Origin of the sequence: Streptomyces sp. NPDC058691, assembly GCF_042714775.1 — a bacterium.
Classification (GTDB): Bacteria; Actinomycetota; Actinomycetes; order Streptomycetales; family Streptomycetaceae; genus Actinacidiphila.
On sequence record NZ_JBHXSO010000003.1, the window covers coordinates 169,536 to 282,827 of the forward strand.

Below are 113,292 nucleotides of genomic sequence, written 5' to 3' on the forward strand. Positions count from 1 at the left end.
TGCCGGGGTCCCCGGGGTAGCGGCGGGCGAGTTCGGCGTCGACACCGGCCAGGGATGCGCCGATGTCCCGGCGCAGCGCGTCGCCGAGTGAGGTTCGGACCGACTCGTCCTGCGCCATCTGCCACCTTCCCGGGCTTCAACAAGTCGTTGAAGCAACGCTAAGGCCGCCCCGCCGGGCCGTCAATGACGTATGGAGCCCCGCGGTGCCTTGCGGCAGGGCGGGGCTCCAAGCGAGTGGCCGTCGGGGTCAGCCCTTGCGGGCGGTGACCTCCTCGGTCAACTGCGGCACCACAGCGAACAGGTCACCGACCACGCCGTAGTCGACCAACTCGAAGATCGGCGCCTCCGGGTCCTTGTTGACCGCCACAATCGTCTTCGACGTCTGCATCCCCGCCCGGTGCTGAATCGCACCCGAAATACCCGCCGCCACATACAACTGCGGCGACACCGACTTACCCGTCTGACCCACCTGGTTGCTGTGCGGATACCAGCCCGCATCCACCGCAGCACGCGACGCACCCACCGCCGCACCCAGCGAATCAGCCAACGCCTCGATCACCGCGAAGTTCTCCGCACCATTGACACCCCGGCCACCGGAAACCACGATCGCCGCCTCCGTCAGATCCGGACGACCCGTCGCCTCCCGCGGCGTCCGCGACACCACCCGCGTCCCCGTCGCCAGCGCACCGAACGTGACCTCCAGCGCCTCCACCGCACCCGCGGCCGCCGCCGCCTCCACCGGAGCCGAGTTCGGCTTCACCGTGATCACCGGAGTGCCCGTCGTCACCCGCGACTTCGTCGTGAACGACGCCGCGAACGCCGACTGCGTAGCCACCGGCCCCTCCGCACCCGCCACCACATCCACCGCGTCCGTGATCAGACCCGAACCCAGCCGCAACGCCAGCCGCGCCGCGATCTCCTTGCCCTCACCCGACGTCGGCACCAAAACCGCCACCGGGCCCACCACCTTGGCAGCCGCCTCCAGCGCATCCACCTTCGGCACCACCAAATACTCCGCGAACTCACCCGCCTCCGCGGTCAGCACACGCGTCGCACCATGCTCACCCAACACCGAAGCAGTCGCCCCGGCACCAGCACCCAGAGCCACCGCCACCGGCTCACCCAGCCGACGCGCAATCGTCAGCAACTCCAGCGTCGGCTTACGGACCGCACCATCCACATGGTCCACATAGACCAGAACTTCACCCATGGAAACTCAAACTCCTCGCAGAACAGACGGACAGGCGGATCAGATGAACTTCTGGCTCGCGAGGAACTCCGCGAGCTGCTTGCCGCCCTCGCCCTCGTCCTTCACGATCACACCGGCAGTCCGCGCCGGACGCGCCGCCGCCTCATCCACCACCGTCCACGCACCCGCCAGACCCACCAGCTGAGCCTCGATCCCCAGATCCGCCAGATCCAAGGACTCCACCGGCTTCTTCTTCGCCGCCATGATCCCCTTGAACGACGGATACCGCGCCTCACCCGACTGGTCCGTCACCGACACCAACGCCGGCAACGACGCCTCCAACTGCTCACTGGCCGTGTCACCATCCCGGCGACCCGACACCGTCCCACCCTCGACCCTCACCTCGGACAGCAACGTCACCTGCGGCACACCCAACCGCTCCGCCAACAACGCCGGCACCACACCCGCCGTGCCATCCGTCGACGCCATCCCCGTCACCACCAGATCGAACCCCACGTGCTCGACCGCCTTCGCCAGCACCAGCGACGTCGCCATCACATCACTGCCATGCAGACCCTCGTCCTCGACATGCACCGCCTTGTCAGCGCCCATCGACAACGCCTTGCGCAACGCGTCCTTCGCATCCTCAGGACCCACCGTCACCACCGTCACCTCAGCGTCACCCGACGCCTCCGCGATCTGCAGCGCCTGCTCCACCGCATACTCATCCAACTCCGACAGCAGCCCGTCCACCGCGTCCCGATCCGTCGTCAGATCCTCCGCGAAGTGACGATCACCCGTCGCATCGGGCACGTACTTAACCGCTACAACGATCCTCAAGCTCACGCGTGCTCTCCTACTACTGCGTCGGGTACGTCAACTGCCCATCGAGGGCAGCATAGGCGCCGTGGACGGCGGCTCCCCGCCGGGACGCTGCGGCGCTCCGACAGAAATATTACTCGCCAGTACAACCCGCTCCTTCCCCGTTCACAAGGGCGGTGAACTGTGACGTTCCCGACGCGGCCGGGCGGCTCCGACCCGGTGTTCAGTGACGCAGCGCGTTGAATCGGCCCTGGTGGTAGAGGAGCGGCCGGGCAGGGCCATCCGGGGCGCCCGCGACGGCCTGCGCGATGACGACGCGGTGGTCGCCGGCGGGTATGCGGGCCACCACGCGGGCGACGAGCCACGCCGAGACATCCTCCAGCAGGGGGACGCCGTACGGACCGGGGGCCCAGGCCGTGGGCGGGGCGAAGCGGTCGGCCCCACTGCGGGCGAAGGTGGCCGCGAGATCCTCCTGGTGCTCGCCGAGGATGTGGACGCCGAGGTACGCGGCATCGGCGACCGTCGGCCAGGCCGAGCCCGCGGTGCTGATGCCGAACGAGACCAGCGGAGGCTCGGCGGAGACGGAGGTGAGCGAGGTGGCCGTGAAACCGGCGGGGCGCGCGCCCGGCGCGGTGATGACGGCGACGCCCGCCGCGTGGCGACGGAACACGGACCGGAAGGCGGCGGAGTCGAAGGCGTCGCAGACGGGAGCCGCGGAGGAAGCGGTGGGCACCGAGGAACCCGGGGAACCCGGGGAGCCGGGGAAGGCGGAAGCCGGCACGGCGGCGGCGCGGGTCTGCTCGGGCGGTGCGGGCAGCCGGACGAGAGCGGGACTCACCGGCTTGCCGAAATCAGGGGACGCGGTCATGGAGTTGTCCTCTTGGTGCTGTCGAGCCGGAGGCGTACGGACTTCTGGACGCTCAGCGGCAGCGACAGCGGGCGCTCGCGTGCCGACCGAGGTCGACATCGAAGCGGGCGAAGAGCAGGAGGTCTCGCGACATAACGTCAGACTGACGATGAGGACGCCGGGCCGTCAAGGGCGCATTGCCGGATGGGACCGGGCTCATACCGCCGCGCCGAGGGCCGCGATGACGTCGGCCTTGCGGGGCTGGCCCGCCGCGCGCCGGACGATCGCGCCGTGCGCGTCGAGCACCAGGACGGTGGGGGTCTTGAGGATGCCGAGCCGCCGGACCAGGTCGAGGCGCGCCTCCGCGTCGATCTCGACGTGCGCGACCCCGTCGACCATCGCGGCGACGTCCTCCAAGGTGCGCCGCGTCGCCCGGCAGGGGGCGCAGAACGCGCTGGAGAACTGGAGCAGCGTGGCCCGCTCGCCGAGCTCCGCGCCGATCTCACCGGCCGTCAGCAGTTCGGCAGTGTCCTTGTCCCGCACACGTATCCTTCCGTCTCGCCGCCGGTGCAGCAGTCCGAAGGCCGCCGCGGCGGCGAACACCGCGACGCATACCACCAGTCCGGTCATGTCCGCCCTCCCGACGATTGCAGCGTTCACAGGACTGCCATGATTCCCGGGGGTCCGGCCGGGCCCCGCGTCCGGAATCATGACTGCCATGAGCACTCACGCCATTGATGCCCGAGGACCGCGGTTCGCCGCAAGCCTGACGACGGTCGTGCTGGCCGCCGTCCTGATCACCGGCAGCGGCTGGCTGCTCGCCGTCCAGGCGCTCGTGTTCGCGGTGGGCGCCGCGGTGGGTGTGCAGCACTCACCCTACGGGCTGTTGTTCCGTACGGTGGTTCGTCCCCGGCTGGGGCCTCCGACCGAGACCGAGGACCCGGCGCCCCCGCGCTTCGCGCAGGCGGTGGGGCTGGTGTTCGCGCTGATCGGACTGGTCGGCTGGTTCGCGGGACCGCAGTGGCTGGGGCTCGCCGCGACCGGCTGCGCGTTGGCGGCGGCCTTCCTGAACGCGGTGTTCGCCTACTGCCTCGGGTGCGAAATGTACCTGCTGGTGCGTCGTACGACCGGGTGACGTGATGAGAATCTCGCCCGGGCACGGGCACGCGGGATGACACGGCACCCGTTTACGGTGCACGATCAGCCCGCGGTCGCAAACCTACGGCCGCGTAACTTCCACCGGGGGCCACCCCCTACGAAGAAGGGGCCCCACGCATGGCCGAACTCGTCTACCCACCCGTCATCGGCTTCGCCCGGACGATGTTCCGGGTACAGGGTCTGCGCTTCGACATCTCCGGCACGGAGCACGTGCCGCGCAGCGGCGGCGCGCTGCTCGTCAGCAACCACATCGGGTATCTGGACTTCGTCTTCGCGGGTCTGACGGCACTCCCGGCCAAGCGCCTCGTGCGCTTCATGGCCAAGGAGTCGGTGTTCCGGCACAAGGTGTCCGGGCCGCTGATGCGGGCGATGAAGCACATCCCGGTGGACCGCTCCGAGGGCATGCACGCGTACAAGCACGCCCTGTCCGCGCTGCGCTCCGGCGAGATCATCGGTGTCTTCCCCGAGGCGACGATCTCGGAGTCCTTCACGCTCAAGTCCTTCAAGTCGGGTGCGGCGCGCCTGGCGATGGAGGCCGGGGTGCCGCTGCTGCCGGTCGCCCTGTGGGGCACGCAGCGCATGTGGACCAAGGGGCAGCCGCGCCAGCTCGGCCGCAACCGCTTCCCGATCTCGATCCGCGTGGGCGAGCAGATGGAAGCCGGGGAGAACGAGAAGCCGGGGGCCCTCACCCGCCGTCTGCGCCTGCGCGTACAGGAGTTGCTGGACGACGCGCAGCGCGCGTACGCCGGCCGCCCCTCCGGTCCTGAGGACCACTGGTGGCTGCCCGCGCACCTGGGCGGTTCGGCACCCACCCCGGAGGACGTGGCCGCCAAGGAGCGATCCGCCACGGAGGACTGACGTCGCGCACCCGCGTGCCGGCGTCGCCGTTGACGTCCGCTCACAGTTCGGTGGGCAGCAGGCGCCACAAGTGGGGCCGGTCGGTCGCGGCGCGCAGGGCGTGGAGCACGGTCGGCGGCGGGGTGACGTAGAGCCCCGGGTAGTCGCACTCACCCCGTTCCGGACGCGGCACCCAGGCGAGCCGTTCCTCCCGGAGTGAGAAACGGGCGTCGACCCCGGGCTTGTTGCCCCGTGGGTCCTGACGGGCCCAGCGGTCGTGGCCGGGGAGCCGGAGTGCGACGAGGCCGTGCACGAGCGGGTTGCTCCCGTCGTCGTCGGTGAGCCGCTGGTAGCACAGGCCCGCGGGGATGGCCTCGGCCCGCAACAGCGCCACGAGGGCGTGGGACTTGGCGTGGCAGATGCCGGTGCGTTGCTCCAGGACGTCGGAGGCGCGCCAGGTGACGCGCGGGTCCCCGGCGTCGGCGGAGTGCGGGATGGTGTCGCGCACGAAGGCGTAGGCGGCGCCGGCATAGTCATGCGGAGCCGGGGCCGCCGCCCGCAGCCGGGCGGCGGTCTCGCGCACGAGCGGGTGATCGTGGTCGATCACCTCGTCCGCCGCCAGGTAATCGGCCGACGCGGCGCTCTGGGGTACCGGCTCCATGTGACGGATAATAGAAAGAAGCCGGGCAACCCGGCAATTGAATTTCCTATAGCGGTATATCTATGCAGTCCGAGAGGTGGCTGTGGTGGACCGTGGAGGAAGACGCGCCACAAACGCGACCGTCGTGGCCGTGCTGGCCGCACTGGCCGTGCTGGTCGCGGGGCTGCTCTTCGCGCGGCACGGCGGCCCGGACCGCGCGTCGAACGCGCCCGGCCGCAGCGCTCCCCCGGCGGCCACGCCGTCCGCGTCGCCCGTACCCTCCGCGTCACCCGTCAAGGAGCGTTCGCCCTTCACCGGACTGCCTCAGGACCGGCCGCGCCCCGTGCTCGCCGTGAAGATCGACAACGTGGGCCCCGCCCGTCCGCAGACCGGGATCGACCGGGCCGACCTGGTCTACGTGGAGGAGGTCGAGGCAGGGCTCACCCGGATCCTTGCCGTGTTCTCCTCGTCGCCCTCCCATCTGCCGGACCGCGTCGGCCCGGTGCGCAGCGCACGCGAGTCGGACCTGGAGCTGCTGCGTCAGTTCGGCCGGCCCGCGCTCGCCTTCTCCGGCGCGCAGACCAGGCTGCTGCCGGTGATCGCGGCCGCGCCGGTGTACGACGTCTCCCCCGCCCACGCCGGTGGGGCGTACACGCGGGACCGTTCGCGTCCCGCGCCGCACAATCTGTACGCCTCGCCCTCGCGGCTGCTGGCCGCCGCCCCGGACGCCTCCGCGAGCCGTGACATCGGCTTCCGCTTCGGCCCCGCGCCCTCCGGGGGCACGGCCGCGACCACCCGCACCGTCCGTTTCCCCTCTGCCTCGGTCGGGCTGCGCTGGTCGGCCGAACAGCGGCGCTGGCTGGTCTCGTTCGACGGCAGGCCCGCCGCCGCGACGGGCACCGGGCGGCTCGGCGCGCCGACGGTCGTCATCCAGTACGTGACCGTACGCGCCTCGCAGTACCACGACCGATGGGGCAGCACCTCGCCGTACAGCGAGACCGTCGGGTCGGGCGAGGCGGATGTGCTGCGCGACGGCAAGGCGTACCGGGCGCACTGGTCACGCCCCGAGGCGGCAGGGGGAACGGAGTTCACCACTCGGCAGGGCGCGCCGATGACCTTCGCGCGCGGCCAGGTGTGGATCGTGCTGGCGCCGCGTCCGTCGTAGGCCTCAGGCGATCGCGCCGCCGGTGGCCGCGGGCGGGCCGGGTGCGCCACGCGCGGCGAGCGCCGAGGCGAGGTCGCCGTGCACGGTGAAGACCCCCGCGGTGCGGGTCAGCCGCAGCAGCCGCAGCACAGGAGGGTTGTCGGCGACGAGGCCGAAGCTGCCGCCGCGCTCCAGGGTGCGCCGCCGCGCGCGGATCAGCACGGACAGCCCGCTGCAGTCGAGAAAGCTGAGCCCGCGCAGGTCCACCACCAGGTCGGGGTGCGGCCCGGTGGAGGCCTCGTCCAGTCGCACGCCGGCGCTCTCGCCGGCGTACAGATCAAGCTCCCCCGACAGTTCCACCACGGTGGTGCCGCCCACCACCCACTGCCGCACCCCGAAGTCGTGCTCGTCGTCGAACAAAGCCGGCCCCCCGACTCCCGCATTCTGCTGGGCCCCTGAAGCTCCGGCGTACGCCGCGCGCATTTCGGCGCGCCACGCACACCCCCGTGACTCCGGGATACCCCCCTGCGGTACCGGCAGTCAACACATCCGGACTAACCCGGCAGGACGACCAGTTCCCGGGCGGTCTGGTTGAGGCGTTCCCCGCCCTCGGCGGTGCACACCGCGATGTCCTCGATACGAGCGCCGAAGCGGCCCGGCAGGTAGATCCCCGGCTCGATGGAGAAGGCCATACCGGGCTCCAGCGGCCGCGCGCTGCCCGCCACGATGTAGGGCTCCTCGTGGGTCTCCAGCCCGATGCCGTGCCCGGTGCGGTGGATGAAGTGCTCCCCGTACCCGGCCGCGGCGATGATGTCCCGCCCGACCGCGTCCAGTTGCTCCGCCGTGACGCCCGGGCGCACGGCCTCCGTCTGGGCGTGCTGGGCGCTGAGCAGCACCTCGTACATCTCGCGGAACTCCGCGGGGGGCTCCCCCATGGCGTACGTGCGGGTGGAGTCGGAGCAGTAGCCCTCCTCCGTGGTGCCGCCGATGTCGACCACGACGGGATCGCCGGTCCGGATGACGCGATCGGAGACCTCGTGGTGCGGGCTCGCCCCGTTGGGACCGGACGCCACGATGACGAAGTCGACCGTGGTGTGGCCCGCGTCGAGGACGGCCTCCGCGATGTCGCGGGCGGCCTCGCGCTCGGTGCGCCCGGCCGCGACCCACTCGCCGATGCGCCGGTGCACCCGGTCGATGGCGGCGGCGGCCCGGCGCAGCGCCTCGATCTCGGCGGGTGTCTTGCGCATGCGCAATTCACGCAGGACCTCACCGGCCAGGCTCTGCTCGGCGCCGGGCAGCGCGGCGCGCAGGGCGAGCACCTTCTCCGCCCACATGTGGTTGTCGACGGCGACGCGCCCCCCGCCCGCCGTCCGCGGCAGACGGCGGGCGAGAAGCGCGTAGGGGTCCTCGGTCTCGGCCCAGCCGACGATCTCGACGCCGATCCCGCCGAGCGGCGAGATCTCCGCGCCGGGCTTCTCCAATTCGGGCACGACGAGGAAGGGCTCGCCGAGCACGGGCAGCGCGAGGCAGACCAGGCGCTCGGTGAGGTGGGCGCGGTAGCCGGTCAGATAGCGCAGATCCGGCCCGGGGGAGACGAGCAGCGCGTCCAGCCCGGCGTCGGCCGCGGCCTTGCGGGCCAGTTCGAGGCGTTCAGCCGGATAGAGGGGTGCCGAGCGGGCACCACGGCCGGGAGCAAGGGGGGTGTCGGTCACGACTCTCACCGTAGACGCCCCTGGGCCCCGCCGCAGGCCGCCCGCGTCGGCGCAGGTCGTAGGCTTGCCCCGATGGATGTCGACACCGCCCCCGATCCCCTCCCGGCGCTCGCCGCCCTGCTGCGCTCGCTGCCGCCCTCCTGCGGACCGGTGCGGCTGGTCGCGGTCGACGGGCACGCCGGCGCCGGGAAGACGACCTTCGCCGCCGCGCTGGCGCGGGCCCTCGGCGGGGCCCCCGTGGTGCACCTGGACGATCTGGCCACCCATGACGAGCTGTTCGCCTGGACCGGCCGGCTCCGCGAGCAGGTGCTCGAGCCGCTGAGCCGGGGCGGGACGGCGCGGCCCGCGAAGTACGACTGGGTGGCGCGGCACTTCGGCCCGCTCCTGGAGGTGCCCCCGGCGCCGGTGGTCCTGATCGAGGGCGTGGGCGCGGGACGGCGGGCGGTGCGGCCGTGGCTGTCCCGCACCCTGTGGCTGGACGTCCCCCGCGACACGGCCCGGGAGCGCGGCGAACGCCGGGACGGCCCGCAGCTCGCCGAATTCTGGACCGGCTGGATGTACGCGCAGGACGCCCATTTCGCCGCCGACCCGACCCGCCCCTTCGCCGAACTGCTGGTGCGCCAGGTGCGGAATGGGTACGAGGTACGCGAAATGCCCACCGGTACACCCCTGGTGCACACGGCCACTCACCCAGCGTGACCACCCGCGGCCGGTGTGCTCGCGCCCTCCGGCCGGCCTCCGGACAGGGCCACGGGTGGCTTGACCGTGGGGCCGTACAGGACTTACGTTCTGAATGCGCGGTCCTGTACGACCGCCCTCGGACGCGAAGCCCCCGGTTGTTCCCCCGTGACCGGGGGCTTCGTTCTGCCCTGGACGGGTGATCCGGCCCCGCACGGCAGCGAATTGCTCACCCAACGTTACGGTCCGCGTGGCTCTACGGCCTACCCCGCCTGCACGGGTACCATGCGAGCGGGGTGCGACGACATGTGCGCGCGATGCGCACCCCGCACCAACTCCCGCTTCGGGATGTGTGGTTGGGGCGGCGGGCGACACCGGGGGAAACGGTTGGTGGGGACCTGATGGACTTCGGCACGGAACACCCCGGCTCCCCTGCCGATCTCGCCTGGACGCGGGCGGTGGACGCCTACACCATGGGCGCGTACACCCAGGCCGAGGAGGAGTTCCGGGTCGCGGTGCGGCTCGACCCGGGTATGGCCGACGCCTGGCTCGGACTGCACGCCCTGCGCGCGGACACCGCGACCGCGCTACTGCAGATGTACCGGCACCGCGACCGCTTCGGCGAGCAGCGCCGGGCCCATCGTCGCTCCATGAACTCCTGGTACTGGCTTGGCTGGTGGGTGCAGCCGGTCCTGGAGACCCGCCGCGATCTGCTGCTGGCCCACGCCTCGCACTGGCTCGACGGCCGCCACATCGCGGAGCTGGACCGGGCGCTGGCCGAGTGCCCGCCCGTCGACACCGACCCGCACGTCCGCTTCCTGCACGCCTGCCGGGCCTACCTGGTCAAGGACTGGGACCAACTGGTGCGGCACACCGAGCCGTTGCTCGGCGACGCCGTGCTCGGCATCGAGGCGGGCCTGTTCGGCGGCATGGCCCGGGTACGTCTGGAGCTGTACGGGCAGGCAGAACCCCTGCTGGTCACCGCCCTGATGCGGTGCCGCAGCGAGCAGCCGCAGCGCAAGGAGCTGCGCTACTGGCTGGCGCGCGCCTACGAGGGAACCGGCCGCACGGCCGCCGCGCTGCCGCTGTACCGGGCCGTGCACCGCGTCGACCCCGGGTTCATGGACACCTCGGCACGCCTCACCGCCATCGACGAGGCGGACGGCCTGGGCGACGAGGCCGCAGACTACGCCTCCGTCGCCATGCCGGGCTTCGGGCAGGCCGCTCCCGAAGGGCTGTCACCCGACCCCGATTCCCTGGACGCCCGCGGCGGCGGGATGGGCGTCCCGGGCGGCGGTACGGGCGGCTCCGTGCTGGACGACCCGCTCGGCGGCGCCGGCCCGATCGACGACGACATCCGGGAGAAGGCGATCCTGCCCGTCTCCCCCATCCCGCCCCAGGTCCCGGTCATCGCGCCGGACCCGGTCCTGCTCGCCCAAGCGCTGGCGGAGCTGGACCGTATGGTGGGCCTCGAACCGGTGAAGCGCCAGGTCCGCGCACTGTCGGCGCAACTGCGCATGGCCCGGCTGCGGGCCGTCCAGGGACTGCCGGTGCAGCCCCCGAAGCGGCACTTCGTCTTCTCCGGGCCGTCGGGGACCGGGAAGACCACCGTCGCGCGCATCCTCGGCCGGGTCTTCTACGCCCTCGGGCTGCTCGGCGGCGATCATCTGGTGGAGGCCCAACGGGCCGATCTTGTCGGGGAGTTCCTCGGCCAGACCGCGGTGAAGGCCAACGAGCTGATCGACTCCGCCCTCGGCGGGGTGCTGTTCGTGGACGAGGCGTACGCGCTGTCCAACTCCGGCTACAGCAAGGGCGACGCCTACGGCGACGAGGCCCTGCAGGTTCTCCTCAAGCGCGCCGAGGACAACCGCGACCGGCTCGTGGTCATCCTGGCCGGCTACCCCGAGGGCATGGACCGCCTGCTGGCGGCCAACCCCGGGCTCGGTTCGCGCTTCACCACCCGCGTCGACTTCCCGAGCTACCGCCCGCAGGAGCTCACGAGCATCGGCGAGGTCCTCGCCGCCGACAACGGCGACCGCTGGGACGAGGAAGCGCTGGAGGAACTGCTGGCGATCAGCGGCCATGTCGTCGACCAGGGCTGGATCGACGAACTGGGCAACGGCCGCTTCCTGCGCACCCTCTACGAGAAGAGCTGCGCCTACCGCGACCTGCGCCTGTCCGGCTACGCGGGTCCGCCCTCGCGTGACGACTTGTCGACATTGCGACTGCCCGACCTGATGCAGGCGTACGGCGAGGTCCTGTCGGGCCGCGGCCCCGGGCTGTCACCGCCGGAACCCTTGGATTGAAAGGGCCTGAAGGGGCTGTGCAGAAGGGCCCGGGCGATCGCCCGGGCCCTTCCGCGTCAGCTCGCCAGTGCCTGCGGCGCGTGGACGGTCTCCCGCTCGGGAACCGCCTTCCGCCCGGGGGCGCTCTCCCGGTGGGCCGGGTCGCGGACCTCGCCCACCAGCATCTCCAGTACGTCCTCCAGGGCGACCAGCCCCAGCACCCGCCCACCGGAGTCGGCGACCGCCGCCAGGTGCGACGCGGCGCGGCGCATCTGGGTCAGCGCGTCGTCCAGCGGCAGCTCGGCCCGAAGGGTGGCCATGGGCCGCCAGAGCCGGGAGGGCACCGGCCGGTCCGGGTCGTCCAGGTCGAGGACGTCCTTGACGTGCAGATAGCCGAGATAGACGCCGTCCGGTCCGGCCACCGGATAGCGGGAGTAGCCCGTACGGACGGTCAGTTCCTCGATCTCCGCGGAGGTGACGGTCGGGTCGACCGTCACCAGGTCCTCCGGTGCGAGCAGGACGTCGGTCACCGGGCGGGTACCCAGTTCGAGCGCGTCCTCCAGACGCTCCTGCGCGTCGTCGTCCAGGAGTCCGGCCTGCCGGGCGTCCTCGACCAGCGCGGTGAGTTCCTCACTGGTGAAGACCGCGTCGAGCTCGTCCTTGGGCTCGACCCGGAACAGCCGCAGGATGATCCTGGCGGTCCAGCCGAGCACCGCGGTGACGGGCCTGAAGATCCGGGCGAAGGCCACCAGTCCCGGACTCAGCCAGAGGGCGGTCTTCTCGGGCGCGGCCATGGCCAGGTTCTTCGGGACCATCTCGCCGATGACGAGGTGGAGGAAGACCACGACAGCCAGCGCGATGACGTAGCCCGCCGGGTGGATCAGACCCTCCGGAAGATGGACGGCCTCGAAGAGCGGCTCCATCAGATGGGCCACGGTCGGCTCGGCGACCGCGCCCAGTGTCAGCGAGCACACCGTGATGCCGAACTGGGCGGCCGCCATCATCTGCGGCAGGTTCTCCAGGCCGTGCAGCACGGTTCTGGCCCGCCGATGGGTTCCGGCGAGCGGCTCGATCTGGCTGCGGCGTACGGAGACCAGCGCGAACTCGGCGCCGACGAAGAAACCGTTGCCCAGCACCAGCAGGGCGGCCAAGAACAGTTGCAGGAAGCTCATCGGTCGCCCTCCTGCCCCGCCTGCGGCTCGTCGAACCCGACGCGCACCAGGCGAACCCTTTCCGCACGGTGGTGCGCCACCTCGCGCACCCGCAGTTCCCAGCCGGGCAGCACTGCCGTGTCGCCCGGTTCGGGGATGCGTTCCAGCAGGTCGGCGACGAGGCCCGCCACGGTCTCGTAGGGGCCCTCGGGGGCCTCGAGTCCTATGCGCTCCAGCAGGTCGACGCGGCAGCCGCCGTCGGCGTCCCAGGCGGGCCGGCCGCCCTCGGCGGGGGCCTGGGCCAGTTCGGGCAGGTCGGCCGAGTCGTGCTCGTCGCGGACCTCGCCGACGAGCTCCTCGACGATGTCCTCCAGGGTCACCACACCGGCCGTGCCGCCGTACTCGTCGACGACGACGGCGATCGGCTGCTCGCGCCGCAGCCGCTCCAGCAGCGGCTGGACGGGCAGCGTCTCGGGCACGAGCAGGGGGGCGACCGTGATCCGGCCGACCGGCGTGCGGTCGCGCTGGTGGGCGGGCACCGCGAGGGCGTCCTTCAGGCTCGCCATGCCGACGATGTCGTCCAGCCGCTCCCGGTAGACCGGGAAGCGGGACAGCCCGGTGGCCCGGGTGAGGTTGAGTACGTCGGCGGCGGTGGCGGTGTCCTGCAGGGCGCTGACCCGCACGCGCGGGGTCATCACGTTCTCCGTCGTGAGTTCGCCGAGCGAGATCGTGCGGACGAAGAGGTCCGCGGTGTCCTGCTCGATCGCACCGGCCCGCGCGGAGTGCCGGGCGAGCGAGACCAGCTCGGTCGGGGTGCGGGCGGAGGCGAGCTCCTCGGCCGGCTCGACGCCGAGGGCGCGCACCAGGCGGTTGGCCGCGGTGTTGAGCAGTTCGATCACCGGGCGGAACGCGGCGGAGAAGACCCGCTGCGGTCCGGCCACGAAGCGGGCCACCTGCAGCGGGCGCGAGACCGCCCAGTTCTTGGGAACCAGCTCGCCGACGACCATCTGGACGGCCGAGGCGAGGATCATGCCGATGACCACGGCGATGGCGGGCGCGGCCCCGGAGGGGACGCCGATCGCGGTGAGCGGTCCGGACAGCAGGTGGGCGAGTGCCGGCTCGGCGAGCATGCCCACGACCAGCGAGGTGATCGTGATGCCGAGCTGGGTGCCGGAGAGCTGGAAGGAGAGCTTGCGGAGCGACTCGACGACGCTGAGCGCCCGTCGATCGCCCTCGGCGGCCGCTCGTTCGGCGGCCGGCCGCTCCACGGTCACCAGGCCGAATTCGGCGGCGACGAAGAAGCCGTTCGCGAGGATCAGGACAAAGGCCGCCCCGAGGAGCAGCAACGAGGTGTTCATGCCGCCGCTCCGGGATGTCGGTGCGGAGGGGCGGCGCGGGTACTACCGGACGATCCGTCCATCGTGGATTGGGTGTCACTCCTCGGGTCGTTGCGGAGATTCCAGAGTAATGAAGAAATGGCGCGCGGCGGCAGGTCTACTGTCCCGCGGTCCCGTCCGTGCCGTGGACCTCGGCGAGAGCGCGCAGCCTCCGCGCGTCGCGCAGCGCGCCGGCGCGGCCGATGCCGGGCTGAATACCCATCGCGGCCAGGCTCGTTCCGTCGGCGAGGTCGAGGAAGACCCAGGGGTCACCGGGGCGCAGATTCACCCGGATCACCTGCGCCCATTCCAGGCGGCGCTTGGTGGTGAGATTGACCACGGTGACGCCGTCCCGGTCGGCGACGACCTTCGGACGGCTGAGCAGCACGAGCACCGCGGCGATGAGCGCGCCGGTGAGGACCATCCAGGCGCGGTCCGAGGTGTGCCAGGGCCGGGCCCCGTCGGAGGGCAGCAGGACGGCGATCACGACGAAGGCCGCGAGCAGCCCGCCACCCAGGGTCAGCAGCACCACGCGTGTGCGGGTGGGCCGGAAGGTGACGGGCAGCTCGGGAAGGTCCGTGGACACGGCGGGAGCGGCGGGCGGGGTGGGATGGGCGGGGCTCACAGGCGGCAGGCGTGGATGCCGGTGGTGAGGATCGCCCGGGCACCGAGGTCGTAGAGCTCGTCCATGATCCGCTGGGCGTCCTTGCTGGGGACCATGGCACGCACGGCGACCCAGCCCTCGTGGTGCAGCGGGGAGACGGTGGGCGACTCCAGGCCGGGCGTCAGGGCGATGGCCCGCTCGACGTGCTCGACCCGGATGTCGTAGTCCATCATCACGTAGCGACGGGCCACCAGGACGCCCTGGAGGCGGCGCAGGAACTGCCGCACCTTCGGTTCGGTGGTCTCGTCGGTCTCCCCGGGACGGCGGATGACGACGGCCTCGGAGTCGAGGATCGGCTCGCCGATGACCTCCAGGCCGGCGTTGCGCATCGAGGTGCCGGTCTCCACGACGTCGGCGATGACCTGCGCGACACCGAGCTGGATGGCGGTCTCGACCGCGCCGTCCAGCCGGACGACGGAGGCGTCGACCGAGTGGTCGGCCAAGTGCCGCTGGACGACCGTCGGGTAGGAGGTGGCGATCGTCAGGCCCCCGAACTCCTTCACGTCCGTCACCGTGCCCGGCACGGTGGCGTAGCGGAAGGTGGAGCGGGCGAAGCCGAGCTGCAGGATCTCCTCGGCGTTGGCGGCGGAGTCCAGCAGCAGGTCGCGGCCGGTGATGCCGATGTCGAGCCGGCCGGAGCCGACGTAGACGGCGATGTCGCGCGGGCGCAGGTAGAAGAACTCGACGTCGTTCTCGCCGTCGACGAGGACGAGTTCCTTGGCTTCCTTGCGCTGGCGGTAGCCGGCCTCATGCAGCATCGCCGACGCAGGTCCGGACAGTGAACCCTTGTTGGGAACGGCGATGCGCAGCATGGGGGCGATCCTTTGCAGCTCGGGCGTACGGCGGGGGAAGAGGGCGGGAAGGGCGGACGGATCAGAAGGACAACGGGGCACGCATAGGGTGGCGCTGCTCACAGATGAGCGTATACGTCGTCGAGGCCGATGCCCCGCGCGACCATCATCACCTGCAGGTGGTAGAGCAGCTGGGAGATCTCCTCCGCGGTGCGGTCGGCGCCTTCGTACTCGGCGGCCATCCACACCTCGGCGGCCTCTTCGACCACCTTCTTGCCGATCGCATGCACGCCCTTGCCGACCAGTTCGGCGGTGCGGGACGTGCTGGGGTCGCCGGTGGCGGCCTTCTGCTGGAGCTCGGTGAAGAGCTCCTCGAATGTCTTCTTGGCCATGGTGGTCCCACCCTACGCGGAAGAGCCCCTACCTCACCGCCACGGCTCGGACACCGAACGCAGGATGACCGCGGTGGCGACCGCGGCGGTGACCGCCTCGTGCCCCTTGTCCTCGTTGGAACCGGGCAGGCCCGCCCGGTCCAGTGCCTGCTGCTCGGTGTCGCACGTCAGCAGGCCGAAGCCGACGGGCACACCCGTTTCGACCGAGACCTGCGTCAGCCCCTGGGTGACGCCCTGGCAGACGTACTCGAAGTGCGGAGTGCCGCCGCGGATCACGACGCCGAGCGCGACGATCGCGTCGTAGCCGCGGTCGGCCATCGCCTTCGCGGCGACCGGCAGTTCCCAACTGCCGGGCACCCGCAGCAGGGTGGGCTCGTCGATGCCCAGGTCCCTCAGCGCGCGTACGGCGCCGTCGACCAGCCCGTCCATCACCTGCTCGTGCCACTGGGCCGCGATGACGGCCACACGCAGGTCGCCGCAGTTCTTCACGGACAGTTCGGGGGCGCCCTTACCGCTCACGTGCTTCTTCTCCTTGTTCCGGTGGTGCTGAGTGTTGCCGTCCCGGGACGGGACTACTGGTTGTGGTAGGCGGTGCTCGGGGCCTGGTCGAGCCACGGCAGGTCGTGGCCCATCCGGTCCCGCTTGGTGCGCAGGTAGCGCAGGTTGTGCTCGCCGGCCGCGACCGGCATGGCCACCCGTTCGGTGACCTTCAGGCCATGGCGCGTCAGCGCGTCGGTCTTGTCGGGGTTGTTGGTCATCAGCCGCAGGGAGACCACACCGAGGTCGGCGAGCATCTCCGCCGCGGCGCCGTAGTCGCGGGCGTCGGCGGGCAGGCCGAGCTCCAGGTTGGCGTCGAGGGTGTCCCGGCCGCGCTCCTGCAGTTCGTACGCGCGGAGCTTGGACAGCAGTCCGATGCCCCGGCCCTCGTGACCGCGGAGGTAGACCACGACGCCGCGGCCCTCCGACGCCACTCGTTCGAGTGAGGCCTGCAGCTGCGGGCCGCAGTCACACCGCTGGGAATCGAACACGTCGCCGGTCAGGCACTCGGAGTGGACGCGGGCCAGCACGTTCTCCCCGTCACCGATCTCGCCGGCCACGAGCGCGATGTGCTCGATGCCGTCGGCGGTGTTGCGGTAGCCGAAGACCCGGAAGTCGCCGTAGGCGGTGGGCAGCCGGGTCTCCGCCTCGCGGCGGACGGTGGGCTCGGCGGAGCGTCGGTGGTCGATGAGGTCCTCGATCGAGATGATGGCAAGACCGTGCTTGCGGGCGAACGTCATCAGGTCGGGAAGACGGGCCATAGTGCCGTCCTCGTTGGCGATCTCCACGATCGCCGCGGCGGGGCGCAGACCGGCCAGCCGGGCCAGGTCGACGCCGGCCTCGGTGTGGCCGTTGCGGGTCAGCACACCGCCGGCCCGGGCGCGCAGCGGGAAGACGTGGCCGGGCCGGACGAAGTCGCCGGGCGTGGTCCCCTCGGTGGCGAGCAGCCGGATGGTGGCCGCCCGGTCGGCGGCCGAGATGCCGGTGGTGACGCCGTGGGCGGCGCTCGCGTCGACGGAGACGGTGAAGGCGGTCTTCATGGACTCGGTGTTGGACGCCACCATCTGCGGCAGGTCCAGCCGGTCCAGGTCGGGCTCCTCCATCGGCACGCAGATCAGTCCGCGGCACTCGGACATCATGAAGGCGACGATCTCGGGAGTGACCTTCTCCGCCGCGATGACGAGGTCGCCCTCGTTCTCGCGGTCCTCGTCGTCGACGACGACGACCGGCCGCCCGGCCTTGATGTCGGCGATGGCGCGCTCGACGGAGTCGAGGACGATCGGCTCGTCCTTCACCTCGTACAGGCTGTGCAGTGCGGTGCTCATGCTGCTGCCGCTCCTTCCAGGGCGGGCGCCTTGGGGCGCGGGACGCGGGTCTGCTGCCACCAGGCGTGCATGCCGGCGATCACCAGGACGAAGTACAGGACGTAGACGAAGGCGGAGAACTTCAGGCCGCTGTTCCAGGCCAGCGGGACGCCGACGACGTCGACCGCGAGCCAGGCGAACCAGAACTCCACCCAGCCGCGGGCCATGGCGACCATCGCGGCGACGGTGCCGACGAAGATGTACGCGTCGGGCCAGGGGTTCCAGGACAACGAGGGGTAGAGGGTGAACAGCCCCACGACCGCGAACAGGCCGACGACGGTTCCACCGGTGAGCAGGCCCCGCTCCCGCCAGGTGGCGAAGCGGATCGCGATCCCGCCGGAGTCGCGGGTGCCGCGCCGCCACTGGGCCCAGCCCCACACGGCGACACCGATCACCAAGAGCTGCTTGCCGACGCCACCGGTGAGGTGCGCGGACCAGTTCGCCGCCACCAGGACCACGCCGGACAGCAGTTGGACGGGCCAGGCCCACACCGAGCGGCGCCAGCCGAACGCGAGCCCGGCCAGGCCGAGGCTGTTGCCCACCACGTCGGTCCACAGGAACTGCTGGCCGAACGCGGAGAAGGCGGAGCCGTTCAGGGCGTCGAGGGCGCTCATTCCGCCGCCGCCCTCGATGCCGTGACACGGTCCCCGTACAGCCGCTCGACGTACTTGGCGATGACGTCGACCTCGAGGTTCACCGGGTCGCCTGACTGCTTGAAGCCCAGCGTGGTGAGACCGAGGGTGGTGGGGATCAGGCTGACCGTGAAGTAGTCGGTGCCGGCCTCGACGACGGTCAGGCTGATGCCGTCGACCGTGATGGAGCCCTTCTCGACCACGTAGCGGGACAGCTCCGCGGGCAGCGAGATCCGGACGATCTCCCAGTGCTCGGCGGGGACGCGCTCCACGATGGCGCCGGTGCCGTCCACGTGACCCTGGACGAGGTGGCCGCCGAGGCGGCCGCCGAGGGCCATGGGGCGCTCCAGGTTGACCTTGCCGCCGGCGCTCAGCGCGCCGAGGCTGGACCGCTTGAGGGTCTCGGCCATCACATCGGCGGTGAACTCGCCCTCGCCGGTCTCGACGACGGTGAGGCACACGCCGTTGACCGCGATGGAGTCGCCGTGCTTGGCGCCTTCGGTGACGAGCGGGCCGCGCAGACGGAAACGGGAGGCGTCGCCCAGGTCCTCGATGGCGACCACGTCGCCCAGCTCTTCGACGATTCCGGTGAACACTCAGTTCTCCTCAATTCGGCTCGGGTATGCGGTAATACGCAGGTCGGGGCCGATGTGTTCGGTCTCGGCGACGTCGAGCCGCAACGCCTGCGAGATGGTGGTGATTCCCGCGTCGCCGAGAGCGGCCGCTCCGGCGCCGAGCAGGACGGGGGCGAGGTAGCCGATGACCTTGTCGATCGCCCCCGCGGCGAGGAAGGCGCCGGCCATCGTGGGACCGCCCTCGAGGAGTACGGAGCGGACGCCGCGGCCGTACAGCTCGCCGAGCAGGGCGTGCACGGCGACGCCGTTGCCGGTGCGCGGGAGCCGGGCGACGTCGACGCCGGGCAGGTGCTCGGTGTCGGCGTCCTCGGCGACCGCGATCAGGGTCGGGGCGGCATCGTCCAGGACGCGGGCGCCGGGCCGGATCTTGGCGTTGGTGTCGACCACGACGCGCAGCGGCTGCGTGAAGGATCCCTCGACGCCGCGTACGGCCAGATGGGGGTCGTCGGCGCGCAGGGTCCCGGAACCGACGACGACGGCGTCGGACCCGGCGCGCAGCCGGTGGACGTCGGCGCGGGAGGCCGCGGAGCTGATCCAGCGGCTGGTGCCGTCGGCGGCGGCGATGCGGCCGTCGAGGGTGCTCGCGTACTTCCACAGCACGAAGGGGCGCCGCTCACGGGCGGCGGTGAGCCAGATCTCGTTGCCGCGCGCGGCTTCGGGGGCCAGCAGACCGCTCTCCACGTCGATCCCGGCGGCGGTCAGGGTGACACCGCCGCCGGTGGCCGCGGGGGTGGGGTCGCCGACGGCGTAGACGACGCGGGAGACCCCGGCGGCGATGAGCGCCTGGGCGCAGGGGCCGGTACGGCCGGTGTGGTTGCACGGTTCCAGGGTGACGACGGCGGTGCCTCCGCGGGCGGCGTCCCCCGCCGCGCGGAGCGCGTGGATCTCCGCGTGCGGGCCTCCGGCCTGCTGGTGCCAGCCCTCTCCCACCACCTGTCCGCGGGCGTCGAGGATCACGGCGCCGACGACGGGGTTGGGGCTGGTGGAGCCCAGGCCGCGGGCGGCGAGCCCGATGGCCCGGCGCATCGCGTCGACTTCACCTGGTGTGGCCACCGGGTCCTCCTGCCTCTTCGGGCACGGACTCCGGGGCTGCGCGGGAATCAGAGCGGACGTACGGTTCCTGGAACGCCGAGGTCGGAGGGGTGGCCGCGCCCGTCCGCATCACCGTTTCCGGGATACGCACCCGCGCCGCCGCCGACGGCGGCGTACCGGTTCCTGCCCGCCGCGCACTGCCTCCCATCCGGACTTTAACCGTCGGTCCAGGAATCTCACCTGGTCAACCGGCCGCTGGATGCGGACGGGTCGCGGACTGTAACCGCCGGTTCGGAGTTTCACCGACCCCGGAGTGCGCTGAACGTCACTGGTACTCGACCCAGTCTGCCACGAAGGATCGATGCGTATGCAATGGTTTCCTGTGGGGTCTCTCACAAGCAGTCCCCCGCAGGGCATTGACGCCACTGGTCTAGTCCTCTTACTCTGCCGCCAACGCCCTTGCCACGCAGGCCCATTCGGAGGTCCGACGTGCCCCCACGCACCCGCGCCGCCACGGCCCGGCACCAGGGCGATCCTTTCCGAGTACGCCGACTCCGCTCCGACCGCGGGAACCCCCGGCCCACCAGGGGCCGCATCCCCGCGGACCGCTGACACATCCCCCCACAATCGCCCGGCGGCGGAAGGACGACTCACTCCCCCGCCGTCGGGCCGGACGTCAGACGTCCGGCGTGAACAACGCGTCCTGCGCGGCGTCCATCGCCGACAGCAGGGCGCCGCGCAGCACGGCACTGCCCGCGACCGTCCCCGCCCGCACCTCCGTCGGCAGCGGGGACATCCGCGCGAGCCGCTCGGCGACGCGGGCGGCCAGGTCCCCTCCGCCGGCCCGGCCGACCTCCCCGCCCAGCACGACGCAGCCCGGGTCGAGCACCGCGCACACCGCCGCCACGCCTATGGCCACCCGGTCCGCCAGCGCGTCGAGGAACAGCTCGCCCCGCTTGCCGCCCGCCCGCGCCCGGGCGACCGCCGCCTCCGCCGCCGTCGCGTCGTCCTCGTCCCCCGGGACCGGCAGTCCGTGGGCGCGGGCCAGCGCGCAGACGGCCGCGCTCCCCGCGAGCGAGTGGAACCCGCCCCCGCAGCCACTCGCCGTGGGCGGCTGGAACGTCCCCGGAACCGGCAGGAAGCCGATCTCGCCCGTACCGCCCGAGGCACCGCGGCGCAGCACCCCGCCCAGCACCACCGCGGCACCGACGCCGTGCCCGAGCCACAGCAGCACGAAAGTCTCCCGGTCGCGGACCGAGCCGAGGCGCTGCTCGGCGACGGCGGCCAGATTGACCTCGTTCTCCAGCAGCACCGGCACGTCCAGCCGCCTGCGCAATTCGGCCACCAGGGCGGAGTGCCAGGCCGGCAACTGGCCGGTGGCGCGCAGCTCGCCGGTGGCCGGGTCGACCAGGCCGGGCGCACCGACCGCGACCGTGTGCAGCGTCCCCGCGCCCGCGCGCCGCGCGGTGCGCTCCAGCAGGGCGACCGAGCGGGTGACCGTCCGCTTCGGGTCACCCAGCGGGTCGACGGGCAGCACGGCACTGCCGATCGTGGTCCCCAGCAGGTCGGCGACCTCGATGGCGACGCTGTGCGTGCGCACGTCGAACGCGGCCAGGTGCGCGCGGTCGGCCACGATCCCGTACACCCGCGCATTGGGACCGCGGCGGTCGGCGCCGGTCTCCCCGACGACCGTCACCAGGCCGGCCTCCTGGAGCCGTTCGACGAGGTCGGACACGCTCGGACGGGACAGACCCGTGAGCTCCTTCAGCTGGGACGCGGTCAACGGGCCCTGCGCCTGCAGCAGTTCGAGCGCCAGCCGGTCGTTGATCGCGCGCGCCGTACGGGGGGACGCGGTACGGCCTGCGGGCGGGCGGAGGGCACTCATGACGGGGATCCTTCCAGAAGCCCCGGCCCGGTGGCCGGGAGCGGCTGCATTCCGGCTATCTTTCAGGAAGCCTGCCTGTTAATTTACAGAAGCACACCACAGGGGCGGGACACTGGGAGGGATCACCCATGGCGACGACCACGACGAGGAAGACCGAGCCGCGGCTGCGACGCGCCCATCTGGCCGTCGCCGCGATCTTCGCCGTGCACGGCGCGGTCACCGGCAGCTTCGCCACCCGGATCCCCTGGATCCAGGAGCATGCGGACCTCAGCGCCGGACAGCTCGGCTTCGCCCTCGTCTTCGCCGCCCTCGGCGCGTCCGCGGCCATGCCGCTGGCCGCGCGCATCGCCCACGTCCTCGGCATGCGCGCCGCGCTGCGCGTCCTGGTCGCCCTGTGGTGCGCCTCGCTGGCACTGCCCGCCCTCTCCCCCGGACTGCCCTGGCTGTGCGGGGCGATGTTCGTCTACGGGGCCTCGGCGGGCATGGCGGACGTCGTCATGAACGCGCAGGGCGTCGAGGTCGAGGAGCGCCTCGGCCGGTCGATCATGTCCGGGCTGCACGGCATGTGGAGTGCCGGAGCGCTGTTCGGCTCCCTCGTCGGCGTCGTCGCGGCCCACGCCGCACTCGACGCGCGTGTCCACCTCGCGAGCGCCGCCGCCGTACTCGTCGTGCTCGGGCTGCTGGCCTGCGGCGGCGTCCTGGACCTGCGGCCCGCCCAGCACGACGAGGCCCCCGCCCGCTTCGCGCTGCCTCCGCGCTCCGCCCTGATCATCGGCGCGATCGGCTTCTGCGCGGTCTTCGCCGAGGGCGCCAGCATGGACTGGAGCGCGGTCTACCTGCGCGACATCACCGACGCCTCCCCCGGCGTCGCCGCCGCCTCCTACACCGCCTTCGCCTGCACCATGGCCGTCTCCCGCCTCCTCGGCGACCTCGTCGTACGCCGCTTCGGCCCGGTCCGCACGGTCCGCGTCGGCGGCGTCCTCGCCACCGCGGGCGGCGTCCTGGTGGCCACCGCCGCCAACCAGGTCGCGGCCATCGCCGGCTTCGCCCTCATCGGCGTCGGCATCGCCGTCGTCGTGCCGCTGTGCTTCGCCGCGGCCGGGCGCAGCGGGCCCAACCCGAGCCAGGCCATCGCGGGCGTCGCCACCGTCACGTACACCTCCGGCCTCGTCGCCCCCGCCGCCATCGGCTCCATCGCCCAGGCCAGCTCCCTCCAGGCGTCCTTCGGCCTGGTCACCCTGCTGGCCGCCGGGCTCACCCTCGGCGCGGGCGTCCTGCGCGCCGCCGGCACGTCGGCGGCCGCACCCGCCGACAATCCCGTCGCGGCGGCCGCGCCCCAGGTCTAGCCTGCCCGGCATGCGGATCTTCCTGGAGACGGAGCGGCTGCGCCTGCGGCACTTCACCGACAGCGACGCGGACGCCGACCTCCTCATCGGCCTCGACAGCGACCCCGAGGTGATGCGCTACCTCGGGCCCACCACCCCCGCCGACGTCATCCGGCACGACGTCCTGCCCCGCTTCACGCGCTCCCAGGTCTGGGCCGCCGAGGAGCGGCCCACCGGGCACTTCATCGGCTGGTTCGCCCTCACCCCGCGCGACGTCGGCCCCCCGGACGACCTCGAACTCGGCTACCGGCTGCGGCGCACCGCCTGGGGCCGCGGCTACGCCACGGAGGGCGCCCGCGCGCTTGTGGCCAAGGCCTTCACGGACCTGGGGGCGCGGCGCGTGTACGCGGAGACGATGTTCGTCAACGCCCGCTCCCGGCGGGTCATGGAGAACGCGGGGCTCTCCTTTGTGCGGGTCTTCCACGAGGAGTGGGCGGACCCATTGCCCGGAGCGGAGCACGGCGAGGTCGAATACGCCCTGCTCCGCACGGCCTGGACGCGCCCTTAGGCTTTTCCCGCCTTTTTCCCCGCCCTCCCGCCCGTGTGCCCTGTGAAGTCCGGGCGCCCCGACGCGCGTGCGGGGTGGACCGGGTGCGGGGCCTCCGGGGCTGGCCATTCTGGACAGCACATTTTGGTGCCTCGGGCACTCTCCGCTGTTCACCCCGGGTTGTGCACCCAAATATGCTCCACAGTCCAGAACGCCCACCCCTACGACCCCGCCCCCTCCGTTGTGTTCGCGCCTGATCCCCAGTGGGGGGTGGAAGGCAGCGATGGCACAGGTCCACGGTTGGTGCGGCGGCACATCAGCCGCCCAGCCGTCACCGCCCACACATCCCGCCCATGGGCCGTGCTCGCGGTCGGCCGCGCCCCTTGGCGGCCGGTGGGGCTGTCTCCAGGCAACCGCAGCCGCCCCTGTCCGCCTCCATCCCCCCACTGGGGATCAGGCGCATGACGAAACCGAGGGGGCGGGGGTGCAGGGGTGGGTGTTCTGGACGGTGCGGGATATTTGTGTGCACCATGCGGGACGGGATGAGCAGGTGCTGGAAACGCACGTAAATATCCCAGTCCAGAATGGCCAGCCCCGGAGGCCCCGAACCCGGCACCCACTGAAACGGGCGCCGGGGTGCGTGACTTCACAGGGCACACGGGCGGGAGGGCGGGGAAAAAACCCACCCGGACAGCAACCAAGCCGCACCCGTCAGCCGACCGCCAGGTCCTGCAGGCCCACAACCCTGAGCAACCGCAACCGCTCATAGGACTCCGTCCCCGGCCGCGCGCTGTACAGGATGAGCCGCTGATCGCGCTCCGCGCACACCAGCACCTCGCAGTCGAGCTCCAGCGTCCCGACCACCGGATGCCGGAAGCGCTTGGTCGCGGAACGCCGGACCGCGACCTCATGGGTGGCCCACAGGGCGGCGAACTCCACGCTCGCCCCGCGAAGTTCCGCGACGAGCGCGGCGGCCGCCGCGTCGTGGGGACGGGCGGCGAGGACGGCGCGGAGGTGGGCGACGTGGGCCCGCCCGAGGCCGTGGTGGTCCTCGGGCGGGAAGAGCGAACGCGCCCCCGGGTCGGTGAAGAAGCGCCGGACGACGTTGCGTTGCGCGGGCGGCCGGGCGGAGACGTCACCCAGGAGAGCGGCGGCCATGGCGTTCTGGGCGAGCACGTCGCCGAGGTCGCCGACCACTTGGGCCGGCGTGTCGTCGAGGCGGTCCAGGACGAGCAGCAGTCCGGGCCGCACGTGCCCGGAGCCGCGCGCGTCGCGGGGCGGTTCCTCGCCGCCGAGGTGGAAGAGGTGGTCCCGCTCGTCATCGGAAAGGCGCAGCGCCCGGGCGAGGGCGCCGAGGATCTGCCGGGAGGGCCGGGGTCCGCGGGCCTGTTCCAGCCGTGTGTAGTAGTCGGCGGACATTCCGGCCAGTTGGGCGACCTCCTCACGGCGCAGTCCCGGTGTACGACGCCGGGTGCCGGCCGTCAGGCCCACGTCGGAGGGGGCCAGACGGGCGCGGCCGCGACGCAGGAAGTCGGCGAGTCCTGCGCGGTCGAGAGCGAGGGCGAGGTCGGGGTGCGGGTCCACGGTTACAGCATCGCTCCGGTCCGCGCCCCTATCCAGGGAGTGCTGGTCCCCGGATCGGGAGGTCTCTCCCATCCTGTGCCCGGCCCCCGCAGGCTGGGCCCGTCGCGAGAGGAGACGACGATGCTGACATTGGTGACAGGCGCCACGGGACGGGTGGGCAGCCGTCTCGTGCCGAGGCTGCTGCAGTGGCGGCGCCCGGGTGACGCGGTCCGGGTGCTGGTGCGGGACGCCGAGCGCGGCGAACCGTTCGCACGGCGGGGAGCGCAGGTCGTGACGGGCGACCTGCGCGACGAGGGGGACGTACGGAAGGCGCTGGCGGGGGTGGACGCCGTGCTCCATCTGGCGGCGGTCTTCCGCGACGACGCCGGGGACGGGACGTGGGCGGTCAACCGGGACGCGACCTTGGCCCTGGCCCGGCTGGCGGCCGGAACGGGCGCCGGGTCCGGGGCGGTGCGCTTCGTACAGGCCGGCACGAATCTGGTGTACGGACCCGGCCGGGGCCGCCCGTCGCGGGAGGACGACGAGCCGCGGCCGGGCGGCCCGATGGGAGGCCCGTACCCGGAGTCGAAGGCGGCGGCCGAGCGGGGGTTGCTGGAGCTGCACAAGGCGGCGGGCCTGGACGTGCGCATCGGGCGGCTGGCGTTCGTGTACGGCGAAGGCGACCCGCATCTGGCGCAGTCGCTGCGCTGGGCGGCCGGCTGGGCCGCGCACCAGCGGCTGCACATGGTGCACCACGCCGACGCGGCTCAGGGCCTGTTGCGGCTGCTGCGCACACCGGGCATCGGCGGCCGGATCTACAACATCGCCGACGACGCCCCTGTGACGGCGGTGGAGCTGCACTGGCTGAACGGCGTGGAGCCCCCGGCCGGCATGGCGGAGCGGGCGCTGCCCGACCCGTGGGACGGGGTGGTGTCGACGGTGCGCGTGCGGGACGAGCTGGGGTTCCGTCCGCAGTATCCGTCGGTGTGGACGGCACGGCACGCGGGCGCGCTCTGACTCACCCGATCCGGCGATGCCACGGCCGCCGTTCCGCGCCGGCCGCGCGACCTGCTGCGACGCTGGTCGCATGACGACGGCACAGCGGGCCGCCCCCGCGGGCGTGGAGCAGGTGGTGGCGCGGATGCGGGCGCTGGGCGCGGCGCTGCCGCCCGGCGACGGCGTGGCGGTGTTCAACCGCGTCTATCTGTCGGTCACCGAGGAGCTGGGCCGGCGGCTGGCCGCGGGCGCGTTCGGCGATCCACCGGCCGCCGCCGAGCTGGGCGGCCGATTCGCCGGGCGGTATTTGGCGGCGGTCGAGGGCGGGCTGGACGGCCGCTCGGTGCCGGCCTGCTGGCGGCCGTTGCTGCTGCTGCGCGGTCACCGGGGCGTGCGCCCGGTGCAGTTCGCGCTCGCGGGCATCAACGCCCACGTGGGGCACGATCTCGCGCTGTCGGTGGTGGACACCTGCGCGGCGCTGGAGCGGGAGCCGGCCTCGCTGGAGGCGGATTTCGACCGGGTCGGGGAGCTGCTGACGGCGGTCGAGGAGCGGGTGCGCGAGGAGCTGATGCCCGGTCCCGATCTGCTGGACCTCGCCGATCCGCTGACCCATCTAGCCGGTTCGTGGAGTCTGGACCGCGCGCGGGACGCGGCGTGGGCCGCGTCCCGCGTGCTGTGGTCGCTGCGCGGACTGCCCGAGGTGTACGAGGAGTTCACCGAGAAGCTCGACGCGGGCGTCGGGCTCGTCGGGCGCTTCCTGCTCACCCCGCTGGTCCGCTGAGGGCGGGCGCCGCTCAGTCCTCGTCGAGCATGACGGGCGCGATCTCGTCGTAGCGGTCGCCGGGGCCCGGGTTGGTCTCGTCGGTGACGCCGCCGAGCTGGTGCATGACGCCCCACACGGCGTTGAGCGCGGTCTGCACGGCGCCCTCCGCCCAGCCCGCCGTCCAGGAGATGTCGTCGCCCGCGAGGAATATGCCGCGCTTGTCCTCGGGCAGGGTGTCCTGCATGAAGTGCGTGAACAGGCGCCGCTGGTAGCGGTAGTGGCCGGGCAGGTTGGCCTTGAACGCGCCCATGAAGTAGGGCTCGTTCTCCCAGGAGACGGTCACCGGGCTGCCGATGACGTGCCGGCGGATGTCGACCTTGGGATAGATCTCGCGGAGCGACTTGAGCATGACCTCCATGCGCTCGGACGCGCTCAGCGGCAGCCACTTGAGGCTGTCGTCGCACCAGGTGTACGACAGGCAGATCACGGCCGGCTGGTCAGGTCCGTTGTCCAGCAGGTAGGTGCCGCGGGTCATGCGGTCGGTGAGCGTCATGCTCATCACGTCGCGCCCGGTCTCCTCGTCCTTGTCCAGCCAGAACGGCCGGTCGACCGGGACGAAGAGCTTGCTGGACTCCATGTAGTGCGTGCGCTCGATCGCCGTCCAGTGGTCGATCGGGAAGAGCGAGTCGTCGCAGTCGATCTTGCTGAGCAGCATCCAGCTCTGCGCGGTGAAGATCGCCGCCTGGTAGGTGCGGATGGCGCCGTCGGCGTCGGTGACGGTGATGCGGTTGCCCGCGGTGCGGTTCAGGCGGGTGACGGCCGGGCGCGGGGCGCCGCCGTGCAGCGACTTCAGCGAGGTGCCGTAGGGCCAGTGCACGATCTTCTCGGGCTCGCGCTCCCACAGCCGCACCGGGAGCTGCTGGCTGCCGCCGACGATGCCGCGGTGGTGGTCGTCGGCCTCGCTGTAGACGACGCGCAGGATCTCCAGGATGGAGTTGGGGAAGTCGGTGTCCCAGCCGCCGGTACCGAAGCCGACCTGGCCGAAGATCTCCCGGTGACGGAAGGACGCGAAGGCCTCGGAGTCGCAGAGGAACCCGTAGAAGGTCTGGTTGTCGAGCTTCTCGACCAGCTTCGCCCAGATCTCGCGGATGCGCGGGACGTCGCGCTCACGCATGGCGCGGTTCATGTCGGAGAAGTCCGCGCCCTCCTCCAGGCAGGCGTTCCAGGCGTGCGCGACGTCGCGGTAGACCTGCGGCAGGTCGTCGACGGTCTCGGCGTAATGCGACTCGCCCTTGAGATCGACGACGGTCGACGGGGTCTCGGGCGCGAGCGGGTTGGGGAAGGGCCTGGTCTCCAGGCCCACGAGGTCGATGTAGTGCTGCAGCGCGGTGGAGGACGGCGGGAAGCGCATCGCGCCCATCTCCGCGGTCAGGTTCTCGTCGCAGCCCTCGAAGCCGACGGTGCGCAGCCGGCCGCCGATCGTGTCGGCTTCGTAGAGGACGGGCCTCAGGCCCATCTTCATCAGTTCGTACGCGGCGATGACGCCGGACAGGCCGCCGCCGATGACCGCGACCTCGGTGCCGTGGGCGGTCGCCGGTATGGAGCCGAGGCCCGCCGGGTTCGTCAGGAAGTCGTCGTACGCGAAGGGGAAGTCGGGGCCGAACATCGTGATGGGCGGGGCGGACCGCACCTCGGGGTGCTGCTCGTCGTGGACCGCGGTGGGCACCGTGGACGTCATGGGGTGACTCTCCTGGCAGTGGAACGGGGGCGGGGCGGGGGCGAGGGGTGGGGTCAGCCCAGCGAGCGGTACAGCTCGGGGCGGCGGTCGGCGAGGTAGGGCGTCTCCTCGCGGACGGCGCTCAGGACGGCGGGGTCGGCGTCGGCGACGACCAGTTCCTCCCCGGCGCCGGCCCGGGCGCGGACCGCGCCGTCGGGGCCGACGAGGCAGCTGAGCCCGGCGAAGTCGAACTCGCCTTCGGGCCCGCAGCGGTTGGCGTAGGCCACGTGCAACTGGCTCTCGTAGGCGCGGGCCGGCACGAGGGTCTGGGGGACGAACTCGTACGGCCGCATGAGTGCGGTCGGCACGGCGAGCAGATCGGTACCGGCCAGGGCGTGGGCCCGCACGGTCTCCGGGAACTCGACGTCGTAGCAGATGAGGATGCCGATCCGGATGCCGTCGAGGTCGGCCTGGACGACGCCCTCGTCGCCGGGGGTGAACCAGGTGCGCTCGAAGTCGCCGAAGAGATGGGTCTTGCGGTAGTTGGCTAGGCGCTCGCCGTCCGGGCCGATCAACTGGGCGGCGTTGAAGACGTCGTCGCCGTCGCGCTCGGGGTATCCGTAGACGATGCCGAGGCCGTGCCCGGCGGCGATGCCGGCGACGCGGGCGGCCGTGGGACCGTCGGCGGCCTCGGCGAGGGCCTGGACCGCCTCGCCGAGGGCGTAGCCGGTCGCGAACATCTCTGAGGTGACGAGCAGACGGGCTCCCGCCGCGGCGGCCCGGCGTGCGGCCGCGTCGAGCGCGGCCATGCTGTCGCCGACGGACGAGGGGACGCCGCTGGGGCCTTGGTACAGCGCGGTGCGCAGCGGCGCCATGGAGCCTCTTTCGCCTGGTGGGGGTGCCGGTCCGGGTCTCCCTCGACGGTACGATTCCGGCCACCGCGGCGACAAGACGACTCCGTTGCGCACCAACCGTCGATTCGTTGCGTGCTTGGGCCTCTTTCCGGCGATCCGTTGCGTGCGAGGCGACTAGGTCGGCGAGCCCGAGGTGTAGCGGCGCAGGAGCGGCGAGAGCACCAGGACCGACTTGGTGCGCTCCACGAAGGGCTCGCCGGCGATCCGTTCCAGGACGCGTTCGAAGTGGCGCACGTCGGAGGCGTAGATCTGGACGACGGCGTCCGCCTCGCCGGTGACGGTCGAGGCGGATGCCACCTCCGGGTAGCGCGACAGACCGCGCCGGATGTCCTCGGGCGAGGTGTTGTGGCGGCAGTAGAGCTCGACGAAGGCCTCGGTCTCCCAGCCCAGCGCCGAGGGCTCGACCCGGACGGTGAACCCGGTGATGGCGCCCTCGGCCAGCAGGCGGTCCACCCGGCGCTTGACGGCCGGGGCGGAGAGGCCGACCACGGTGCCGATGTCGGCGTAGGAGCGGCGGGCGTCCTCGGCGAGGGCGTGGACGATGCGTTCGTCGAGTTCGTTCAGGCGCACGGCGGGTGGATCACTTCTCTTCACGAGCGAGCTGGGAACGGCGCATGCCGTACCCACGACAGCCTACGAGCCCGATCGCGGTCCGCCCCGCTCAGCACTCCCGGGTGCTCGCCTCGAATCCGTACGTCGTCCCCGGCTCCGGAAACGCGCACAGCGGCGATTCTTCGACGACATGCGGTCCCCCCTTGCGCCGCCCCCCGCGCGCGGGGTCGAACGGGGAGCGGCGGCAAGGGAGTCGGTCACTGCCAGCTGGCGTGCAGGGGCTTGCCCTCGGCGTAGCCGGCCGCACTCTGGATGCCGACGACGGCCTTCTCGGCGAACTCGGCGAGGCTGGCCGCGCCCGCGTAGGTGCAGGAGCTGCGGACGCCCGCGATGATCGAGTCGATCAGGTCCTCGACACCGGGCCGGGCCGGGTCGAGGAACATCCGCGAAGTGGAGATGCCCTCCTCGAACAGCGCCTTGCGGGCCCGGTCGTACGCGGAGTCCTCGCTGGTGCGGTTGGCCACCGCGCGGGCCGAGGCCATGCCGAAGCTCTCCTTGTAGACCCGCCCGTCGGCGGTCTGCTGGAGGTCGCCGGGCGACTCGTAGGTGCCCGCGAACCAGGAGCCGACCATGACGTTGGACGCGCCGGCGGCCAGCGCCATGGCCACGTCGCGCGGATGCCGCACTCCGCCGTCGGCCCAGACGTGCTTGCCGTGCCTGGCGGCCTCCGCGGCGCACTCCAGCACCGCCGAGAACTGCGGGCGGCCCACTCCGGTCATCATCCGCGTGGTGCACATGGCGCCGGGGCCCACGCCGACCTTGACGATGTCGGCGCCGGCCGCGATCAGGTCGCGCACGCCCTCGGCGGAGACCACGTTGCCGGCCACGACCGGCACCTGCGGATCCAGCGCCCGGACGGCCCTGACGGCCTGGAGCATCGACTCCTGGTGGCCGTGCGCGGTGTCCACGACGAGGGTGTCGACGCCCGCGTCGAGCAGCAGCTTGGCCTTGCCCGCCACGTCGCCGTTGATGCCGACGGCCGCGGCGACGCGCAGCCTGCCCTTCGCGTCGGTGGCGGGCGTGTAGAGGGTGGCGCGCAGGGCGCTCTTACGGGTGACGATGCCCGCGAGCCTGCCGTCCGCGCCGACGGCGGGGGCCAGCTTGCGGTTGGCCTCCTCCAGGCGGTTGAAGGCCTCGCGCGGGTCGATGTCCGCGGGCAGCAGCAGGAGGTCCTTGGACATGACCACGGACACCTGGGTGAAGCGGTCCACGCCCGTCAGGTCGTGCTCGGTGACGACGCCGACGGGGCGGCCGTCCTCGACGACCACGGCGGCGCCGTGCGCCCGCTTGGGCAGCAGGGCCAACGCGTCGGCGACGGTGGCGTGCCGTCCCAGGGAGATGGGCGTGTCGAGCACGAGGTGACGCTGCTTGACCCAGCCGATCACTTCGGTGACCACGTCGATCGGGATGTCCTGCGGAATGACGACCAGGCCTCCCCGACGGGCGACGGTCTCGGCCATCCGCCGGCCGGCGATGGCGGTCATGTTGGCGACCACGAGGGGGATGGTGGTGCCGGTGCCGTCGGGGGCGGAGAGGTCCACGCCCTGGCGGGAGCCCACCGCCGAGCGGCTGGGGACCATGAACACGTCGTCGTACGTCAGGTCGTACGGAGGCTTTGCATCATTGAGGAAACGCACGTACTTGATTTTTGCACGACCGGGGCTGCCGCGGCCACGGACGAAAGTCCGGTGCTCAAGCGAGCCCTTTGGAGCTTCCTCCAAAACGCGGTGGTCGACGGCCGCCCGGGACCGGCCACGGCGCCCCGCCGCCAGCGCATTACCTGTGCCATCGAGGCGTTATCGGCGCCATGACCGGTACGACCGGTATGACTGGTTCGATATCTTTGAGACCGTGACAGACGCGGCAGCACAGGAGTCCACACCGGGAACGCGGGAACGGCTCCTGCGGGCCGCCGCGGGGCTCTTGGCCCAGGGCGGCCGGGACGCGGTGTCGACCCGTGCCGTGAGCGCGGCGGCCGGGGTCCAGGCGCCCACGATCTACCGGGTGTTCGGGGACAAGGAGGGCCTGCTCGAAGCGGTCGCCGACTACGGCTTCCAGGGCTACCTGGCGGAGAAGCAGGCGCTCGCGCGCACCGACGACCCCGTCGCCGACCTGCGGCGCTCCTGGTACCTGCACGTGGAGTTCGGGCTGTCCATGCCGGCGTTCTACCGGCTGATGTACGGGGAGGCGCGCACCGCCGAGTCCTCCTCGGCCCGGGCGGTGGAGATGCTCCGCGAGTTGGTGGCCCGGGTGGCGTCCGCAGGACGGCTGCGCATGAGCGTGGACCGGGCGACCCGCCTCATGCACGCCAACGGGGTCGGGGTCGTCCTCAGCCTGCTGGCCGTCCCGCCGGAGGAGCGGGACGACGGACTGTCCGAAGTCGCCTGCGCGAACGTGATGCGGGCCATCACGACGGACGGCGGGGAAGAGGGCCCGGTCGCGGCCCCCGCGACGGTGGCGGGCCGGGCAGGAGCACTGCGCGAGGCCCTGCGCGATCCGGGGAGCTCGGCTCTGTCGGCAGCCGAACACGCGCTGATGGCCGAGTGGCTCGACCGCATCGCCGACGCGCCCGAAGGGGCGCCAGAGGCCTGAACCGCCGTGCGCCTACGTCCCGGCGGGGTCGGCCCGGTCCAGGGCCGGGCGGGGCATGGGCACCGTGGACTCCAGCAGATAGTCGGCCGCCGAGGTGTCGGTGACGATGCTGGTGACCAGGCCGGATCGCAGGACCGCGTCCACGGCGACAGCCTTGCGCCGCCCGCCGGCGATGGCCAGCACCTCCGGGATGCGCCGCAGCCGGTCCGCCTCGATGGTGATGCAGCGCTCCCCCAGGTCCCGCCCGACGAGGCGGCCCTCGGTGTCGAAGAGGTGCGAGGACATCTCCGCGGCCACGCCCAGTGACGCGTAGTGCTCCCGCTCGGCATCGGTGAGCGCGTCGTGCACCGTGGAGATGCCCGCCGCCCACGAACCGATGGAGACGACGGCGACGGTGACCTTGTCGAAGTAACTCATGGCGGCCGCGATGCCGCTCTGGGCGCGCAGCGCGGCGGCGGTGGCCGGGTCGGCCAGCACCATGGGGGCGTACATGGGGTGGGCCTCGCCCCCGGAGACGGCCGCTGCGGTGCGCACCGCCTCGACCGAGCCGCGGTCGGCGGTGCCCGCGTCGTACACGCCCGTCAGCTGGACGACCGTGCAGGGCGGGAGCCGGTCGAGGGCGTTGGCCATGGTGATGATGGAGCGGCCCCAGGCGAGGCCGAGTACATCGCCCTCGCTGACCAGTTCGCCGAGCAGTTGCGCGGCGACCGCGCCCAGGTTCTCCGGGTCGGGGCCGTCGGTCTCGTCGGCGGGGGATTCGACGACGACCGCGTGCCGCAGGCCGTAACGGGCGCGCAGGGCGTCGGAGCGTTCGGCGTCGAGTTCGGCGGGGACCCTGATCTCGATGCGCACCAGATCGCGTTCGAGGGCCGTCTCCAGGACCCTGGCGACCTTGAAGCGGCTCACGCCGAACTCCTCGGCGATCTGGATCTTGGACTTCCCCTCCAAATAGAAGCGGCGCGCCATCGCCGCCGCCTGGACCATCTCACCGGGGCCCATGCGCACCCCTGTGCGGCCTGTGGTCACGTTCTCTCCCCAGTTGCCCATCTGATCGGCTCCGCGCTCATCCTCGCACGTACTGCCGGGTACCGGAGCACGCCGCCCGAGGAGTGGTCAGTGGGCGCAGGCGGCAGCGGCCTGCTTGCGCAGCGCGCGCACGGCCTCGGCGGGATCCTCCGCCCCGTAGACCGCGGAACCGGCGACGAAGACGTCGGCGCCGGCCTCGGCGCAGCGCTCGATCGTGGACGCGGAGACGCCGCCGTCCACCTGGAGCCACAACTCCAGGCCGTGCCGTTCGATCAGCTGCCGGGCCCGGCGGATCTTGGGAAGCATGATGTCGAGGAAGGCCTGGCCGCCGAAGCCCGGCTCCACCGTCATGATCAGCAGCATGTCGAGCTCGGGCAGCAGGTCCTCATAGGGCTCGACAGGCGTGCCTGGCTTGAGCGCCATCGATGCCCGGGCGCCCATGGCGCGGATCTCGCGGGCGAGGCGCACGGGGGCCGCGGCGGCCTCGACGTGGAAGGTGACGGAGCCGGCGCCCGCCTCGACGTAGGCCGGAGCCCAGCGGTCCGGGTCCTCGATCATCAGGTGGCAGTCGAGCGGGGTCTCGGTCGCCTTGCGCAGCGACTCGACGACCGGCACGCCGAGCGTGAGGTTGGGGACGAAGTGATTGTCCATCACGTCCACATGGAGCCAGTCGGCTCCCTCGACCGCGCGGGCCTCGTCGGCGAGCCGGGCGAAGTCGGCGGAGAGGATGCTGGGGTTGATCTGCACGGCCATGCTCCCAGTATGGCGGTGCTGGCGTCCCGGCCGCGCACCCGGGCGCCGCGCCTGTGGAAAACCCGGGGCCTCGACCGGTGCGGTGTGCCGGCGCCGTCGCGAAGCCTCTCGGGGGACGCTCCGTCAGACCGCCGCGTCAGACCGCCCTGCCCCGGCACCGCGCCCGGGGGTCCAAGGCGACGACGGCGACCGGGGGTTGAGGGGCCGTGGCCGAGGCCCGGCCGCCGGGCCTCCACGGGGGTTCGCGCCAGGGCCCGGAACGGCCGTGACCGCCCGCGCAGGGATGCGGGCGGTCACGGACGGGACAGGTCGTCCCCGGTGGGCCGGGCGGCGATGCGCCCGGGCCTCACGCGTTGGGACGCTTGCCGTGGTTGGCGCCCTTCTTCTTCCGGGCGCGCCTCTTGTTTCCTCGCTTGGACATGATGCCCAACTCTCTCATCAAGGACATTTCGACCAGGCCCAGTCTAGGAGCGCGGCACCCGGCAGGCACGTTCCCCGTGGTCAGCCGGTGCGTCGCAGCAGCGCCAGGTACATCGCGTCCGTGCCGTGCAGGTGCGGCCACAGCTGGACGTCGGGGCCGTCCCCGAGGTCCGCCACGCCGGGCATCAGCGGCCGGGCGTCGACCCACTCGACGGCGACGGCGCCGGGGGCGCCCAGCACGTCCTCGACGACGGCCCGGGTCTCCGCCGGGTGCGGCGAGCAGGTGGCATAGCCGACCACGCCGCCGACGCGCACCGCGCGCAGCGCCGACTCCAGCAGCCCCCGCTGCAACGGCGCGAAGCCCGCCAGGTCCTCGGCGCGGCGCCGCCAGCGGGCCTCCGGCCTGCGGCGCAGGGCGCCCAGGCCCGTGCAGGGCACATCGACCAGGACGCGGTCAAAGGCTCCCGGCCGCCACGCCGGGCGGGTGCCGTCGGCGACGATCACCCCGTACGGGCCCGGGTTGCCGGCCAGGGTGCGGGCGACGAGGCGGGCGCGGTGCGGCTGCTTCTCCGAGGCCACCAGGGCCGCCCCGCGCTGCGCGGCGAGCGCGGCCAGCAGTGCCGCCTTGCCGCCGGGCCCCGCGCAGCCGTCCAGCCACAGCCGGTCCGGCCCGTCCCCGAGCGGCGCCGCGGCAAGTGCGGCCGCGACGAGCTGGCTGCCCTCGTCCTGCACGCCGGCTCGGCCCTCGCGCACCGCCTCGACGGCCGCCGGGTCGCCGCCCTCGGCGAGACGGACGGCGTACGGCGACCAGCGGCCCGGCACGGTGGCGTCCTGGGGCAGCGCGTCGGCCAGTTCCTGCGGGGTGACGCGGCCCGGCCGCGCGACCAGCGTGACCTCGGGCCGCTCGTTGTCGGCCGCGAGCAGTTCCTCCATGCCGGCGCGGCCCCCGCCGAGGGCGTCCCACAGGGCGGAGACGATCCACCGCGGGTGCGAGTGGACGACGGCGAGATGGTCCTCCGGGTCCTCGTCGTAGGGCGGGGCGACCTCGTCCAGCCACGCGTCCAGGTCCTGCGCGGCGATGCGGCGCAGCACGGCGTTGACGAACTTCGACCGTCCGTCGCCCAGCACGACCCGGGCCAGCTCCACGGTCGCGGAGACGGCGGCGTGCGTCGGGATGCGCGTGCCCAGCAGCTGGTGGGCGCCGAGGGAGAGCACGTCCAGCACCGGCGGGTCCACCTCGCGCAGCGGGCGGTCGACGCAGGCCGCGATCACGGCGTCGTAGGTGCCCCGGCGGCGCAGCGTGCCGTAGACCAGTTCGGTGGCCAGCGCGGCGTCCCGCCGGTCGAACTCCCTGCCCTTGCGCACCGCCTCGGCCTCGGCCTCGCGCAGCAGCGAGGGCAGGACGAGGTTCGCGTACGCGTCCCGCTCGTCGACGGCCCGCAGTGCCTCGAAGGCCAGGATGCGCACGGGGTCGCGCTGCGGCTTGCGGTAGGGCCGGCCGCCCTGCGGCGGCCCGCCCTGCGAGCGGCCCTGGCGGGCGGCGGGCTGGGATCGGCGGCGTGACGGTTCGCTCACGTGAAAGGTGCTCCGGGAGGGTCGGTGGTACGGCGGGGCGTCGTGCCCCGGTTCCGAGCGTACGTGGGACGCGCGGCTACGCGCCCAGCCGCTCCCCTGAGGGAACGCGGACACCGCGCGCCCAGTCTGCGGCGGCCATCGGCTTCTTGCCCTGGGGGCCCACCTCGCCGAGCTGCACGGCATGGCTTCCGGTGCCGACGAACACGGCCCGTTTGGTGACCTCCAGCTCGCCGGGGGCGAGGTCGGTGCGCTCCGGGAGGAGGGTCACGGGGCCGATCTTCATCCGCTCGCCGCCGAAGAGGGTCCAGGCGCCCGGGGCAGGGGTGCAGCCGCGGACCAGGCGGTCCACGCGCAGGGCGGGGGCCTTCCAGTCGATCCGGGCGTCCTCGACGGTGATCTTGGGTGCCGTCGTGATCCCGTCCGCGGGCTGCGGGCGGGCGACCAGCGAACCGTCCTCGATGCCGTCCATGGTGGCCGTCAGCAGCTTCGCGCCGCTGTGGGCGAGCCGGGTGAGCAGGTCGCCGCTGGTGTCCCGGGACCGCACGTCCTCGGTGACGACGCCGTAGACCGGACCGGAGTCCAGTCCCTCCTCGATGAGGAAGGTCGAGGCGCCGGTGACCTCGTCCCCGGCCATCACCGCGTGCTGGACGGGCGCCGCGCCGCGCCAGGCGGGCAGCAGGGAGAAGTGCAGGTTGACCCACCCGTGGGCAGGCACGTCGAGGGCGACGCGGGGCAGCAGGGCGCCGTAGGCGACGACCGGGCAGCAGTCGGGCGCGATCTCGCGGAGCCGCGCCAGGAAGTCCTCGTCACGGGGCCGCACGGGCTTGAGCACCTCGATCCCGGCCTCCTCCGCCCGCTGGGCCACCGGGCTGGCGACGAGCTTGCGCCCGCGGCCCGCGACGGCGTCGGGCCGCGTGACGACGGCGGCGACCTCGTGCCGGCCGGAGGCGATCAGGGCGTCGAGAGCGGGGACGGCGACCTCGGGGGTGCCGGCGAAGACGAGCCTCATGCGGGTGCGGTGCCTTTCTACAGAACGCGGCTGTACAGAACGCGGCTCTACAGAGCGCGGCCGAAGGTGCTGTGCGGCGAGACGCGGACCTGGGGCTCGGGCTGCCCGGCCCACTCCGCCTCCCGTATCGCCTTCATGGCGGCCTTGCGCTGCTCGGCGTCGAGCCGGTCGATGAAGATGATCCCGTCGAGGTGGTCGGTCTCGTGCTGGATGCAGCGGGCGAGCAACTGGGTGCCCTCGATGGTCACCGGGTCGCCGTGCATGTTGAAGCCCTTGGCGACGACACCGTGGGCGCGCCTGGTGTCGAAGCGCAGTCCGGGCAGGGACAGGCAGCCCTCGGGGCCGTCCTGTTCCTCGTCGCTCAGGCGCAGGTCGGGGTTGACCAGGTGGCCGATCTCGCCGTCGACGTGGTAGGTGAACACCCGCAGAGACACGCCGATCTGAGGGGCCGCCAGGCCGGCGCCGGGAGCGTCGCGCATCGTCTCCTCGAGGTCCTTGACGAGGGTGCGCAGCTCTTTGTCGAACACGGTCACCGGCTGCGCCTTCATGCGCAGCACGGGGTCGCCGAAGAGGCGGATCGGCTGGATGGACACGCGGCGGGCTCCGGGGTGGACGGCGGGTGGGCAACCGCACCAGTCTATGGGCCGACGGGGTGGGGGCGCGCACAGCTTCACGCGCCCCCTGGCGAGCTGGATGCGCCCCTTCTGCGTGACTCCCCGGGCGGCTGGCGCGTTGATGTCAAAGGAGATTGACTCACACGAGCCGGCTCGAGAGGCCAGTTGATGCCCGAACACGCAACTCACGACGCCCAGGCCAGGGCGAGCCTTCACCTGCTGGTGCGGGACATCGAGCGGGTCCGCCGACAGGTCGACGCGCTGCGCACCCTCACCACCCAGCTGGGCAATGTCTACCGTCCCCGGCGCAGCGGCCCGTCCGCCGGATTCGTCGTCTACGGCCGGGCGCCCGCCCCCACCGTACGGCTCGCCCAGGAGCTGCGGGACAGCGTCGAGACCCTGGTGACCGCGGCCGTGGAGTTCGACCGCTCCCTGGGCTTCTCCTGGGACGCCGTCGGCTCCGCGCTGGGCGTCACCAAGCAGGCCGTCCACCGTCGCTACGGCACCCGGCGGCCGGCCGCCGCCGCGTCCGCGGAGGCGCACAGCGAACCCGCCGCCTCCCCCGCACCGGCCGTCGCCTCGGTCCCCGCACCGACCGTCCCCGCGGCCCGGGCCATGCCCGCTGCCGCGCCCCGCGACGAAGGGCTCCCGGGCGCGGTCCCCGCTCCTCGTACCGGCTGACTCCGCCCAACCCCCTCCCGCCCCGCCGCCCACCGCGCCGCCACAGGCCGGACGCCGGGGCGGGCGCGTTCCGGGGTCCTCGAAGGTTCGGCCCTCAGCCGATGTCGGGCGGGTCGATGCGCACCCGCACCGGGTCGGCCTCCTTGCGGGCGATGCGCGCGGTCTGCGCGGCCTTGAGCGCGGCGGCGAGCGCGGCCCCGTTTCCCGGACGTACGCGCAGCAGCACGCGGTCCCAGCGTTCGCCCGGCGGGGTGTCACCGCTGCGGCGCGGGCGCGCGGGGTCGACGACGGGCAGTGGCACGGGCCCCAGGATGTCGGTGCCCTCCGGGAGGCGGACGGTGTCCAGCAGGTCGGCGACGGCAGCCGGGCGCCCGCTCACCGACGCCATCCGGGAGACCGGTGGGAAGCCCAGTTCGGCACGCTCGGCCAGCTCGCGCACGGCATGACCGACCGGGTCCCAGCGCACGAGGGCCTGCACCGGACGGAGCGTCGGCTCCGCCATGACCACGACGGTGCCGCCCTCGCCGGCCGGACGCACCAGGGCGGCGGCGTGGGCCCAGCGGCGCAGGGTCTCCTCCCCCGCGCGCAGATCCGGCCGGTTGAGCAGGGCCCAGCCGTCGAGGAGCAGCGCGGCCGCGTAACCGCCGTCGGCGACCGGCTCGGCTCCGGGCGTCGAGATCACCAGCGAGGGTGTCTCCGGCACCGAGGCCAGGACGCCGTCGCGGCCCGAGGTCCGTACGGGCACCTTGGGAAAGGCGCGGCCGAGTTCGTCGGCGGTGCGGCGGACGCCGACCACCTGGGCGCGCAACCGGAAGCCTCCGCACTCCTTGCAGTGCCACGCCGCCTCGGGCCGTCCGCACCAGCCGCAGTGGGGCGCGCTGTCGCCGTCGCCGAGCTGGAGCGGTCCGGCGCACTGCGCGCAGCGCGCGGGCTCCCGGCACCGCTCACAGGCCAGACGGGGCACATAGCCGCGCCGTGGCACCTGCACGAGCACCGGCCCGTGCCCGAGCGCCTCGCGGGTGACCTGCCAGGCCACACTCGGCAGGCGCGCGACGCGCGCCGCGGCGTCCCGTGCCTCGTCGCCCTCGCCGACGGTGCGCACCAGCGGCGCCGCGGCCCGGACGCGTTCGCGTGTCGCCGTGATGGGCAACGCCCACTGGCTGTCGACGAGTTGGGCACCCTCGACGGTGCAGGTGAGGCCGCCCAGCAGGAATCCGGCCGCTTCCTCGGTGGCGCGCAGCAGCAGGACGTCGCGGGCGTGCGGCTGCGGCGCGTGCGGTTCGGCGTGACTGGAGTCGCCGTCGTCCCACAGCACGGTCAGTCCGAGGTCCGCCACCGGCGCGAACATGGCGGCGCGGGTGCCCACGACGGCGCGGACGCTGCCCCGGCTCACCGCGAGCCAGCGGCGGTAGCGCTCCTCGGGCCCGGCGTCCGCGGTGAGCAGCACATGGTGCCCCTCGCCGAGCAGCGCGGTCAGCGCGGTGTCGATCCTGGCGGCCGCCCGGCCGTCCGGGACGACCGCGAGCGCCCCGCGCCCGGAGGCCAGGGTCGCGGCCATGGCGCGGGCGATCTCCTCCGGCCAGGCCGGTCCCGGCAGTGCCGTCCACACCGCCCGCGGGGTGTCACCGCGGGCCAGGGCCTGCAGGAACGCGGGGCCGGTGGCGTACCGCCGCCACGGTCCGGGTTCCACCGGCGCGGGGGCGGGCAGCGGCTCGCGGAGCGGTTCGGCCTCGGCCTTCGCCCGCCGCGGGGGGACCGCGAGCTGGACGACGTCGGCGAGCGCTCCGGCGTAGCGGTCGGCGACCGCCCGGCACAGCCCCAGCAGCGCGGGGGTCAGCACCTCCTCCGGCGACAGCACCTGGGCGAGCGGCGCGAGCGGCCCCCGGTAGTCGCTCTCGGCCAGCCGGTCGACGATGAAACCGTCGTGCAGCTCCCCGCCCTCCCGGCGGCCCTTCACCACACGCGCGCCGAAGCGGACGCGGACCCGGACGCCCGGCCGGGCCTCGGCGTCCATCGCGGCGGGTACGGCGTAGTCGAAGTACTGGTCGAGGTGGAGCAGCCCCTTGTCGACCAGGACGCGGGCCACCGGCAGCCCGTCGGCCAGCGCGGCCCCCCGCCAGGTGCGCGGCTTGGCCCGGGGCTCCTTGGCCTTGCGCACCGTCTCCCGGATGAGCGCGAGCTGCTCTCCCCCCTGCGGCCCGTCCGCGGGGGGTGTGTCGTGGTGGTCCTCGCTGCTCACAGCCTCAGTGTTACCAGACGGCTCGGACAGCGTGCCGCCCCCGGCGGCGGCCACCGGGGTCAGCAGGGCACCGGGGCGGGGACGAGAACAGGGACGGCCCCGGACCGTGCGGTCCGGAGCCGTCCCCGATGTCCTGTGCGATGCGGTCCTACAGGCCGACCGTCTCGCGCAGCGCCTCGACGCGGTCGGTGCGCTCCCAGGTGAAGTCCGGGAGGGCGCGGCCGAAGTGCCCGTACGCCGCGGTCTGGGAGTAGATCGGGCGGAGCAGGTCGAGGTCGCGGATGATCGCGGCGGGGCGCAGGTCGAAGACCTGGCCGATGGCCTGCTCGATCCGCTCGGGGTCGACCGTGTGGGTGCCGAAGGTCTCGACGAAGAGACCGACGGGCTCCGCCTTGCCGATCGCGTACGCGACCTGGACCTCGCAACGCGAGGCGAGGCCGGCGGCGACCACGTTCTTGGCGACCCAGCGCATCGCGTAGGCGGCGCTGCGGTCGACCTTGGACGGGTCCTTGCCGGAGAAGGCGCCACCACCGTGGCGGGCCATGCCGCCGTAGGTGTCGATGATGATCTTGCGACCGGTGAGGCCGGCATCGCCCATCGGGCCGCCGATCTCGAAACGCCCGGTCGGGTTCACCAGCAGGCGGTAGCCCTCGGTGTCGATCTTGATGCCGTCGTCCAGGAGCGCCCTGAGCTCCGGCTCCACGACGAACTCGCGGATGTCGGGCGCGAGCAGCGAGTCCAGGTCGATGTCGCTGGCGTGCTGGGAGGAGACCACGACGGTGTCCAGGCGCACGGCCTTGTCGCCGTTGTACTCGATGGTGACCTGGGTCTTGCCGTCGGGGCGCAGGTACGGGATGGTCCCGTTCTTGCGAACCTCGGTCAGGCGCCGGGAGAGACGGTGCGCGAGCGTGATCGGGAGCGGCATCAGCTCGGGGGTCTCGTCGCAGGCGTAGCCGAACATCAGGCCCTGGTCGCCGGCGCCCTGCTTGTCCAGCTCGTCCTCATCGCCCTCGACGCGGCTCTCGTACGCCGTGTCGACACCTTGCGCGATGTCCGGGGACTGCGCGCCGATGGACACCGAGACACCGCAGGAGGCGCCGTCGAAGCCCTTCTTCGAGGAGTCGTAGCCGATGTCGAGGATCTTGTTGCGCACCAGGGTCGCGATGTCCGCGTAGCCCTTGGTGGTGACCTCTCCGGCGACGTGCACCAGGCCGGTGGTGATCAACGTCTCGACGGCGACGCGGGAGGTGGGGTCCTCCTTGAGCAGGGCGTCGAGGATCGTGTCGCTGATCTGGTCAGCGATCTTGTCGGGGTGGCCCTCGGTGACGGACTCGGAGGTGAACAGGCGGCGGGACACATCGCTCCCTGGGGTTGCAGCGGCTGCTGGCTGATCATGGGTGGCTCGCGCGGGGCTGCGCCCGGCAAGCCAGGGGTCAGTTTATCGTTCGTATCACGAAGACGGACACGGCATCTCGTACGTTGGGAACGCCGTGACCTGCAACACTGTCCAGCACCCTGGGCCCGAACGCCAGTAGCGCGCTCGCACGACACGGAGTGTCGCAGCCCGACCGGGGCGATGATCAGGCAAGACGTCCGACGACCAGGTCCCAGACCTGTTCGGCCAGGGCCTCCTTGGGGCCGTGCGGCACCGGGGTCTGGCTGCCGTCGGCGCCGAGGATCACGGCCTCGTTCTCCTCGGTCCCGAAGGCCTTGTGGTCGCCTACCTCGTTGACGACCAACAGGTCGCAGCCCTTGCGGGCGAGCTTGGCGCGACCGTTGGCCAGCACGTCGTCGGTCTCGGCGGCGAAGCCCACGACGACCTGCTCGGGGTTGGGCCGTCCGGCGGAGAGCTCGGCGAGGACGTCGGGGTTGCGCACCAGCTCAAGGGGTGCGGGCTCCTCGCCGTCCTTCTTCTTGATCTTGCCCTCCGCGTAGCGGGCCGGGCGGAAGTCGGCGACGGCCGCCGCCATGACCACCGCGTCGGCGTCGGCGGCGGCCTTCAGGACTGCCTCGCGCAGCTGCACGGCGGTGCCCACCCGGACGACGTCGACGCCGGCCGGGTCCGCGAGCGCGGTGTTGGCGGCGACCAGGGTGACCCGGGCCCCCCGGGCGACGGCGGTGCGGGCCAGGGCGTAGCCCTGCTTGCCCGAGGAGCGGTTGCCCAGGTACCGGACGGGATCCAGCGGCTCGCGGGTACCACCGGCGCTGACCACGACGTGGCGTCCGGCCAGGTCGGCCTCCAGGGCGCGCGGGCCCCGCAGCAGCACCCGGCGGCAGACCTCGAAGATCTCGGCGGGGTCGGGCAGCCGGCCCTTGCCCGTGTCGACGCCGGTGAGCCGGCCGACGGCGGGCTCGATCACGATCGCGCCGCGTCGGCGGAGCGTGGCCACGTTCTCCTGGGTGGCCGGGTGCTCCCACATCTCGGTGTGCATCGCGGGCGCGAACACCACCGGGCAGCGCGCGGTCAGCAGCGTGTTCGTCAGCAGGTCGTCGGCGAGCCCGTGGGCCGCCTTGGCCAGCACGTCGGCGGTGGCGGGGGCGACCACGACCAGATCGGCGCCCTGCCCGATGCGCACATGCGGCACCTCGTGGACGGACTCCCAGACCTCCGTCGAGACGGGGTTGCCGGACAGCGCGGACCAGGTGGCCTCGCCGACGAAGTGCAGGGCCGAGGCGGTGGGCACGACCCGCACCTGGTGGCCGGACTCGGTGAACCGGCGCAGCAGCTCGCACGCCTTGTAGGCGGCGATCCCGCCGCTCACGCCCAGGACGACCTGTGGCTTCCCCATCGTCTCTCCCGCGCTGTGTGGACCCGTGTGCGTACCCGCCCATGACACACCACGGGCCCGGCGGCTCGGCCGCCGGGCCCCCTGATGCATGCCTGGGTCGTGCTACTGAGCCGGGCCCTCGATGGCCTCGGAGGTCAGCAGACCCGCGTTGATCTCGCGCAGCGCGATCGACAGCGGCTTCTCGTGCACGTGGGTGTCCACGAGGGGGCCGACGTACTCGAGCAGGCCTTCGCCCAGCTGCGAGTAGTACGCGTTGATCTGACGGGCGCGCTTGGCCGCGTAGATCACGAGGCTGTACTTCGAGTCAGTGGCCTCGAGCAGCTCGTCGATCGGCGGGTTGATGATGCCCTCGGGCGCGGTGATGGAAGAGGACACGCTCTACCTTCCGATTGGATGGACTGGATGAACCTGGATCAACATCGACGACCTGCTGTGCTCCGGGCGGGTCCGCGGGCCGCATTTGGTCGGCTCCCGGGCTCGTCCGGAAAAGACCACAAAAGATCAGTCTACGGTCATCAAGGCTAGCAGCTCGCGAGCCACGTCCTCGACGGACGTGTTGACCAGGGTGGTGTCGAACTCCGTCTCGGCCGCCAGCTCGATCCGGGCGGCCTCCAGACGGCGCTCGATGACCTCGGGCGGTTCGGTGCCGCGACCGGTGAGCCGGCGGACCAGCTCGTCCCAGCTCGGCGGCGCGAGGAAGATCAGCTGGGCGTCGGGCATCGACTCCCGGACCTGGCGCGCGCCCTGGAGGTCGATCTCCAGCAGGACCGGTTCGCCGGCGTCCAGCCGCTGCAGGACGGCCTGGCGCGGGGTGCCGTACCGGTTGCCGGCGAATTCGGCCCACTCCAGCAGTTCGCCGTTGGCGACGAGCTTGTCGAACTCGTCGCCGTCGGCGAAGAAGTAGTGCACCCCGTGCTCCTCCCCGGGCCGCGGCCTGCGGGTGGTGGCCGAGACCGAGAGCCAGACCTCGGGGTGGACTGTGCGCATATGAGCGACGACCGTGCTCTTGCCGACCCCCGAGGGGCCGGAGAGCACGGTCAGCCGCGGACGTTCACTCATGGAGCGATTATCCCGGTTCCCGGAGGGTGCTGGGAACGTCAGACAGCGGGGCTGCCGAACTCGCGCTCCAGGGACGCGATCTGGTTGGAACCGAGCCCACGGACCCGGCGGCTCTCGGAGATGCCGAGCCGCTCCATGATCTGCTTGGCGCGGACCTTGCCCACGCCGGGCAGGGACTCCAGGAGGGCGGAGACCTTCATCTTGCCGATGACGTCGTTCTCCTGGCCCTGCTTGATGACCTCGTGCAGCGAGGCGCCGGAGTGCTTGAGCCGATTCTTGACCTCGGCGCGCTCCCGGCGAGCCGCGGCGGCCTTCTCGAGCGCGGCAGCGCGCTGTTCAGGGGTAAGGGGCGGAAGAGCCACGCCTACGTCACCTCGGAAGTAGAACTGTCGGATACGGATCGGTGTGGAACCTAGCTGCCCCCCACCTGCAGGGGCAACGTGAAACGCGCACCTTGCGCGCTCTCGTCGGAGACTAGCGGCCCGAACGCTCACAGTCAGCGCAAACAAGAAGAAAAGTCCTGGTCAGCGTCAATCGACCAGGACTTTCCGGACAAATCTGAGCAGGTTTCCGGACGTCTTGACTCCTACTTGACGGCTTCGGCGAGCTGCGCGGCCTCCTGCCGGGCCGCATCACGCAGCGCGGAGACCGACGGCCCGTGCCGCAGAACGCCCCGGCTCACACTGGGTACGACGTTGCGCACCGCGTCGCCGAACACCCTCGGCAGATCCTTGGCCGTGGCCCCCTGGGCGCCGATTCCGGGGGCCAGGAGCGGGCCGTTCACGGCCAGTTCCACACCCGCCCGGTCCAGGGTGGCGCCGACGACCGCGCCGACGGAGCCGAGGGGCGCGGCGCCGGCGTTCTCGGCGGCGATGTGGTCCAGCATCACCTGTGCGAGCGACCTGCCGTCCGGCGCGGTTGACCGCTGCACCTCCGCGCCCTCCGGGTTCGAGGTCAGCGCCAGGACGAAGACCCCGCCGCCGCTCGCGCGCGCCGCGTCCAGGGCCGGGCGCAGCGAGCCGAAGCCCAGGTAGGGGCTGACGGTGACGGCGTCGGAGAAGAGCGGCGACGCCGGGTCGAGGTACGTGGCGGCGTACGCCTCCATGGTGGAGCCGATGTCGCCGCGCTTGGCGTCCATCACCACGAGGGCGCCCGCGGCGCGGGCGTCGGCCACCGCCCGCTCCAGCACGGCGATGCCGCGCGAGCCGAAGCGCTCGAAGAAGGCGCTCTGCGGCTTCAGCACGGCCACCCGGTCGGCGAGGGCCTCCACCACGGTGCGGGTGAAGCGCTCCAGGCCCGCGACGTCGTCGCTCAGGCCCCAGGCGGTGAGCAGGGAGGAGTGCGGGTCGATCCCGACGCAGAGCGGGCCGCGGGTGTCCATGGCGCGGCGCAGGCGTGCGCCGAAGGGCTCGGGGCTCATCACGGGGCGGCTGCCTTCCGGGTGTCGGCGCCGACGGCGTCGGCGAGGGTGGCGTACGGGCCGGCCTTGAGACGTGCCGCCAGGCCACGGTGGATCGTGCGGCACCAGAAGGGGCCCTGGTAGATGAAGGCGCTGTAACCCTGGACCAGGGTCGCCCCGGCCAGGACGCGCTCCCAGACGTCGTCGGCGGTCTCGACGCCGCCGACCCCGACCAGCGTGATCCGGTCGCCGACCCGGGCGTACAGGCGGCGCAGCACCTCCAGGGAGCGTGCCTTGAGCGGGGCGCCGGACAGCCCGCCCGTCTCCTTGACCAGGGGGGAGCCGGAGCGCAGGCCGAGGCCGTCGCGGGCGATGGTGGTGTTGGTGGCGATGATGCCGTCGAGGCCGAGTTCGAGGGCGAGGTCGGCGACGGCGTCAACGTCCTCGTCGGCGAGGTCGGGCGCGATCTTGACGAGCAGCGGGACCCGGCGGCCGGGCACGGTGCGGTCGGCGGCCTCGCGCACGGCGGTGAGCAGCGGCCGCAGGTGGTCGACGGCCTGCAGATTCCGCAGTCCGGGGGTGTTGGGCGACGAGACGTTGACGACGAGGTAGTCGGCGTGCCGGGCAAGCCGCTCCGTGGACGTCACGTAGTCCGCGACCGCTTCCCCCTCGGGGACGACCTTGGTCTTGCCGATGTTGACGCCGACGGTCGTCGGGAAGACCGCCGTGCGGGCGGCCAGGCGCTCGGCCACCGCGGCGGAGCCCTCGTTGTTGAAGCCCATGCGGTTGATCAGCGCCCGGTCCTCGATCAGGCGGAACAGCCGCTGCCGGGGGTTGCCGGGCTGCGGCTGGGCGGTGACGGTGCCGATTTCGACGTGGTCGAAGCCGAGCATGGTCAGCCCGTCGATGCCGACCGCGTTCTTGTCGAAGCCGGCGGCGAGCCCGAAGGGGCCGTGCATCCGGCGGCCGAAGGCCTCGGTGCGCAGCTCCCGGTACCGGGGCGCGAGGAGCGTGGCGACGAAGGTGCGCAGGACGGGCACACGGGCGGCACGGCGGATCCACCCGAAGGCGAGGTGGTGCGCCTGCTCGGGGTCGAGGCGCTTGAAGATCAGGCGGAACAGGAGCGAGTACATGGGGCCCTTCTGCGGCGGGGCGGCGGGTCGAGGGGGCTCATGCCGAGGGGGACACCGCTGCGGTGTCCCCCTCGGTGGCCTACGCCTCGCGGGCGGCGATGAGGCGTTCCGCGTGTTCCTGCAGGGAACGGACCCCGACGTCGCCCCGGGCGAGGGCGTCGAGCCCCTGCACCGCCGCGGCGAGCGCCTGCACGGTGGTCAGGCACGGGACGCCACGGGCCACGGCGGCGGTGCGGATGTCGTAGCCGTCGAGGCGGCCGCCGGTGCCGAACGGGGTGTTGACGATGAGGTCGATCGCGCCGTCGTGGATGAGGTCGACCACCGTCGGCTCGCCGTTCGGGCCGGTGCCCTCGCTCTTCTTGCGGACGACGGTGGCCTCGATGCCGTTGCGCTTGAGCACCTCGGCGGTACCGGAGGTGGCCAGCAGCTCGAAACCGTGCTCCACCAGGGCCCGGGCCGGGAAGATCAGCGCGCGCTTGTCGCGGTTGGCCACCGAGACGAAGGCGCGGCCCTTGGTCGGCAGCGCGCCGTAGGCACCGGCCTGCGACTTGGCGTACGCCGTGCCGAAGACCGAGTCGATGCCCATGACCTCGCCGGTGGAGCGCATCTCCGGGCCGAGGACGGTGTCCACGCCGCGGCCGTGCACATCGCGGAAGCGGCTCCAGGGCAGCACGGCCTCCTTGACGGAGATCGGCGCGTCGAGCGGCAGGGTGCCGCCGTCGCCGTGGGCCGGCAGCAGGCCCTCCGCGCGCAGCTCGGCGACGGTGGCGCCGAGCGAGATGCGAGCGGCGGCCTTGGCCAGCGGCACCGCCGTCGCCTTGGAGGTGAAGGGCACGGTGCGGGAGGCGCGCGGATTGGCCTCCAGCACGTACAGGATGTCCCCGGCCAGGGCGAACTGGATGTTGATCAGACCCTGGACGCCGACGCCCTTGGCGATGGCCTCGGTGGAGGCGCGCAGCCGCTTGATGTCGTGGCCGCCCAGCGTGATCGGGGGCAGGGCGCAGGCGGAGTCGCCGGAGTGGATGCCGGCCTCCTCGATGTGCTCCATGACGCCGCCGAGGTAGAGCTCGTGGCCGTCGTAGAGCGCGTCGACGTCGATCTCGATGGCGTCGTCCAGGAAGCGGTCGACCAGGACGGGGCGGTCCGGGCCGATCTCGGTGGACTCCGCGATGTAGGAGGCGAGGCGGGTCTCGTCGTAGACGATCTCCATGCCGCGGCCGCCGAGCACGTACGAGGGGCGCACCAGGACCGGGTAGCCGATCTCGTCGGCGATGGCCTTGGCCTCCTCGAAGGTGGTGGCCGTGCCGTGCTTGGGGGCCGGCAGGCCGGCCTTCGCCAGGACGCGGCCGAAGGCGCCGCGGTCCTCGGCGAGGTGGATGGCCTCGGGCGAGGTGCCGACGACGGGCACGCCGTTGTCCTTGAGGGCCTGCGCGAGGCCGAGCGGGGTCTGCCCGCCGAGCTGGACGACGACGCCCGCGACGGGGCCGGCCTGCTGCTCGGCGTGGACGATCTCCAGGACGTCCTCCAGGGTGAGCGGCTCGAAGTAGAGCCGGTCGGAGGTGTCGTAGTCGGTGGAGACGGTCTCCGGGTTGCAGTTGACCATGACGGTCTCGTAGCCCGCGTCGTGCAGTGCGAAGGAGGCGTGCACACAGGAGTAGTCGAACTCGATGCCCTGGCCGATGCGGTTCGGGCCGGAGCCGAGGATGATCACGGCGGGCTTCTCGCGCGGCGCGACCTCGGTCTCCTCGTCGTAGGACGAGTAGAAGTACGGGGTGCGGGCGGCGAACTCGGCGGCGCAGGTGTCGACCGTCTTGTAGACCGGGCGGATGCCGAGCGCGTGCCGGACCTCGCGGACGACGTCCTCGCGCAGGCCCCGGACCGCGGCGATCTGCGAGTCGGAGAAGCCGTAGCGCTTGGCCTCGGCCAGCAGCTCGGGGTCGAGCTTGCCGGCGGCCGCCAGCTCGTCGGCGATCTCCTTGATCAGGAAGAGCTGGTCGACGAACCAGGGGTCGATCCTCGTCGCGTCGAAGACCTCCTCCGGCGTCGCACCGGCCCGGATCGCCTGCATGACGGTGTTGATCCGGCCGTCGGTGGGGCGCCCCGCGGTGAGCAGCAGCCCGCCCTTGTCGCCCGGTTCGCCGGTGAAGGCGAACTGGCTGCCCGTCTTCTCCAGCGAGCGCAGCGCCTTCTGCAGCGCCTCGGGGAAGTTGCGGCCGATCGCCATGGCCTCGCCGACCGACTTCATGGTGGTGGTGAGGGTCGAGTCGGCGGCCGGGAACTTCTCGAAGGCGAAGCGCGGCACCTTGACGACGACGTAGTCGAGCGTCGGCTCGAAGGAAGCCGGCGTCTGCTCGGTGATGTCGTTGGGGATCTCGTCGAGGGTGTAGCCGACGGCCAGCTTGGCGGCGATCTTGGCGATCGGGAAGCCGGTCGCCTTGGAGGCGAGCGCGGAGGAGCGGGAGACCCGGGGGTTCATCTCGATGACGATGACCCGACCGTCCTCGGGATCGACCGCGAACTGGATGTTGCAGCCGCCGGTGTCGACGCCGACCTCGCGGATCACGGCGATGCCGATGTCGCGCAGGATCTGGTACTCGCGGTCGGTCAGCGTCATCGCGGGCGCGACCGTGATGGAGTCGCCGGTGTGCACGCCCATGGGGTCGAAGTTCTCGATGGAGCAGACGACCACGACGTTGTCGTGTCTGTCGCGCATGAGCTCCAGCTCGTACTCCTTCCAGCCGAGGATGGACTCCTCCAGGAGCACCTCGGTGGTCGGGGAGAGCGTGAGTCCCTGGCCGGCGATGCGGCGCAGTTCCTCCTCGTCGTGGGCGAAGCCGGAGCCGGCGCCGCCCATGGTGAAGGAGGGGCGGACGACGACCGGGTAGCCGCCGAGCGTGCCGACGCCGGCGATCACCTCGTCCATGGTGTGGCAGATGACCGAGCGGGCGGACTCGCCGTGGCCGATCTTGGCGTGGACGGCACTGACGACGTCCTTGAACAGGTCGCGGTCCTCGCCCTTGTTGATGGCCTCCACATTGGCGCCGATCAGCTCGACGCCGTACTTGTCGAGGACGCCCGCCGTGTGGAGCGAGATCGCGGTGTTGAGCGCGGTCTGGCCGCCCAGGGTGGGCAGCAGCGCGTCGGGGCGCTCCTTGGCGATGATCTTCTCGACGAACTCCGGGGTGATCGGCTCCACATAGGTGGCGTCGGCGATCTCCGGGTCGGTCATGATCGTGGCCGGGTTGGAGTTGACCAGGATCACCCGCAGGCCCTCGGCGCGCAGGACACGGCAGGCCTGGGTGCCGGAGTAGTCGAACTCGGCTGCCTGGCCGATGACGATCGGGCCGGAGCCGATGACCAGGACGGACTGGATATCGGTGCGCTTAGGCACGCTGGCCCTCCATGAGCTTCACGAAGCGGTCGAACAGGTACGCGGCGTCGTGCGGACCTGCGGCTGCCTCGGGGTGGTACTGGACGCTGAAGGCGGGGGTGTCGAGCAGTCGCAGGCCCTCGACCACGTTGTCGTTGAGGCAGACGTGGGAGACCTCGACCCGCCCGTAGGGGGTGTCGGTGACCTGGTCGAGCGGCGCGTCCACGGCGAATCCGTGGTTGTGGGCGGTGACCTCGACCTTTCCGGTGGAACGGTCCTGCACCGGCTGGTTGATGCCGCGGTGGCCGTACTTGAGCTTGTACGTGCCGAAGCCGACGGCCCGGCCGAGCAACTGGTTGCCGAAGCAGATGCCGAACAGCGGGGTCTTCCGCTCCAGGACGCCCTGGATGACGGTCAGGTCGGCGGTGGCCGGGTCGCCCGGGCCGTTGGAGAGGAAGACGCCGTCGGGGCCGGCCGCGTAGACCTCCTCCAGGGAGGCGCCCGCGGGCAGGACGTGCACCTCGATGCCGCGCTCCGCCATGCGCTGCGGCGTCATGCCCTTGATGCCGAGGTCCAGGGCGACGACGGTGAACTTCTTCTCGCCGATCGCCGGGACGACGTACGGCTCCTTGGTGGCGACCTCCGCTGACAGGTCGGCGCCCGTCATCTGCGGGGCGGCCTGCACCTCGGCGAGGAGGGCGGCCTCGTCGGTGTGCGCCTTGTCGCCGGAGAAGATCCCGACGCGCATGGCGCCGCGCTCGCGCAGGTGGCGGGTGAGGGCGCGGGTGTCGATGCCGCTGATGCCGACGACGCCCTGGCGGGTCAGTTCCTCGTCCAGGGTGCGCCGTGCGCGCCAGTTGGAGGACACGCGGGCGGGGTCGCGGACCACGTAGCCGGCCACCCAGATGCGCGAGGACTCCGGGTCCTCGTCATTGACACCGGTGTTGCCCACGTGCGGGGCGGTCATCACGACGACCTGGCGGTGGTACGAGGGGTCGGTCAGCGTCTCCTGGTAGCCGGTCATGCCGGTGGAGAAGACGGCCTCGCCGAAGGTCTCCCCCACGGCCCCGTAGGCACGGCCGCGGAAGGTGCGGCCGTCCTCCAGGACGAGTACGGCAGGGACCCTCGCGGGCCGCTGGGCGGAGGTCGTCATCGTGCGCCTTCCTGGTCGTGCGTAAGGGTGTTCAGGGCCTCGACCCACGCGATGTGCTCATCGGAGTGGTCGGAGCGGAAGCCCGAGTCGATCTCCCGGTCGCCGTGCGCCCAGGTGATCACCAGCAGACCGCCCTCGGTGAGGACCTTGCCCGCGATGCCCTTGTCGAGGCGCGCGCCGCGCAGGGCCCCGGCCGGGATGAAGAAGTCCGGCGCGCCGGTGCGGACGACGTCCACGCCCCGCTCGGTCAAAGTGAGGTCGGCGCGGCTGCGCACGCCCAGGCCGTGGGCGACGATGCGGTCGAGCCACTGCCCGGCGTTGGTGCTGCCGTGGTAGCGGCCACGCATCGACAGCAGGGCCGGCCGGGGCTCACCGGTCTCCTCGGGTGCCACCGGGAGGGCGGGCACGTCGCCCTGGAGGGTGCCGCGCCACCTCCAGCCCTGGCGCATCAGCCAGTAGACGAGGGCGATGAACAGGAGCAGGCCGACGACCCAGCCGATCCGGGCGGACCAGTCGGTGACCTGGGCGGAGTGCTTTCCCTCCGCCGCGATGAGTACCAGAGGTGTCACGAGAGCTTCCCGTCCATGACCGTCGCCTTGCCCCGCAGGAAAGTGGCGAACACCTGGCCCGGCAGCTCCAGACCCTCGTAGGGGGTGTTGCGGCTGCGGGAGGCGAAGCCCGCGGGATTCACCACACCACGGTATGCCGGATCCACCAGCGTCAGGTTGGCGGGCTCACCGACCGAGACGGGCCGTCCGTGACCGGCCAGGCGGCCGATGACGGCGGGCCGGAAGGACATCCGGTCGGCGACGCCGGCCCAGTCCAGCAGCCCGGTGTCGACCATGGCGTGCTGGACGACCGACAGCGCGGTCTCCAGGCCGATCATGCCCATCGCGGCCGCGCCCCACTCGCAGTCCTTGTCCTCGTGCGGGTGCGGGGCGTGGTCGGTGGCCACGCAGTCGATGGTGCCGTCGGCCAGCGCCTCGCGCAGTGCCATGACGTCGGCCTCGGTGCGCAGCGGCGGGTTGACCTTGTAGACGGGGTTGTACGAGCGCACCAGCTCGTCGGTGAGGAGCAGGTGGTGCGGGGTGACCTCGGCGGTGACGTCCCAGCCCTTGGACTTGGCCCAGTGCACGATCTCGACGGAGCCGGCCGTGGACAGGTGGCAGATGTGCACGCGGGAGCCGACGTGGGCGGCGAGCAGCACGTCGCGGGCGATGACCGACTCCTCGGCGACGGCCGGCCAGCCGGTCAGCCCCAGCTCGCCGGAGACGACGCCCTCGTTCATCTGCGCGCCCTCGGTCAGCCGCGGCTCCTGGGCGTGCTGGGCGACCACGCCGTCAAAGGCCTTCACGTACTCCAGGGCGCGGCGCATGATCACCGCGTCGTCCACGCACTTGCCGTCGTCGGAGAAGACCCGCACCCCGGCGGCGGAGTCGGCCATCGCGCCGAGTTCGGCGAGCTTCTTGCCCTCCAGGCCCACGGTGACGGCGCCGACCGGCTGGACGTCGCAGTAGCCGTGCTCGCGGCCGAGGCGCCAGACCTGCTCGACGACGCCCGCGGTGTCGGCGACCGGGAAGGTGTTGGCCATCGCGTGCACGGCCGTGTAGCCGCCGGCCGCGGCGGACCGCGTGCCGGTGAGGACGGTCTCGGAGTCCTCACGGCCGGGCTCGCGCAGATGGGTGTGGAGGTCGACCAGACCCGGCAGGAGGACCTTGCCCGCGGCCTCGACCACGGTGGCGCCCTCGGGGGTGGCCAGGCCCGCGCCGACCGCCGCGATCGTCTCACCGTCGATCAGGACGTCCTGCGGGTCGCCGCCCAGGATCCTCGCGCCGCGGATCAGCGTCCTCGGGGTCGGGCTCATGTTCACTTGCTCTCCTCAGCGGTGCGGGCGGGGGCGGGACCGGAGACGGCGGGCTCGGCGCCGCCGAGCAGCAGGTACAGGACGGCCATGCGGATGCTGACGCCGTTTTTGACCTGCTCGACGGCGGTGCAGCGCGGCGAGTCCGCGACCTCGGCGGTGATCTCCATGCCGCGGTTCATCGGTCCGGGGTGCATCACGATGGCGTGCTCCGGCAGGGCGGCCATCCGGATGCCGTCGAGGCCGTAGCGGCGCGAGTACTCGCGCTCGGTCGGGAAGAACGCGGCGTTCATGCGCTCGCGCTGGACGCGCAGCATCATGACGGCGTCGGTCTTGGCGAGCACCGCGTCCAGGTCGTACGAGACCTCGCAGGGCCAGTTCTCGACGCCAATCGGCAGCAGGGTGGGCGGCGCCACCAGGGTGACCTCGGCGCCCAGGGTGTTCAGCAGCAGCACATTGGAGCGCGCCACGCGGCTGTGCAGCACATCGCCGACGACGGTGACGCGCCGGCCCGCCAGGTCGCGGCCGAGGCCGGACAGATGGCGGCGCATGGTGAAGGCGTCCAGCAGCGCCTGGGTGGGGTGCTCATGGGTGCCGTCACCCGCGTTGACCACGCTGCCGCCGATCCAGTCGGAGTACGCGAGGCGGTGCGGGGCGCCGGACATGTGGTGGCGGATGACGACGGCGTCGGCGCCCATCGCCTCCAGGGTGAGCGCGGTGTCCTTCAGCGACTCGCCCTTGGAGACCGAGGACCCCTTGGCGGAGAAGTTGATGACGTCGGCCGACAGTCGCTTGGCGGCGGCCTCGAAGGAGATGCGGGTGCGGGTCGAGTCCTCGAAGAAGAGGTTGACGACCGTGCGGCCGCGCAGGGTGGGGAGCTTCTTGATGGGGCGGTCGGCGACGCGGGCCATCTCCTCGGCGGTGTCGAGCACGAGGAGGGCGTCGTCGCGGGTGAGGTCGGCCGCCGAGATCAGGTGGCGCTTCATCGGTCACTCCGGAGGATGCGTGCGGGGGCGGGCAGAGGGGCGGCACGCGGCGTCTCCCGGACGGCTCGTGCCGGGGGACGGGCGGGCATGGCTATGCCCCGGGATACGGGGCGGAGCCGCGCTACTCCTCCGCCGGGGAACCGTCGCGTACGCCGAGCAGGACGCAGTCGCGCCCGTCCTCCTCGGTCAGGTGGACCTTGACGGTCTCGCGCAGCGAGGTGGGGATGTTCTTGCCGACGTAGTCGGCACGGATGGGCAGCTCGCGGTGCCCGCGGTCGACGAGGACGGCCAGCTGCACCGCGCGCGGGCGGCCGATGTCGTTCAGCGCGTCGAGGGCGGCACGGATGGTGCGGCCGGAGAAGAGCACGTCGTCGACGAGGACGACCAGGCGGCGGTCCACGCCGTCGGCCGGGATCTCGGTGCGGGCGAGCGCGCGGGCCGGGCCGAGCCGCAGGTCGTCGCGGTACATGGTGATGTCGAGCGAGCCGACCGGGACCTTGCCGCCGGTGATGCCCTCGAGCTTGTCGGCGAGTCTGTGCGCCAGGTGGACGCCGCGGGTCGGAATGCCGAGGAGCACCACGTCGTCGGCGCCCTTGGCGCGTTCGACGATCTCGTGGGCGATGCGGGTCAGCACCCGCTCGATGTCCTGCGCCTCCAGCACGGGCCGGGACGGCACCGCTGAGGCCTCGCTGTGTGCGGCCATGGAAAATGGACCCCCTTCCCCGCCTCACAGGACGGGTCTTAAAGGACGCCAAAACGTACAGGACCACCGTACCAGCCCCGCTGACCTGCTCCGTCGCGGGTGACGCGCCGATGACCTCGCTCGTCCGGGGGACCGGTGTGGACCATTCGGCTTGACGGATTCCAATTACGCTGCGTAACCTCACAGTGAGTTACTGAGTTTCCGTCCGGGGAGCGTTATGTCCAGCGATTACGCCAAACAGCTCGGAGCGAAGCTCCGTGCCATCCGCACACAGCAGGGACTCTCCCTCCACGGCGTCGAGGAGAAGTCCCAGGGGCGCTGGAAGGCCGTCGTGGTCGGCTCGTACGAGCGTGGAGACCGCGCGGTGACGGTGCAGCGGCTCGCCGAGCTCGCCGACTTCTACGGCGTGCCGGTCCAGGAGCTCCTGCCCGGTTCCGCGCCCGGTGGTGCCGCCGAGCCGCCGCCGAAGCTCGTCCTCGATCTCGAGCGCCTCGGCCAGGTGCCGTCCGACAAGGCCGGCCCGCTGCAGAGGTACGCCGCCACGATCCAGAGCCAGCGCGGTGACTACAACGGCAAGGTGCTGTCGATCCGCCAGGACGACCTGCGCACCCTCGCCGTCATCTACGACCAGTCGCCCTCGGTCCTGACCGAGCAGCTCATCGGCTGGGGCGTCCTCGACGCGGACGCACGGCGCGCGGTGCAGCACGAGGAGGGCTGACACCCTCGGGAAGCAGAAACGTTCACGCCCCTGTGCGGTGGCCTTTCGGACACCGCGCGGGGGCGTTTGTGTTCCGCGCCGGACGGCGCCGGGGCGGGGCACACGACGGGCCCGGAACGCGTAGGCGTTCCGGGCCCGTGGGTCGCGGGGAGGCTCAGTCCTCGCGCAGGCCGTCCTCGCGGAGGCCCTCACGCAGATCCTCGCGCAGGCTCGGCTTGAGCTCCTTCAGGCGGGCCAGCAGGCCGTTCACGAACGAGGGCGAGTCGTCCGTGGAGAACTCCTTGGCCAGTTGCACGGCCTCGTCCAGGGCGACGGCGTCGGGGACGTCGTCCTCCCAGATCAGCTCGTAGGCGCCCAGACGCAGGATGTTGCGGTCGGCGACCGGCATCCGGTCGAGGGTCCAGCCCACGGCGTGCTTCGAGAGCAATTCGTCGATCCGCTTCGCCCGTTCGGCGTAGCCCTCGACGAGTTTCATCGTGTATTCGCTGACCGGCGGCTGCCGGTCGTCGGTGCGGGCGAGCCTGATCCAGTCCGCCATGGCGGACTTGGGGTCGACGCCCCGCTGCTCCGCCTCGAAGAGGATCTGGAAGGCACGCTTGCGGGCCTTGTTACGAGCGGCCACGGTTAGCTGGTCACCCGGCCGAGGTACTCACCCGTGCGGGTGTCGACCTTGATCTTCTCACCGGTGGTGATGAAGAGCGGGACGCCGATCTCGTAGCCGGTCTCCAGCTTGGCCGGCTTGGTGCCGCCGGTGGAGCGGTCGCCCTGGACGCCCGGCTCGGTGTACTCGATGACCAGCTCGACGGCGGCCGGGAGCTCGATGTACAGCGGCGCGCCCTCGTACATGGCGACGACGGCCTCGAAGCCCTCCAGGAGGAAGTGGGCGGCGTCGCCGACGACCTCGGGGGTGATGTAGATCTGGTCGTACGTGTCCATGTCCATGAACACGAAGCTCTCGCCGTCCTTGTAGGAGAACTGCATCCCGCGCTTGTCGACGTTGGCCGTCTCGACCTTCACGCCGGCGTTGAAGGTCTTGTCGACGACCTTGCCGGAGAGCACGTTCTTGAGCTTCGTACGGACGAAGGCGGGGCCCTTGCCGGGCTTGACGTGCTGGAACTCGACTACGGACCAGAGCTGGCCGGCGTCGAGCTTGAGCACGAGGCCGTTCTTGAGGTCGTTCGTGGTGGCCACGGTTGCGGATTCTCCTGCACTGCTGTTTAGGGGACCGAACAGCTGCCCACCGCTACAGGGCGAGCAGCTCCTTGGTCGTGATGGTGAGTAGCTCGGGCCCGCCGTCCGTCGGGGGACGCACGACGAGTGTGTCGTCGATCCGGACGCCGCCGCGGCCCGGGAGGTGGACCCCCGGTTCGACGGTGACCGGCACGCAAGCGTCCAGTTTACCCATGGCGCCCGGTGACAACCGAGGGTCCTCGCCGATCTCCAGTCCGACCCCGTGTCCCGTGCTCTCGCCCAGCACGTCGCCGTATCCGCCGGACTCCAGGACATGCCGGGCGGCATGGTCCACGTCGCGGCACGCGGCCCCTGGCAGCAGTGCCTCCCGGCCGGCCCGCTGGGCGGCGAAGACGAGGTCGTACAGCTCGATCTGCCAGTCGGCGGGGGACGTGCCGATGACGAAGGTGCGGCCCACCTCGCAGCGGTAGCCGCGGTAGCAGGCGCCCAGCCGCACGGTCAGGAAGTCGCCCTCCTCGACCCGCCGGTCGGTGGGCAGATGGCGCGAGGCGCCCGAGTGCGGTCCGGTGCCGACGCAGGTGGGGAAGGCGGCCCCGTCGGCGCCGTGGTCGATGAGGCGGCGTTCCAGCTCCAGCGCGAGATGGCGCTCGGTACGCCCCACCAGGATGGACTCCAGCAGCTCGCTGAGGGCCTGGTCGGCGATCTCGGCGGCGATGCGCAGAGCGGAGATCTCCTGCTCGTCCTTGACCAGCCGGAGTTGCTCCACGGCCGTCCCCAGGTCGGTCAGGCGGACACCGGGCGCGGCCGTGCCCATCGCCCGGTGGCGGGCCACGGTGAGGTGGTGCTCCTCCACGGCCACCGTCTCGGCCTTCCGCTCCGCGGCGAGGCTCGCGGCGACGACCGCGGGATCGGCGTCGGGGCTCGGCAGCACGACGGCGCGCACGTCGTCGGGGAGACGCCCTTCCGCGAGGTCGCCGGAGGGGTGGCGGCCGTGCACCAGGACGTCCTCGGGGCCGGGGGTGATGAGCAGCACCGTGCCGGGCGGGGAGCAGCCGGTCAGATAGCGGACGTTCGCGGGGCGGGAGACCAGCGCCGCCGCTGCTCCGGACGCCGCGCAACGGTCCCGCAGACGTTCCCTGCGGGCAGCGTGCACCTCGGACATGTGGTGAGCGTACGTCGGGTCCCGCCGCTCGGCCTGTCGAGCCGGGCCACCCGGCGGCCTACCAGGTGGGCGGGCCCTGGAGGCTGCGGGTGACGACGCTGTCGAGGGCGGCGGCCGCCGCGGAGACGTCCAGGTGCGAGTTGTCGATGATCGGCAGCCCGGACCCGTACCAACCGGCCATGCGGCCGTGGATGCGGGCGACCTCCTCGTCGGTCAGCCGCCGGTTTCCGGTGCGCTGCGCGTTGCGGGCCAGCACGACGTCGAGGCCGGGGAGCAGCACGACGGGCAGCAGGCCCGGGCCGACGTGGCGCTTCCAGCCGCCGAGGCCGACGACGGGGCGGTCGGGGAAGACGGCGTCGTCGATGATGCAGGAGATGCCGTTGGCCAGGAAGTTGCGGGCGGCGAAGCCGCAGGTGCGGCGGGCGAGACGGTACTGCGCCTCGGAGTGGTCGTTCCAGCCCGACTGGGGGTCGGCGAAGCCGGAACGGACCCATTCGCGCACGTCGTCCAGGCTGACATGGGCGGTGGGGACACCGCGGTGGTCGGCCCAGTGGCGGGCGATGGTGGTCTTGCCCGCTCCCGCCGCGCCGATGAGCAGGACGGCGACGGGGCCGTGCCCGGGACGCGGAAGGGGGGCGCCGGGGCCCGTACCGGGGTTCGCGCCGGAGGCGGCACCTGGGTCGGCGCCGGGCTGGTGGCTCTGCTGGGGCGGCGGTCCCGGGTGCTGGACGGGGGCACCGGGGGCCATCGGGAAGTGGCCGGTCGCCGCCGGGGGCTGCTGCGGCGGCGGCCCCGGCCGGCCGGCTGCCGGCTGTCCGCCGTGCGGCGGTGGCAGAGGCGCGCCCACGCCATGCTGCATCGCGGCCACTCCGTCCCGTACAAGTGCTTTCAGGTTCGACCGAACGGTATCGTCAACGGCCGTAGTTGTGTGAACGGCCGGGCACCCCGCGGGGTGCCCGGCCGTTCGGCGACCGCGATGCCGGTGGCTACTTGGAGATCTCCGCGTAGGCGGCGAGGAGCACCGCGGGGTCGGGTGCCTCCAGGACGGTGGGCTTGGCGAGGGCGTCCAGGACGATGAACCGGAGACGGTCGCCCCGGGACTTCTTGTCGACCTTCATGGTCTCCAGCAGCCGGGGCCACTGGTCCCCTCGGTAGGTCAGCGGCAGTCCCACCGACTCCAGCACCGTGCGGTGCCGGTCCGCGGTGGCGTCGTCCAGCCGCCCGGCGAGACGGCCGAGTTCGGCGGCGAAGACCATGCCGATGGAGACGGCCGCGCCATGCCTCCAGTCGTACCGCTCGTTCTTCTCGATGGCGTGCCCGAGGGTGTGGCCGTAGTTGAGGATCTCGCGCAGGCCCGACTCCTTGAGGTCGGCGGAGACCACCTCGGCCTTGACCCGGACGGCCCGCTCGATCAGCTCGGCGGTGTGGGCGCCGTCGGGGGTGCGGGCGGCGGCCGGGTCGCTCTCGATCAGGTCGAGGATGACCGGGTCGGCGATGAAGCCCGCCTTGATGATCTCCGCGAGGCCGCTGACGTAGTCGTTGACCGCGAGCGACTCCAGGGCGGCGAGGTCGCACAGCACGCCGGCCGGCGGATGGAACGCGCCGACGAGGTTCTTGCCCTCGGCGGTGTTGATGCCGGTCTTGCCGCCGACGGCGGCGTCGACCATGCCCAGCACGGTGGTCGGGACGGCGATCCAGCGCACGCCGCGCAGCCAGGTGGCGGCGACGAAGCCGGCCAGGTCGGTGGTGGCGCCGCCGCCGACGCCGACCACGACGTCCGTGCGGGTGAACCCGGACTGGCCGAGCGCCCGCCAGCAGTACGCGGCGACCTCGGCGGTCTTGGCCTCCTCCGCGTTCGGCACCTGGATGGCGACGGCCTCGTAGCCCTGCTCGGCCAGGTCGTCCCGGAGCGCCTCGCCGGTGGCGGAGAGCGCCTCCGGGTGGATCACGGCGACACGCGCCGCCTTGTCGCCGATCAGGCCGGGCAGCTCGCCGAGGAGCTGCCGGCCGATCAGGACCTCGTACGGCTCGGTACCCGCACTGCCCCCGACCGGGATGCGAACGGTGGCGTGGGCGGCGTGCTCGGTCATGCGGTCTTCAGCTCCAGTGCGTCCAGGACGGCGTCGGCAACGTCCTCGGGTGTGCGGTCCTCCGTGGTGACCACGGCGCGGGCGACCTCGGTGTACAGCGGGCGCCGGGCGTCCATCAGCTCCCGCCACTGCCGCCGCGGGTTGACGGCGAGCAGCGGCCGGGCGGCGTCGAGACCGACGCGCCTGACGGCCTCGGCGACGTCCATGTCGAGGAAGACCACGGGCAGCCCGGCCAGCAGGCGCCGGGTGTCCTCGCTGAGGATCGCGCCGCCGCCGAGCGCGAGCACACCGGGGTGCTCGGCCAGCGCGGCCCGCACCGCCCGGGCCTCCAGGGCCCGGAAGTGCTCCTCGCCGTCCTCCACGAAGATGTCCGAGATCGGCCGGCCCTCGGCCTCGACGATGTCGGCGTCGGTGTCCCGGCAGGTCACGCCGAGGCGTTCGGCCAGCAGTTCGCCGACGGTGGTCTTGCCCACGCCCATCGGCCCGACCAGCACGACGACCGGGGCGCTCACCGGATCGCCAGGTTGTCGAGGTAACCGCGCACATTGCGGCGGGTCTCGGTGACGCTGTCGCCGCCGAACTTCTCGGCCACCGCGTCGGCCAGCACCAGGGCGACCATCGCCTCGGCCACGATGCCCGCGGCCGGAACGGCGCAGACGTCGGAGCGCTGGTGGTGGGCCTGCGTGGCCTCGCCGGTGGTCACGTCCACGGTGGCCAGGGCGCGCGGCACGGTGGCGATGGGCTTCATCGCGGCGCGCACACGCAGCAGCTCACCGGTGGACAGGCCGCCCTCGGTGCCGCCGGAACGGCCGGAGGAGCGGCGGATGCCGTCGGCGGTGGCCAGGATCTCGTCGTGCGCCTTGGAGCCGGGCACGCGGGCGAGTTCGAAGCCGTCGCCGACCTCGACGCCCTTGATGGCCTGGATGCCCATGAGGGCGGCGGCGAGCCGGGCGTCGAGGCGGCGGTCCCAGTGGACGTGGCTGCCGAGACCGACCGGCACGCCGTACGCCAGCACCTCGACGACGCCGCCGAGCGTGTCACCGTCCTTGTGGGCCTGGTCGATCTCCGCGACCATCCGCTTGCTCGCGTCGGCGTCGAGGCAGCGCACGGGGTCGGCGTCGAGCTTCTCGACATCGGCCGGGGTGGGCAGGACGCCGTACGGAGCCTTGGCCGAGGCGAGCTCCACGACATGGGAGACGATCTCGATGCCGGCCGTCTCCTTGAGGTAGGAGCGGGCCACGGCGCCCAGCGCGACACGGGCCGCGGTCTCGCGGGCGGAGGCGCGCTCCAGGATCGGCCGGGCCTCGTCGAAGCCGTACTTCTGCATGCCGGCGAGGTCGGCGTGGCCGGGGCGCGGGCGGGTCAGCGGGGCGTTGCGGGCCAGTCCGGCGAGGATCTCCGGGTCGACCGGGTCGGCCGACATGACCTCCTCCCACTTGGGCCACTCGGTGTTCCCGACCATGACCGCGACCGGCGAGCCCATGGTCAGCCCGTGGCGCACGCCGCCGAGGAAGGTGACCTGGTCCTGCTCGAACTTCATACGGGCACCACGGCCATAGCCCAGCCGCCGCCGCGCGAGGTGGTCGGCCACCATGGCGGTGGTGATCGGCACACCGGAGGGCAGGCCCTCCAGCGTGGCGACGAGTGCGGGGCCGTGCGACTCCCCCGCGGTCAGCCAGCGCAACGTGCTCAAGGGTGCTCGCTCCTTCTCCAAGGGCCGGCCCGCACAGGGCGGGCCGGACCGGCCGTGCCTGCCTCGATCCTTTCACGTATCCGCGCGAGGGCGGAGCACCGTCCGCCGGGCGGACGCCGGGTGCGGAGGGTGCCGGAGGGTCCGGAGCCTCAGGAGCGGTGCAGCGCCGCCTCGCCCGCGGCGCGCATCGCCGCCAGGGGGGCGGGCCGGCGGCCGGTCATCAGCTCCACCTGGAGCACCGCCTGGTGCACCAGCAGGTCGAGCCCGCCGACGAGCGCTCCCCCACGGGCGGACCATGCGGCGGCCAGTGCCGTCGGCCAGGGGTCGTACAGCACGTCGAACAGCGTGCCCGGGACCGGCGGCACGGCCGCGGCGAGCGCGTCCGTGGTGCCGGCCGGGGTCGTGGAGACCACCAGGGGCGCGTCGAAAGCGCGGTGCGCGTCCTCCCATGCCGCCGTACGCACGGAAACGCCCAGCCGCTCGCCCCACTGCCGCATCTCGGCCGCGCGGGCGGTGCTGCGCACGTATGTGGTGACCTCGCCGTCGCAGATCTGCGCCAGCGCGGCCAGGGCGGAGGACGCGGTCGCGCCCGCACCGAGGACGGCGGCCGCCGGCACACGCCCCACCCCGCGCTCGCGCAGGGCCGCCACCATGCCGGGGATGTCGGTGTTGTCGCCGGTGCGGCGGCCGTCCTCGCCGAACACCAGCGTGTTGACGGCCTCCACCGACGCCGCCGTGTCGCTGATCCCGTCGAGCAGCGGGATCACCGCGCGCTTCAGCGGCATCGTCAGCGACAGACCGGCCCAGCGCCCGCCGCCCTGCTCCAGCCCCTCAAGGAAACCGGGCAGGGCCTCCTCACCGACCTCGAACCGCTCGTACGTCCAGTCGTCCAGCCCCAGCTCCGCGTAGGCGGCGCGGTGCAGCACGGGCGACAAGGAGTGGGCGATGGGCGATCCGAGCACCGCCGCCCGCCTGCCGTCGGTCATCAGCCGCCGTGCTCCCGCTGGTACTTGTTGAAGTCCTGCACGTTCTTGTCGTGCTCGGCCGCGCTGTTGGTGAAGCGCGTGTCACCGGGTTTGACCGTCACGAAGTACAGCCAGTTGCCCTTCGTCGGATGCAGCGCCGCCTCGATCGCCTGGTGCCCGGGGTTGCCGATCGGCCCCGGCGGCAGGCCCTTGTGGTTGTACGTGTTGTACGGCGACGGGTCCTTGGTGTCGGCCGTGGAGGTGTTGAGCGTGCTGCGGCCCTTGGCGTAGTTGATCGTCGAGTCGAAGCCCAGGAACATGTCCTGGTCGAGGCGGTTGTAGATGACCCGCGAGACCTTGCCGAACTCGTCGTCCTCCTTCGCCTCGGCCTGCACCAGGCTGGCGATGGTGATGACCTCGTGCGGCGTCATGCCGACCTTCTTCGCCTGCGCCTGCAGGTCGTCCTTCTCGTACTCCGCGGTCGCCTGCTTGACCATCTGCTTCAGCAGGTCCGCGGGCTTGGTGTCCTTGCCGATGCTGTAGCGGGAAGGGAAGAGGAATCCTTCCAGCGGATCCTTTATGTCGGCTCCGTCGTCCGCCCAGGAGGGCATGCCGAGCTTGTCGGGCTGGGACGAGGCGATCTTCTTGGTGGTGCCCTCCGACAGTCCCAGCTTGGCGTCGATGACCGAGTAGATCTGCGCGTCCCGCAGGCCCTCGGCGATGATCAGGACGTTCTGGGAACTGGGGTCGAGCATCATCTTGACGGCGTTGGCGGCGGACATCTCCTTGTGGAGGACGTACACGCCGGCCTGGATGAGCTTGCCCTTGGGGTTCTGGGTCGTGGCCGTGGTGAAGGCGTCGACGCTCTTGACCACGCCGGCCTTCTTGAGGGCGTTGCCGATCTCGATGCCGCTGGCGCCCTGCGGGATCTCGACCTGCACCTCTCCGGTGCCCTGGCCCGCGAAGTCGGGGGCCGGGCCGAAGTGCGTCTGGTAGTACGAGTAGCCGAAGTACGTCACGCCGGCCAGGCCGCCGCCGAGCACGACGAGCACGACGAGGCAGGCCATGCCGCTGCGGCGCTTCTTGCCGCCCTTGCCGGACTTGCCGCCGCGCCGGTCGCCGCGGCCGGAGGCGTGGTCGTCGTCGTCCTCGTCGTCGTCACCGCCGCCGGAGAAGAAGGCGTGGTCGTCGGCCGCCTCGGTCTCGTCGTCCCACTCGGGGCGGGACGGCTCCGGCTGGCGGCGCTGCGGTTGCGGGCGCTGGGGCTGCGGCTGCGGCCGCTGCGGGACCTGCTGCGGGGGCGCCTGCTCGTACCCCTGCGGGGCCTGCTGCTGCTCCTGGTACCGCTGGTCCGGCGGCTGCGGGGGCGGGTAGCCGTTCTGGCCGTAGTAGTCGGGCTGCGGCTGGCCGCCGTAGGGGTCGCCGCCGTAACCCGCCGGGGTGCCCCACGAGTCGTACTGCTGCTGCTGGGCGTCGTACGGGTACCGCGGCTGCTGACCGGTACCGCCATAGGGGTCCCAGCCACCCTGCTGCTGGTACGGCGCCTGCTGGGCCTGCGGGTGCTGTTGCTGCGGGTGTTGGGCTTGTGGGTGCTGGGCCTGCGGGTGCTGTTGCTGGGGGTACTGCTGTTGCTGCTGGGAATGCTGCTGCGGGTACTGCTGTTGCTGCTGCTGTTGCTGGGCGTACTGCTGCTGCTGAGGGTGCTGCGGCTGCTGCTGTTGTCCCCACTGGTCACCGAAGAGAGGGTCTTCGGGGTGCCATGCTTCGGAGCCTGAGCTCCGGCCATAGTCAGTCATCGATCCCCTACGGTTCGGTTCGCGAGGCGGCAACAGGCCGGCGCTTGTGACGCGGCCCAGGTCGGCCCACCCTGGGCACCTCGGCTCCGCCATGGAGCCGCTGTGTCGCGCGGAACGTTACCGTACCGCGATCAGATAAAAGGTTCGACGCTCTCCCCCGGAGCCTTCCCGGACACCCGTTCGGTCTCCAGCGCACTCTGCAGGATAACGACCGCGGCCGCCTGGTCGACGACGGAACGACCCTTCTTCGCCGTCACGCCCGAGGCGCGCAGCCCCTGGGTGGCGGTCACCGTGGTCATCCGCTCGTCCACCAGTCGCACCGGGACCGGCGAGATGATCTTAGCCATGTCCACGGCGAAGCCGCGTGCCTTTGCCGCGGCCGGCCCCTCCCGCCCGCTGAGCGAGCGGGGCAGGCCGACCAGCACCTCGATCGGCTCGTACTCCTCGACGATCTGCGCGATGCGCCGGCGCGCGGCCGGGACGTCCCGGCCGGGCACCGTTTCGACCGGTGTGGCGAGGACCCCGTCGGGGTCGCACGAGGCGACCCCGATGCGGGCGTCCCCGACGTCGATCGCGATCCTGCGACCCCTGCGCATGAGCGACATCAGGCCGTCTCGGCGACCAGACGCTGCACGGCGGCGACGGCGTCGCCGACGGCGTCGGCGTTCTGCCCGCCGCCCTGGGCGACGTCCGGCTTGCCGCCACCGCCGCCACCGAGGGTCTTGGCGGCGGTGCGAACGAGGTCGCCGGCCTTCAGGCCGCGCTCGCGGGCGGCCTCGTTCGTGGCGATCACCGTCAGGGGGCGGTCATTGGCCACGGTGAACAGCGCCACGACGGCCGGGCGGCCGCCGGTGATCCGCTGGCGGACGTCGAGGACGAGCTTGCGCAGGTCGTCGGCGCTCGTACCGTCCGGGACCTGGCCGGTCACCAGGGCGACGCCCTTGACGTCCTGGGCGGACTCGGCGAGCCCGGCGGCGGCCTGCAGGACCTTCTCGGCGCGGAAGCGCTCGATCTCCTTCTCGGCGTCCTTGAGCTTGGCGAGCATGCCGGAGATCTTCTCCGGGAGCTCCTCCGGGCGGCCCTTGACCAATTGCTGGAGCTGGGCGACGACCGTGTGCTCGCGGGCCAGGAAGTTGTACGCGTCCACGCCCACCAGGGCCTCGACACGGCGCACACCGGAACCGATCGAGGACTCGCCGAGCAGCTTCACCAGGCCCAGCTGGGCGGTGTTGTGGACGTGCGTGCCGCCGCACAGCTCCTTGGAGTAGTCGCCGATGGTCACGACGCGCACGCGCTCGCCGTACTTCTCGCCGAACTCGGCGATGGCGCCCGCCTTCTTGGCGTCGTCGATGCTCATGATCTCGGCGGTGACGTCGAGTTCGCGGGAGAGCACGGCGTTGATCTTCTGCTCGACGTCCGTCAGCACGCTGCCCGGCACGGCGGCCGGCGAGCCGAAGTCGAAGCGGAAGCGGCCCGGGGAGTTCTCCGAACCGGCCTGGGCGGCCGTGGGGCCGAGAGCGTCGCGCAGCGCCTGGTGCGTGAGGTGCGTGGCGCTGTGGGCGCGGGCGATGGCGCGGCGGCGGCCCAGGTCGATCCTGGCCAGCACGCCGGCCCCGACGGTGACCTCGCCGACCTGCACGGTGCCCTTGTGCGCGGTGACGCCCGGCACGGGCTGCTGCACGTCGCGGATCTCGATGACGGCGCCCGAGTCGGTGCGGAGGCGGCCGGTGTCGGCGAGCTGGCCGCCGCCCTCGGCGTAGAAGGGGGTGCGGTCGAGGATGACCTCGACATCGTCGCCCTCGTTGGCGGCGGGCGACGGCACACCGTCCACCAGCAGGCCGACGACGGTGGCCTCGCCCTCGTTGTCGGTGTAGCCCGTGAACACGGTGGTGCCGGCGGAGTCGGCGACGGAACGGTAGGCCGACAGGTCGGCATGGCCGCTCTTCTTCACCAGGGCGTCGGCCTTGGCGCGGTCCCGCTGCTCCTTCATCAGGCGGCGGAAGCCCTCCTCGTCCACCGACAGGCCCTGCTCGGAGGCCATTTCGAGGGTGAGGTCGATCGGGAAGCCCCAAGTGTCGTGGAGCAGGAACGCCTTGTCGCCGGGCAGCACGGCGGAGCCGGCGGCCTTGGTCTCGGTGACGGCCGTGTCGAGGATGTTGGTGCCGGCCTTCAGCGTCTTGAGGAAGGCGTTCTCCTCTGCGACGGCGACCGTCTCGATGCGCTTGCGGTCCTCAGACAGCTCCGGATATTGCTGCGCCATCGTCTTGATGACGGCGTCGACCAGGTCGAGGACGACCGGGTCGGTGGCGCCCAGCAGGCGCATGTTGCGGATGGCGCGGCGCATGATGCGGCGCAGCACATAGCCGCGGCCCTCGTTGCCGGGGGTCACGCCGTCGCCGATGAGCATGACGGACGTGCGCATGTGGTCGGCGACCACGCGCAGCGAGACGTCGGACTCGTGGGCGGCACCATAGGCGACGCCGGTGAGCTCGGTGGCCTTGTCGATGACGACGCGCAGGGTGTCGGTCTCGTACATGTTCTGCACGTCCTGCAGGATCATGGCGAGACGCTCGAGGCCGAGGCCGGTGTCGATGTTCTTGGCGGGCAGGTCGCCGAGGATCGGGAACTCCTCCTTGCCGGTGCCCTCCCCGCGCTCGTACTGCATGAAGACCAGGTTCCAGATCTCCACGTACCGCTCGTCGTTGACGGCCGGCCCGCCCTCGGCGCCGAACTCGGGACCGCGGTCGTAGTTGATCTCGGAGCAGGGACCGCAGGGGCCCGGGACGCCCATGGACCAGAAGTTGTCCTTCATGCCCAGGCGCTGGATGCGCTCGGCGGGCACGCCCACGACGTCGCGCCAGATCTGCTCGGCCTCGTCGTCGTCCTTGTAGACGGTGATCCACAGCCGCTCGGGGTCGAGACCGTAACCGCCGTCCGCCACGGAGCTGGTGAGCAGCTCCCAGGCGAGCTTGATGGCGCCTTCCTTGAAGTAGTCGCCGAACGAGAAGTTGCCGCACATCTGGAAGAACGTGCCGTGCCGCGTGGTCTTGCCGACCTCTTCGATGTCGGGCGTGCGGACGCACTTCTGCACGCTGGTCGCGCGCGGGAAGGGCGGCTTGACCTCACCCAGGAAGTAGGGCTTGAACGGGACCATGCCCGCGGGCACCAGAAGAAGGGTCGGGTCGTCGGCGATGAGCGACGCCGACGGCACGACGGTGTGCCCGCGCTCCTCGAAGAAGCGCAGCCAGCGGCGGCGGATTTCTGCCGACTCCATCAGTGATCGTCCTTCCGGTGGTGGTACGTGATCGCCGGCCGCTGGGCCAGCATGTCGAGTTCGGAGGCCGTGCGGCCCAGTTGATCGTTGAGCTGGTCCTCGCGCTCGGCCATGCCGGCGCGGACGTCCTGCGCGAAGGTCCGCAGCCGGCCCCCGGCCTCCAGGGCCTTGTCGGCCGCCTTCGCGGCGAGGCTCTCGGGGGTCAGGCTGCGAATCGTGCGGTGGACCTTGGTGGTGGCCCACACTCCGGCGGCGGCACCGGCGGTGAACCAGAAGGCACGGCGGAACATGGCAGGTCAGCCCCTCGACTTACGGCTGCGGGCGGACGGGAGCGTCCGGCCGAGGACCACGGTGCGCTTCTTGGCGGCGCCCTTGGTCTGGAGATTGACCGCGCGCCGCACGCCGTAGCCGAAGGCCGCGACCTTCACCAGGGGGCCACCGAACGTGGAGGCGACGGTCGTGGAGAGCGCGGAGGCGTTGGCGGTCACCTCGGCGACGTCGGAGGTGATGGTGTCCACGCGGGCCAGCTGCGCGTGCGCGGAGCGCACCGCCTGGGAGGCCTCGCCGAGCAGCGGCACGGCCCGGTCGGTCACCTCCGCGACCAGCCGGGTGGCCTGCCGGAGCGCCTGGGCGAGCCGCACCAGCGCCACGGCGAGGAACGACACGAGGATCGCCCAGAAGACCGCCACGATGAGGCCGGCCACCTCTCCACCGGACACGTTGCTGCTCCCTCGGATCGCCACGCCAACCAGGTAACGACCTTATCGTGACGGGCCCCGCACTCCGTACCGCATTGCCCCCCGGCGGCGCCGCTCCGACTGTACGTTCCGCTTATTTGACGATACCCTCCGTGACCCATGCGCCATGAGAGGACGCCCGGCAACCTGCCGGACGAGCTGAACCACTTCGTCGGCCGGCGGCGAGAGCTCGGCGAGGTCAACCGCCTGCTGGGCAAGGCCCGGCTGGTGACGCTGACGGGGGTCGGGGGGGTCGGCAAGACCCGTCTCGCGCTGCGCGCGGCGGCGTCGGCAGGGTCGGCAGGGTCGGCGGAGAGCTTCGGCGACGGCGCGTGGCTGGCGGAGCTCGGCGCGGTCCGCGATCCGGGACTGGTGGACCACGCGGTCGCCGCCGCCCTCGACCTGACCGACCACACGACGCGCGGCCCACGGGCCGCGCTCGTCGGTTTTCTGGCCGGCCGCGAGCTGCTGCTCGTCCTGGACTGCTGCGAGGGCCAGGTGGAGGCCGCGGCCGACCTCGCCGAGACGCTGCTGCGGCAGGCACCGGGCCTGCGGGTCCTGGCCACGAGCCGGCAGCCGCTCGGGGTGCCTGGCGAGCATGTGCTGTCCCTGGAACCGCTGGCCGATCCGCAGGAGGCGGTGGAGCTGTTCGAGGAACGGGCGGCCGCCGCGCAGCCGGGGTTCGCAGTGGACGCCGGCAACCGCGCCGAGGTCGAGGAACTGTGCCGGCGGCTGGACGGCATCCCGCTCGCGCTGGAACTGGCGGCGGGCCGGATGCGGGCGCTGTCGGTGCCGCAGATCACCGGACGGCTGGACGACCGGTTCCGGTTGCTGACCCGGCGCGGCTCCGGCGGCCCCGAGCGGCACCGCGCGCTGCGCACCGCGATCGGCTGGAGCCACGAGCTGTGCACCCCCCAGGAACGCCTGCTGTGGGCGCGGTTGTCGGTCTTCGCGGGCGACTTCGGCCTGGAGGCGGCGGAGTACGTGTGCGCTGGCGCGGAAGTGCCCGCCGAGGCCATGGTCGACCTGCTGGCGGACCTGGTGGACAAGTCGGTGGTGCTGCGCCGTGAGGCGGCGGGCGCGGTCCGCTACCTGCTGCTGGACACGGTGCGCGAGTACGGGCTCGGATGGCTGCGCGCGCTGGGCGAGGAGCGGCGGCTGCGGGGCCGGCACCGTGACTGGTACCTGGGCTTCGCCACCTGGGGCGAGATGGAGTGGTTCGGCGCCCGGCAGGCGGAGGTCTCTTCGAGCACCGAACGCGAACTGGCCAATCTGCGGGCCGCGCTGGAGTTCTCGCTGGAGGTCCCGGAGGAGTTCCGCACGGGTCAGTACCTCGCGGCGAGCCTGTGGTTCTTCTGGGTCGGCTGCGGCCGGCTCGCCGAGGGCCGCTACTGGCTGGAGCGGGCGCTGACGGCCGACCCCTCGCCGACCGGGCAGCGCGCCAAGGCGCTGTGGGTGTGCGGTTACGTCTCGATCCTGCAGGGGGACGGCACGGCGGCGCTCGGGATGCTCCACGAGTGCCGCGCTCAGGCGCTGGAGACCGGGAACGCGGCCGCGGTCGCGTACGCGGTGCACCGGATGGGCTGCGGGGCGCTGCTCAGCGACGACCTCCCGCGGGCGAAGGCGCTGTTCGAGGAGGCGCTGGGCCACTACCGGACGCTGGGCGAGCTCAACAGCAACGTCATCATGGCCGAGGTCGAACTCGCCATGGCGGTGGCCTTCCTGGGCGACCTGGAGGGCGGGATCGAGCTGTGCGAGCGCATTCGGGAGACCTGCGAGGACCACGGGGAGCGCTGGGCGCTGGCGTACGCGCTGTACACGCGGGCGGTCATCGCCTGGTGGCAGGAGGACCCGGCACTCGCCGCGGAGCTCGCGGCGGAGTCCGTCCGCATCAACCACGCCTTCCGCGACCTGGTCGGCATCGTGCTGGGCATCGAACTGCTGGCGTTACTGACGGCCTCGCACGACGCCCAGGAGGCGGCGGTCCTCCAAGGGGCCGCGGGCGGCATCTGGGACGCGGTGGGCCTGCCGGTCTTCGGTTCACGCTACTTCGGCATCCCGCACAGCCGCTGCGAGGAGCTCAGCCGCGCGGAGCTGGGCCGGGCGGGCTACGAACGGGCCTTCGCGGAGGGCGGCACCCTGGATCTGGACTCCGCCGTGGCCCGCGCTCTCGACGGGCGCCCGCCGGCGCTCGCGGGCAACCACCGACGCCCCCGGGGCCCGGCCCCGGTGGGGGATGCCGCCACGCCGGGCTCCCGGCCGGCCGGCGAGTGCCGTCGGAACGCGGCGCACCCGCGCTCCGCGCCGGACTGACGCAGTTCCGGCGGGCGGGGTGTCCGCCGGGAACGGCGAAGGCCCGCCGCGCACGGCCCCGAGGGGTCGTGGGCGGCGGGCCTTCGCAGGCCGTGCCGAGGGCGTGCGTCAGCGCGCGTAGTACTCGACGACGAGCTGCTCGTCGCAGATCACGGGGACCTCACGACGGTTCGGCAGACGGTCGAGGCGGAACGCCAGCGCCTGCAGGTTGACCTGCAGGTACTTCGGGGTCTCGCCCTCGCCGGCCCAGCCGCCCTCGCGGGCGACCGCGAACGGGGTCTTGGCGCGGGAGCGCTCGCGGACCATGACGACGTCGTCCGGGGTCACGCGGAAGGACGGCTTGTCGACCTTGTGGCCGTTGACCTCGATGTGGCCGTGGACGACCATCTGGCGGGCCTGGTAGATGGTGCGGGCCAGGCCGCTGCGCAGGACGAGGGCGTCCAGGCGGCGCTCGAGCTCGATGATCAGGGCCTCACCGGTCTTGCCGCTCACCTTGCGGGCGCGGTCGTAGGCGCGGGCCATCTGGCGCTCGGAGATGTCGTACTGCGCACGCAGGCGCTGCTTCTCCAGCAGTCGGACCTTGTAGTCACTGTTCTGCTTGCGGCCACGGCCGTGCTCGCCCGGCGGGTAGGGACGGGCCTCGAAGTACTTGACGGCCTTCGGCGTCAGGGCGATGCCGAGCGCACGCGACTTCTTGACCTTGGGACGCGACTGGTTCACGTTTCCCGGACCTCCATGTAAGTTAGGTTAGCCTTACCTTAGCGAAGGAGATCGTATGTCTCGCCCTGGGAACACCACGCGCATCACAGACAGTGCCAACGCCACACAGGGCGCCGTCGACGCCTCATCAGGCGCCGACTTGACGGAGGTCCGATCAGCTCATGGTCAGCCGCGTCCCAGCGGGCATGAAATCGTCCGGTTGCCGTCAGCAGCCGAACGCACACGAACTCTCGTACAGGGTACCGCCTCCGCGGTACTGGTCGTTCCAGGTGTTCCCGTGGACCGCCCGGAGTCGATGATCCCGCTGGAACGCCTCGTGGGAACCGACGGTGACCTGTTCCTGCTGTTCTCCGCGGATTCACCGGCGGTCCGGGCCGCCACCCACGCCGAGGCCGACGAGCTGACCGCTGTGCTGGAGATCACCGACGTGGCTCCCGTAGCGGTGCGCGGACGCATCCGCGGGCGGGCCTGGATCACGGGGTGGCTCACGGTTGCCCGCGAGCTGCCGGCCCCCGCCGGGCGGGTCCGGCTGCGCCTGGAGGTCGGCGGGGCGTCGCTGGACGACCTGTGGGGCGCGGGACAGGTCGAGCCCGACGACTTCGCCGCGGCCGAGGCCGACCCCCTGATCGCCCACGAGGCGGAACTGCTGCAGCACCTGGCCGCCGGGCACGCCGACCAGGTGGCCTGGCTGTGCGCCCTCGCCGGCGACGCGGGCGGGATCCACCGGGCGCCCACCCAGGCGGTGCCGCTGGCGCTCGACCGCTTCGGGCTGCGCGTGCGCTTCACCGGCGCGGAGAACACCTTCGACGCCCGCTTCGAGTTCCCCGAGCCGGTGCGCGGGCACCAGGAACTGCACCGGGCGATGCACGCGCTCTTCGACGCCGCCGAGGAGGCCGCCGCCAAGCGGCGGGCCCGCTGACCGGCCACCGCCCCGTCCACCCCGCTACTCCCCCGCGAGCCGTTCCCGGACCCGGTCCAGGACGTCGGCGTAGCGCGCCTCCGCGCCGTGGCGCGTGGGCTCGTAGTAGTGCGTGCCGTGGATCTCGTCCGGGGCGTACTGCTGGGCGGCGATGCCGCCGGGCAGGTCGTGCGGATAGAGGTAGCCCTTGCCGTGGCCGAGCTTGGCGGCGCCCTTGTAGTGGCTGTCGCGCAGATGCGCGGGGATCGGCCCGGTCTTGCCCGCCCGGACGTCCGTCAGCGCCGCGCCTATGGCCGTGGTCGCGGAGTTCGACTTGGGCGCGAGGGCCAGCGCGATGGTGGCGTGGCTGAGGGTCAGCGCCGCCTCGGGGAAGCCGATCATCGCCACCGCCTGGGCGGCGGCGACCGCCGTCTGCAGCGCGGTCGGGTCGGCGAGGCCGATGTCCTCGCTCGCCGAGATCATCAGCCGGCGCGCGATGAACCGCGGGTCCTCCCCCGCCTCGATCATGCGGGCCAGATAGTGCAGCGCGGCGTCCACGTCGGAGCCTCGGATGGACTTGATCAGGGCACTGGCCACGTCGTAGTGCTGGTCGCCGTCGCGGTCGTACCGCACCGCGGCGCGGTCGACGGACTCCTCCAGCGTGGCCAGCGAGATCTCCCGTTCGCCCTTGGCGAGGGCCGCGCCCGCGCCGGCCTCCAGCGCGGTCAGCGCCCTGCGCGCGTCGCCGCCCGCGATGCGCAACAGGTGACCCTCGGCCTCCTCGGACAGGGTGACCGCGCCCTTCAGGCCGCGCTCGTCCTCCAGGGCCCGCCGTACCAGGCCGCGCAGGTCGTCGTCGGTGAGGGACTCCAGGGTGAGCAGCAGCGACCGCGACAGCAGCGGGGAGATGATCGAGAAGTACGGGTTCTCCGTGGTCGCCGCGATCAGCGTGACCCAGCGGTTCTCGACGGCGGGCAGCAGGGAGTCCTGCTGCGCCTTGCTGAAGCGGTGGATCTCGTCGAGGAAGAGGACGGTGTCCCGGCCGTAGCCGCCGGACTCGCGCTTGGCGCTCTCGATGACCGCGCGGACCTCCTTGACGCCCGCGGTGATCGCCGAGAGCTCGACGAAGCGCTTGTTGGTGGCGTGGCTGACGACGTACGCGAGCGTCGTCTTGCCGATGCCGGGCGGCCCCCACAGGATCACCGAGGACGGCCCGGCCGGGCCGCCGCCGCCCTCGCCGACCAGCCGGCGCAGCGGTGAGCCGGGGCGGAGCAGATGCCCCTGCCCTACGACCTCGTCCAGGGTGCGCGGACGCATCCGTACCGCGAGGGGACTGCCTCCCGGCTCCCTCGACTGACGTTCCTCTGCGGCGGCGGTGAACAGGTCGGGCTCCACGGCAAGGAAGCCTATGTCACCGCACTGACAGCCCGGTCAGATCAGGGTGCTCCAGTACGACCACCAGCGGGTCAGGATCAGCAGGATGATCACGCCGTACCAGAGCACGGGGACGACCCAGTGGAACTCCAGCACGATGTTGCGCAGCGCCGCCGGCGCCGGGATGATCTCGTGCTTCAGATTGTGCACGAGGGTGTACCAGAACAGCGCGATCGTGACGACCCAGGCCAGCGAGCACCACAGGCACAGCGAGCCGATGTTGTAGAGCGACTGGTACTGCAGCCACGTGACGAAGCCGACACCGAAGAGCGTGCCGGCCTGCAGTCCGAGCCAGAACCAGCGCCGGTAGCGGGCCCCGGCGAGGATGCCCATGCCGATGCCGATGACCACCGGGTAGGCGACCATGCCGATCATCGGGTTGGGGAAGCCGAAGACGTGCGACTGGTCGCTCTTCATGATGTTGCCGCAGGAGATGATCGGGTTCAGGCTGCAGCCGGGGACGAAGTTCGGGTCCTCCAGCAGCTTGAACTTGTCGATCGTGATGACCCACGAGGCCAGCAGGCCCAGGGCACCGCAGACCACGAGCAGCCAGGTGAACGCCCTGCCTGCGCCGATGCGGTCATGGGCGGGCTCCTCCAGGTGCCCGCCGTCGGTGCGGGTCGTGTCAACCGCCGAAGTCACCATGTCGCCGTTCCGTAGGTCGGGTGTGTGCCGCACTGCCCAACGCGCGTCATGCGCGGGAAGTGCCGGGTTCCATGGTGCCGTGTCCCCCGTACGAGGGACAACGAGACAAAGTGAACGCCGTATTGACGAGCGCCACGTGGGTGAACGCCTGCGGAGTGTTACCGAGGTGCCGGGCGGCGAGCGGGTCCCACTCCTCCGGGAGCAGCCCGAGGTCGTTGGCGCTGGCCAGGACGCGCGCGAACAGTGCCCGGGCCTCGTCCTCGCGGCCGAGCGCGGCCAGGGCGTCGGCGAGCCAGAAGGAGCACGCGAGGAAGGCCCCCTCCGCTCCCGGGACGCCGTCGGGGCAGGTGTAGCGGCGGACGAAGCCGTGCAGGTCCAGCTCGTCGCGCACGGCCTCGACGGTGCGGGCCACCCGTGGGTCGTCGGGCGGCAGGAAGCCGGTCTTGACGATGAACAGCGTCGCCGCGTCGAGGGCCCGGCCGCCGTAGTGCTGGACGAAGACCCCGCGCCGCGCGTCGTAGCCGTTCGCGCAGACGTCGGCGTGGATGGCGTCGCGCAGCGCCCGCCAGCGCTCCACGGGCGCGGGCAGCCCGGTGGCCTCGGCCATGCGCACGGCCCGGTCGGCGGCGACCCAGGACATCACCTTGGAGTGGACGAAGTGCCGGCGACCGCCGCGCACCTCCCACAACCCCTCGTCCGGCTCGTGCCAGTGGCCCTCCAGGTGCGTCAGCAGCCTGCGCAGGAAGGCCCACACCTGGCGCTCCATGGGGATGCCGGCCCGCAACGCCAGGTGCAGGGTGTCGACCACCTCGCCGTACACGTCGAGCTGGAACTGCCCGACCGCCGCATTGCCGAGCCTGACCGGGCCGGAACCCTCGTAGCCGGGGAACCAGTCGGCGTGGGTCTCCGGCAGGTGGCGCTCCCCCGCCACGCCGTACAGGCTGCGCAGGTCGCCTGGATCGCCGGCGATCGCCCGCAGGAGCCACTGGCGCCAGGCCGCGGCCTCCTCGCGGAAGCCGCCGCGCAGCAGGGCGGACAGGGTCATGCTGGAGTCGCGCAGCCAGCAGAAGCGGTAGTCCCAGTTGCGCACACCGCCGATGCGCTCGGGCAGCGAGGTGGTGGGGGCGGCGACGATGCCCCCGGTGGGCTGGTAGGCCAGCGCCTTGAGGGTGATCAGCGAGCGCAGCACGGCGTCGGCGTGGTCGCCCTCGTAGCGGAATCCCGCGACCCAGTCCTGCCAGCGCTCGGCGGTGCTGCGCAGCGCGGCCTCCGGGTCGGTGCGGTGCGAGGTGCTCAGGTGCGAGGGCTGCCAGGTGAGCACGAAGGGCACGCGCCGCCCGGCCTCCACGGTGACGTCGGAGCGCGTGCAGCCGTCGGAGCCGTAGGTGTGTACACCCGGGCTCACCCGCAGCCAGGCGGAGTCGGGGCCGGCGACGGCGACACGGTGGTGGCCGGTGCGCCGCACCCAGGGCGCGGTGCGGCCGTAGTTGAAGCGCAGTCGCAGCTCGCTGCGCATGTCCACGGTGCCGCTGAGCCCCTCGACGATTCGGATGAGGTGGGGAGCGCGCCCGCGCTGAGGCATGAAGTCGATCACCTTGGCGGTGCCGCCGGGGGTGCGCCAGAACGTCTCCAGTACCAGCGTCCCGGCACGGTACGCGCGGCTCTCGCACTGGCCGCCCTCCACGGGGGCCAGCCGCCAGCTGCCGTGGCGGTCGTCGCCCAGGAGGGCGGCGAAGCAGCTCGGGGAGTCGAATCGGGGCAGGCACAGCCAGTCGACGGAACCGTCCCGGCCGACGAGCGCGGCCGTCTGGAGGTCGCCGATCAAGCCGTAGTCCTCGATGAGCCCACTCATGACGAACCCGGTGCACCGATCACTGCGAGAATGCGTACATATTAGACATTAGGGCTTTTAGGCTGATCCAGTGAGCCGGGCTTCCACCGGTTCGGGAGAGGTGCGCGATGCAGCGTCCTGAATGGGTACCGGCCGGGACCGATGTGGAGACCCCCAACGCGGCCCGCGTCTACGACTACTACCTGGGCGGGTCGCACAATTTCGCGGCCGACCGCGAGATGGCGCGCGAGGCATTGGCGCTCTGGCCCGATCTCCCGGAGATCATGCGCGCCAACCGCGCCTTCCTGCGCCGCTCGGTGCAGTACGTCGCCACCCAGGGTGTGAGCCGCTTCATCGACATCGGATCCGGCATCCCGACCTACGGCGCCGTGCACGAGGTGGCGCGCCCGGTCCGGCCCGACACGCGTGTGGTGTACGTCGACGACGACCCGATCGCCGTGGCGCACAGCCGGCTGATGCTGAAGGACGACCCGCGGTGCGCGATGGTGGCCGCCGACATGACCGACCCCGTCGACCTGCTGTCCCGGCCCGAGATCGAGGAGCTGCTGCGACCGGGGGAACCGGTCGCCGTGCTGCTGGTCGCCGTCCTGCACTTCGTCCCGGACACCGCCGCACCGGCCAAGATCGTGGCCACGCTGCGGGACGCCATGCCTCCCGGCAGCTACCTCGTGCTCTCGCACGCCTCGCAGGACTCCCGGCCCGAGAAGGCCGGGCCCCTGGAGGCCCTGTACGCGCGGACCGCGACCCCGCTGACGATGCGCACCCGGGAGCAGGTGGCGACCTTCTTCGAGGGTTACGAGCTCGTGGAGCCCGGCATCGTGTGGCTGACCGAGTGGCACCCGGACGACCCGGAGTCCGTCGGCCCGCACCCGGAGCGGCTGTCGGGCCTGACCGGGGTGGGGATACGGCCGTGACGGAGCCGCTGACCCCCGTGGGCACCCGCGGCTTCACCGAGGGCTGGTACCGGCTGCTCCGCTCCGTCCAGGGGCCGGCCCTGCCGCCGCCGACGCTGGCCCAGGTGGCCGGCCGTACGGCGGAACTGCTGCGCCGTGCGCTGGCGGGGACCGCCGCGGACACCCCGCTGGCCGCGGAGGCCGCGGTCCTGCTGGTCGACGCCCACTTCACCGATCCCGAGATCCTCGCGCACGCCGTCGCGCTGCTGCACACGCAAAAGGCCGCCCCGGGCCGCGTGGCGGCCGTCTCCGGCGCGTTCGCCGCCGGCTGGGCGGCGGCCCTGCGCGAGCGGACGCTGCGCGAGCAGGAGGCCATCCAGCGCGCCGCGTTCGATGCCCGCGAGGAGGCCGAGCGGGCCTGGCGCGCCTCGGAGGCCCGGTTCCGCGCCCTGTTCGAGCACGCCGCCATCGGCATCGGCATGGCCGATGTGAACGGGACGATCCTGCAGGTCAACCGGGCCTTGCGGGAGCTGTTCGGGGCCCGGTCGGAGGACCTGCGGGGCCGCCGGGTGACCGATCTGGTGCATCCGGAGGACGCGCCGGGGGTGTGGGAGGCGTACGAGGACCTGGTGCGGGGGCGGCGGGACCGGTTCGCGTGCGACAAGCCGTACTACCGGCGCGACGGCGAGGTGGTCTGGACGCACCTGACGGTCTCGCTGATCCGCGGCGAGAACGGCGAGCCGCGCTACCAGGTGGCGATGGTGGAGGACATCACCGACCGGTACCGCCTGCAGGAGCGGCTGCGTCACCAGGCGACCCACGACCCGCTCACCGGGCTGCCGAACCGGGCGGCCTTCTTCGAGCGGCTGGAGGCCCTGTTCGAGGATCCGCAGCCGGACGCCCGCTTCGGCCTGTGCTACGTCGACCTGGACGGCTTCAAGGTCGTCAACGACAGCCTGGGCCACGAGACCGGGGACCGGCTGCTGACGGCCGTGGCCGAGCGCCTGGACTCCGCGCTCACCCCGCTGGGGCACCTGGTGGCCCGGCTCGGCGGCGACGAGTTCGTGGTGCTGCTGGAGCACTGCCGGGGCGAGGAGGAGGCGGTGGCCGTCGCCAAGCTCGTCCTGAAGACCCTCGCCAGGCCGTTCCTGATAGCCGGTCACAAGCTGGCCATCGGCGCCAGCGTGGGCGTACTCGCGGGCACCGTGGCGGCGACCACACCGGGCGCCGCGGTGCGGGCGGCCGACCTGACGCTGTATCGCTCGAAGGAGTCCGGGCGGGGCCGGTGGACGCTGTTCGACCCGACGCAGAACGCGCGCGCGGTGAGTCGCTACGCGATCTCCGTACGGCTGCCGGTGGCGCTGGACCGCGGTGAGTTCTTCGTGGACTACCAGCCGCTGTGCGCGCTCTCCGACGGGAGCCTGGCCGCGGTCGAGGCGCTGGTGCGCTGGCGCCACCCGCAGTTCGGGGTGCTGGGCCCGGACGAGTTCGTGGCGACGGCCGAGGAGACCGGCCTGATCATGCCGCTGGGACGGTGGATCCTGGAGCGGGCGATCGGTCAGGCCGCGGAGTGGGTGCGCCGGTTCGGGGACGCGGCACCGCAGATCAACGTCAATCTGGCGGTGCGTCAGGCGCGCAACCCGGGGCTGGTGAACGACATCACGCGCATCCTGGACAGCAGTGGTCTCGACCCCCGGTGGCTGCAGCTGGAGATCACCGAGAGTGCGGTCATCGGTCCCGAGGACGAGTCGCTGCGGGCGCTGCAGGCGCTCGCAGACGCGGGAGTGTCGCTGGCGGTGGACGACTTCGGCACCGGCTGGTCGAACCTGGCCTATCTGCGAAACCTCCCGGTGTCCGGGCTGAAGATCGCGGGCGCCTTCGTGTCGGACACCCACGAGGACGGGTCGGAGGAGCCGCTGGGCTGGCGGATCGTCGGCGGGCTGGTGTCGCTGGCGCATGCGCTGGGTCTGACCGTCACCGCGGAGGGCGTGGAGACCGCGCAGCACGCGCGGTGGCTGCGCTCGCTGGGCTGCGACTGGGGGCAGGGGTGGTACTTCGGCCGGCCCGTGACGCCGCAGGAGATCGCCCGCAGAATCACCGAAGGTCACGCTGCGCACCCGGCAGGCAAAGGCGAGGCAAAGTAAGAGCCAAAATCTTGACTCTGCGTAAGGACCGCGGCAAGGATGAAGGTCACACGGCAATTAGTCCGGATCGCCGCGGTTCGCCGTATTTCACGGCACCTGACCGTGGTTCACGAGGATTCCGGTGGTCCCGGTGATTGCCCCGCCCTGTGGTCGACGCTCCGGCGTCCTGGATCGAACGCACCGCCCACTTCCGTCATGGACCCCCCTCATGACACCAGACCCCGTCACCGGCACCTCCGCGCGGACCGCCCGCCTCGCGGGACTTCCCGCCGGAAGACCCGGGCCCAGCGAACGACGGTTCCCGGCACTCGCCAGGGCACCTGGCAAGGCACTTCCCCGACCGGGCGGACGCCCCGGCGCCAGCCGGGCACCGCTCGTGGCGGGGAAGCGATGAGCGGCGCCGACCGGCGCGCCCGCACGGCCTGCCCCTGCCCCGCCGCCCATGACTCGCTCTACACCCCTGTCCGCGTCGTCGAACCGGACCCGGCCGTCGCCGGCGAACTCCACTCGCCGCCCGGTACGGATCCGCTCGGTGCCGCCGGCACGGACAGACGCGTGTTGGCGTGGGTGCGGCTGCATGGACACCCGCTCGGGATGGTCGCTTCCCACGGTACGCCGGGCGATCCCGCCGGACCGTACCGAGCGTCGGCCGACGCCGCCCGTCGCGAACTTCCCCGGCCCGTACGGGGCTGAGCAGACGCGGTCCGGCCGGGCGCACCCGGCCGGACCGCGTCAGTGGACGGCTCAGGCCAGCCGCTCGCGCAGCGCGCCCACGATCCCGTCGACCGGCACCGCGGTCTGCTCGCCGCTCTCCAGGTCCTTCACCTGCACGACGCCCTCGGCGAGATCGCGCTCACCGGCGACGATCGCGAACCGGGCGCCGGAACGGTTGGCGGACTTCATGGCGTTCTTCAGGCCCTTGCCGCCGAAGGCGAAGTCGGTGGCGACACCTGCCCGGCGCAGCTCGGTGACCGCGCCGAACAGCACCCGGCGCGCCTCCTCGCCCATCGGCACCGCGAACACCTGCGTGGGCGCGGGCAGTTCGAGCTCGACGCCCTCGGCCTTGAGCGCGAGCACGGTGCGGTCCACGCCGAGCGCCCAGCCCACCGACGGCAGCGCCGGGCCGCCGATCATCTCCGACAGGCCGTCGTAGCGGCCGCCGCCGCCGACCGCGGACTGCGAGCCCAGGCCCCCGTGGACGAACTCGAAGGTGGTGCGCGTGTAGTAGTCCAGACCGCGCACCAGCTTGGGGTCGTCCTCGTACTCCACGCCCGCCGCCGTCAGCAGTTCGCGCACCTGCTCGTGGTAGGCCTTGCAGGCCTCGCACAGGTGGTCGCGCAGCAGCGGGGCGCCGACGAGCTGCTTCTGCACGCTGTCGCGCTTGTCGTCCAGCACGCGCAGCGGGTTGATCTCGATCCGCCGGCGGGTGTCCTCGTCGAGGTCGAGGCCGCGCAGGAAGTCCTGGAGCGCGGTCCGGTAGACCGGACGGCACTCCTTGTCGCCCAGCGAGTTGAGCAGCAGGCGGAAGTCGCGCAGCCCCAGCGAGCGGTACGCGTCCACGGCCAGGATGATCAACTCGGCGTCCAGCACCGGGTCCTCGGCGCCGATCGCCTCGGCGCCGACCTGGGAGAAGTGGCGGTAACGCCCGGCCTGCGGCTGCTCGTAGCGGTAGTACGAGCCGGAGTACCAGAGCTTGACCGGCAGGTTGCCGCCCCGGTGCAGATTGGCCTCCAGGGAAGCGCGCAGCACCGAGGCGGTGCCCTCGGGGCGCAGCGCCAGCTCGTCGCCGCCCTTGGTGGTGAGGGTGTACATCTCCTTGGTCACGATGTCGGTGGACTCGCCGACGCCGCGCGAGAACAGCTCCACCTGCTCGAAGCCGGGGGTCTCCACATAGCCGTAGCCGGCCCGCCGCAGCGGAGCGGCGATCGCCTCGCGTACCGCCAGGAACACGGCGGAATCGGGCGGCAGGAGGTCATAGGTGCCCTTGGGGGCCTGGAAGGTGCTCACAGGAAGTCTCTCGTCACATTCCTCGTCGCGGAGGTGCCGGGTGACCGGTCTCTCCGAGGCCGCGGGCCAACTCCGCAAGGTACGGATTGGTGGCGCGCTCACGGCCGATGGTCGTCTGGGGACCGTGACCGGACAGCACCACGGTCGAGTCGTCGAGCGGCAGGCACACGCGGGCCAGCGACGCGTACATCTCGTCCATGTCACCGCCGGGCAGGTCGGTGCGTCCGACGGAGCCGGCGAACAGCAGGTCGCCCGAGAAGAACACCGAGGGGATCTCGTCGGTCTCGGGGAGCCTGAAGGCCACCGACCCCTTGGTATGGCCGGGCGCGTGCGCCACGGTCAGCTCCATGCCCGCGAGCTCCAGGCTGCTGCCGTCGGAGAGCTCCCTCAGGTCGTCCGGCTCGCCGATGGTGAGTTCGCCGAGCAGCTGGGCGCCGATGGAGCGGCCGAGGGCCTTCTCCGGGTCGTCCAGCATGTAACGGTCGCGGGGGTGGATCCAGGCCGGGACGCCGTGCGCCCCGCAGACCGGAACGACCGAGGCCACGTGGTCGATGTGGCCGTGGGTGAGGATGACGGCGACGGGCTTGAGACGGTGTTTGGCGAGCGTGTCCTCGACGCCCTGGGCCGCTTCGTGGCCCGGGTCGATGATCACGCACTCCTCACCGGCGGCGGGGGCCACCACGTAGCAGTTGGTGCCCCAGGCCCCGGCGGGGAACCCGGCAATGAGCACGTTCGTCCTTCTGTCGGCTGTCGTTCGCGGCAGGTCGTGCCGCCCGAGGGCGACGTCAAGAGCCTACCGGCGCGAACGCGGCCATCGCGAACCAGTAACGTCGCTGGACTGTGGGCGTGGCGGACGCGAAGATCGGCCACGACGTACAACAGACGTACAGGCACATTCGACAGTTCGAGCAGAGGGCATCGGGAGACGGCTCAGTGGTCACCAAGGATCAGCGGCGGCGCCAGCTCGCCCGGGAGAAGTTCGAGCGGCAGCAGGAGCGCCGGGTCGGCGCACGCAACCGCGCACGGCAGCGCAACGCCGTGATCGCCGCCGTCGTGGCGGTCGTCCTGGCCGCCGGGGCCACGGCGTGGGCGGTCGGCGCCTTCAGCGGCGACTCCAAGCAGGACGAGGCGGCCGCCAAGGCCTCCCCCAGCGCGGCGGCCAGCGCCGCGCCCAGCAAGGTGCCCGACCCGTGCGCCAAGCCCGCCGCGGGCGCCCCCGGCACCGAGCAGTGGAAGAAGGAGCCCGCGGTCACCATCGACACGGCCAAGAAGTACACCTTCGACCTGCAGACCACCTGCGGCGACATCGCCCTGGACCTCGACGCGAAGAACGCGCCGCACACGGTGAACTCCTTCGCCTTCCTGGCCGGCAAGGGCTTCTTCGACCACACCAAGTGCCACCGGCTCACCACCTCCGGCATCTATGTGCTGCAGTGCGGCGACCCGACGGGCTCCGGCTCCGGCGGTCCCGGCTACACCATCCCGGACGAGAATCTGAAGGCGAAGTCGGTCTCCAAGGGCACGTATCCGGCGGGCACCGTCGCCATGGCGAACACCAGCCAGCCGCACACCGGCGGCAGCCAGTTCTTCCTCGTCTACCAGGACAGCCCGCTCCCGCCGTCCTACACGCCGTTCGGGACGATCACGGCCGACGGCATGAAGGTGCTCAAGAAGATCGCCGCCGCCGGTGACTCCACGGGCGCCGGCGACGGTGCCCCGAACGCGACCGTGGTGATCAACAAGGCGACCGTCACCGCGTCCTGAGGCGTGTCCCCGCACCCGCGCGGTGAATTCGCGGGTGCGGGATGCGGACAGCCGGGCCACCGGTCGCCTATGTTGGCGTTGTGTAGGGTGCCTGCGCCGACGGCTGCACCGCGCGAGCGGCAGCACGTCGGGACCGGCCAGGGCACGGCCCGGCCGGATGGAACTGTGGACGATGCCGTGTGCCGTGAAGCGGCCGGGCATCACGTGGAGGAGGCGCTGTGAGCAGCGACCCGTGGGGCCGCGTCGACGAGACGGGGACCGTGTACGTGCGTACGGCCGAGGGCGAGCGTGAAGTCGGCTCGTGGCAGGCGGGCTCCCCCGAGGAGGCGCTGGCCTACTTCGAGCGGAAGTACGAGGGTCTCGTCGTCGAGATCGGCCTCCTCGAACGCCGGGTGAAGACCACCGACCTGTCCGCCAAGGACGCGCTGACGGCCATCGAGCACCTGCGGACAGCGGTGACCGAGGCCCACGCCGTGGGGGACCTGGCGGCGCTGGGCGAGCGGCTGGACGGGCTGACCGCGCTGGTCGACTCGCGCCGCGAAGAGCGCAAGGTGGCCAAGGCCAAGGCCTCCGAGGAGGCGAAGACGGCCAAGGAGAACCTGGTCGTCGAGGCCGAGCAGCTCGCCGAGAGCGAGCAGTGGCGGGCCGCCGGCGAACGCCTGCGCGCCCTGGTCGACACCTGGAAGGGCCTGCCCCGGCTGGACCGCAAGACCGACGACGAGCTGTGGCACCGCTTCAGCCACGCCCGTTCGGTCTTCTCCAAGCGGCGCAAGGGCCACTTCGCGCAGCTCGACTCACAGCGCGAAGAGGCCCGGCAGCACAAGGAGAAGCTGGTCGAGGAGGCGCAGGCGCTGTCCGCCTCCACCGACTGGGGTCCGACCGCGGCCCGCTACCGCGAGCTCATGACCGAGTGGAAGGCCGCCGGCCGCGCTCAGCGCGAGGCCGAGGACGACCTGTGGAACCGTTTCCGCGGCGCCCAGGACGTCTTCTTCGCGGCCCGCTCCGAGGTCTTCGCGGAGCGGGACACCGAGCAGCGCGAGAACCTGGCGCTCAAGGAGGAGCTGGTCATCGAGGCCGAGAAGCTGCTCCCGGTGACCGACCTCAAGGCGGCCCGCGCGGCCTTCCGCGGCATCAACGAGCGCTGGGAGGCGATCGGTCACGTGCCGCGCGACGCCCGGCCGCGCATCGAGGCCCGCATGCACGCCGTCGAGCGCGCCATCCACGACACCGAGGAGAACGAGTGGCGGCGCACCAACCCCGAGGCGCGCGCCAGGGCCGCCGGCCTCACCGGCCAGCTGCAGGCGGCCGTCGACAAGCTGCGTGAGCAGATCGAGACGGCACGCGCGGCGGGGAACACCTCCCGGGCGGACAAGCTGCAGCGGGAGCTGGACGGGCGGCAGGCGCTGCTCGACCAGGCCCTGAAGTCCCTCGACGAGTTCAGCGGCTGACCCAATACGGCCGACAAGCGCGCAGGGCCCGTACGCGGTTGCGTACGGGCCCTGCGCGCTGTCGCCGGCTTTCCCGGCCGCGCCGTCAGCGCTGGCGGGCCGAGGTGACCCGGTAGACGTCGTAGACGCCCTCCACGCCGCGCACCGCCTTCAGGACGTGGCCGAGGTGCTTGGGATCGCCCATCTCGAAGGTGAAGCGGGAGGTGGCCACCCGGTCGCGGGAGGTCTGGACGGCCGCGGACAGGATGTTGACGTGCTGGTCGGACAGCACACGCGTGACGTCCGACAGCAGGCGCGAGCGGTCCAGGGCCTCGACCTGGATGGCGACCAGGAAGACCGAGGACTGCGTCGGCGCCCACTCGACCTCGATGATCCGCTCAGGCTGCTGCGACAGCGCCTCGACGTTGACGCAGTCCGCGCGGTGCACGGAGACGCCGTTGCCGCGGGTGACGAAGCCGATGATCGGGTCGCCCGGCACCGGGGTGCAGCAGCGCGACAGCTTGACCCACACGTCCCGCTCGCCCTTGACGATGACGCCGGGGTCGGCGGCCGACCGCCGCTTGGTGCGGCTGCGCGAGGGCGTCGTGATCTCGGCGATGTCCTCGGTCGCGCCCTCCTCGCCGCCCAGCGCCTCGACGAGCTTCTGCACCACCGACTGGGCGGTGATGTGCCCCTCGCCGATCGCCGCGTACAGCGCGGAGATGTCGGGGTAGCGCATCTCGTGCGCCAGGGTGACGAGCGAGTCGCCGGTGAGTACGCGCTGAATCGGCAGGCCCTGCTTGCGCATGGCCCGCGCGATGGCGTCCTTGCCCTGCTCGACGGCCTCCTCGCGGCGCTCCTTGGAGAACCAGGCGCGGATCTTGTTGCGCGCCCGCGGGGACTTGACGAAGCCGAGCCAGTCCCGGGACGGGCCCGCCCCGGCGGCCTTGGAGGTGAAGACCTCCACGGTGTCGCCGTTGTCGAGGGTCGACTCCAGCGGCACCAGGCGGCCGTTGACGCGCGCGCCGATGGTGCGGTGACCGACCTCGGTGTGCACCGCGTAGGCGAAGTCGACCGGGGTGGCGCCCGCGGGCAGCGCGATGACGTCGCCCTTGGGCGTGAAGACGAAGACCTCGTTGCGCGACAGGTCGAAGCGCAGCGACTCCAGGAACTCGCCCGGATCCTCCGTCTCCTTCTGCCAGTCCAGCAACTGCCGCAGCCACGCCATGTCGTTGACCGCGTCGTCCTTCTTCGCGGACTTCGGGCTGTCGGTGCGCACCTTGGAGGCGCCGGCGACGGCTTCCTGCTTGTACTTCCAGTGCGCGGCGATGCCGTACTCGGCGCGGCGGTGCATGTCGAAGGTCCGGATCTGGATCTCGACCGGCTTGCCGCTGGGCCCGATGACCGTCGTGTGCAGCGACTGGTACATGTTGAACTTGGGCATCGCGATGTAGTCCTTGAACCGCCCAGGCACCGGGTTCCACCGCGCGTGGATGGTGCCCAGCGCCGCGTAGCAGTCGCGGACGGTGTCGACCAGGACCCGGATGCCCACCAGGTCGTAGATCTCGGCGAAGTCCCGGCCTCGCACGATCATCTTCTGGTACACGCTGTAGTAGTGCTTCGGGCGGCCGGTGACGGTCGCCTTGATGCGGGCGGCGCGCAGGTCCTGCTGCACCTGGTCGGTGACGACCGCCAGGTACTCGTCGCGCTTGGGGGCGCGCTCGGCGACCAGCCGGACGATCTCGTCGTACATCTTGGGGTAGAGGATCGCGAAGGCGAGGTCCTCCAACTCCCACTTGATCGTGTTCATGCCCAGCCGGTGCGCCAGCGGGGCGTAGATCTCCAGCGTCTCGCGGGCCTTCTTCTCCTGCTTCTCCCGCTTGAGGTAGCGCATGGTGCGCATGTTGTGCAGACGGTCGGCGAGCTTGATCACCAGGACGCGCGGGTCCTTGGCCATCGCCACGACCATCTTGCGCACGGTCTCGGCCTGCGCGGCCTCGCCGAACTTGACCTTGTCCAGCTTGGTGACGCCGTCCACCAGCAGGGCGACGGAGTCGCCGAAGTCGCGGCGGAGCGCGTCCAGGCCGTACTCGGTGTCCTCCACCGTGTCGTGCAGCAGCCCGGCCATCAAGGTGGCCGGGTCCATGCCGAGCTCGGCCAGGATCGTCGTCACCGCGAGCGGGTGGGTGATGTACGGGTCACCGCTCTTGCGCTTCTGGCCGCGGTGCCAGCGCTCGGCCACCTGGTAGGCGCGCTCGATCTGGCGCAGCTGCGACGCGTCGCCCTTGGGGTCGTTGCTGCGCACTATGCGCAGCAGGGGCTCCAGCACCGGGTTGTACGGGCTGGAACGCTGCACGCCCAGCCGGGCGAGGCGGGCGCGGACGCGGTTCGACGAGGTCGCGGGCCGGTTCGGCGCCACGCTGCCGGGCGTGCGCACGGGCCGGGCCCCCGGTGTCGCCGGCGGGGCCTTGGGAGCGGTGCCCTCCGCGGGGGTGGCAGGCGCGGCGGAAGGAGCCGCGGAGACGGAGGACGCCTCGCGTCCCTCCGCGGCGGTCATCGGCTGGGTCGACCTGGCCTCGTCTTGCAAGGGCACTCCTTCTGGGCCCCTCCTGTCCGAGAACGGGCAAGGAGGGAGGGTCCGGTACCCCATGGTAGCGATGTGACCGGGTGAACCGCGTCCCGTCCCGCTCCTGCCCTCCCGCACCACGCGAAAACGGGGCCGCGCGAGGGAGGCATCGCCCCCGGAAACGCCTGTGGTGGGCGGGCGGGGGGCCCGGGCCCCCCCCGACCCCGGGGCCCCCAGCGGGGAAGCCGCCGGCACAGGCGCCACCCCGGCCCCCCCCCGCCACGCTAAACGGGGCCGGGGCGGGGGCGCCACCCCCCCCGCAACCGCCTGGGGGGCCCGGTCGCACGCCCGGCCACCACAGAGACGGAGCGACCACGTGCGCTCAGACGGCGATCAGTGCCTCCAGCGGGGCCCCGGCCAGGGACGGTGCGAGACGCTCGCGACCGCCCAGGAAACCGAGCTCCAGCAGGACGGCGACTCCGGCGACCTCCGCGCCGGTGCGGCGGATGAGGTCGAGGGAGGCCTCGGCCGTACCGCCGGTGGCGAGGACGTCGTCGATGACGAGGACGCGGTCACCGGCTCCGAAGGCGTCCTGGTGGACCTCGATCTCGGCCGTGCCGTACTCCAGCTCGTACGTCTTCCCGTGCGTGGCCGCGGGCAGTTTGCCCGCCTTGCGGACCGGGACGAAGCCCAGTCCGGCGCGGGCCGCGGCCGGGGCGGCGAGGATGAACCCACGCGCCTCCAGTCCGACGACCTTGTCGGCGCCGTGCCGGGTGCAGACCTCGGCGAGGGCACCGACCAGGGCGCCGAAGGCGACGGGGTCGGCGAGCAGCGGGGTGATGTCCTTGAACGTCACGCCCGGCTTGGGGTAGTCGGCCACGTCCCGGATGCGGCTGAGCAGCAGGCTGCGCAGCTCGCCCCGGGCGGCGTCCGTCGTCGTCATCAGTGGTGTTCCTCGGTGCTTCTGCTTCAGCGGCGCTTGCCGGACGGGCGGTTGCGGCCGCGGTTGCGGGACGGCGTCTCGCGCCGGCCGCCGGCCGCTCCCGCGGTGGCGGCGTGCGAGTCCTCGTCGTCGCCGTGATCACCGTGATCGCCATGGCCACCGTGACCGCCGTCCGCCGGGTCGGCGGAGTCCTGCGGGTCGTCCCCGCCCTGCTCCGCACGGCGGGCGTCGGCGGCGCGCTTGGCGAGCACCCGCTTGCGCAGGGCCTTCATCTCCGGGTCGCGCTCCTTGAGGTCCGCGACCAGCGGGGTCGCGATGAAGATCGAGGAGTACGCACCGGCGGTGAGGCCGACGAAGAGCGACAGCGCGATGTCGTTGAGCGTGCCCGCGCCCAGCAGGCCGCCACCGACGAACAGCAGGCCGGCGACCGGCAGCAGCGCCACGACCGTGGTGTTGATCGATCGCACCAGGGTCTGGTTGAGGCTGCGGTTGGCCAGCTCGCTGTACGTGTAGCGGTTCTGCTTGGTGATGTCCTTGGTCGTCTCCTTCAGACCGTCGAAGACGACGACGGTGTCGTAGAGGGAGTAACCGAGGACGGTGAGCAGACCGATCACCGTGCCGGGCGTGACCTCGAAACCGACGATCGCGTACACGCCGATGGTGATGGTGAGGTCGTGCAACAGCGCGATCAGGGCGGCCACGGCCTTGCGCCACTCGAAGGCGATCGCCATGTAGATCGTCACAAGGACCATGAAGATCACCAGGCCTTCGAAGGCCTTCTTGGAGATCTCCTCGCCCCAGCTCGGACCGATGATCTGCGGGTCGATGTCGCCCGGCTTGATGTTCAGGTCCTGGGCGATGTCGCCCTGGATCTTCTTGGCCTCGTCGAGCGTGATGTCGCTGATCTGGATGCGGACGCTGCCCGTGCCGAGCTTCTGCACGAGGGCCTGATGCCCGTCGGTGTCGTTGTCGATCCGGTCCTGGACCTGGGACACCGACATCGAGGTCTTGGGCGTGGTGAACACCGCGCCGCCGGAGAACTCGATACCGAGCTTAAGTCCGTTGACGACGAGACCCAGGATGGCGGCGACCGTGATCAGGATCGAGACGGTGTACCAGATCTTGCGCTTGCCCACGAAGTCGTAGGCGATCTCGCCCCGGTGCAGGCGGTGCCCGAGGTTTCCGAGCCGGGACATCAGGCCTCCTTGACGTCGGTACGGCCCGCGGGGCGGCGGGTGCGGCGCAGCGGGGGGGTGACGCCCAGGGCGCGCGGGTCGAGTCCGGACCAGGGATGTCCGCCTGCGTAGAACTTCTTGCGCGCGAGGATCGTCATGAGCGGCTTGGTGAACAGGAAGACCACCGCCACGTCGAGCAGCGTCGTCAGGCCGAGGGTGAAGGCGAAGCCCTGCACCTTGCCGACGGAGACGATGAACAGGACGGCGGCGGACAGGAACGACACGAAGTCCGAGACGAGGATCGTACGCCGGGCACGCGGCCATCCGCGGGCCACGGCGGGCTGCAGGGAGCGGCCCTCGCGCAGCTCGTCACGGATGCGTTCGAAGAACACGATGAAGGAGTCGGCGGTGATACCGATGGCGACGATGGCACCGCAGACCGCCGGCAGGTTCAGCGCGAAGCCGATGGCCGGGCCGAGCAGCGTCATGATCTCGTAGGTGAGGATCGCCGAGACCACGAGGCTGAGGATCGCGACGAAGCTCAGACCCCGGTAGTACGCGATCAGGTAGAGCATGACCAGCACGAGGCCGACCGCGCCGGCGATGATTCCGCCGTGCAGCTGCTCGCCGCCGACCGCCGCGGAGACCTTGGTGACGTCGGACTTGTCGAAGGTCAGCGGCAGGGAGCCGTAGGACAGGACGTTGGACAGGTCCTGCGCGCTCTCCTGGGTGAAGCTGCCGTAGATCTCCGCGCTGCCGCTGAGGGTCTGGTTCACCGAGGGGGCCGAGACGACCTCGTTGTCCAGCACGATCGCGAACTGGTTGTTCGGCGGCTGCTGCTGGGAGAGCTGCGAGGTGATCTTCGAGAAGTCCTTGGAGCCGGTGCCGTCGAAGGACAGGGTGACGACCCAGCCGTTGCCGCTCTGGGTGTCGTACTGGGCGGCCGCCTTCTTGACGTTCTTGCCGTCGACCGCGGACGGACCAAGCGCGTACTTGGCGCGGCCGTCCTGGCTGCACGCGACGATCTTCTCAGTCGGCTTGGCGTTCAGGTTGAGGTTGGCGCGGGCTTCCTTGTCGGAGCAGTCCAGCGCTGCGAGCTTCGCCTGCAGATCGGCCGGGATCGAGGTGTCCAGCGTGCTGCCCGGGGCGGCCGGCGAAGCCGGGGCGCTCGCCGGGGCCGACGGGGGCGCCGAGACCGGCGCGGACGGCGAGGCCGGAGCGGACGGCGAAGTGGACGAGCCGGACTTCAGCGCGTCCGTGACGGCGCGGCCCTGAGTCGAGGAGCTCGGGGACGGGGAGTTCTTCGCCCCGGTCGAGGCCGTCGAGGACGGCGAGGCCGGGGACGACGCCTTCCCCGAGGGGCTGGACGAGGGAGAGGGCGTAACGGGCGGGGTGTTGGCCACCTCGGCGAGCACGGGCCGGAAGTAGAGCTGGGCGGTGGTGCCCACCTGCTTCTCCGCCTGATCCGCGTTCGTGCCCTTGGGGATGTTGACGATGATGTTGCGATCGCCCTGCGTCTGGACCTCGGCCTCGGACACACCGAGACCGTTGACACGCCGCTCGATGATGCCGACGGCGGTGTCCATGTTGGTCTTGTTGATCGCGTTGGACTGATCGCTCTTGGCCGTCAACGTGATGCTCGTGCCGCCGGCGAGGTCGATGCCCAGCCGCGGCGTCGTGTGGCCGGAGAGGAACATCCCTCCCGTGAGCGCCACGATGGCCAGCAGGATCACTGCCAGCGCCCGCCCGGGGTATCCCTGGCTCCCCGAGGGCTTGCGGCCCCTCTTCGGTGCTGCCACCTTCTCGATTCTCCCTGTCCAACCGCCCTGCGGACCTGCGCGCGCAGCAGGGCGGCACGATGTGTTGTACGGACGTGCCGACGCGTAAACGTACCTGCCCCGGGTGTCGTCCCGGGGCGGCGGCGTTACTTGGAGTCGGTGCCGTCCGTCTTGGGGGCGTCCTGCACCTTGGCCTCGTCCGCGGACTTGGCGAGGTCGACGCGGTCCTCGTGCTCCGCGGAGTCGTCGCCGTGCTCGGCGTCGTCGGCCTCGAGCTCCGGCTCGGGCTCCGGCTCGATGCCGTGGACGACGCGGTCGTACTCGGCCTGGTCGAGCACGGCGGCGATGGCGTTCTTCGCGAAGTGCGCGTGCACGCCGTCTTCCAGCTCGAGCAGCACCGTGTCGTCGTTGACCTCCTTGACGACCGCGTACATGCCGCCGATGGTGCGGATGCCGGCGCCCGGCGCCATCTGGTTGCGCATGTCTGCGGCCTGGCGCTGCTTGTTCTTGGCGGAGCGGGTCATCAGCAGCATGACACCGATGATCAGAACGAAAGGCAGGATCTGGATGAGGTTCATGGTGTCAGGACGGTCCTTCGCATGGCCGCGGTGGCCTCGTCTACGGGATCTGCGGGATCTACGGGATGTGTTCGTCGTTCCGGAGGACGACGTCGGCGGAGTCTAAGCGTTCGTTCGCCGCTGGAACAACGCCAAGCATTACACCGTGGTTCCTGCGGCGGCGAGTCTCCCCGCCGTCAAGGGCCGAACAGCCCGTCTTGCCCGGGTCCGCCGCCCTGCGGCGGCACGAGTCCAAGGTGTGCCCACGCTGCGGGAGTGGCCACGCGACCGCGCGGTGTACGCGCCAACAGCCCCTCGCGCACCAGGAACGGCTCGGCCACCTCCTCCACCGTCTCGCGCTCCTCTCCCACGGCCACCGCCAGTGTCGACAACCCCACGGGCCCGCCGCCGAAGAGCTTCAGCAACGCCTGCAGTACGGCGCGGTCCAGGCGGTCCAGGCCGCGGCCGTCGACCTCGTAGACGTGCAGGGCGCGTGCGGCGATCTCGCGGGTGATCCTGCCGTCCGCCTTGACCTGGGCGAAGTCCCGGACGCGGCGCAGGAGTCGGTTGGCGATGCGCGGGGTGCCACGGGAGCGGCCGGCGATCTCGGCGGCGCCCTCGGCGTCGATGTCGACGTCGAGGAGCCGGGCGGACCGGTGGATGACGCGCTCCAGTTCGGCCGGGGCGTAGAACTCCATGTGACCGGTGAAGCCGAAGCGGTCGCGCAGCGGCGGCGGCAGCAGCCCGGCCCGGGTGGTGGCGCCGACGAGCGTGAACGGGGGCAGTTCCAGGGGGATCGCGGTGGCGCCGGGGCCCTTGCCGACGATGACGTCGACGCGGAAGTCCTCCATCGCCATGTAGAGCATCTCCTCGGCGGGCCGCGACATCCGGTGGATCTCGTCGAGGAAGAGCACCTCCCCTTCGGCGAGGGAGGACAGGATCGCGGCCAGGTCGCCCGCGTGCTGGATCGCGGGGCCGGAGGTGATGCGGATGGGAGCGCCCATCTCGGCCGCGATGATCATCGAAAGGGTGGTCTTGCCGAGCCCGGGGGCGCCGGAGAGCAGCACATGGTCCGCGGTGCCGCCGCGCTGACGGGCGGCCTTGAGGACCAGGTCCAGTTGCTCGCGAACCCTTTCCTGGCCGACGAACTCCTCCAGCGCCTTGGGCCGCAGTGCCGCTTCCACGGCCTGGTCCTCGCCGTCGGCGGCGGCGCCGACAAGACGATCGGCGGTGGTCGGTACGGACTCGTCGTCCCAGTTCACTTCGGTGCGCCTTACGGTCAGCGGACTGCGGTCAGCGGGCGGGAGGGTCAGCGGGTCCGGTTCAGGGTCTGCAGGGCGGCCCGCAGCAGTGCGCCGACGTGCGGCTCGGCACTCGCCTCGGCCTGGGGGGCGACGGCGGCGACGGCCTCCTCGGCCTCGCGGGGCTGGTAGCCGAGGCCGATCAGCGCGGTGTGCAGCTGCTCGCGCCATGAGGCGGGCCCGGCGGCCGCGGCGGGACGGGCGGCCAGGGTGCCCACGGGAGCGCCGAGGCGGTCCTTGAGCTCCAGCAGCAGTCGCTGGGCGCCCTTCTTCCCGATGCCGGGCACCAGGGTGAGCGCCTTCTCGTCGCCCGTGGCGACGGCGGCGCGCAGGGCGTCGGGGGTGTGCACGGCCAGCATCGCCTGGGCCAGCCTGGGACCGACGCCGCTGGCGGTCTGCAGCAGTTCGAAGACCTGGCGTTCGTCGTCGTCGGCGAAGCCGTAGAGCGTGAGGGAGTCCTCGCGGACGACGAGGGAGGTGGCCAGCCGGGCCGGCTCGCCCAGCCGGAGCGCGGCCAGGGTGCCCGGGGCGCAGTGCACGGCCATGCCGATCCCGCCGACCTCGATCACCGCGGTGTCGGGGGCGAGGGCCGCCACGGGCCCGCTGACGAAGGCGATCATGAGGTGCGCTCCTGGATTCGTGCTCGGGCGGCCGCGTGCGCCTGCTGGAGGCGGTTGGTCGCGGTGCCGCGCCAGATGTGACAGATGGCCAGCGCCAGCGCGTCGGCGGCGTCCGCGGGCTTGGGCGGGGCGTCCAGCCGCAGCAGCCGGGTGACCATGGCGCCCACCTGGGCCTTGTCGGCCCTGCCGCTGCCGGTGACGGCGGCCTTGACCTCGCTCGGGGTGTGCAGGTGCACCGGCAGGCCGCGGCGCGAGGCGCACAGGATGGCGACCGCGCTCGCCTGCGCCGTGCCCATCACGGTGCGGACGTTGTGCTGGCTGAACACCCGTTCCACGGCGACGGCTTGGGGCCGGTACTCGTCCAGCCAGGCCTCGATGCCGCGTTCGACGAGGACGAGGCGCTCGCCGATGTCCGCGTCCGCGGAGGTGCGGACCACTCCGACTCCGGCCATCCGCAGCGGTGTTCCGGGGGCGCCGTCGACCACTCCGATGCCGCACCGGGTCAGTCCCGGGTCCACGCCGAGCACACGCATCGCGCCCCTCCCTCCTTCGGTCAGCTGTTCAGCCGTTCCTGGAGGTTATCGGGTGGCACCGACAACGACGGCGGCCCGGTGGGGGTGTGTCCCCACCGGGCCGCCGCGCGGGCCGTGCGCGCCGGAGCGGCTCAGGCGTCGACCTTCTCCATGATCTCGTCGGAGACGTCGAAGTTGGCGAAGACGTTCTGCACGTCGTCGCTGTCCTCGAGCGCGTCGATGAGCTTGAAGATCTTGCGGGCGCCCTCCTCGTCCAGCTCCACCTGCATGGTGGGGACGAAGTTGGCCTCCGCGGAGTCGTAGTCGATGCCCGCCTCCTGCAGCGCGGAGCGGACCGCGACGAGGTCGGTGGCCTCGCTCAGCACCTCGAAGGACTCCCCGAGGTCGTTGACCTCCTCGGCGCCCGCCTCCAGGACCGCGCCGAGCACGTCGTCCTCGCTGAGCTCGGCCTTGGGGACCATCACGACGCCCTTGCGGTGGAACAGGTAGGACACCGAGCCCGGGTCGGCCATGGAGCCGCCGTTGCGGGTCATGGCGACGCGCACGTCGGAGGCGGCACGGTTGCGGTTGTCGGTGAGGCACTCGATGAGCACCGCGACACCGTTCGGGCCGTAGCCTTCGTACATGATCGTCTCGTAGTCGGCACCGCCCGCCTCGAGACCGGCACCGCGCTTGACCGCGCTGTCGATGTTCTTGTTGGGCACCGAGCTCTTCTTCGCCTTCTGGATGGCGTCGTAGAGGGTCGGGTTGCCGGAGATGTCAGCACCGCCGGCGCGCGCCGCGACTTCGATGTTCTTGATCAGCTTCGCGAAGAGCTTGCCGCGCTTGGCGTCAATCACGGCCTTCTTGTGCTTCGTCGTAGCCCATTTAGAGTGGCCGGACATCAGCCTGTCTCCTTCACGTCACCGATTGCTTCACGAACACTGCGATCCTACCGGGATCGTGTCACGCGGCGGCGCGCACCATGTCGACGAAGTACCGGTGCACCCTGTGGTCCCCGGTCAGTTCGGGATGGAACGAGGTGGCCAGCAGGTTGCCCTGGCGCACGGCGACGACGGTGCCGTCGTCGAGCCGGGCCAGCGTGGCGACCCCGCTGCCGGTCGACTCGACCCAGGGGGCGCGGATGAAGACGCCTTCCACCGGGCCGCCGTCGACTCCCTCGACCTCGACCGCGGTCTCGAAGGACTCGTTCTGCCGCCCGAAGGCGTTGCGGCGCACGGTCATGTCGATCCCGCCGAAGCTCTCCTGGTCGTCCCGGCCGTCGAGGATCTTGTCGGCGAGCATGATCATGCCGGCGCAGGTGCCGTAGACGGGCAGGCCCTCGCGGATGCGGTCGCGCAGCGGCTGCATCATGCCGAAGAGCACGGCCAGCTTGGACATGGTGGTCGACTCGCCGCCGGGAATCACCAGGGCGTCGATCTCGGCGAGTTCCTCGGGCCGCCGCACCGGGCGGGCGAGGGCGTCGGCCTCCGCGAGCGCGACAAGGTGCTCGCGGACGTCGCCCTGGAGGGCGAGGACGCCGACGGTGGGGGTCCTGCTGGAGAGGTGTGACAGGGGTGACACGGAGGGACCTTCCGGACGTCTGGGTCGGGCACGGCGGACGGGCAGGCCGTCACCGGCCCGCCCGTCGCGGGGCGCTCACCAGCCGCGGTTGGCGTAACGCTCGGTCTCGGGCAGGGTGTCGCAGTTGATGCCGACCATGGCCTCGCCCAGGTTGCGGGAGACGTCCGCGATGATCTTCGGGTCGTCGTAGAAGGTGGTGGCCTTCACGATGGCCGCGGCGCGCTTGGCCGGGTCGCCGGACTTGAAGATGCCGGAGCCGACGAAGACGCCCTCGGCGCCGAGCTGGCGCATCAGCGCGGCGTCGGCCGGGGTGGCCACACCGCCGGCGGAGAACAGCACGACCGGCAGCTTGCCGAGCTCGGCGACCTCCTTGACGAGCTCATAGGGGGCGCGCAGCTCCTTGGCGGCGGCGTACAGCTCGTGGTTGTCGAAGCCGCGCAGGCGGGCGATCTCGTTCTTGATCTGGCGCAGGTGACGGACGGCCTCGACGACGTTGCCGGTGCCGGCCTCGCCCTTGGAGCGGATCATGGCCGCGCCCTCGGCGATGCGGCGCAGGGCCTCGCCCAGGTTGGTGGCGCCGCAGACGAAGGGGGTGGTGAACGACCACTTGTCGGAGTGGTTGACCTCGTCGGCCGGGGTGAGGACCTCGGACTCGTCGATGTAGTCGACGCCGAGGGACTGCAGAACCTGCGCCTCGACGAAGTGGCCGATGCGGGACTTGGCCATGACCGGGATCGAGACGGCCTCGATGATGCCCTCGATCATGTCCGGGTCGGACATGCGCGCCACGCCGCCGTCCTTGCGGATGTCGGCCGGGACCCGCTCCAGGGCCATGACGGCCACCGCGCCGGCGTCCTCGGCGATCTTCGCCTGCTCCGGGGTGACGACATCCATGATCACGCCGCCCTTGAGCTGCTCGGCCATGCCGCGCTTGACGCGCGCGGTGCCGGTCTCAGGGGACTGGGGGGTGTTGGGAAGCGTGCTGGACACGGTGACCTCACTCGGCGACGGAACTTCTGGGGGGAGCGGCAATTGCCCTGTATCCCATGGTGGACCGCGCGAAGTGGACCGGAAAAGGGCCAATCGCGCCTCAGTGGCCTGCCGCGCCGTCCGCGGTGAGGACGGCCGGAGGCTCGTCGTCCATCTCGAACGTGGCAGGCCGCGGGGCGTGCCCCGCCAGCCGGAACCAGCGCACCTTGCGGTGCGCGCGCAGCGCCCGGGCGGCGCGCACCGCGTCGTTGTGGAAGCGGCGGGCCATCGGCACGCGGCGCACCGCCTGGGTGAGCTCACGCGCGGCGTCGTCGCCGCCAGGGGCCTGCCGTACGGCGTCGACCGCGTCGCCCTCGGAGAACACCGCGCGCAGCGCCTGGCTCAGCTCGCTCTCGGCCACCTCGCGCTGGTCGTCCTCCGCCTGCCGGGCCGAGTGCGCGGCCTCGTAGAGCACGATGCTGGCCGCCGGGTCCAGTACGCCCGCCGTCGCGAGCTCCTGGGCCACCGAGGCCCTGCGCAGCAGCTGTGCGTCCAGCGCGGCGCGGGCGGCGTCGATGCGCGCGTGCAGCCGGTCCAGCCGGCCCGCGGTCCAGCTCAGATAGAGGCCGATGGCGACGACCGCCACGGCCACCCAGATGATGGTGGTCACGGGCGGCAAGGCTACCGGTGCGCCGGGGGCGGCCCGCCAGGCGGCGGACCGTCACACCGGCGCCGGCTCAGTCGCGGGCGAAGCCGAACCGGGCGCGCAGCCCGACGCGTTCGTCGGCGGCCACCGCCGCGGCACCCGCGGTGACCGTCTCGTAGACCGCCAGGATGTCCGAGGCCACCCTGGACCAGTCGAAGCGCCGCACGTGCCGGGAGCCCAGCTCGCGCAGCTCCGCGCGGCGCCCGGGGTCGCCGAGCAGCCGCACCGCCGCCTCCGCGAGTGCCTGCGGGTCCTCGTTGGGGAACACCTCGCCGGCCGCTCCCTGGTCGAGCACCTGACGGAAGGCGTCCAGGTCGCTGGCGAGCACCGGGGCGCCCGCCGACATCGCCTCGACCAGGATGATCCCGAAGCTCTCGCCGCCGGTGTTCGGCGCGATGTACAGGTCGACGCTGCGCAGCAGCCGTGCCTTGTCCTCGTCGCTGACCATGCCGAGGAACTCCACGCTCGAGCGCATGTCCGCGGGCAGGTCCTCCACGGCCTCCGCCTCGTCGCCGCGCCCGGCCACCAGCAGCCGGGTCCCGGGGCGCTCCGCGAGGATCCGGGGAAGCGCCTTCATGAGCACGGGCAGCCCCTTGCGGGGCTCGTCGATGCGCCCGATGAAGCCGATCGTCTGCCCCCTGGCTTCGCCGGGGGGACCCCCACCCTGCCACTCGGACTTGGGCTCGGCCTCGGCGAAGAAGCGCACATCGACGCCATTGGGGATGACCACGGCGTCCCCGCCCAGGTGCTCGACCAGGGTGCGCCGCGCGTACTCGCTGACCGCGATGCGGGCGCTGATCTTCTCCAGGGCGGCCTGCAGGATCGGATACGCGGCGATCATCGCCCGCGAGCGCGGGTTCGAGGTGTGGAAGGTGGCGACGATCGGCCCCTGCGCCGCCCAGCAGGTGAGCAGCCCCAGGGAGGGCGAGGAGGGCTCGTGGACGTGGATGACGTCGAAGGCGCCCTCGTGCAGCCAGCGCCGTACCCGGGCGGCCGACAGGAAGCCGAAGTTGAGACGGGCCACCGAGCCGTTGTACGGGACGGGGACGGCCCGGCCGGAGGAGACGACGTACGGCGGCAGCGGGGTGTCGTCGTCCGCGGGGGCCAGGACGGAGACCTCGTGGCCGAGTGTGATCAGGTGTTCGGCGAGGTCGCGGATGTGGAACTGGACGCCTCCGGGGACGTCCCAGGAGTACGGGCTGACGATCCCGATCCTCAAGGTTTCTCCGTTCCGGAGCGGTCGGAGGCGGTGCCGGACACCGGAGGGGACGCCGCGACGGGCCCGCCGGGTTGCCCGGCTCCCGCCGTCGCCCCCTCCGAGGAGGCGGCGGTGCCCGCCGCGTCCGGACGGGGTTCGAGATCGTCCAGCCACAGCCGCTGGAGCATGTGCCAGTCCTCGGGGTGCTCGGCGATCCCGGCGGCGAAGACGTCGGCGAGCCGCTGCGTCATGACGGCGGTCCTCTCGGCGCGCGTGCCGCTCTCCGGGACCTCCACGGCCGCGTGGACGCGGCCCTGCAGGGTCCGGGACTCGTCGTACCAGAGGGTCACCGGCAGCAGCAGCGCGCCGGTCTGCACGGCGAGCAGGGCCGGCCCGGCCGGCATGCGGGCACTCGCGCCGAAGAACTCCACCGGGACGCCGGAGGCGGACAGGTCGCGGTCGGCGACCAAGCAGACCAGCCCGCCGTCGCGCAGCCGACGCGCCAGGGTGCCGAAGGCGGCGCCGCCGGTGTGCGGCAGCACCTCCATGCCCAGGCTCTCGCGGTAGGCGACGAAACGGTCGTACAGCGTCTCGGGCTTGAGCCGCTCGGCGACGGTGGTGAAGGGCACGCCGAGCTTGGTGGTGACCCAGGCGCCGGCGAGGTCCCAGTTGGCCATGTGCGGCAGGGCGAGGACGACGCCGCGGCCGGAGGCCAGACCCTCCTCCAGGTGGTGCAGGTCCCGCGGGGCGAAGCCCTCGCGGACGCGATCGGCGCTCCACGCGGGCAGCCGGAAGGATTCCATCCAGTAGCGCAGGTAGGAGCGCATACCGGCCTTGGACAGCTCGCGCAGGCGGGCCTCGTCGGCGTCCGGCACGACGCGCGCCAGGTTGCCCTCCAGCCGGAGGACGCCCTTGCCGCGCCGGCTCCAGGCGAAGTCGGCCACCGTGCGCCCCAGGCGGTTCGCCAGCGGCTCGGGGAGCCGCTTGACCGCGCCCCAGCCCAGTCCGTACAGCGCGTCGGTCAGCCGGTCTTTCACACCGCCCCGCTTCCTTCGCGTGCCGCCGCGTCGGCCTCGAAGGCCTCCCGGCGCACGGTGATCACCCGCTGCACCAGCGTGACCAGACTGCCGACGGCCACGATCCACAGCGCGATCGGCAGCAGCCACTGGATGCCCGGCACCCCGAACTTGTGCAGTCCTGCGAAGCCGCAGGCCACCAGCGAGATCACCAGGCGCTCGGCGCGCTCGACGAGTCCGTTGACGGCGACCGGCAGGCCGATGCTCTCGCCGCGCGCCTTGGTGTACGACACCACCTGGCCGCTGGCGAGGCAGAAGATCGTCACGGCGCACAGCACGAGGTCGTTCCCGCCCCCGGCGTACCACAGCGCGAGGCCGCCGAAGATGGCCGCGTCGGCGACCCGGTCGAGCGTGGAGTCGAGGAACGCGCCCCACCGGCTGGAGACGCCGGCCTGGCGGGCCATGTTGCCGTCGACCAGGTCGGAGAAGACGAAGAGCGTGATCACGACCGTGCCCCAGAAGAACTCGCCCCTGGGGTAGAAGACCAGCGCTCCCGCGACCACGCCTCCGGTGCCGATCAGCGTGACCGTGTCCGGGCTGACGCCCAGGCGCAGCAGAAACGCGGCGAACGGTGTGAGAACACGCGTGAAGAATGCACGCGCGTACTTGTTCAGCATGGCCTTCCCGGAGGTCGGTGGTGCCCGGCGCGGCTCCGGCGGCCGCCCCGGCTGGCCCATCGTAGCCAGGTGGGGTCAGGCGGATGCGCCGGGCTCCCGCCCCACCGGCACACGTACGACGTATGGACGCACCGTGACGCTCGTGGGAAGGTCGAATTACCGCGGGCGCCGTCGAGGCCGCCCTGGTCGGGTGGTCTCCCGTGGCGCGCGCAGTCCCAATGCCGTGACGGACCGGGAGGCGAGGCACATGGGTGACAGGAGAGATGCAGGCCCAGGAGCCGCCGGAAGGGCATCGGCGGCCGACCGGCCCGCCGACGTACGCAACGTGGTGCTGGTCGGCCACAGTGGCTCCGGGAAGACGACACTGGTCGAGGCACTGGCCCTGGCCACGGGATCGGTGAACCGCGCCGGGCACGTCGCCGACGGCGGCACGGTCTCCGACCACGACGAGATCGAGCACCGCCAGCAGCGCTCGGTGCAGTTGTCGCTCGTCCCGGTCGAATGGGACGGAATCAAGATCAATCTGCTCGACACCCCCGGCTATGCCGACTTCGTGGGTGAGCTCAGGGCCGGTCTGCGCGCTGCGGACGCGGCCCTGTTCGTCGTCTCGGCCGCCGACGGCGTGGACGGCGCGACCCGCATGGTCTGGGACGAGTGCGCGGCGGTCGGCATGCCGCGCGCGGTGGTCATCACCCATTTGGAGTCGGCACGCGCCTCCTTCGAGGAGATGACCGAGACCTGCCGCCAGGTCTTCGGCGGCGACTCCCCCGAGTCCGTGCTGCCGCTGTACCTGCCGCTGCACGGCCCGGAGAGTCCCGGCGGCGACGGGCACCGGCCCGTGACGGGTCTGATCGGGCTGCTCGCGCAGCGGATCTACGACTACTGCTCGGGCGACCGCGAGGAGGGCACCCCCGCGCCCGACGACGTCCCGGTGATCGACGAGGCCCGCGGCCGGCTGATCGAGGGGATCATCGCGGAGAGCGAGGACGAGACCCTCATGGACCGCTACCTCGGCGGCGAGGAGCTGGACCTGAAGACCCTGGTCCAGGACCTCGAACGGGCCGTCGCCCGCGGCTCGTTCCACCCGGTGCTCGCCGCCGCCCCCGCGGCGGAGGGCTGCACGCAGGGCATCGGCACCGTGGAACTGCTCGAACTGATCACGGGCGGCTTCCCGACGCCGCCGGAACGCGAGGTCCCGCGGGTCAGCACCCCGCAGGGCGCGCCGCACGACCAGCTGACCTGCGACCCGGACGGGCCGCTGGCCGCAGAGGTGGTCAAGACCTACTCCGACCCCTACGTGGGGCGGATCAGCTTGGTGCGGGTCTTCTCCGGGACCCTGCGCCCCGACGAGACCGTCCATGTCTCCGGGCACGGGCTGGAGGACCGCGGCCACGAGGACCACGACGTCGACGAGCGGATCGGCGCGCTGTCCTCGCCGTTCGGCAAGCAGCAGCGGCCGGTGCCGCACTGCGTCGCGGGCGACCTGGCGTGCGTGGCGAAGCTGTCCCGGGCGGAGACCGGTGACACGCTCTCGTCCAAGGACGACCCGCTGCTGATGGAGCCGTGGCTGATGCCCGACCCCCTGCTTCCGGTCGCCATCCAGGCGCACAGCAAGGCCGACGAGGACAAGCTGTCGGTCGGCCTGTCCCGGCTCGTCGCCGAGGACCCGACGATGCGGCTGGAGCAGAACCCGGACACCAACCAGGTCGTCCTGTGGTGTCTGGGCGAGGCCCATGTCGACGTCGCGCTGGAGCGGCTGCGCACCCGCTACGGGGTCCAGGTGGACTCGATCCCGCACAAGGTGGCCCTGCGCGAGACCTTCGGCGAGAAGGCGACGGCGCGCGGGCGGCACGTCAAACAGTCCGGCGGGCACGGCCAGTACGCGATCTGCGACATCGAGGTCGAGCCGCTGCCGGTCGGTTCGGGCATCGAGTTCGTCGACAAGGTCGTCGGCGGCGCGGTGCCAAGGCAGTTCATCCCCTCGGTGGAGAAGGGCGTGCGGGCGCAGGCCGCACGGGGCGTGGCGCTGGGCTTCCCGGTGGAGGACGTCCGGATCACGCTCGTCGACGGCAAGGCGCACTCGGTGGACTCCTCCGACGCCGCCTTCCAGACCGCGGGCGCGCTCGCGCTGCGCGAGGCGGCCTCGCACTGCCGCATCCACCTGCTGGAGCCGGTGAGCGAGGTCCAGGTGATGGTGCCCGACGAGTACGTCGGGGCGGTCATGAGCGACCTGTCCGGCCGCCGGGGCCGGGTGCTCGGCACCGAACCCGTCGGCCAGGGCCGCACCCTCGTGCGGGCCGAGGTACCGGAGATCGAGATCGGTCGCTACGCGGTCGATCTGCGTTCGCTCTCGCACGGAATGGGTCGGTACGGGCGCACTCATGCCCGGCACGAACCGATGCCTCCGCAGCTGGCCGCCAAGCTGAGAGAGCAGCACGCCCAGGAGGTTGGCGCCAAGTAGCGCCCGAGCGGCACAAGTCGGCGGCCCGGCGGAACGATCAAGTTCCGTCGGGCCCATGACGCATGTCACACCCCCCGTATACGCTGTGTGGGCAGCGCGGGAGGAATGCCGGGGCTGTGGCCGGGGAATGTGCCGGACGGGCTTTCGCCTGCGCGGACGGCACGAGGAGGGGGCGCTAGTGAGCAACAGTTACGACTTCCTGAGCCCGGGCGCACAGATCCCGTTGAGCGGTGCCGACGGCCAGACCGCGGCCACCCAGGCACTGGCCTCGGCCGCCTACCGGGACAGCAAGCTGGACGCGCTGTCCGAGGCGGATGCCGGCATGACCGTCGTCACGCCTCCCAAACTCTCCCTGCTGCAGGCCAATTTGGGCGAGGCCTTCGCCCGCGCCGTGCAGAACCGGATGCTCGGCGCCGCGCGCAACGAACTGGTGCAGTCCTTCGGCGCCGAGCCGCAGACCGTCGTCGAGCACTGCCTGGCCGCCAACCGCATCCGGCAGGAGCGGGACAACCGGCTCACCGGCATCATGGTCGTCTTCGGGCTGCTCTTCCTGCCGGGCGTGCTGCTCTGGCTGGGCGCGTTCCAACTGCGCAGCACCGTGCGGAAGGCAGAGGGTTCGCGCGCCGGACTGCTGGGCTCCGTCGTGCTGCTGGTGGTCGGCCTCTTCGCGGTCCTCTTCGTCCTCAAACCGCCGCTGACCGGCTTCTGGTCGCAGTATCTGCGCGTCATGATGATCGCGCCGGTGCTCGGCTGGTTCTGGGCGAAGCGGATCTGCGAGCGGACCGCCAAGGACCTCCGGGACCGCTGGGCCGGGCTGGTCTCCGGCAGCGGCGTGGGTGCCAAGATCCCCGAGGCGGTGCCCCGCACCCCCAACGAGACCCGGGCCGAGAAGCTCCGCCAGAGCCTGGCGAAGCTCTCCGCCGAGCAGCAGAGCAACGTGGTCTTCTACGCCGGCCCCAAGGGCATACTCGGCATGGGCACCCGCTGGGGCGACTGGCAGCTGGCCGAGGAGCTGACCCCGCGGGAAGGCCTCAGCGAGATCCACCCCTTCCGCAGCTGGGACGTCATCAAGGCGGTCCACGGCCGGCTGCGCGAACTGGAGCGCGGCCCGCTGCACACGGGCGGCTTCCCCAAGCCCGTCATACGCCACTGGATCGTCTCGCCGATCGGCGAGGGCGCCAAGAAGGTCACCCGGCCCACCGGGTCGGACGTCGAGGGCTACACCGTCAGGGACTTCGAGATCCAGCGGATCTGCAACGAGCAGCAGTTCGGCAAGGGCAACCGCCACTACCTCGGGATCCAGTTCGTGCTGTGGGACGGCCAGTTGGTGATAACCCTGCTGGTCACCGTGACCGTGCTGGCCAGCACGCTGCGCGTCGAGGTCACCGGCCACGCCCTGGGGCCCGTGCACTCCCTGTTCACCTCGGCGCCCGACCCCAAGGAGAAGAAGGTCAGCCACCCGGTGAAGTTCTGGGAGACCAAGACCGTCGCCATGCCGCTGGTCGAGAGCGACGAGGTGGTGCGGCTCGCGGCCCGCGCGCCGCTGTCCCGCTTCCCCCAGGTGCTGGAGTACCTGGGCGGCAAGATCGTCCTTCCCGAGCCCTTCGGGCTGCGCCACACCTGGGCCTCGGCACCCTGGACACACCGCTTCATGGCCGACGACGCCCTGCGCGCCGCTACCCCGGTGCTGCGCGCGGTCCACTCCGCCGCCATCGAGGTCATGCGGGAGAACGGCGTGGACACCGAGAAGTTCGCCGCCCGCTCGATCATCCTGAGCACCACGGTGCAGGGCACCACCCCGTCCGAGGCCGACGTCTACTGACGCCTCACCGGCGGCGGAAGCACCAGGTCAGCCGGGTCAGCCGGTGGGCCAGGCGTCCGCGAGCATCTTGCGGGTGTCGGCGAGGAGCTGCGGCAGCACCTTGGTGTGCCCGACCACCGGCATGAAGTTGGTGTCGCCGCCCCAGCGCGGCACCACGTGCTGATGCAGGTGCGCGGCGATCCCGGCACCGGCCACGGTGCCCTGGTTCATGCCGATGTTGAAGCCGTGGGCGCCCGAGGCCGACCGCAGGGCGACCATGGCGCGCTTGGTGAAGTCCGCCAGCTCGGCGGTCTCCGCCAGGTCGAGCCCGGTGTAGTCGGCGACGTGGCGGTACGGGACCACCATCAGGTGGCCGCCGTTGTACGGGTAGAGGTTGAGGACCGCGTACACGGCGTCGCCACGGGCGATGACCAGCCCGTCCTCGTCGCTCATCTCCGGAATCGCGCAGAAGGGACAGCCGTCCCCGGCCCCGGGGCCGGTCGGCTTGTTCTCGCCCTGGATGTACGCCATACGGTGCGGCGTCCACAGGCGCTGGAACGCGTCCTGCGTCCCCACTCCGTTCTGCAGTTCCGGCTCACTCGTCATGCCTTGCAGCATATGGCGTCGGCCCCGCTCAGCGTGTCGCCGGGGGCGCTCCCGCGCGCAGCGCAGGATGCTGGCCCCATGCCCTTGCAAGACGAGCGGCGGCTGCTGGAATGGGAGCGCCGTGGGAGCGTGCCGCTCTCCCTGGCGTCCCTGGTGTTCCTCGTCACCTACGCCGTGCGGGTGCTGGCCCACGACCTGCCTCGCGGCGTGCGTGACCTGCTGCTTCTGATCACCTTCGTGACCTGGGCCTTCTTCGTCGCCGACTATCTGCTGCGGGTGACGGTGGCGCCGCACCGCTGGTCCTATGTGCGCCGCCGCTGGCTGGACCTGGTGGTCGTGATCATGCCCCTGCTGCGTCCCCTGCGCATCCTGCAGAACTACACCACCATCCAGAGCCGCCGGGAGCGCCCGCGGCTCACCCTGGAGGCCCGGGTGATGTCCTACGCCGGGCTCACCACGCTGCTGCTGGGCTTCGCGGCGAGCCTCCAGGTGTACGCGATCGAGCGGCAGGCCCCGGGCGCCTCGATCCGCACCTTTGGCGACGCGGTGTGGTGGGCCTGCTCCGCCGTGACCACGACCGGCTACGGCGACGTGGTGCCCGTCACCGCCAAGGGGCGGCTGATCGGGGCCGGCGTGATGTTCCTGGGCGTCGTCCTGATCGGGGCGGTCGTCGGCTCCTTCTCGTCCTGGCTGACCAAGAGCTTCCGCCGTCCCGAGGAGCGCCAGGACGGACGAAGGCCCCCGGGGGACGGATAGTCCTCCCCGGGGGCCCTGTCACGCCGAGCGGGCGAGCCGGCCGTCAGACCTGGACGCGGTCCTCGACGGCCTTGGCGATCTCGGCCAGGGCCTCGTCGCGCGGGATGCCGTTCTTCTGCGAGCCGTCGCGGTAGCGGAAGGAGACCGTACCCGCCGCCATGTCCTCGTCACCGACGATGACCATGAAGGGCACCTTGCTCTTCTGGGCGTTGCGGATCTTCTTCTGCATGCGGTCCGCCGAGCCGTCCACCTCGACCCGCAGGCCCTTCTTCTTCGCCTGCGCGGCGAAGTCCTCCAGGTACGACACGTGGGCGTCGCCGATCGGGATGCCGACCGCCTGCACGGGGGCCAGCCATGCCGGGAAGGCACCCGCGTAGTGCTCCAGCAGCACCGCGAAGAAGCGCTCGATGGACCCGAAGAGCGCACGGTGGATCATGACCGGCCGCTGCTTGGAGCCGTCGGCCGCCGTGTACTCCAGGTCGAAGCGCTCGGGCAGGTTGAAGTCCAGCTGGACGGTCGACATCTGCCAGGTGCGGCCGATGGCGTCCTTGGTCTGGACGGAGATCTTCGGGCCGTAGAAGGCGGCGCCGCCCGGGTCCGGCACGAGCGGGAGGCCCTGCTTCTCGGCCACCTGGCGCAGGACCTCGGTGGCCTCCTCCCAGGTCTCGTCCGAACCGACGTACTTCACCGGGTCCTTGGTGGACAGCTCCAGGTAGAAGTCGGTCAGGCCGTAGTCGCGCAGCAGGTTGAGGACGAAGGTGAGCGTCTTGTCGAGCTCGTCGGCCATCTGCTCGCGGGTGCAGTAGATGTGCGCGTCGTCCTGCGTGAAGCCGCGGGCGCGGGTGAGGCCGTGCACGACGCCCGACTTCTCGTACCGGTACACGGTGCCGAACTCGAAGAGCCGCAGCGGCAGTTCACGGTAGGACCGGCCGCGGGCATCGAAGATCAGGTTGTGCATCGGGCAGTTCATCGGCTTGAGGTAGTAGTCGACGCCCTCGTCCAGCTGCATGGGCGGGTACATGCCGTCGGCGTACCAGTCCAGGTGGCCCGAGGTCTCGAAGAGCTTCCCCTTGGTGGCGTGCGGGGTGTAGACGAACTCGTACCCCTCCTCCTCGTGCCGGCGGCGCGAGTAGTCCTCCATGACCCGGCGGATGACGCCGCCCCGGGGGTGGAACACCGCGAGGCCCGAACCGATCTGCTCCGGGACGGAGAACAGGTCGAGCTCGGCGCCGAGCTTGCGGTGGTCGCGCTTCTCGGCCTCGACGAGGAAGTCCAGGTACTCCTTCAGCTCGTCCCTGGACGGCCAGGCGGTGCCGTAGATGCGCTGAAGCTGCTTGTTCTTCTCGCTGCCGCGCCAGTAGGCGGCGGCCGAGCGCATCAGCTTGAACGCCGGGATGATCCGGGTGGTGGGCAGGTGGGGACCGCGGCAGAGGTCCTTCCAGCACAGCTCGCCGGTCTTGGCGTCCAGGTTGTCGTAGATCGTCAGCTCGCCGGCGCCGACCTCGGCGGAGGCTCCCTCGGCCGCGTCGGCGGCGGAGCCCTTGAGGCCGATCAGCTCGAGCTTGTACGGCTCGCCGGCCAGCTCCTCACGGGCGTCCTCGTCACTGACGGCGCGGCGGGAGAAGCGCTGACCCCGCTTGACGATCTCCTGCATCTTCTTCTCGATGCTCTTGAGGTCGTCGGGGTGGAAGGGCTTCTCGACGTCGAAGTCGTAGTAGAAGCCGTCCTTGATGGGCGGGCCGATGCCGAGCTTCGCCTCGGGGAAGAGCTCCTGCACCGCCTGCGCCATCACGTGCGCGGTGGAGTGGCGCAGGATGTTGAGGCCGTCCTCGCTGCCGATCTCCACCGCCTCGACCTCGTCGCCGTCGGCGATCTCGTACGCGAGGTCCTTCAGCTGCCCGGCGACGCGCGCGGCGACGACGGTGCGATCGCCGTCGAAGAGCTCGGCGGCCGTCGTGCCCGTGGTCACCACGCGCTCTTCCCGCTCATCGGAATCGCGTTTGATGGTCACACGGACGTCTGACACCGGTCTCTCCTGACGTATGTCCCACTGGGGCCCGGCAGCGGAAGCTGCACCGCTGAATCCTACCGAGCCCCGCGGGTCCGCCGCGAAGTGATCGCTTCCGGGGGGCGCGGGTCACCCGCCGAAGGAGTCCTCGAAGGTGTCGACCCCGCCGTGCAGCGCCTTCAGCAGCCGGTCGCGGTCGGCCTCGTCTACGTGGACCGGGGTCAGGGCGGTCGGGTGGGTCAGGTGCCGGAAGCCGGTACGGGTCTCCAGCCGGCCCGACAGGCGGATCGGCAGCCCCACCAGATGTGCCTGGGCGGCGATCCGGTAGGCGTCCTCCGCCAGGCGCACCCGGATGTGCCGGACGTCCGCGCCCGCCAGGACGCGCAGGCGTACCGTGCCGCTGCCGGAGGGGCGAGGGCGGCGCAGCCGGGTGACCGTGCCGGTGACGCGCACGTCCACCGACGGTTCCTCCCGCACGTAACGCTCACTGGCGGCCTCCAGGGCCGGGAGGTCGCCAGGGGAGAACTCGACCGGCTCGGGCACGGTCGCGAATCCGGCGGGTGGCCCGGCCCCCGGGGCCCAGGACAGCGCGACGACCACGCCCTCGGTGCCGCGTATCAAGCGGATCAGGGAGTCGGCCAGTTCGTGGCAGACGCCCAGGCCCACGGCGGCGTCGAAAGCCTCCATGCCTCCGGTGGTGCGCTGGTAGTCCACCGCGTCCCGGGCGGCCTGGAGCGCCCGCAGCAGGGTGGCGGTGACCGAGCGGCCCTCCGGGACCGGGGAGTAGGCGGTCAGTTGATGCCCGGCCGGGGAGGGCCCGACGAGCACCTGGTCCAGGTAGGCGGTGGCGTGGCCGGTGTGCCGCTGGCCGAAGTAGCCGTAGCGGTCCCGCTCGGCGCGGGCCGCTGCCATCAGCATGATCCGGGCGGCCGAACGCAGCTGCTCCGCCGCGGTCCAGCTCACGGCGGCCCCGTCGATCAACGGCACCGCACGCTGCCAGCGGATCTCGTCACCGGGCACGGCGAGCGCGGTCAGCACCTCGCGCGCCGAGGGCACGCCGCAGCGGGCGAGGGCGTCCAGCGCCTCGCCGAGCAGTTCCTCGTGGTCCGCGTAACGGGGGCCCTCACCCTGCCGGTCGGGCACCAGCAGGCTCATACGGGCGGAGGCCGCGGCTTCGCCGGGCGGCGTCCAGCGCGTGTAGCGGCCGGGTGTGCCGCCGCGCAACTGCCAGCCGTGGCGGGCCAGCAGGGCGGTGAGCACACCGGGGTCGACCCGCTCGGGGTCGGGCGGCACGAGTACATCGTCGGCCGGCCGGCTCATCAGGGCCTCCCTCCCGCCCCGACCCGTGTCATGATCTCGCACAGGGCGCGGTCGTCGAAGATCCGCGCGGTGGGTATCCGCACGGTGGTCTTGCGCTTACCGGTCACGGCGTGGCCGACGAGGTTCGTCCAGTAACAGCAGTGTCGCAGCTCCAGCCGGTCGTGGCTGGCCCGCAGCCACTCCTCCTGGGTGCGCGGCACGAGCATCACCACCAGGATCTTGTGCACCGAGACCGGGGACCGGGCCAGCTTCACCAGGTGCTCGTTCTCGAGCGTGAAGGCGAAGGTCGGCCCGGGCGGGCGTGGTGCCACCTGGTAGGTGCACTTGAGCTGCACCTTGATCGTGACCTCGTCGTCGATGTCGTGGCCACGTGAGCTGTGACTTATGTGCCAGTCGATCCCGTTGTCCGGAAAGGGCTGGGCGAGCGAACAACCCGCGGCCGCGGCGACCGCGTGCAGATATCCCACCTGCAGGGTTTCCATGCTGGTGGTGGTGGCGAGCCCGCCCCGCAGCGGTGCGACCCGCTCCGGCAGCAGCCCGCCCGGTATGGGCTGCTCGAGCGCCATCGCTCTCCGTGCCTCTCCGGGCCGCGGGACTCCTGGTGATTCCCCGTATCCTGTCCATCCCCATCGCCGTCAAGTCGCAAACGAGCCGGGTTCGGTGACATCCGGTCACGGGTACTCATGTCAGTGAGCGATCCGTCAATTCGTCACCTTTGTACGGGGGGTGCGCCATGCCGCACTGGTACGACGGCCCATTGGCCGCCTTCGACACCGAGACCACCGGCGTGGACGTCGAGCGGGACCGTGTGGTCTCCGCCGCGCTGGTGGTGCAGGACGCACCGCACGCGCCGCCGCGCACGACAGGCTGGCTGATCGACCCCGGCGTCCCGGTGCCGGAAGGCGCCCGCGCGGTGCACGGTCTGGACGACGCCTACTTGCAGGCCAACGGCCGCCGGCCGGGCCCGGTCATGGAGGAGATGGCCCGGGCGCTCGCCGACCAGGCCGCCCTGGGCGTGCCCTTGGTCGTGATGAACGCGCCCTTCGATCTCACCTTGCTGGACCGCGAGTTGCGGCGGCACCGCGGCACCGCCCTGGACGGCTACCTGGTGCGCGGGCCGCTGCGGGTACTCGATCCGCGGGTGCTCGACAAGTACGTCGACCGTTACCGCAAGGGCCGCCGTACGCTCACCGACCTGTGCGCGCACTACGGGGTGGCCCTGACCGACGCGCACGACGCCTCCGCGGACGCGCTCGCCGCGCTGGCCCTCGTGCGCGTCCTGGGACAGCGCTTCGCCGAACGCATAGGCACGATGCCGCCGGCCGAACTGCACGCCCGTCAGGCCCTGTGGCACGCCGGCCAGGCACGCGGGCTGCAGGCGTGGTTCGCCCGCAGCGGCACGGACGAGCGGGTCGACCCCGCCTGGCCGCTGCGCCCCTCGGCCCCGGTCATCGCGCCGGAGGAGCCCGCGGCGTAGGACGGAGCGACAACGGCGCCCGGAACGACGGAAGGCCGGTCCCTCAGGACCGGCCTTCCGTTGTGCGTGGGCGATACTGGGATCGAACCAGTGACCCCTTCGGTGTGAACGAAGTGCTCTCCCGCTGAGCTAATCGCCCGGGAACGTCCTGAACCATACAGGGCCCGGGGCACTGCGTTCAAACCACTTGGCCGCCGTCCGCCGCGTCGCGGTCCAGCCGCGCCGCCAGGCCGCGCCTGCCCCGCCGCATCATCAGCGCGTGGTTGGCCCGGAACAGCGGCCGGCACAGCACGGCGAGCCGCCGCATCAGCGGCTTGTTGACGATCACGTCCTCCTCGAACAGCAGGCGCGTGCCGCCGCCCGTCCCGTCCGCGCCGACCGTCCAGCGCACCCAGCCCTCCAGGTCGCCGCTCATCGCCGCCTCCAGGACCCGCGACGACGGGTCGCGCCGGGTCTGCCGCGCGGTGACCAGCAGGTCGTAGGGCAGGACCGAGCGGAAGCGCAGCACGCCCACGGTCTCGCCGGTCTGCCGCACCTCGCGGATCTGCGGCCACCAGGACGGGTACTCGTCCGGCCGCTCCAGGAGGCCGTAGACCGTCTCGGGCGGGGCGGGCAACTCCCACAGGGTGCGGAAACGGTAGCGGCTCCAGTCCATGGAGCCAGTGTGCGTACTCAGTGCGTATCTGAGTAGCCGCGCGCATGGCGGGGCGCCGGGGCCCGGCGCCACACTCCGACGCATGGACCCGACGCCCCCGCACGCCGACCGCTGTCCCGGCTGCGGCTGGTACCTGCCCGCACCCGTACCGCCGATGGCGCCGACGCCGGCCTGCCCCCGGTGCGGGACAACGCTGGTGGGACCGGCCGCCGACGAACTGCGCGACACCGACCGCGCGATCCTGCGCCTGGACGCCGAGCGCGGCCGGCTGCTCATGCGGCGCGCACAGCTGCTGGCGCAGCTGCGGACCGACTTCCCGGTGCCGCCGACTCCTTCCTGGGGCAAGCCGGTTGCGGCGCCCGACGCCTCGCCGCGGGCGGTGCAGAACCTGCTGCTCGCCCTGGGCGGGCTGCTCCTCTCGGTCGCCGCGACCGCCTTCACCGTCATCAGCTGGGGCCACCTCGGCATCGCCGGCCGCTCCGCGGTCCTGGCCCTCCTCACGGCGGCCGCCGCGGGCGTCCCGGCGCTGCTCCTGCGTCGCCGGCTGACGGCGACCGCGGAGGTCGTGGCGTGCCTCGCCCTCGTGCTGCTGCTCCTCGACGCCTACGCCTTGCGGCGGGTGGCCCTCCCCGAACCGGACGGCCTGCGCTACGCCGCGGTCGCCCTGGCCGTCATGAGCGCCGCCTGGGCCGGCTACGCCCGGCTGCTGCCGCGCCTCGTACTGCCCGGCCCCCTGGCGTTCGTGCTGGCCCAACTCCCCCTGTTCCTCTGGGCGTCCGCCACGCAGTCGGCCGAAGCGACGGCGGCGGCGCTGCTCGCGACGGCCGCGCTCGACACGATCGCCGCGCTGCGCGCCCGGCGGCCCGGCCCGCGCCTGACCGCCGCCGTGGCCGGAACCGCGCTCGGCCTGTGCGGGTTGCTCACCGCGGGCGTCCTGTCCGGCGCCGCGACCGGCACCGGGGCGGCCCTGCGGGCGAGCGGTCTGCTGCTCGGCGCCGCGGCGGTCGCGGGGACGGCCGCCCTGCGGCGCACGCCGGCCCCGCCCGTCGCGGGAATGCTCGCCGGGGTCGCCGCGGTGTCCGCGGTCGCGGCGGCCGGCGGGCTCGTACGCCTCCTGGTGGCGGACGACTGGACCGCCGTGGGGTACCTGCTGTGCGCGATGGCCGCCCTGGCCGCGGCGGCGGCGGTTCCCCTGCGCCGGGCGGTGGCCGCGGGCCTGGCGTCCGGCGCGGCGGCCGCCGGCGCGGTGACCGTGCTGTGGGCGCTGCCGCCGCTCACGGTCGCCCTGCTCACCCCCGGCGACTTCCACGGGC

105 protein-coding genes, 1 tRNA gene, 1 pseudogene and 1 riboswitch (1 of these 108 cut by a window edge) are annotated in these 113,292 nt (G+C 72.1%); of the genes and pseudogenes, 23 read left to right on the forward strand and 84 right to left on the reverse strand.

The window, feature by feature from the left end; translation table 11 throughout:
- The 5 genes from ACFWVC_RS03485 to ACFWVC_RS03505 all read right to left on the reverse strand — a co-directional run.
- On the reverse strand, positions 1-118 hold the beginning of the coding sequence (locus ACFWVC_RS03485) for a DUF6986 family protein (protein WP_384275786.1). 1,163 nt of this gene lie to the left of the window's left edge; the window shows 118 of its 1,281 coding nt (coding positions 1-118); it begins with the start codon at positions 116-118; the stop codon falls past the left edge of the window.
- 129 nt (positions 119-247) lie between these two features.
- On the reverse strand, positions 248-1,210 hold the full coding sequence (locus tag ACFWVC_RS03490) for an electron transfer flavoprotein subunit alpha/FixB family protein (RefSeq protein WP_384275792.1): 963 nt from the start codon (positions 1,208-1,210) through the stop codon (positions 248-250).
- 39 nt (positions 1,211-1,249) lie between these two features.
- The gene (locus ACFWVC_RS03495) at positions 1,250-2,035 is read right to left on the reverse strand and encodes an electron transfer flavoprotein subunit beta/FixA family protein (RefSeq protein ID WP_384275798.1); all 786 of its coding nucleotides are present in this window, start codon (positions 2,033-2,035) and stop codon (positions 1,250-1,252) included.
- 199 nt (positions 2,036-2,234) lie between these two features.
- Positions 2,235-2,744 carry a flavin reductase family protein gene (locus ACFWVC_RS03500; protein WP_384276402.1) on the reverse strand — a complete coding sequence of 170 codons (510 nt, stop codon included), beginning with the start codon at positions 2,742-2,744 and terminating at the stop codon, positions 2,235-2,237.
- Between the two features lie 330 nt (positions 2,745-3,074).
- Complete coding sequence (locus tag ACFWVC_RS03505; RefSeq protein ID WP_384275803.1) at positions 3,075-3,488, reverse strand: TlpA family protein disulfide reductase; 414 nt, start codon at positions 3,486-3,488, stop codon at positions 3,075-3,077.
- 88 nt (positions 3,489-3,576) lie between these two features.
- Between ACFWVC_RS03505 and ACFWVC_RS03510 the strand changes: the two genes are divergently transcribed.
- Together ACFWVC_RS03510 and ACFWVC_RS03515 are read left to right on the forward strand one after the other, a co-directional pair.
- Positions 3,577-3,993 carry a DUF4395 domain-containing protein gene (locus ACFWVC_RS03510; RefSeq protein WP_384275810.1) on the forward strand — a complete coding sequence of 139 codons (417 nt, stop codon included), beginning with the start codon at positions 3,577-3,579 and terminating at the stop codon, positions 3,991-3,993.
- 140 nt (positions 3,994-4,133) lie between these two features.
- Positions 4,134-4,874: a lysophospholipid acyltransferase family protein gene (locus ACFWVC_RS03515; protein ID WP_384275822.1), complete on the forward strand. Its 741-nt coding sequence runs from the start codon at positions 4,134-4,136 to the stop codon at positions 4,872-4,874.
- 40 nt (positions 4,875-4,914) lie between these two features.
- Here ACFWVC_RS03515 and ACFWVC_RS03520 read toward each other — a convergent pair whose 3' ends face one another.
- A complete protein-coding gene (locus ACFWVC_RS03520) occupies positions 4,915-5,514 on the reverse strand; it encodes a transglutaminase family protein (protein WP_384275830.1) in 600 nt (199 codons plus the stop codon).
- Positions 5,515-5,596: 82 nt separating this feature from the next.
- On the opposite strand from ACFWVC_RS03520, the gene ACFWVC_RS03525 reads away from it, so the two are divergent.
- Positions 5,597-6,658: a DUF3048 domain-containing protein gene (locus ACFWVC_RS03525; RefSeq protein ID WP_384276408.1), complete on the forward strand. Its 1,062-nt coding sequence runs from the start codon at positions 5,597-5,599 to the stop codon at positions 6,656-6,658.
- A 3-nt stretch (positions 6,659-6,661) separates the two neighbouring features.
- Here the strand turns inward: ACFWVC_RS03525 and ACFWVC_RS03530 are convergent, their stop codons facing one another.
- Entirely contained in the window at positions 6,662-7,057 is a 396-nt protein-coding gene (locus ACFWVC_RS03530; protein WP_384275836.1) for an STAS domain-containing protein, read from the reverse strand.
- A gap of 134 nt (positions 7,058-7,191) precedes the next feature.
- A complete protein-coding gene (locus ACFWVC_RS03535; protein WP_384275840.1) occupies positions 7,192-8,358 on the reverse strand; it encodes a M24 family metallopeptidase in 1,167 nt (388 codons plus the stop codon).
- A gap of 63 nt (positions 8,359-8,421) precedes the next feature.
- Here ACFWVC_RS03535 and ACFWVC_RS03540 point away from each other — a divergent pair, with 63 nt between their 5' ends.
- The gene (locus tag ACFWVC_RS03540; protein WP_384275845.1) at positions 8,422-9,048 is read left to right on the forward strand and encodes a uridine kinase; all 627 of its coding nucleotides are present in this window, start codon (positions 8,422-8,424) and stop codon (positions 9,046-9,048) included.
- Between the two features lie 380 nt (positions 9,049-9,428).
- Positions 9,429-11,333 (forward strand): AAA family ATPase, encoded by a 1,905-nt coding sequence (locus tag ACFWVC_RS03545; protein ID WP_384275851.1) that lies wholly within the window; start codon positions 9,429-9,431, stop codon positions 11,331-11,333.
- Positions 11,334-11,389: 56 nt separating this feature from the next.
- On the opposite strand, the gene ACFWVC_RS03550 is transcribed toward ACFWVC_RS03545, so the two are convergent.
- The 11 genes from ACFWVC_RS03550 to ACFWVC_RS03600 form a co-directional block, all read right to left on the reverse strand.
- A complete protein-coding gene (locus tag ACFWVC_RS03550) occupies positions 11,390-12,484 on the reverse strand; it encodes a hemolysin family protein (RefSeq protein ID WP_384275857.1) in 1,095 nt (364 codons plus the stop codon).
- Entirely contained in the window at positions 12,481-13,821 is a 1,341-nt protein-coding gene (locus ACFWVC_RS03555) for a hemolysin family protein (protein WP_384275863.1), read from the reverse strand. The genes ACFWVC_RS03550 and ACFWVC_RS03555 overlap by 4 nt, the downstream gene beginning before the upstream one ends.
- 136 nt (positions 13,822-13,957) lie before the next feature.
- Positions 13,958-14,425 carry a PH domain-containing protein gene (locus tag ACFWVC_RS03560; protein WP_384275869.1) on the reverse strand — a complete coding sequence of 156 codons (468 nt, stop codon included), beginning with the start codon at positions 14,423-14,425 and terminating at the stop codon, positions 13,958-13,960.
- A 35-nt stretch (positions 14,426-14,460) separates the two neighbouring features.
- On the reverse strand, positions 14,461-15,315 hold the full coding sequence (hisG, locus tag ACFWVC_RS03565; protein ID WP_384275875.1) for an ATP phosphoribosyltransferase: 855 nt from the start codon (positions 15,313-15,315) through the stop codon (positions 14,461-14,463).
- A 98-nt stretch (positions 15,316-15,413) separates the two neighbouring features.
- Entirely contained in the window at positions 15,414-15,686 is a 273-nt protein-coding gene (locus ACFWVC_RS03570) for a phosphoribosyl-ATP diphosphatase (RefSeq protein WP_319664288.1), read from the reverse strand.
- Between the two features lie 33 nt (positions 15,687-15,719).
- Positions 15,720-16,205 (reverse strand): 6,7-dimethyl-8-ribityllumazine synthase, encoded by a 486-nt coding sequence (ribH, locus tag ACFWVC_RS03575; protein WP_384275886.1) that lies wholly within the window; start codon positions 16,203-16,205, stop codon positions 15,720-15,722.
- A 53-nt stretch (positions 16,206-16,258) separates the two neighbouring features.
- The gene (locus ACFWVC_RS03580; RefSeq protein WP_384275893.1) at positions 16,259-17,548 is read right to left on the reverse strand and encodes a bifunctional 3,4-dihydroxy-2-butanone-4-phosphate synthase/GTP cyclohydrolase II; all 1,290 of its coding nucleotides are present in this window, start codon (positions 17,546-17,548) and stop codon (positions 16,259-16,261) included.
- Positions 17,545-18,201, reverse strand: coding sequence for a nicotinamide riboside transporter PnuC (locus ACFWVC_RS03585; RefSeq protein ID WP_384275900.1), 657 nt, complete (start codon positions 18,199-18,201; stop codon positions 17,545-17,547). Before ACFWVC_RS03585 ends, ACFWVC_RS03580 begins: the two co-directional genes overlap by 4 nt.
- Positions 18,198-18,815, reverse strand: coding sequence for a riboflavin synthase (locus ACFWVC_RS03590; protein WP_384275907.1), 618 nt, complete (start codon positions 18,813-18,815; stop codon positions 18,198-18,200). Before ACFWVC_RS03590 ends, ACFWVC_RS03585 begins: the two co-directional genes overlap by 4 nt.
- Positions 18,816-19,907 carry a bifunctional diaminohydroxyphosphoribosylaminopyrimidine deaminase/5-amino-6-(5-phosphoribosylamino)uracil reductase RibD gene (ribD, locus tag ACFWVC_RS03595; protein ID WP_384275914.1) on the reverse strand — a complete coding sequence of 364 codons (1,092 nt, stop codon included), beginning with the start codon at positions 19,905-19,907 and terminating at the stop codon, positions 18,816-18,818. It lies immediately after the preceding gene.
- A gap of 169 nt (positions 19,908-20,076) precedes the next feature.
- A riboswitch (FMN riboswitch) is annotated at positions 20,077-20,207 on the reverse strand.
- 355 nt (positions 20,208-20,562) lie between these two features.
- Positions 20,563-21,771, reverse strand: coding sequence for an ROK family protein (locus tag ACFWVC_RS03600; RefSeq protein WP_384275920.1), 1,209 nt, complete (start codon positions 21,769-21,771; stop codon positions 20,563-20,565).
- A gap of 128 nt (positions 21,772-21,899) precedes the next feature.
- Here ACFWVC_RS03600 and ACFWVC_RS03605 point away from each other — a divergent pair, with 128 nt between their 5' ends.
- Positions 21,900-23,117: an MFS transporter gene (locus ACFWVC_RS03605; RefSeq protein ID WP_384275927.1), complete on the forward strand. Its 1,218-nt coding sequence runs from the start codon at positions 21,900-21,902 to the stop codon at positions 23,115-23,117.
- Positions 23,118-23,127: 10 nt separating this feature from the next.
- Positions 23,128-23,664 carry a GNAT family N-acetyltransferase gene (locus ACFWVC_RS03610; RefSeq protein ID WP_384275934.1) on the forward strand — a complete coding sequence of 179 codons (537 nt, stop codon included), beginning with the start codon at positions 23,128-23,130 and terminating at the stop codon, positions 23,662-23,664.
- A 690-nt stretch (positions 23,665-24,354) separates the two neighbouring features.
- Here ACFWVC_RS03610 and ACFWVC_RS03615 read toward each other — a convergent pair.
- A complete protein-coding gene (locus ACFWVC_RS03615) occupies positions 24,355-25,227 on the reverse strand; it encodes a helix-turn-helix transcriptional regulator (protein WP_384275940.1) in 873 nt (290 codons plus the stop codon).
- Positions 25,228-25,347: 120 nt separating this feature from the next.
- On the opposite strand from ACFWVC_RS03615, the gene ACFWVC_RS03620 reads away from it, so the two are divergent.
- Both ACFWVC_RS03620 and ACFWVC_RS03625 read left to right on the forward strand, forming a co-directional pair.
- Positions 25,348-26,223: an NAD-dependent epimerase/dehydratase family protein gene (locus ACFWVC_RS03620; RefSeq protein ID WP_384275949.1), complete on the forward strand. Its 876-nt coding sequence runs from the start codon at positions 25,348-25,350 to the stop codon at positions 26,221-26,223.
- A gap of 70 nt (positions 26,224-26,293) precedes the next feature.
- Complete coding sequence (locus ACFWVC_RS03625; RefSeq protein WP_384275956.1) at positions 26,294-26,983, forward strand: DUF5995 family protein; 690 nt, start codon at positions 26,294-26,296, stop codon at positions 26,981-26,983.
- Between the two features lie 13 nt (positions 26,984-26,996).
- Here the strand turns inward: ACFWVC_RS03625 and ACFWVC_RS03630 are convergent, their stop codons facing one another.
- The 4 genes from ACFWVC_RS03630 to ACFWVC_RS03645 all read right to left on the reverse strand — a co-directional run bounded on the left by ACFWVC_RS03630 (position 26,997) and on the right by ACFWVC_RS03645 (position 31,854).
- A complete protein-coding gene (locus ACFWVC_RS03630; RefSeq protein WP_384275960.1) occupies positions 26,997-28,703 on the reverse strand; it encodes a flavin monoamine oxidase family protein in 1,707 nt (568 codons plus the stop codon).
- 53 nt (positions 28,704-28,756) lie between these two features.
- A complete protein-coding gene (locus tag ACFWVC_RS03635; protein WP_384275966.1) occupies positions 28,757-29,557 on the reverse strand; it encodes a carbon-nitrogen hydrolase family protein in 801 nt (266 codons plus the stop codon).
- A gap of 153 nt (positions 29,558-29,710) precedes the next feature.
- Entirely contained in the window at positions 29,711-30,166 is a 456-nt protein-coding gene (locus ACFWVC_RS03640) for an Lrp/AsnC family transcriptional regulator (RefSeq protein ID WP_384275971.1), read from the reverse strand.
- 239 nt (positions 30,167-30,405) lie between these two features.
- Positions 30,406-31,854, reverse strand: coding sequence for a GuaB1 family IMP dehydrogenase-related protein (locus ACFWVC_RS03645; RefSeq protein WP_384276414.1), 1,449 nt, complete (start codon positions 31,852-31,854; stop codon positions 30,406-30,408).
- A 205-nt stretch (positions 31,855-32,059) separates the two neighbouring features.
- On the opposite strand from ACFWVC_RS03645, the gene ACFWVC_RS03650 reads away from it, so the two are divergent.
- Positions 32,060-32,800 (forward strand): TetR/AcrR family transcriptional regulator, encoded by a 741-nt coding sequence (locus ACFWVC_RS03650; RefSeq protein ID WP_384275974.1) that lies wholly within the window; start codon positions 32,060-32,062, stop codon positions 32,798-32,800.
- A 12-nt stretch (positions 32,801-32,812) separates the two neighbouring features.
- On the opposite strand, the gene ACFWVC_RS03655 is transcribed toward ACFWVC_RS03650, so the two are convergent.
- The 6 genes from ACFWVC_RS03655 to def form a co-directional block, all read right to left on the reverse strand.
- The gene (locus ACFWVC_RS03655) at positions 32,813-33,847 is read right to left on the reverse strand and encodes a sugar-binding transcriptional regulator (protein WP_384275978.1); all 1,035 of its coding nucleotides are present in this window, start codon (positions 33,845-33,847) and stop codon (positions 32,813-32,815) included.
- Positions 33,848-33,913: 66 nt separating this feature from the next.
- Entirely contained in the window at positions 33,914-34,579 is a 666-nt protein-coding gene (gene rpe, locus ACFWVC_RS03660) for a ribulose-phosphate 3-epimerase (RefSeq protein ID WP_384275985.1), read from the reverse strand.
- 346 nt (positions 34,580-34,925) lie between these two features.
- Complete coding sequence (locus ACFWVC_RS03665; RefSeq protein WP_373297613.1) at positions 34,926-35,000, reverse strand: 50S ribosomal protein bL37; 75 nt, start codon at positions 34,998-35,000, stop codon at positions 34,926-34,928.
- Between the two features lie 80 nt (positions 35,001-35,080).
- On the reverse strand, positions 35,081-36,574 hold the full coding sequence (locus ACFWVC_RS03670) for an RsmB/NOP family class I SAM-dependent RNA methyltransferase (protein WP_384275993.1): 1,494 nt from the start codon (positions 36,572-36,574) through the stop codon (positions 35,081-35,083).
- A 76-nt stretch (positions 36,575-36,650) separates the two neighbouring features.
- The gene (gene fmt / locus ACFWVC_RS03675) at positions 36,651-37,583 is read right to left on the reverse strand and encodes a methionyl-tRNA formyltransferase (protein WP_384276002.1); all 933 of its coding nucleotides are present in this window, start codon (positions 37,581-37,583) and stop codon (positions 36,651-36,653) included.
- A 47-nt stretch (positions 37,584-37,630) separates the two neighbouring features.
- The gene (gene def / locus ACFWVC_RS03680; protein WP_384276009.1) at positions 37,631-38,176 is read right to left on the reverse strand and encodes a peptide deformylase; all 546 of its coding nucleotides are present in this window, start codon (positions 38,174-38,176) and stop codon (positions 37,631-37,633) included.
- A 189-nt stretch (positions 38,177-38,365) separates the two neighbouring features.
- On the opposite strand from def, the gene ACFWVC_RS03685 reads away from it, so the two are divergent.
- Positions 38,366-38,878 (forward strand): hypothetical protein, encoded by a 513-nt coding sequence (locus tag ACFWVC_RS03685; RefSeq protein ID WP_384276016.1) that lies wholly within the window; start codon positions 38,366-38,368, stop codon positions 38,876-38,878.
- Between the two features lie 94 nt (positions 38,879-38,972).
- On the opposite strand, the gene ACFWVC_RS03690 is transcribed toward ACFWVC_RS03685, so the two are convergent.
- From ACFWVC_RS03690 to pyrR, 14 genes are all read right to left on the reverse strand, one after another.
- The gene (locus ACFWVC_RS03690; protein WP_384276019.1) at positions 38,973-41,117 is read right to left on the reverse strand and encodes a primosomal protein N'; all 2,145 of its coding nucleotides are present in this window, start codon (positions 41,115-41,117) and stop codon (positions 38,973-38,975) included.
- 148 nt (positions 41,118-41,265) lie between these two features.
- Positions 41,266-42,474 carry a methionine adenosyltransferase gene (gene metK, locus ACFWVC_RS03695; protein WP_384276022.1) on the reverse strand — a complete coding sequence of 403 codons (1,209 nt, stop codon included), beginning with the start codon at positions 42,472-42,474 and terminating at the stop codon, positions 41,266-41,268.
- Positions 42,475-42,697: 223 nt separating this feature from the next.
- On the reverse strand, positions 42,698-43,906 hold the full coding sequence (gene coaBC, locus ACFWVC_RS03700) for a bifunctional phosphopantothenoylcysteine decarboxylase/phosphopantothenate--cysteine ligase CoaBC (RefSeq protein WP_384276025.1): 1,209 nt from the start codon (positions 43,904-43,906) through the stop codon (positions 42,698-42,700).
- A gap of 102 nt (positions 43,907-44,008) precedes the next feature.
- Positions 44,009-44,281 (reverse strand): DNA-directed RNA polymerase subunit omega, encoded by a 273-nt coding sequence (gene rpoZ / locus ACFWVC_RS03705; RefSeq protein ID WP_005319902.1) that lies wholly within the window; start codon positions 44,279-44,281, stop codon positions 44,009-44,011.
- A 126-nt stretch (positions 44,282-44,407) separates the two neighbouring features.
- Entirely contained in the window at positions 44,408-44,965 is a 558-nt protein-coding gene (gmk, locus tag ACFWVC_RS03710; protein WP_384276033.1) for a guanylate kinase, read from the reverse strand.
- A 38-nt stretch (positions 44,966-45,003) separates the two neighbouring features.
- Positions 45,004-45,327 carry an integration host factor gene (locus ACFWVC_RS03715; protein ID WP_089227789.1) on the reverse strand — a complete coding sequence of 108 codons (324 nt, stop codon included), beginning with the start codon at positions 45,325-45,327 and terminating at the stop codon, positions 45,004-45,006.
- A 224-nt stretch (positions 45,328-45,551) separates the two neighbouring features.
- Entirely contained in the window at positions 45,552-46,385 is an 834-nt protein-coding gene (gene pyrF / locus ACFWVC_RS03720) for an orotidine-5'-phosphate decarboxylase (protein WP_384276044.1), read from the reverse strand.
- Entirely contained in the window at positions 46,385-47,497 is a 1,113-nt protein-coding gene (locus ACFWVC_RS03725; protein ID WP_384276052.1) for a quinone-dependent dihydroorotate dehydrogenase, read from the reverse strand. The genes pyrF and ACFWVC_RS03725 overlap by 1 nt, the downstream gene beginning before the upstream one ends.
- 79 nt (positions 47,498-47,576) lie before the next feature.
- Complete coding sequence (carB, locus tag ACFWVC_RS03730) at positions 47,577-50,888, reverse strand: carbamoyl-phosphate synthase large subunit (RefSeq protein WP_384276062.1); 3,312 nt, start codon at positions 50,886-50,888, stop codon at positions 47,577-47,579.
- Positions 50,881-52,020, reverse strand: a complete 1,140-nt coding sequence (gene carA, locus ACFWVC_RS03735) for a glutamine-hydrolyzing carbamoyl-phosphate synthase small subunit (protein WP_384276069.1) — start codon at positions 52,018-52,020, stop codon at positions 50,881-50,883. Before carA ends, carB begins: the two co-directional genes overlap by 8 nt.
- Positions 52,017-52,589 carry a hypothetical protein gene (locus ACFWVC_RS03740; protein ID WP_384276074.1) on the reverse strand — a complete coding sequence of 191 codons (573 nt, stop codon included), beginning with the start codon at positions 52,587-52,589 and terminating at the stop codon, positions 52,017-52,019. The genes carA and ACFWVC_RS03740 overlap by 4 nt, the downstream gene beginning before the upstream one ends.
- Complete coding sequence (locus tag ACFWVC_RS03745) at positions 52,586-53,884, reverse strand: dihydroorotase (RefSeq protein ID WP_384276081.1); 1,299 nt, start codon at positions 53,882-53,884, stop codon at positions 52,586-52,588. The genes ACFWVC_RS03740 and ACFWVC_RS03745 overlap by 4 nt, the downstream gene beginning before the upstream one ends.
- A 2-nt stretch (positions 53,885-53,886) precedes the next feature.
- The gene (locus tag ACFWVC_RS03750) at positions 53,887-54,867 is read right to left on the reverse strand and encodes an aspartate carbamoyltransferase catalytic subunit (RefSeq protein ID WP_384276088.1); all 981 of its coding nucleotides are present in this window, start codon (positions 54,865-54,867) and stop codon (positions 53,887-53,889) included.
- A gap of 121 nt (positions 54,868-54,988) precedes the next feature.
- Entirely contained in the window at positions 54,989-55,570 is a 582-nt protein-coding gene (gene pyrR, locus ACFWVC_RS03755; RefSeq protein WP_384276096.1) for a bifunctional pyr operon transcriptional regulator/uracil phosphoribosyltransferase PyrR, read from the reverse strand.
- Between the two features lie 217 nt (positions 55,571-55,787).
- Here pyrR and ACFWVC_RS03760 point away from each other — a divergent pair, with 217 nt between their 5' ends.
- A complete protein-coding gene (locus ACFWVC_RS03760; protein ID WP_360914905.1) occupies positions 55,788-56,288 on the forward strand; it encodes a transcriptional regulator in 501 nt (166 codons plus the stop codon).
- Positions 56,289-56,442: 154 nt separating this feature from the next.
- On the opposite strand, the gene nusB is transcribed toward ACFWVC_RS03760, so the two are convergent.
- From nusB to ACFWVC_RS03825, 13 genes are all read right to left on the reverse strand, one after another.
- Positions 56,443-56,910, reverse strand: a complete 468-nt coding sequence (nusB, locus tag ACFWVC_RS03765; protein WP_384276109.1) for a transcription antitermination factor NusB — start codon at positions 56,908-56,910, stop codon at positions 56,443-56,445.
- A gap of 2 nt (positions 56,911-56,912) precedes the next feature.
- Positions 56,913-57,479, reverse strand: coding sequence for an elongation factor P (gene efp, locus ACFWVC_RS03770; protein ID WP_384276117.1), 567 nt, complete (start codon positions 57,477-57,479; stop codon positions 56,913-56,915).
- 52 nt (positions 57,480-57,531) lie between these two features.
- Positions 57,532-58,641 carry an aminopeptidase P family protein gene (locus ACFWVC_RS03775; protein WP_384276122.1) on the reverse strand — a complete coding sequence of 370 codons (1,110 nt, stop codon included), beginning with the start codon at positions 58,639-58,641 and terminating at the stop codon, positions 57,532-57,534.
- A gap of 58 nt (positions 58,642-58,699) precedes the next feature.
- Entirely contained in the window at positions 58,700-59,500 is an 801-nt protein-coding gene (locus ACFWVC_RS03780) for an AAA family ATPase (protein ID WP_384276128.1), read from the reverse strand.
- Between the two features lie 127 nt (positions 59,501-59,627).
- Positions 59,628-60,731: a 3-dehydroquinate synthase gene (aroB, locus tag ACFWVC_RS03785; protein ID WP_384276134.1), complete on the reverse strand. Its 1,104-nt coding sequence runs from the start codon at positions 60,729-60,731 to the stop codon at positions 59,628-59,630.
- Positions 60,728-61,243, reverse strand: a complete 516-nt coding sequence (locus ACFWVC_RS03790) for a shikimate kinase (RefSeq protein ID WP_384276141.1) — start codon at positions 61,241-61,243, stop codon at positions 60,728-60,730. The genes aroB and ACFWVC_RS03790 overlap by 4 nt, the downstream gene beginning before the upstream one ends.
- The gene (aroC, locus tag ACFWVC_RS03795; RefSeq protein WP_384276146.1) at positions 61,240-62,424 is read right to left on the reverse strand and encodes a chorismate synthase; all 1,185 of its coding nucleotides are present in this window, start codon (positions 62,422-62,424) and stop codon (positions 61,240-61,242) included. Before aroC ends, ACFWVC_RS03790 begins: the two co-directional genes overlap by 4 nt.
- 149 nt (positions 62,425-62,573) lie before the next feature.
- Positions 62,574-63,410 (reverse strand): shikimate dehydrogenase, encoded by an 837-nt coding sequence (locus ACFWVC_RS03800; RefSeq protein WP_384276153.1) that lies wholly within the window; start codon positions 63,408-63,410, stop codon positions 62,574-62,576.
- Positions 63,410-65,185: an endolytic transglycosylase MltG gene (gene mltG, locus ACFWVC_RS03805; RefSeq protein ID WP_384276157.1), complete on the reverse strand. Its 1,776-nt coding sequence runs from the start codon at positions 65,183-65,185 to the stop codon at positions 63,410-63,412. The genes ACFWVC_RS03800 and mltG overlap by 1 nt, the downstream gene beginning before the upstream one ends.
- Positions 65,186-65,316: 131 nt before the next feature.
- Positions 65,317-65,781, reverse strand: a complete 465-nt coding sequence (gene ruvX, locus ACFWVC_RS03810) for a Holliday junction resolvase RuvX (protein ID WP_384276161.1) — start codon at positions 65,779-65,781, stop codon at positions 65,317-65,319.
- Positions 65,782-65,789: 8 nt separating this feature from the next.
- Entirely contained in the window at positions 65,790-68,459 is a 2,670-nt protein-coding gene (gene alaS, locus ACFWVC_RS03815; RefSeq protein WP_384276164.1) for an alanine--tRNA ligase, read from the reverse strand.
- Positions 68,459-68,749, reverse strand: a complete 291-nt coding sequence (locus ACFWVC_RS03820) for a DUF6167 family protein (protein WP_384276167.1) — start codon at positions 68,747-68,749, stop codon at positions 68,459-68,461. Before ACFWVC_RS03820 ends, alaS begins: the two co-directional genes overlap by 1 nt.
- Before the next feature lie 6 nt (positions 68,750-68,755).
- Positions 68,756-69,178 carry a DUF948 domain-containing protein gene (locus ACFWVC_RS03825; protein WP_384276171.1) on the reverse strand — a complete coding sequence of 141 codons (423 nt, stop codon included), beginning with the start codon at positions 69,176-69,178 and terminating at the stop codon, positions 68,756-68,758.
- A 138-nt stretch (positions 69,179-69,316) separates the two neighbouring features.
- Between ACFWVC_RS03825 and ACFWVC_RS03830 the strand changes: the two genes are divergently transcribed.
- Positions 69,317-71,509, forward strand: a complete 2,193-nt coding sequence (locus ACFWVC_RS03830; protein ID WP_384276174.1) for an ATP-binding protein — start codon at positions 69,317-69,319, stop codon at positions 71,507-71,509.
- 108 nt (positions 71,510-71,617) lie between these two features.
- On the opposite strand, the gene rpsD is transcribed toward ACFWVC_RS03830, so the two are convergent.
- Entirely contained in the window at positions 71,618-72,229 is a 612-nt protein-coding gene (gene rpsD / locus ACFWVC_RS03835; protein ID WP_384276178.1) for a 30S ribosomal protein S4, read from the reverse strand.
- 199 nt (positions 72,230-72,428) lie between these two features.
- On the opposite strand from rpsD, the gene ACFWVC_RS03840 reads away from it, so the two are divergent.
- Positions 72,429-73,148 carry a DUF2470 domain-containing protein gene (locus tag ACFWVC_RS03840; RefSeq protein ID WP_384276182.1) on the forward strand — a complete coding sequence of 240 codons (720 nt, stop codon included), beginning with the start codon at positions 72,429-72,431 and terminating at the stop codon, positions 73,146-73,148.
- Between the two features lie 24 nt (positions 73,149-73,172).
- On the opposite strand, the gene ACFWVC_RS03845 is transcribed toward ACFWVC_RS03840, so the two are convergent.
- Genes ACFWVC_RS03845 through ACFWVC_RS03855 form a run of 3 tightly spaced genes read right to left on the reverse strand, consistent with a single transcriptional unit; the run spans position 73,173 to position 77,058 of the window.
- Complete coding sequence (locus ACFWVC_RS03845) at positions 73,173-74,522, reverse strand: replication-associated recombination protein A (RefSeq protein WP_384276186.1); 1,350 nt, start codon at positions 74,520-74,522, stop codon at positions 73,173-73,175.
- 36 nt (positions 74,523-74,558) lie between these two features.
- Complete coding sequence (locus ACFWVC_RS03850; protein ID WP_384276189.1) at positions 74,559-75,206, reverse strand: vitamin K epoxide reductase family protein; 648 nt, start codon at positions 75,204-75,206, stop codon at positions 74,559-74,561.
- 46 nt (positions 75,207-75,252) lie between these two features.
- Positions 75,253-77,058 (reverse strand): glycoside hydrolase family 15 protein, encoded by a 1,806-nt coding sequence (locus tag ACFWVC_RS03855; protein WP_384276192.1) that lies wholly within the window; start codon positions 77,056-77,058, stop codon positions 75,253-75,255.
- Positions 77,059-77,165: 107 nt separating this feature from the next.
- Between ACFWVC_RS03855 and ACFWVC_RS03860 the strand changes: the two genes are divergently transcribed.
- Positions 77,166-77,972, forward strand: coding sequence for an SAM-dependent methyltransferase (locus ACFWVC_RS03860; RefSeq protein WP_384276195.1), 807 nt, complete (start codon positions 77,166-77,168; stop codon positions 77,970-77,972).
- Positions 77,969-80,095: a putative bifunctional diguanylate cyclase/phosphodiesterase gene (locus ACFWVC_RS03865; protein WP_384276198.1), complete on the forward strand. Its 2,127-nt coding sequence runs from the start codon at positions 77,969-77,971 to the stop codon at positions 80,093-80,095. The genes ACFWVC_RS03860 and ACFWVC_RS03865 overlap by 4 nt, the downstream gene beginning before the upstream one ends.
- A gap of 744 nt (positions 80,096-80,839) precedes the next feature.
- Here the strand turns inward: ACFWVC_RS03865 and hisS are convergent.
- Both hisS and ACFWVC_RS03875 read right to left on the reverse strand, forming a co-directional pair.
- Positions 80,840-82,102, reverse strand: coding sequence for a histidine--tRNA ligase (hisS, locus tag ACFWVC_RS03870; RefSeq protein ID WP_384276201.1), 1,263 nt, complete (start codon positions 82,100-82,102; stop codon positions 80,840-80,842).
- A gap of 13 nt (positions 82,103-82,115) precedes the next feature.
- On the reverse strand, positions 82,116-82,832 hold the full coding sequence (locus ACFWVC_RS03875) for an MBL fold metallo-hydrolase (RefSeq protein ID WP_384276209.1): 717 nt from the start codon (positions 82,830-82,832) through the stop codon (positions 82,116-82,118).
- Between the two features lie 203 nt (positions 82,833-83,035).
- On the opposite strand from ACFWVC_RS03875, the gene ACFWVC_RS03880 reads away from it, so the two are divergent.
- Both ACFWVC_RS03880 and ACFWVC_RS03885 read left to right on the forward strand, forming a co-directional pair.
- Positions 83,036-83,866 (forward strand): peptidylprolyl isomerase, encoded by an 831-nt coding sequence (locus ACFWVC_RS03880; protein ID WP_384276215.1) that lies wholly within the window; start codon positions 83,036-83,038, stop codon positions 83,864-83,866.
- 218 nt (positions 83,867-84,084) lie between these two features.
- On the forward strand, positions 84,085-85,314 hold the full coding sequence (locus tag ACFWVC_RS03885) for a DUF349 domain-containing protein (RefSeq protein WP_384276221.1): 1,230 nt from the start codon (positions 84,085-84,087) through the stop codon (positions 85,312-85,314).
- An 85-nt stretch (positions 85,315-85,399) separates the two neighbouring features.
- Here the strand turns inward: ACFWVC_RS03885 and ACFWVC_RS03890 are convergent, their stop codons facing one another.
- The 15 genes from ACFWVC_RS03890 to pgsA all read right to left on the reverse strand — a co-directional run bounded on the left by ACFWVC_RS03890 (position 85,400) and on the right by pgsA (position 100,895).
- Entirely contained in the window at positions 85,400-87,880 is a 2,481-nt protein-coding gene (locus tag ACFWVC_RS03890) for a RelA/SpoT family protein (protein WP_384276227.1), read from the reverse strand.
- A gap of 361 nt (positions 87,881-88,241) precedes the next feature.
- Complete coding sequence (locus tag ACFWVC_RS03895) at positions 88,242-88,802, reverse strand: adenine phosphoribosyltransferase (protein ID WP_384276233.1); 561 nt, start codon at positions 88,800-88,802, stop codon at positions 88,242-88,244.
- A gap of 26 nt (positions 88,803-88,828) precedes the next feature.
- Positions 88,829-89,998, reverse strand: a complete 1,170-nt coding sequence (gene secF, locus ACFWVC_RS03900) for a protein translocase subunit SecF (RefSeq protein WP_384276242.1) — start codon at positions 89,996-89,998, stop codon at positions 88,829-88,831.
- Complete coding sequence (gene secD, locus ACFWVC_RS03905) at positions 89,998-91,776, reverse strand: protein translocase subunit SecD (RefSeq protein WP_384276247.1); 1,779 nt, start codon at positions 91,774-91,776, stop codon at positions 89,998-90,000. Before secD ends, secF begins: the two co-directional genes overlap by 1 nt.
- 125 nt (positions 91,777-91,901) lie before the next feature.
- Complete coding sequence (gene yajC, locus ACFWVC_RS03910) at positions 91,902-92,333, reverse strand: preprotein translocase subunit YajC (RefSeq protein WP_384276250.1); 432 nt, start codon at positions 92,331-92,333, stop codon at positions 91,902-91,904.
- Between the two features lie 176 nt (positions 92,334-92,509).
- Positions 92,510-93,574 carry a Holliday junction branch migration DNA helicase RuvB gene (gene ruvB / locus ACFWVC_RS03915; RefSeq protein WP_384276255.1) on the reverse strand — a complete coding sequence of 355 codons (1,065 nt, stop codon included), beginning with the start codon at positions 93,572-93,574 and terminating at the stop codon, positions 92,510-92,512.
- Between the two features lie 47 nt (positions 93,575-93,621).
- Positions 93,622-94,233: a Holliday junction branch migration protein RuvA gene (gene ruvA, locus ACFWVC_RS03920; protein ID WP_384276262.1), complete on the reverse strand. Its 612-nt coding sequence runs from the start codon at positions 94,231-94,233 to the stop codon at positions 93,622-93,624.
- Complete coding sequence (gene ruvC / locus ACFWVC_RS03925; RefSeq protein ID WP_384276267.1) at positions 94,230-94,766, reverse strand: crossover junction endodeoxyribonuclease RuvC; 537 nt, start codon at positions 94,764-94,766, stop codon at positions 94,230-94,232. The genes ruvA and ruvC overlap by 4 nt, the downstream gene beginning before the upstream one ends.
- A 131-nt stretch (positions 94,767-94,897) precedes the next feature.
- A complete protein-coding gene (locus tag ACFWVC_RS03930; RefSeq protein WP_384276273.1) occupies positions 94,898-95,650 on the reverse strand; it encodes a YebC/PmpR family DNA-binding transcriptional regulator in 753 nt (250 codons plus the stop codon).
- 61 nt (positions 95,651-95,711) lie between these two features.
- The gene (pdxT, locus tag ACFWVC_RS03935) at positions 95,712-96,329 is read right to left on the reverse strand and encodes a pyridoxal 5'-phosphate synthase glutaminase subunit PdxT (RefSeq protein ID WP_384276278.1); all 618 of its coding nucleotides are present in this window, start codon (positions 96,327-96,329) and stop codon (positions 95,712-95,714) included.
- A gap of 75 nt (positions 96,330-96,404) precedes the next feature.
- On the reverse strand, positions 96,405-97,319 hold the full coding sequence (gene pdxS / locus ACFWVC_RS03940) for a pyridoxal 5'-phosphate synthase lyase subunit PdxS (RefSeq protein WP_384276283.1): 915 nt from the start codon (positions 97,317-97,319) through the stop codon (positions 96,405-96,407).
- Positions 97,320-97,419: 100 nt separating this feature from the next.
- Positions 97,420-97,977 carry a hypothetical protein gene (locus ACFWVC_RS03945; protein ID WP_384276289.1) on the reverse strand — a complete coding sequence of 186 codons (558 nt, stop codon included), beginning with the start codon at positions 97,975-97,977 and terminating at the stop codon, positions 97,420-97,422.
- 58 nt (positions 97,978-98,035) lie between these two features.
- Complete coding sequence (locus tag ACFWVC_RS03950; RefSeq protein WP_384276296.1) at positions 98,036-99,223, reverse strand: glycosyltransferase family 4 protein; 1,188 nt, start codon at positions 99,221-99,223, stop codon at positions 98,036-98,038.
- Complete coding sequence (locus tag ACFWVC_RS03955; protein ID WP_384276303.1) at positions 99,220-100,239, reverse strand: phosphatidylinositol mannoside acyltransferase; 1,020 nt, start codon at positions 100,237-100,239, stop codon at positions 99,220-99,222. Before ACFWVC_RS03955 ends, ACFWVC_RS03950 begins: the two co-directional genes overlap by 4 nt.
- Positions 100,236-100,895 (reverse strand): phosphatidylinositol phosphate synthase, encoded by a 660-nt coding sequence (gene pgsA / locus ACFWVC_RS03960; RefSeq protein ID WP_384276310.1) that lies wholly within the window; start codon positions 100,893-100,895, stop codon positions 100,236-100,238. Before pgsA ends, ACFWVC_RS03955 begins: the two co-directional genes overlap by 4 nt.
- A gap of 247 nt (positions 100,896-101,142) precedes the next feature.
- Between pgsA and ACFWVC_RS03965 the strand changes: the two genes are divergently transcribed.
- Positions 101,143-103,356: an elongation factor G-like protein EF-G2 gene (locus ACFWVC_RS03965; protein WP_384276318.1), complete on the forward strand. Its 2,214-nt coding sequence runs from the start codon at positions 101,143-101,145 to the stop codon at positions 103,354-103,356.
- Positions 103,357-103,534: 178 nt separating this feature from the next.
- Complete coding sequence (locus ACFWVC_RS03970) at positions 103,535-105,178, forward strand: hypothetical protein (RefSeq protein ID WP_384276323.1); 1,644 nt, start codon at positions 103,535-103,537, stop codon at positions 105,176-105,178.
- 36 nt (positions 105,179-105,214) lie between these two features.
- On the opposite strand, the gene ACFWVC_RS03975 is transcribed toward ACFWVC_RS03970, so the two are convergent.
- On the reverse strand, positions 105,215-105,775 hold the full coding sequence (locus tag ACFWVC_RS03975) for an HIT family protein (RefSeq protein WP_384276330.1): 561 nt from the start codon (positions 105,773-105,775) through the stop codon (positions 105,215-105,217).
- Between the two features lie 66 nt (positions 105,776-105,841).
- Between ACFWVC_RS03975 and ACFWVC_RS03980 the strand changes: the two genes are divergently transcribed.
- Positions 105,842-106,519, forward strand: a complete 678-nt coding sequence (locus ACFWVC_RS03980) for a potassium channel family protein (protein WP_384276336.1) — start codon at positions 105,842-105,844, stop codon at positions 106,517-106,519.
- 43 nt (positions 106,520-106,562) lie between these two features.
- On the opposite strand, the gene thrS is transcribed toward ACFWVC_RS03980, so the two are convergent.
- From thrS to ACFWVC_RS03995, 3 genes are all read right to left on the reverse strand, one after another.
- Positions 106,563-108,545 carry a threonine--tRNA ligase gene (thrS, locus tag ACFWVC_RS03985; RefSeq protein ID WP_384276344.1) on the reverse strand — a complete coding sequence of 661 codons (1,983 nt, stop codon included), beginning with the start codon at positions 108,543-108,545 and terminating at the stop codon, positions 106,563-106,565.
- 111 nt (positions 108,546-108,656) lie between these two features.
- Positions 108,657-109,847, reverse strand: coding sequence for a hypothetical protein (locus tag ACFWVC_RS03990; protein WP_384276350.1), 1,191 nt, complete (start codon positions 109,845-109,847; stop codon positions 108,657-108,659).
- Positions 109,847-110,413: a DUF4365 domain-containing protein gene (locus tag ACFWVC_RS03995; RefSeq protein WP_384276357.1), complete on the reverse strand. Its 567-nt coding sequence runs from the start codon at positions 110,411-110,413 to the stop codon at positions 109,847-109,849. Before ACFWVC_RS03995 ends, ACFWVC_RS03990 begins: the two co-directional genes overlap by 1 nt.
- Positions 110,414-110,580: 167 nt before the next feature.
- Here ACFWVC_RS03995 and ACFWVC_RS04000 point away from each other — a divergent pair, with 167 nt between their 5' ends.
- A complete protein-coding gene (locus ACFWVC_RS04000) occupies positions 110,581-111,324 on the forward strand; it encodes an exonuclease domain-containing protein (protein WP_384276364.1) in 744 nt (247 codons plus the stop codon).
- Between the two features lie 67 nt (positions 111,325-111,391).
- On the opposite strand, the gene ACFWVC_RS04005 is transcribed toward ACFWVC_RS04000, so the two are convergent.
- Positions 111,392-111,463: transfer RNA gene (locus ACFWVC_RS04005), tRNA-Val, on the reverse strand.
- A 39-nt stretch (positions 111,464-111,502) separates the two neighbouring features.
- On the reverse strand, positions 111,503-111,979 hold the full coding sequence (locus ACFWVC_RS04010; RefSeq protein ID WP_384276367.1) for an SRPBCC family protein: 477 nt from the start codon (positions 111,977-111,979) through the stop codon (positions 111,503-111,505).
- Positions 111,980-112,061: 82 nt separating this feature from the next.
- Between ACFWVC_RS04010 and ACFWVC_RS04015 the strand changes: the two are divergent.
- Positions 112,062-113,292, forward strand: a pseudogene (locus ACFWVC_RS04015) (hypothetical protein); the annotation flags it as partial.

Bases quoted from the DNA above. Each gene is read 5' to 3' on its own strand.
- ACFWVC_RS03990 (WP_384276350.1), bottom strand. From the start codon at position 109,847: ATGAGCCGGCCGGCCGACGATGTACTCGTGCCGCCCGACCCCGAGCGG.
- ACFWVC_RS03620 (WP_384275949.1), top strand. From the start codon at position 25,348: ATGCTGACATTGGTGACAGGCGCCACGGGACGGGTGGGCAGCCGTCTC.
- aroB (WP_384276134.1), bottom strand. From the start codon at position 60,731: ATGACCGAGCACGCCGCCCACGCCACCGTTCGCATCCCGGTCGGGGGC.
- ACFWVC_RS03540 (WP_384275845.1), top strand. From the start codon at position 8,422: ATGGATGTCGACACCGCCCCCGATCCCCTCCCGGCGCTCGCCGCCCTG.
- ACFWVC_RS04000 (WP_384276364.1), top strand. From the start codon at position 110,581: ATGCCGCACTGGTACGACGGCCCATTGGCCGCCTTCGACACCGAGACC.
- alaS (WP_384276164.1), bottom strand. From the start codon at position 68,459: ATGGAGTCGGCAGAAATCCGCCGCCGCTGGCTGCGCTTCTTCGAGGAG.
- ACFWVC_RS03555 (WP_384275863.1), bottom strand. From the start codon at position 13,821: ATGAACACCTCGTTGCTGCTCCTCGGGGCGGCCTTTGTCCTGATCCTC.
- ACFWVC_RS04010 (WP_384276367.1), bottom strand. From the start codon at position 111,979: ATGGACTGGAGCCGCTACCGTTTCCGCACCCTGTGGGAGTTGCCCGCC.
- ACFWVC_RS03685 (WP_384276016.1), top strand. From the start codon at position 38,366: ATGCCCGAACACGCAACTCACGACGCCCAGGCCAGGGCGAGCCTTCAC.
- ACFWVC_RS03860 (WP_384276195.1), top strand. From the start codon at position 77,166: ATGCAGCGTCCTGAATGGGTACCGGCCGGGACCGATGTGGAGACCCCC.
- ACFWVC_RS03855 (WP_384276192.1), bottom strand. From the start codon at position 77,058: ATGAGTGGGCTCATCGAGGACTACGGCTTGATCGGCGACCTCCAGACG.
- pgsA (WP_384276310.1), bottom strand. From the start codon at position 100,895: ATGCTGAACAAGTACGCGCGTGCATTCTTCACGCGTGTTCTCACACCG.
- ACFWVC_RS03505 (WP_384275803.1), bottom strand. From the start codon at position 3,488: ATGACCGGACTGGTGGTATGCGTCGCGGTGTTCGCCGCCGCGGCGGCC.
- rpe (WP_384275985.1), bottom strand. From the start codon at position 34,579: ATGGCCGTGCAGATCAACCCCAGCATCCTCTCCGCCGACTTCGCCCGG.
- ruvA (WP_384276262.1), bottom strand. From the start codon at position 94,233: ATGATCGCCTTCGTCAGCGGGCCCGTGGCGGCCCTCGCCCCCGACACC.
- hisG (WP_384275875.1), bottom strand. From the start codon at position 15,315: ATGCTGCGCATCGCCGTTCCCAACAAGGGTTCACTGTCCGGACCTGCG.
- ACFWVC_RS03510 (WP_384275810.1), top strand. From the start codon at position 3,577: ATGAGCACTCACGCCATTGATGCCCGAGGACCGCGGTTCGCCGCAAGC.
- ACFWVC_RS03635 (WP_384275966.1), bottom strand. From the start codon at position 29,557: ATGGCGCCGCTGCGCACCGCGCTGTACCAAGGCCCCAGCGGCGTCCCC.
- ACFWVC_RS03550 (WP_384275857.1), bottom strand. From the start codon at position 12,484: ATGAGCTTCCTGCAACTGTTCTTGGCCGCCCTGCTGGTGCTGGGCAAC.
- mltG (WP_384276157.1), bottom strand. From the start codon at position 65,185: ATGACTGACTATGGCCGGAGCTCAGGCTCCGAAGCATGGCACCCCGAA.
- ACFWVC_RS03490 (WP_384275792.1), bottom strand. From the start codon at position 1,210: ATGGGTGAAGTTCTGGTCTATGTGGACCATGTGGATGGTGCGGTCCGT.
- ACFWVC_RS03545 (WP_384275851.1), top strand. From the start codon at position 9,429: ATGGACTTCGGCACGGAACACCCCGGCTCCCCTGCCGATCTCGCCTGG.
- ACFWVC_RS03630 (WP_384275960.1), bottom strand. From the start codon at position 28,703: ATGACGTCCACGGTGCCCACCGCGGTCCACGACGAGCAGCACCCCGAG.
- ACFWVC_RS03780 (WP_384276128.1), bottom strand. From the start codon at position 59,500: ATGCAGCATGGCGTGGGCGCGCCTCTGCCACCGCCGCACGGCGGACAG.
- ACFWVC_RS03655 (WP_384275978.1), bottom strand. From the start codon at position 33,847: ATGGGCAACTGGGGAGAGAACGTGACCACAGGCCGCACAGGGGTGCGC.
- ACFWVC_RS03775 (WP_384276122.1), bottom strand. From the start codon at position 58,641: ATGTCCGAGGTGCACGCTGCCCGCAGGGAACGTCTGCGGGACCGTTGC.
- ACFWVC_RS03580 (WP_384275893.1), bottom strand. From the start codon at position 17,548: ATGAGCACCGCACTGCACAGCCTGTACGAGGTGAAGGACGAGCCGATC.
- secF (WP_384276242.1), bottom strand. From the start codon at position 89,998: ATGTCCCGGCTCGGAAACCTCGGGCACCGCCTGCACCGGGGCGAGATC.
- yajC (WP_384276250.1), bottom strand. From the start codon at position 92,333: ATGAACCTCATCCAGATCCTGCCTTTCGTTCTGATCATCGGTGTCATG.
- ACFWVC_RS03930 (WP_384276273.1), bottom strand. From the start codon at position 95,650: ATGTCCGGCCACTCTAAATGGGCTACGACGAAGCACAAGAAGGCCGTG.
- ACFWVC_RS03965 (WP_384276318.1), top strand. From the start codon at position 101,143: ATGGGTGACAGGAGAGATGCAGGCCCAGGAGCCGCCGGAAGGGCATCG.
- ACFWVC_RS03895 (WP_384276233.1), bottom strand. From the start codon at position 88,802: ATGACGACGACGGACGCCGCCCGGGGCGAGCTGCGCAGCCTGCTGCTC.
- ACFWVC_RS03995 (WP_384276357.1), bottom strand. From the start codon at position 110,413: ATGGCGCTCGAGCAGCCCATACCGGGCGGGCTGCTGCCGGAGCGGGTC.
- ACFWVC_RS03975 (WP_384276330.1), bottom strand. From the start codon at position 105,775: ATGCTGCAAGGCATGACGAGTGAGCCGGAACTGCAGAACGGAGTGGGG.
- gmk (WP_384276033.1), bottom strand. From the start codon at position 44,965: ATGAGTGAACGTCCGCGGCTGACCGTGCTCTCCGGCCCCTCGGGGGTC.
- ACFWVC_RS03820 (WP_384276167.1), bottom strand. From the start codon at position 68,749: ATGTTCCGCCGTGCCTTCTGGTTCACCGCCGGTGCCGCCGCCGGAGTG.
- coaBC (WP_384276025.1), bottom strand. From the start codon at position 43,906: ATGGGGAAGCCACAGGTCGTCCTGGGCGTGAGCGGCGGGATCGCCGCC.
- ACFWVC_RS03745 (WP_384276081.1), bottom strand. From the start codon at position 53,884: ATGAGCCCGACCCCGAGGACGCTGATCCGCGGCGCGAGGATCCTGGGC.
- pyrR (WP_384276096.1), bottom strand. From the start codon at position 55,570: ATGGCCGCACACAGCGAGGCCTCAGCGGTGCCGTCCCGGCCCGTGCTG.
- ACFWVC_RS03800 (WP_384276153.1), bottom strand. From the start codon at position 63,410: ATGACCGACGGCAGGCGGGCGGCGGTGCTCGGATCGCCCATCGCCCAC.
- pyrF (WP_384276044.1), bottom strand. From the start codon at position 46,385: ATGAGCCCCGAGCCCTTCGGCGCACGCCTGCGCCGCGCCATGGACACC.
- carA (WP_384276069.1), bottom strand. From the start codon at position 52,020: ATGACGACCTCCGCCCAGCGGCCCGCGAGGGTCCCTGCCGTACTCGTC.
- ACFWVC_RS03600 (WP_384275920.1), bottom strand. From the start codon at position 21,771: ATGAGTGCCCTCCGCCCGCCCGCAGGCCGTACCGCGTCCCCCCGTACG.
- ACFWVC_RS03520 (WP_384275830.1), bottom strand. From the start codon at position 5,514: ATGGAGCCGGTACCCCAGAGCGCCGCGTCGGCCGATTACCTGGCGGCG.
- ACFWVC_RS03570 (WP_319664288.1), bottom strand. From the start codon at position 15,686: ATGGCCAAGAAGACATTCGAGGAGCTCTTCACCGAGCTCCAGCAGAAG.
- ACFWVC_RS03980 (WP_384276336.1), top strand. From the start codon at position 105,842: ATGCCCTTGCAAGACGAGCGGCGGCTGCTGGAATGGGAGCGCCGTGGG.
- ruvC (WP_384276267.1), bottom strand. From the start codon at position 94,766: ATGCGTGTGCTCGGCGTGGACCCGGGACTGACCCGGTGCGGCATCGGA.
- ACFWVC_RS03625 (WP_384275956.1), top strand. From the start codon at position 26,294: ATGACGACGGCACAGCGGGCCGCCCCCGCGGGCGTGGAGCAGGTGGTG.
- ACFWVC_RS03850 (WP_384276189.1), bottom strand. From the start codon at position 75,206: ATGGTGACTTCGGCGGTTGACACGACCCGCACCGACGGCGGGCACCTG.
- ACFWVC_RS03585 (WP_384275900.1), bottom strand. From the start codon at position 18,201: ATGAGCGCCCTCGACGCCCTGAACGGCTCCGCCTTCTCCGCGTTCGGC.
- ACFWVC_RS03760 (WP_360914905.1), top strand. From the start codon at position 55,788: ATGTCCAGCGATTACGCCAAACAGCTCGGAGCGAAGCTCCGTGCCATC.
- ACFWVC_RS03515 (WP_384275822.1), top strand. From the start codon at position 4,134: ATGGCCGAACTCGTCTACCCACCCGTCATCGGCTTCGCCCGGACGATG.
- fmt (WP_384276002.1), bottom strand. From the start codon at position 37,583: ATGAGGCTCGTCTTCGCCGGCACCCCCGAGGTCGCCGTCCCCGCTCTC.
- ruvX (WP_384276161.1), bottom strand. From the start codon at position 65,781: ATGCGCAGGGGTCGCAGGATCGCGATCGACGTCGGGGACGCCCGCATC.
- ACFWVC_RS03830 (WP_384276174.1), top strand. From the start codon at position 69,317: ATGCGCCATGAGAGGACGCCCGGCAACCTGCCGGACGAGCTGAACCAC.
- ACFWVC_RS03750 (WP_384276088.1), bottom strand. From the start codon at position 54,867: ATGAAGCGCCACCTGATCTCGGCGGCCGACCTCACCCGCGACGACGCC.
- ACFWVC_RS03610 (WP_384275934.1), top strand. From the start codon at position 23,128: ATGCGGATCTTCCTGGAGACGGAGCGGCTGCGCCTGCGGCACTTCACC.
- ACFWVC_RS03725 (WP_384276052.1), bottom strand. From the start codon at position 47,497: ATGTACTCGCTCCTGTTCCGCCTGATCTTCAAGCGCCTCGACCCCGAG.
- ACFWVC_RS03605 (WP_384275927.1), top strand. From the start codon at position 21,900: ATGGCGACGACCACGACGAGGAAGACCGAGCCGCGGCTGCGACGCGCC.